This is a genomic window from Paenibacillus sp. FSL M7-1046 (assembly GCF_038007405.1).
In the GTDB taxonomy this organism is placed as follows: Bacteria; Bacillota; Bacilli; order Paenibacillales; family Paenibacillaceae; genus Paenibacillus_AQ.
Window position 1 is genome coordinate 7,321,369 of sequence record NZ_JBBOXB010000001.1, and the last position, 115,343, is coordinate 7,436,711.

Annotated in this window: 110 protein-coding genes, 1 tRNA gene and 1 riboswitch (2 of these 112 only partly in view); of the genes, 31 read left to right on the forward strand and 80 right to left on the reverse strand. The window is 46.4% G+C overall.

Going from position 1 to position 115,343, the window contains the following annotated elements:
• The 4 genes from NYE29_RS32895 to NYE29_RS32910 all read right to left on the reverse strand — a co-directional run.
• Positions 1–1,062: the 5' portion of a UbiD family decarboxylase gene (locus tag NYE29_RS32895; protein WP_340899298.1), read on the reverse strand. The gene continues 774 nt to the left of window position 1, outside the view; 1,062 of the gene's 1,836 nt are visible here — the first part of the coding sequence; its start codon is at positions 1,060–1,062; the stop codon falls past the left edge of the window.
• A gap of 82 nt (positions 1,063–1,144) precedes the next feature.
• Entirely contained in the window at positions 1,145–2,551 is a 1,407-nt protein-coding gene (locus NYE29_RS32900; RefSeq protein WP_340899874.1) for an NAD(P)/FAD-dependent oxidoreductase, read from the reverse strand.
• Between the two features lie 266 nt (positions 2,552–2,817).
• A complete protein-coding gene (pyrH, locus tag NYE29_RS32905; RefSeq protein ID WP_076113160.1) occupies positions 2,818–3,555 on the reverse strand; it encodes a UMP kinase in 738 nt (245 codons plus the stop codon).
• Positions 3,556–3,791: 236 nt separating this feature from the next.
• The gene (locus NYE29_RS32910) at positions 3,792–4,373 is read right to left on the reverse strand and encodes a TetR/AcrR family transcriptional regulator (RefSeq protein WP_340899299.1); all 582 of its coding nucleotides are present in this window, start codon (positions 4,371–4,373) and stop codon (positions 3,792–3,794) included.
• Positions 4,374–4,554: 181 nt separating this feature from the next.
• On the opposite strand from NYE29_RS32910, the gene NYE29_RS32915 reads away from it, so the two are divergent.
• The gene (locus tag NYE29_RS32915; RefSeq protein WP_340899300.1) at positions 4,555–4,842 is read left to right on the forward strand and encodes a hypothetical protein; all 288 of its coding nucleotides are present in this window, start codon (positions 4,555–4,557) and stop codon (positions 4,840–4,842) included.
• Between the two features lie 63 nt (positions 4,843–4,905).
• Here the strand turns inward: NYE29_RS32915 and NYE29_RS32920 are convergent, their stop codons facing one another.
• Complete coding sequence (locus tag NYE29_RS32920; RefSeq protein WP_340899301.1) at positions 4,906–5,907, reverse strand: hypothetical protein; 1,002 nt, start codon at positions 5,905–5,907, stop codon at positions 4,906–4,908.
• A gap of 161 nt (positions 5,908–6,068) precedes the next feature.
• On the reverse strand, positions 6,069–6,395 hold the full coding sequence (locus tag NYE29_RS32925) for a hypothetical protein (protein ID WP_340899302.1): 327 nt from the start codon (positions 6,393–6,395) through the stop codon (positions 6,069–6,071).
• Positions 6,396–6,608: 213 nt separating this feature from the next.
• Between NYE29_RS32925 and NYE29_RS32930 the strand changes: the two genes are divergently transcribed.
• Together NYE29_RS32930 and NYE29_RS32935 are read left to right on the forward strand one after the other, a co-directional pair.
• Entirely contained in the window at positions 6,609–7,877 is a 1,269-nt protein-coding gene (locus tag NYE29_RS32930; protein ID WP_340899304.1) for a S8 family peptidase, read from the forward strand.
• 112 nt (positions 7,878–7,989) lie between these two features.
• Positions 7,990–9,219 carry a hypothetical protein gene (locus NYE29_RS32935; RefSeq protein ID WP_340899305.1) on the forward strand — a complete coding sequence of 410 codons (1,230 nt, stop codon included), beginning with the start codon at positions 7,990–7,992 and terminating at the stop codon, positions 9,217–9,219.
• Positions 9,220–9,305: 86 nt separating this feature from the next.
• On the opposite strand, the gene NYE29_RS32940 is transcribed toward NYE29_RS32935, so the two are convergent.
• The 4 genes from NYE29_RS32940 to NYE29_RS32955 all read right to left on the reverse strand — a co-directional run bounded on the left by NYE29_RS32940 (position 9,306) and on the right by NYE29_RS32955 (position 12,574).
• Positions 9,306–10,091 (reverse strand): nucleotidyltransferase domain-containing protein, encoded by a 786-nt coding sequence (locus tag NYE29_RS32940; protein WP_340899306.1) that lies wholly within the window; start codon positions 10,089–10,091, stop codon positions 9,306–9,308.
• 215 nt (positions 10,092–10,306) lie between these two features.
• The gene (locus NYE29_RS32945; protein WP_340899307.1) at positions 10,307–11,599 is read right to left on the reverse strand and encodes an amidase; all 1,293 of its coding nucleotides are present in this window, start codon (positions 11,597–11,599) and stop codon (positions 10,307–10,309) included.
• Between the two features lie 81 nt (positions 11,600–11,680).
• Positions 11,681–12,124 (reverse strand): hypothetical protein, encoded by a 444-nt coding sequence (locus NYE29_RS32950; protein ID WP_076113152.1) that lies wholly within the window; start codon positions 12,122–12,124, stop codon positions 11,681–11,683.
• A 12-nt stretch (positions 12,125–12,136) separates the two neighbouring features.
• Positions 12,137–12,574, reverse strand: coding sequence for a LytTR family DNA-binding domain-containing protein (locus NYE29_RS32955; RefSeq protein ID WP_076113151.1), 438 nt, complete (start codon positions 12,572–12,574; stop codon positions 12,137–12,139).
• 233 nt (positions 12,575–12,807) lie between these two features.
• Here NYE29_RS32955 and NYE29_RS32960 point away from each other — a divergent pair, with 233 nt between their 5' ends.
• The 4 genes from NYE29_RS32960 to NYE29_RS32975 all read left to right on the forward strand — a co-directional run bounded on the left by NYE29_RS32960 (position 12,808) and on the right by NYE29_RS32975 (position 18,167).
• Positions 12,808–13,482 (forward strand): response regulator transcription factor, encoded by a 675-nt coding sequence (locus NYE29_RS32960; RefSeq protein WP_038589328.1) that lies wholly within the window; start codon positions 12,808–12,810, stop codon positions 13,480–13,482.
• Between the two features lie 5 nt (positions 13,483–13,487).
• The gene (locus NYE29_RS32965) at positions 13,488–14,534 is read left to right on the forward strand and encodes a HAMP domain-containing sensor histidine kinase (protein ID WP_340899308.1); all 1,047 of its coding nucleotides are present in this window, start codon (positions 13,488–13,490) and stop codon (positions 14,532–14,534) included.
• A gap of 121 nt (positions 14,535–14,655) precedes the next feature.
• Positions 14,656–16,407, forward strand: coding sequence for an ABC transporter ATP-binding protein (locus NYE29_RS32970; RefSeq protein ID WP_076113148.1), 1,752 nt, complete (start codon positions 14,656–14,658; stop codon positions 16,405–16,407).
• Complete coding sequence (locus NYE29_RS32975; RefSeq protein ID WP_340899310.1) at positions 16,407–18,167, forward strand: ABC transporter ATP-binding protein; 1,761 nt, start codon at positions 16,407–16,409, stop codon at positions 18,165–18,167. Before NYE29_RS32970 ends, NYE29_RS32975 begins: the two co-directional genes overlap by 1 nt.
• A 127-nt stretch (positions 18,168–18,294) precedes the next feature.
• Here NYE29_RS32975 and NYE29_RS32980 read toward each other — a convergent pair whose 3' ends face one another.
• The 7 genes from NYE29_RS32980 to NYE29_RS33010 form a co-directional block, all read right to left on the reverse strand.
• Positions 18,295–18,537 (reverse strand): hypothetical protein, encoded by a 243-nt coding sequence (locus NYE29_RS32980; protein WP_340899311.1) that lies wholly within the window; start codon positions 18,535–18,537, stop codon positions 18,295–18,297.
• 165 nt (positions 18,538–18,702) lie between these two features.
• Complete coding sequence (locus NYE29_RS32985) at positions 18,703–21,159, reverse strand: O-antigen ligase family protein (RefSeq protein ID WP_340899312.1); 2,457 nt, start codon at positions 21,157–21,159, stop codon at positions 18,703–18,705.
• Between the two features lie 63 nt (positions 21,160–21,222).
• Positions 21,223–21,897: a glycerol-3-phosphate acyltransferase gene (locus NYE29_RS32990; RefSeq protein WP_340899313.1), complete on the reverse strand. Its 675-nt coding sequence runs from the start codon at positions 21,895–21,897 to the stop codon at positions 21,223–21,225.
• A gap of 152 nt (positions 21,898–22,049) precedes the next feature.
• On the reverse strand, positions 22,050–22,985 hold the full coding sequence (locus NYE29_RS32995) for an aminoglycoside phosphotransferase family protein (protein WP_340899314.1): 936 nt from the start codon (positions 22,983–22,985) through the stop codon (positions 22,050–22,052).
• Positions 22,986–22,997: 12 nt separating this feature from the next.
• Positions 22,998–23,465: a GNAT family N-acetyltransferase gene (locus NYE29_RS33000; protein WP_340899315.1), complete on the reverse strand. Its 468-nt coding sequence runs from the start codon at positions 23,463–23,465 to the stop codon at positions 22,998–23,000.
• Between the two features lie 163 nt (positions 23,466–23,628).
• Entirely contained in the window at positions 23,629–26,502 is a 2,874-nt protein-coding gene (gene uvrA, locus NYE29_RS33005) for an excinuclease ABC subunit UvrA (protein ID WP_340899316.1), read from the reverse strand.
• Positions 26,503–26,522: 20 nt separating this feature from the next.
• Positions 26,523–27,437, reverse strand: a complete 915-nt coding sequence (locus NYE29_RS33010; RefSeq protein WP_340899317.1) for a nucleotidyltransferase — start codon at positions 27,435–27,437, stop codon at positions 26,523–26,525.
• 123 nt (positions 27,438–27,560) lie between these two features.
• Here NYE29_RS33010 and NYE29_RS33015 point away from each other — a divergent pair, with 123 nt between their 5' ends.
• Positions 27,561–28,451 carry an AraC family transcriptional regulator gene (locus tag NYE29_RS33015; protein ID WP_340899318.1) on the forward strand — a complete coding sequence of 297 codons (891 nt, stop codon included), beginning with the start codon at positions 27,561–27,563 and terminating at the stop codon, positions 28,449–28,451.
• Between the two features lie 84 nt (positions 28,452–28,535).
• Here NYE29_RS33015 and NYE29_RS33020 read toward each other — a convergent pair whose 3' ends face one another.
• A complete protein-coding gene (locus tag NYE29_RS33020; RefSeq protein ID WP_340899319.1) occupies positions 28,536–29,429 on the reverse strand; it encodes a GNAT family N-acetyltransferase in 894 nt (297 codons plus the stop codon).
• Between the two features lie 104 nt (positions 29,430–29,533).
• A complete protein-coding gene (locus tag NYE29_RS33025; RefSeq protein WP_076113138.1) occupies positions 29,534–29,875 on the reverse strand; it encodes a winged helix-turn-helix transcriptional regulator in 342 nt (113 codons plus the stop codon).
• A gap of 105 nt (positions 29,876–29,980) precedes the next feature.
• Between NYE29_RS33025 and NYE29_RS33030 the strand changes: the two genes are divergently transcribed.
• Positions 29,981–30,364 (forward strand): RidA family protein, encoded by a 384-nt coding sequence (locus tag NYE29_RS33030; RefSeq protein WP_340899320.1) that lies wholly within the window; start codon positions 29,981–29,983, stop codon positions 30,362–30,364.
• A gap of 106 nt (positions 30,365–30,470) precedes the next feature.
• Here the strand turns inward: NYE29_RS33030 and NYE29_RS33035 are convergent, their stop codons facing one another.
• The 5 genes from NYE29_RS33035 to NYE29_RS33055 all read right to left on the reverse strand — a co-directional run bounded on the left by NYE29_RS33035 (position 30,471) and on the right by NYE29_RS33055 (position 33,551).
• Positions 30,471–30,737 carry a CD3324 family protein gene (locus NYE29_RS33035; protein ID WP_340899321.1) on the reverse strand — a complete coding sequence of 89 codons (267 nt, stop codon included), beginning with the start codon at positions 30,735–30,737 and terminating at the stop codon, positions 30,471–30,473.
• A gap of 361 nt (positions 30,738–31,098) precedes the next feature.
• Entirely contained in the window at positions 31,099–31,269 is a 171-nt protein-coding gene (locus NYE29_RS33040; RefSeq protein ID WP_340899323.1) for a hypothetical protein, read from the reverse strand.
• A 27-nt stretch (positions 31,270–31,296) separates the two neighbouring features.
• Positions 31,297–32,598, reverse strand: a complete 1,302-nt coding sequence (locus NYE29_RS33045; protein ID WP_340899324.1) for a DUF1963 domain-containing protein — start codon at positions 32,596–32,598, stop codon at positions 31,297–31,299.
• Positions 32,599–32,631: 33 nt separating this feature from the next.
• Entirely contained in the window at positions 32,632–33,036 is a 405-nt protein-coding gene (locus tag NYE29_RS33050) for an iron chaperone (RefSeq protein WP_340899325.1), read from the reverse strand.
• A gap of 47 nt (positions 33,037–33,083) precedes the next feature.
• The gene (locus NYE29_RS33055; RefSeq protein WP_340899326.1) at positions 33,084–33,551 is read right to left on the reverse strand and encodes a DUF1801 domain-containing protein; all 468 of its coding nucleotides are present in this window, start codon (positions 33,549–33,551) and stop codon (positions 33,084–33,086) included.
• Positions 33,552–33,764: 213 nt separating this feature from the next.
• On the opposite strand from NYE29_RS33055, the gene NYE29_RS33060 reads away from it, so the two are divergent.
• Together NYE29_RS33060 and NYE29_RS33065 are read left to right on the forward strand one after the other, a co-directional pair.
• Positions 33,765–34,748 (forward strand): glycosyltransferase family 8 protein, encoded by a 984-nt coding sequence (locus NYE29_RS33060; RefSeq protein WP_340899328.1) that lies wholly within the window; start codon positions 33,765–33,767, stop codon positions 34,746–34,748.
• Between the two features lie 121 nt (positions 34,749–34,869).
• The gene (locus NYE29_RS33065; protein ID WP_340899329.1) at positions 34,870–35,268 is read left to right on the forward strand and encodes a hypothetical protein; all 399 of its coding nucleotides are present in this window, start codon (positions 34,870–34,872) and stop codon (positions 35,266–35,268) included.
• Positions 35,269–35,309: 41 nt separating this feature from the next.
• Here the strand turns inward: NYE29_RS33065 and NYE29_RS33070 are convergent, their stop codons facing one another.
• Positions 35,310–36,341: a phosphotransferase gene (locus NYE29_RS33070; protein WP_340899330.1), complete on the reverse strand. Its 1,032-nt coding sequence runs from the start codon at positions 36,339–36,341 to the stop codon at positions 35,310–35,312.
• A gap of 299 nt (positions 36,342–36,640) precedes the next feature.
• Between NYE29_RS33070 and NYE29_RS33075 the strand changes: the two genes are divergently transcribed.
• The gene (locus tag NYE29_RS33075) at positions 36,641–37,288 is read left to right on the forward strand and encodes a transcriptional regulator (protein ID WP_076113130.1); all 648 of its coding nucleotides are present in this window, start codon (positions 36,641–36,643) and stop codon (positions 37,286–37,288) included.
• 260 nt (positions 37,289–37,548) lie between these two features.
• Here the strand turns inward: NYE29_RS33075 and NYE29_RS33080 are convergent, their stop codons facing one another.
• The gene (locus NYE29_RS33080; RefSeq protein ID WP_340899331.1) at positions 37,549–37,776 is read right to left on the reverse strand and encodes a hypothetical protein; all 228 of its coding nucleotides are present in this window, start codon (positions 37,774–37,776) and stop codon (positions 37,549–37,551) included.
• Between the two features lie 169 nt (positions 37,777–37,945).
• Positions 37,946–40,282, reverse strand: a complete 2,337-nt coding sequence (locus tag NYE29_RS33085) for a hypothetical protein (protein WP_340899333.1) — start codon at positions 40,280–40,282, stop codon at positions 37,946–37,948.
• A 192-nt stretch (positions 40,283–40,474) separates the two neighbouring features.
• On the opposite strand from NYE29_RS33085, the gene NYE29_RS33090 reads away from it, so the two are divergent.
• From NYE29_RS33090 to NYE29_RS33105, 4 genes are all read left to right on the forward strand, one after another.
• Positions 40,475–41,173, forward strand: a complete 699-nt coding sequence (locus tag NYE29_RS33090) for a response regulator transcription factor (RefSeq protein WP_340899334.1) — start codon at positions 40,475–40,477, stop codon at positions 41,171–41,173.
• 24 nt (positions 41,174–41,197) lie between these two features.
• Entirely contained in the window at positions 41,198–42,640 is a 1,443-nt protein-coding gene (locus tag NYE29_RS33095; RefSeq protein WP_340899335.1) for a HAMP domain-containing sensor histidine kinase, read from the forward strand.
• A gap of 99 nt (positions 42,641–42,739) precedes the next feature.
• The gene (locus NYE29_RS33100; RefSeq protein WP_076113126.1) at positions 42,740–43,507 is read left to right on the forward strand and encodes an ABC transporter ATP-binding protein; all 768 of its coding nucleotides are present in this window, start codon (positions 42,740–42,742) and stop codon (positions 43,505–43,507) included.
• A complete protein-coding gene (locus NYE29_RS33105; RefSeq protein ID WP_076113125.1) occupies positions 43,507–45,909 on the forward strand; it encodes an ABC transporter permease in 2,403 nt (800 codons plus the stop codon). Before NYE29_RS33100 ends, NYE29_RS33105 begins: the two co-directional genes overlap by 1 nt.
• Before the next feature lie 132 nt (positions 45,910–46,041).
• Here the strand turns inward: NYE29_RS33105 and NYE29_RS33110 are convergent, their stop codons facing one another.
• The 4 genes from NYE29_RS33110 to NYE29_RS33125 are packed head-to-tail and all read right to left on the reverse strand — an operon-like array spanning position 46,042 to position 51,121.
• Positions 46,042–47,349 (reverse strand): MBL fold metallo-hydrolase, encoded by a 1,308-nt coding sequence (locus NYE29_RS33110; RefSeq protein WP_076113124.1) that lies wholly within the window; start codon positions 47,347–47,349, stop codon positions 46,042–46,044.
• Positions 47,346–49,025: an ABC transporter permease gene (locus tag NYE29_RS33115; RefSeq protein WP_076113123.1), complete on the reverse strand. Its 1,680-nt coding sequence runs from the start codon at positions 49,023–49,025 to the stop codon at positions 47,346–47,348. Before NYE29_RS33115 ends, NYE29_RS33110 begins: the two co-directional genes overlap by 4 nt.
• A 5-nt stretch (positions 49,026–49,030) precedes the next feature.
• The gene (locus NYE29_RS33120) at positions 49,031–50,125 is read right to left on the reverse strand and encodes an ABC transporter substrate-binding protein (protein ID WP_340899336.1); all 1,095 of its coding nucleotides are present in this window, start codon (positions 50,123–50,125) and stop codon (positions 49,031–49,033) included.
• A 27-nt stretch (positions 50,126–50,152) separates the two neighbouring features.
• Positions 50,153–51,121 (reverse strand): ABC transporter ATP-binding protein, encoded by a 969-nt coding sequence (locus NYE29_RS33125; RefSeq protein WP_038589253.1) that lies wholly within the window; start codon positions 51,119–51,121, stop codon positions 50,153–50,155.
• A 210-nt stretch (positions 51,122–51,331) separates the two neighbouring features.
• Between NYE29_RS33125 and NYE29_RS33130 the strand changes: the two genes are divergently transcribed.
• Positions 51,332–52,225, forward strand: a complete 894-nt coding sequence (locus tag NYE29_RS33130) for a LysR family transcriptional regulator (protein ID WP_076113121.1) — start codon at positions 51,332–51,334, stop codon at positions 52,223–52,225.
• 859 nt (positions 52,226–53,084) lie between these two features.
• Here the strand turns inward: NYE29_RS33130 and NYE29_RS33135 are convergent.
• The 4 genes from NYE29_RS33135 to NYE29_RS33150 all read right to left on the reverse strand — a co-directional run bounded on the left by NYE29_RS33135 (position 53,085) and on the right by NYE29_RS33150 (position 57,335).
• Positions 53,085–54,353, reverse strand: a complete 1,269-nt coding sequence (locus NYE29_RS33135; RefSeq protein ID WP_340899339.1) for a hypothetical protein — start codon at positions 54,351–54,353, stop codon at positions 53,085–53,087.
• A gap of 268 nt (positions 54,354–54,621) precedes the next feature.
• Positions 54,622–55,416: a helix-turn-helix transcriptional regulator gene (locus NYE29_RS33140; RefSeq protein ID WP_340899340.1), complete on the reverse strand. Its 795-nt coding sequence runs from the start codon at positions 55,414–55,416 to the stop codon at positions 54,622–54,624.
• A gap of 98 nt (positions 55,417–55,514) precedes the next feature.
• On the reverse strand, positions 55,515–56,423 hold the full coding sequence (locus NYE29_RS33145; RefSeq protein ID WP_340899341.1) for an alpha/beta fold hydrolase: 909 nt from the start codon (positions 56,421–56,423) through the stop codon (positions 55,515–55,517).
• Between the two features lie 159 nt (positions 56,424–56,582).
• Entirely contained in the window at positions 56,583–57,335 is a 753-nt protein-coding gene (locus NYE29_RS33150; protein ID WP_340899342.1) for a MerR family transcriptional regulator, read from the reverse strand.
• A gap of 168 nt (positions 57,336–57,503) precedes the next feature.
• Between NYE29_RS33150 and NYE29_RS33155 the strand changes: the two genes are divergently transcribed.
• Complete coding sequence (locus tag NYE29_RS33155) at positions 57,504–59,195, forward strand: M3 family oligoendopeptidase (RefSeq protein ID WP_340899344.1); 1,692 nt, start codon at positions 57,504–57,506, stop codon at positions 59,193–59,195.
• Positions 59,196–59,283: 88 nt separating this feature from the next.
• Here NYE29_RS33155 and NYE29_RS33160 read toward each other — a convergent pair whose 3' ends face one another.
• Positions 59,284–60,234: an alpha/beta hydrolase gene (locus tag NYE29_RS33160; protein ID WP_340899346.1), complete on the reverse strand. Its 951-nt coding sequence runs from the start codon at positions 60,232–60,234 to the stop codon at positions 59,284–59,286.
• A gap of 249 nt (positions 60,235–60,483) precedes the next feature.
• Here NYE29_RS33160 and NYE29_RS33165 point away from each other — a divergent pair, with 249 nt between their 5' ends.
• Complete coding sequence (locus NYE29_RS33165; protein ID WP_340899347.1) at positions 60,484–61,134, forward strand: Vat family streptogramin A O-acetyltransferase; 651 nt, start codon at positions 60,484–60,486, stop codon at positions 61,132–61,134.
• 20 nt (positions 61,135–61,154) lie between these two features.
• A complete protein-coding gene (locus NYE29_RS33170; RefSeq protein WP_340899348.1) occupies positions 61,155–61,877 on the forward strand; it encodes a class I SAM-dependent methyltransferase in 723 nt (240 codons plus the stop codon).
• Positions 61,878–61,943: 66 nt separating this feature from the next.
• On the opposite strand, the gene NYE29_RS33175 is transcribed toward NYE29_RS33170, so the two are convergent.
• Positions 61,944–62,657, reverse strand: a complete 714-nt coding sequence (locus NYE29_RS33175) for a glycosyltransferase family 2 protein (RefSeq protein WP_340899349.1) — start codon at positions 62,655–62,657, stop codon at positions 61,944–61,946.
• A 190-nt stretch (positions 62,658–62,847) separates the two neighbouring features.
• Between NYE29_RS33175 and NYE29_RS33180 the strand changes: the two genes are divergently transcribed.
• Positions 62,848–63,381 carry a hypothetical protein gene (locus NYE29_RS33180; RefSeq protein WP_340899351.1) on the forward strand — a complete coding sequence of 178 codons (534 nt, stop codon included), beginning with the start codon at positions 62,848–62,850 and terminating at the stop codon, positions 63,379–63,381.
• An 86-nt stretch (positions 63,382–63,467) separates the two neighbouring features.
• Here NYE29_RS33180 and NYE29_RS33185 read toward each other — a convergent pair whose 3' ends face one another.
• Both NYE29_RS33185 and NYE29_RS33190 read right to left on the reverse strand, forming a co-directional pair.
• Positions 63,468–64,103, reverse strand: coding sequence for a hypothetical protein (locus NYE29_RS33185; protein WP_038589222.1), 636 nt, complete (start codon positions 64,101–64,103; stop codon positions 63,468–63,470).
• 131 nt (positions 64,104–64,234) lie between these two features.
• Entirely contained in the window at positions 64,235–64,999 is a 765-nt protein-coding gene (locus NYE29_RS33190; protein ID WP_340899353.1) for a hypothetical protein, read from the reverse strand.
• Positions 65,000–65,228: 229 nt separating this feature from the next.
• Here NYE29_RS33190 and NYE29_RS33195 point away from each other — a divergent pair, with 229 nt between their 5' ends.
• Together NYE29_RS33195 and NYE29_RS33200 are read left to right on the forward strand one after the other, a co-directional pair.
• Positions 65,229–65,603, forward strand: coding sequence for a VOC family protein (locus tag NYE29_RS33195; RefSeq protein WP_340899355.1), 375 nt, complete (start codon positions 65,229–65,231; stop codon positions 65,601–65,603).
• A 152-nt stretch (positions 65,604–65,755) separates the two neighbouring features.
• Positions 65,756–66,673: a stalk domain-containing protein gene (locus NYE29_RS33200; protein WP_340899356.1), complete on the forward strand. Its 918-nt coding sequence runs from the start codon at positions 65,756–65,758 to the stop codon at positions 66,671–66,673.
• Positions 66,674–66,768: 95 nt separating this feature from the next.
• Here the strand turns inward: NYE29_RS33200 and NYE29_RS33205 are convergent, their stop codons facing one another.
• The 14 genes from NYE29_RS33205 to NYE29_RS33265 form a co-directional block, all read right to left on the reverse strand.
• Positions 66,769–67,428 carry a formylglycine-generating enzyme family protein gene (locus tag NYE29_RS33205; RefSeq protein WP_340899876.1) on the reverse strand — a complete coding sequence of 220 codons (660 nt, stop codon included), beginning with the start codon at positions 67,426–67,428 and terminating at the stop codon, positions 66,769–66,771.
• A gap of 64 nt (positions 67,429–67,492) precedes the next feature.
• A complete protein-coding gene (locus tag NYE29_RS33210) occupies positions 67,493–67,861 on the reverse strand; it encodes a DUF4180 domain-containing protein (RefSeq protein WP_340899360.1) in 369 nt (122 codons plus the stop codon).
• Positions 67,862–67,885: 24 nt separating this feature from the next.
• Positions 67,886–68,539 (reverse strand): TetR/AcrR family transcriptional regulator, encoded by a 654-nt coding sequence (locus NYE29_RS33215; RefSeq protein ID WP_340899361.1) that lies wholly within the window; start codon positions 68,537–68,539, stop codon positions 67,886–67,888.
• A 179-nt stretch (positions 68,540–68,718) separates the two neighbouring features.
• On the reverse strand, positions 68,719–69,633 hold the full coding sequence (locus NYE29_RS33220; protein ID WP_076113108.1) for a class I SAM-dependent methyltransferase: 915 nt from the start codon (positions 69,631–69,633) through the stop codon (positions 68,719–68,721).
• A 250-nt stretch (positions 69,634–69,883) separates the two neighbouring features.
• Positions 69,884–70,186: a hypothetical protein gene (locus NYE29_RS33225; protein WP_340899362.1), complete on the reverse strand. Its 303-nt coding sequence runs from the start codon at positions 70,184–70,186 to the stop codon at positions 69,884–69,886.
• Positions 70,179–71,042, reverse strand: coding sequence for a hypothetical protein (locus tag NYE29_RS33230; protein ID WP_340899363.1), 864 nt, complete (start codon positions 71,040–71,042; stop codon positions 70,179–70,181). The genes NYE29_RS33225 and NYE29_RS33230 overlap by 8 nt, the downstream gene beginning before the upstream one ends.
• Positions 71,043–71,252: 210 nt before the next feature.
• Positions 71,253–71,795 carry a hypothetical protein gene (locus NYE29_RS33235; protein WP_340899365.1) on the reverse strand — a complete coding sequence of 181 codons (543 nt, stop codon included), beginning with the start codon at positions 71,793–71,795 and terminating at the stop codon, positions 71,253–71,255.
• A 927-nt stretch (positions 71,796–72,722) separates the two neighbouring features.
• Positions 72,723–73,229: a barstar family protein gene (locus NYE29_RS33240; protein ID WP_340899367.1), complete on the reverse strand. Its 507-nt coding sequence runs from the start codon at positions 73,227–73,229 to the stop codon at positions 72,723–72,725.
• Between the two features lie 19 nt (positions 73,230–73,248).
• A complete protein-coding gene (locus NYE29_RS34700) occupies positions 73,249–73,359 on the reverse strand; it encodes a ribonuclease domain-containing protein (RefSeq protein ID WP_445322230.1) in 111 nt (36 codons plus the stop codon).
• A 649-nt stretch (positions 73,360–74,008) separates the two neighbouring features.
• Positions 74,009–74,284 carry an Imm8 family immunity protein gene (locus NYE29_RS33245; RefSeq protein WP_340899368.1) on the reverse strand — a complete coding sequence of 92 codons (276 nt, stop codon included), beginning with the start codon at positions 74,282–74,284 and terminating at the stop codon, positions 74,009–74,011.
• Positions 74,285–74,814: 530 nt separating this feature from the next.
• Complete coding sequence (locus tag NYE29_RS33250) at positions 74,815–75,381, reverse strand: hypothetical protein (RefSeq protein ID WP_340899369.1); 567 nt, start codon at positions 75,379–75,381, stop codon at positions 74,815–74,817.
• A 45-nt stretch (positions 75,382–75,426) separates the two neighbouring features.
• Positions 75,427–82,509, reverse strand: coding sequence for a DUF3289 family protein (locus NYE29_RS33255; protein WP_340899370.1), 7,083 nt, complete (start codon positions 82,507–82,509; stop codon positions 75,427–75,429).
• Between the two features lie 25 nt (positions 82,510–82,534).
• Complete coding sequence (locus tag NYE29_RS33260) at positions 82,535–84,667, reverse strand: S-layer homology domain-containing protein (protein ID WP_340899371.1); 2,133 nt, start codon at positions 84,665–84,667, stop codon at positions 82,535–82,537.
• A gap of 51 nt (positions 84,668–84,718) precedes the next feature.
• Positions 84,719–84,812, reverse strand: a riboswitch (cyclic di-GMP riboswitch).
• Positions 84,813–85,083: 271 nt separating this feature from the next.
• The gene (locus NYE29_RS33265; protein ID WP_076110572.1) at positions 85,084–85,764 is read right to left on the reverse strand and encodes a TetR/AcrR family transcriptional regulator; all 681 of its coding nucleotides are present in this window, start codon (positions 85,762–85,764) and stop codon (positions 85,084–85,086) included.
• Positions 85,765–86,065: 301 nt separating this feature from the next.
• Here NYE29_RS33265 and NYE29_RS33270 point away from each other — a divergent pair, with 301 nt between their 5' ends.
• Complete coding sequence (locus NYE29_RS33270) at positions 86,066–86,845, forward strand: SDR family NAD(P)-dependent oxidoreductase (RefSeq protein ID WP_340899372.1); 780 nt, start codon at positions 86,066–86,068, stop codon at positions 86,843–86,845.
• Positions 86,846–86,891: 46 nt separating this feature from the next.
• A complete protein-coding gene (locus tag NYE29_RS33275) occupies positions 86,892–87,257 on the forward strand; it encodes a VOC family protein (RefSeq protein ID WP_083675605.1) in 366 nt (121 codons plus the stop codon).
• Positions 87,258–87,383: 126 nt separating this feature from the next.
• On the opposite strand, the gene NYE29_RS33280 is transcribed toward NYE29_RS33275, so the two are convergent.
• From NYE29_RS33280 to NYE29_RS33315, 8 genes are all read right to left on the reverse strand, one after another.
• Entirely contained in the window at positions 87,384–88,616 is a 1,233-nt protein-coding gene (locus NYE29_RS33280; RefSeq protein WP_076110574.1) for an RICIN domain-containing protein, read from the reverse strand.
• Between the two features lie 421 nt (positions 88,617–89,037).
• Entirely contained in the window at positions 89,038–90,963 is a 1,926-nt protein-coding gene (locus NYE29_RS33285; RefSeq protein ID WP_076110575.1) for an FtsX-like permease family protein, read from the reverse strand.
• The gene (locus NYE29_RS33290) at positions 90,950–91,735 is read right to left on the reverse strand and encodes an ABC transporter ATP-binding protein (protein ID WP_038589163.1); all 786 of its coding nucleotides are present in this window, start codon (positions 91,733–91,735) and stop codon (positions 90,950–90,952) included. Before NYE29_RS33290 ends, NYE29_RS33285 begins: the two co-directional genes overlap by 14 nt.
• A 111-nt stretch (positions 91,736–91,846) precedes the next feature.
• The gene (locus NYE29_RS33295; protein ID WP_076110576.1) at positions 91,847–92,890 is read right to left on the reverse strand and encodes a sensor histidine kinase; all 1,044 of its coding nucleotides are present in this window, start codon (positions 92,888–92,890) and stop codon (positions 91,847–91,849) included.
• Positions 92,887–93,570 (reverse strand): response regulator transcription factor, encoded by a 684-nt coding sequence (locus tag NYE29_RS33300; protein WP_038599269.1) that lies wholly within the window; start codon positions 93,568–93,570, stop codon positions 92,887–92,889. Before NYE29_RS33300 ends, NYE29_RS33295 begins: the two co-directional genes overlap by 4 nt.
• 99 nt (positions 93,571–93,669) lie before the next feature.
• A complete protein-coding gene (locus NYE29_RS33305) occupies positions 93,670–95,754 on the reverse strand; it encodes a serine hydrolase (protein WP_076110577.1) in 2,085 nt (694 codons plus the stop codon).
• A gap of 162 nt (positions 95,755–95,916) precedes the next feature.
• Positions 95,917–96,183 (reverse strand): carboxymuconolactone decarboxylase family protein, encoded by a 267-nt coding sequence (locus NYE29_RS33310; RefSeq protein WP_076110578.1) that lies wholly within the window; start codon positions 96,181–96,183, stop codon positions 95,917–95,919.
• Between the two features lie 20 nt (positions 96,184–96,203).
• Complete coding sequence (locus NYE29_RS33315; RefSeq protein ID WP_076110579.1) at positions 96,204–96,596, reverse strand: tautomerase family protein; 393 nt, start codon at positions 96,594–96,596, stop codon at positions 96,204–96,206.
• Between the two features lie 110 nt (positions 96,597–96,706).
• Here NYE29_RS33315 and NYE29_RS33320 point away from each other — a divergent pair, with 110 nt between their 5' ends.
• On the forward strand, positions 96,707–97,597 hold the full coding sequence (locus tag NYE29_RS33320; RefSeq protein ID WP_340899374.1) for a LysR family transcriptional regulator: 891 nt from the start codon (positions 96,707–96,709) through the stop codon (positions 97,595–97,597).
• Positions 97,598–97,902: 305 nt separating this feature from the next.
• Here the strand turns inward: NYE29_RS33320 and NYE29_RS33325 are convergent.
• A tRNA-Lys gene (locus NYE29_RS33325) sits at positions 97,903–97,975 on the reverse strand.
• A 144-nt stretch (positions 97,976–98,119) separates the two neighbouring features.
• Positions 98,120–99,451 carry an APC family permease gene (locus NYE29_RS33330; protein ID WP_256718097.1) on the reverse strand — a complete coding sequence of 444 codons (1,332 nt, stop codon included), beginning with the start codon at positions 99,449–99,451 and terminating at the stop codon, positions 98,120–98,122.
• A 305-nt stretch (positions 99,452–99,756) separates the two neighbouring features.
• On the opposite strand from NYE29_RS33330, the gene NYE29_RS33335 reads away from it, so the two are divergent.
• Positions 99,757–100,845 (forward strand): low temperature requirement protein A, encoded by a 1,089-nt coding sequence (locus NYE29_RS33335; protein WP_340899375.1) that lies wholly within the window; start codon positions 99,757–99,759, stop codon positions 100,843–100,845.
• Positions 100,846–100,866: 21 nt separating this feature from the next.
• Here NYE29_RS33335 and pyk read toward each other — a convergent pair whose 3' ends face one another.
• Positions 100,867–101,943: a pyruvate kinase gene (gene pyk / locus NYE29_RS33340; protein ID WP_340899377.1), complete on the reverse strand. Its 1,077-nt coding sequence runs from the start codon at positions 101,941–101,943 to the stop codon at positions 100,867–100,869.
• Between the two features lie 132 nt (positions 101,944–102,075).
• On the opposite strand from pyk, the gene NYE29_RS33345 reads away from it, so the two are divergent.
• From NYE29_RS33345 to nfi, 4 genes are all read left to right on the forward strand, one after another.
• The gene (locus NYE29_RS33345; protein WP_340899380.1) at positions 102,076–102,963 is read left to right on the forward strand and encodes a fructose bisphosphate aldolase; all 888 of its coding nucleotides are present in this window, start codon (positions 102,076–102,078) and stop codon (positions 102,961–102,963) included.
• A gap of 149 nt (positions 102,964–103,112) precedes the next feature.
• Positions 103,113–103,802 (forward strand): Crp/Fnr family transcriptional regulator, encoded by a 690-nt coding sequence (locus tag NYE29_RS33350; RefSeq protein WP_340899381.1) that lies wholly within the window; start codon positions 103,113–103,115, stop codon positions 103,800–103,802.
• A gap of 80 nt (positions 103,803–103,882) precedes the next feature.
• Complete coding sequence (locus NYE29_RS33355; protein WP_340899880.1) at positions 103,883–104,722, forward strand: DNA alkylation repair protein; 840 nt, start codon at positions 103,883–103,885, stop codon at positions 104,720–104,722.
• A 73-nt stretch (positions 104,723–104,795) separates the two neighbouring features.
• A complete protein-coding gene (gene nfi / locus NYE29_RS33360; protein ID WP_076110587.1) occupies positions 104,796–105,473 on the forward strand; it encodes a deoxyribonuclease V in 678 nt (225 codons plus the stop codon).
• 52 nt (positions 105,474–105,525) lie between these two features.
• Here nfi and NYE29_RS33365 read toward each other — a convergent pair whose 3' ends face one another.
• The 16 genes from NYE29_RS33365 to NYE29_RS33445 all read right to left on the reverse strand — a co-directional run.
• Positions 105,526–106,212, reverse strand: coding sequence for an Imm3 family immunity protein (locus NYE29_RS33365; protein ID WP_340899382.1), 687 nt, complete (start codon positions 106,210–106,212; stop codon positions 105,526–105,528).
• A 228-nt stretch (positions 106,213–106,440) separates the two neighbouring features.
• Positions 106,441–106,878 (reverse strand): Imm48 family immunity protein, encoded by a 438-nt coding sequence (imm48, locus tag NYE29_RS33370; protein ID WP_340899383.1) that lies wholly within the window; start codon positions 106,876–106,878, stop codon positions 106,441–106,443.
• Positions 106,879–106,914: 36 nt separating this feature from the next.
• Complete coding sequence (locus tag NYE29_RS33375) at positions 106,915–107,418, reverse strand: hypothetical protein (RefSeq protein ID WP_340899384.1); 504 nt, start codon at positions 107,416–107,418, stop codon at positions 106,915–106,917.
• Positions 107,419–107,615: 197 nt separating this feature from the next.
• On the reverse strand, positions 107,616–108,104 hold the full coding sequence (locus NYE29_RS33380; RefSeq protein ID WP_340899385.1) for a hypothetical protein: 489 nt from the start codon (positions 108,102–108,104) through the stop codon (positions 107,616–107,618).
• Between the two features lie 6 nt (positions 108,105–108,110).
• Entirely contained in the window at positions 108,111–108,281 is a 171-nt protein-coding gene (locus NYE29_RS33385) for an SUKH-3 domain-containing protein (protein WP_340899387.1), read from the reverse strand.
• Positions 108,278–108,745 (reverse strand): DUF6985 domain-containing protein, encoded by a 468-nt coding sequence (locus NYE29_RS33390; protein ID WP_340899388.1) that lies wholly within the window; start codon positions 108,743–108,745, stop codon positions 108,278–108,280. The genes NYE29_RS33385 and NYE29_RS33390 overlap by 4 nt, the downstream gene beginning before the upstream one ends.
• Before the next feature lie 17 nt (positions 108,746–108,762).
• A complete protein-coding gene (locus NYE29_RS33395) occupies positions 108,763–109,335 on the reverse strand; it encodes a hypothetical protein (protein ID WP_340899390.1) in 573 nt (190 codons plus the stop codon).
• A 354-nt stretch (positions 109,336–109,689) separates the two neighbouring features.
• Positions 109,690–110,265, reverse strand: coding sequence for a hypothetical protein (locus NYE29_RS33400; protein ID WP_340899391.1), 576 nt, complete (start codon positions 110,263–110,265; stop codon positions 109,690–109,692).
• Positions 110,266–110,322: 57 nt separating this feature from the next.
• The gene (locus tag NYE29_RS33405; protein ID WP_340899392.1) at positions 110,323–110,823 is read right to left on the reverse strand and encodes a hypothetical protein; all 501 of its coding nucleotides are present in this window, start codon (positions 110,821–110,823) and stop codon (positions 110,323–110,325) included.
• A 78-nt stretch (positions 110,824–110,901) separates the two neighbouring features.
• Positions 110,902–111,171 carry a hypothetical protein gene (locus NYE29_RS33410; protein ID WP_340899393.1) on the reverse strand — a complete coding sequence of 90 codons (270 nt, stop codon included), beginning with the start codon at positions 111,169–111,171 and terminating at the stop codon, positions 110,902–110,904.
• Between the two features lie 67 nt (positions 111,172–111,238).
• Entirely contained in the window at positions 111,239–111,868 is a 630-nt protein-coding gene (locus tag NYE29_RS33415) for a hypothetical protein (protein ID WP_340899394.1), read from the reverse strand.
• A 77-nt stretch (positions 111,869–111,945) separates the two neighbouring features.
• Positions 111,946–112,368 carry a hypothetical protein gene (locus NYE29_RS33420; RefSeq protein WP_340899395.1) on the reverse strand — a complete coding sequence of 141 codons (423 nt, stop codon included), beginning with the start codon at positions 112,366–112,368 and terminating at the stop codon, positions 111,946–111,948.
• 10 nt (positions 112,369–112,378) lie between these two features.
• Positions 112,379–112,795 carry a hypothetical protein gene (locus tag NYE29_RS33425; protein ID WP_340899396.1) on the reverse strand — a complete coding sequence of 139 codons (417 nt, stop codon included), beginning with the start codon at positions 112,793–112,795 and terminating at the stop codon, positions 112,379–112,381.
• A 498-nt stretch (positions 112,796–113,293) separates the two neighbouring features.
• Complete coding sequence (locus NYE29_RS33435; RefSeq protein WP_340899398.1) at positions 113,294–113,647, reverse strand: hypothetical protein; 354 nt, start codon at positions 113,645–113,647, stop codon at positions 113,294–113,296.
• Between the two features lie 412 nt (positions 113,648–114,059).
• On the reverse strand, positions 114,060–114,668 hold the full coding sequence (locus tag NYE29_RS33440) for a pentapeptide repeat-containing protein (RefSeq protein ID WP_340899400.1): 609 nt from the start codon (positions 114,666–114,668) through the stop codon (positions 114,060–114,062).
• Positions 114,661–115,343: the 3' portion of a hypothetical protein gene (locus NYE29_RS33445; protein ID WP_340899402.1), read on the reverse strand. The gene runs 139 nt beyond the window's last position; only the last 683 of its 822 coding nucleotides appear in the window; its start codon lies beyond the right edge, outside the window — the gene reads right to left on this strand; its stop codon occupies positions 114,661–114,663. Before NYE29_RS33445 ends, NYE29_RS33440 begins: the two co-directional genes overlap by 8 nt.

Consider the following 115,343-nt stretch of genomic DNA (forward strand, 5'->3'; position numbering starts at 1 on the left):
ATGTACACCCGAAGCATCGACCGCGTGCACTTCTTTCACTCCCGGGATCTCCTGCTTCACAGCGCCTCCGGTCAGTTCATGAATCAATTCCCCAAAGGCGGTATCCTCCTGCGGCGGCCGTCCCACTACAGTGAACGGGAAGATTGCCCCTTTCTTGGCATACACCTTATGTACTTTCATGACCGGGAAAGGATGCACCAGGCTGTAGTACCCCAAGTGGTCGCCAAAGGGACCTTCCGGTTTGGTCTCACCGGGATGAATTTCCCCGGTAATTACAAAATCCGCATCCGCGCTGATGCAGAAGCCGCCTACATAGCTGTAGCGGAAATGGCGTCCGGCCAGCAGGCCGGCAAAGGTCATTTCGCTTAAGCCCTCCGGCAGCGGCATGACAGCAGACAATGTGTGTGCGGGAGGACCGCCGATGAAACAGCTCACTTTAAGCGGTTCGCCCCGCTTGTTCGCTTGGGACTGATGGATTCCGATGCCGCGGTGGATCTGGTAATGAACCCCCACTTCCTTATTTACTTCATACTCGTTGCCGCTGAGCTGAATACGGTACATGCCCAGGTTGGAATTCATTATGCCCGGTTTGTCCGGGTCCTCCGAGTACACCTGCGGCAAGGTTACAAAAGCCCCGCCGTCTCCCTGCCAGTGCTTAATCTGCGGAAGGTCGGAGATTTGAATTTCCTCGAAGCCGGCCGGGACACCGCCGAGTGTCTTAAGCGGCAGTGCCTTTCTCGCGGCAAGCCCTGTACCTATATATTTAAAGGGCTGCTTGAGCGCCTTCATCGGATCATTGCGCAGCGCGATAACATTCTGCGAAGAATCCCAGGTATCCCGGAATATAAACTTGCTGCGCTCGATGGTCCCGAAGAGGTTCGACACCGCACGGTACTTCGAGCCTTTGACATTTTCAAATAATAATGCAGGGCCGCCGGCCTCATAAACCTTTAAGTGGATCGCTGCCATCTCCAGCAGGGGATCCACTTCCTCATGAATACGGATCAAATGTCCGTGCTTCTCCAAATCTATAATGCACTCTTCCAAATTGCGATAGGTCATGGTCTTACTCCAATCTGCAGAAGAAATATGAACCTCTTTATTATAGCAAAAAGCCCTCTTGATTTCTCAAGAGAGCTTTTCCTTACAAATCTCCGGTAAATTCAATTTCATTATAGGAGTAAAAAGATTGCAGAATCCTCTCACGGTCATCCCCGAAGAGCTGATCGGCCACCCCGGCTACAAGCTTAGGTATGGCGTTCCGGATGCCTGAAATCGCCGAAGCGGACAACCCGCAGCTGGCTAAAGCGGAATAGTTAAATACAAACAAACCATGCAGCAGCTTCTGGCCGTCTTCCCCACGGCTTTGCAGCGCAAACCCCGGGCTGAGATAAGGATGGTCATCAAGCAGCGGATTCGCCTTATCTTCCGGAGCTTGATAGCGGTCGCTCCAGCGGGCGATATAGCGCTCAACCAGCCGCAGCTCGGGACGCAGGCCGGGATCACTGAGCAGGCCGGTGCTGACCACAATATAATCAAAGGCAAACTCTCCCTTGGGAGTTGTTACTACCGCTCCTCCCGGAGCAGCCTGCACATCAAGCCACGGGGAGCCGAGATGCAGCGTGAAGCCGGGCCAAGCCGCGGCACGGGCAAAGGTATCATTGGTCGGTGGCTGATTGTACTTGAAGAAATGGGAGATCACCGCATATTTATCGTCATCCGCCAATGTATGAAACCTTTCAATCATCCCCGACATTTCCATCTGGCGAATCGGGTTGACGCTCGGCAGCTTCTCCCGCCGTACAAAGACATGGGCTTCGGCTGCACCTTCGGAGAGCATGTAATTAGCATTATCGAAGGCTGAGGCCCCACCGCCCAGAATGGCGATTTTTTTGCCCTTCAATGCGCTGAAATCAATGGCCTCCGAAGTATGTGCGTACAGATGCTCCGGCAGATTCCCGGCAATGAGCGGCGGCACATGCCACTCACCGCCACCCTGAATGCCGGTTGCCAGCACCACCTTCCGGGCCAGCAGCAACCCGGAGGGTGCTCCCGGGCCGGCAATGTGCAGGCGGTGCAGCCCCTCTTCTCCAGGCTCAATCAGCTTCAGCTTCACCTCATTGATGACAGGAAGTCTGAGCACCTGCCGGTACCAGCGCAGATAGTTCATCCATTCACCGCGCGGGATTTTGTCCATGGCCTCCCAGCCCTCAGGACCAGCCTGCGCTTCCCACCAGGAGCGGAAGGTCAGGGATGGAATCCCCAAATCAATGGAGGTCAAATGCTTGGGTGTGCGCAGTGTAACCATCCGGGCATAGGTCTCCCAAGGCCCCTCTGACCCTTCACTGTTCTCGTCAATGACCAGAATGTTGGATATCCGTTCACGCAGCAGTCCAAAGGCCGCTCCCAAACCGCTTTGACCGCCTCCGACAATAACAACATCGTAGACATGCCCTTCCAGATGCTCCAGAGGACGTACCCAGTCCGTACCGCCATAGGCCAAATAGGAAAGGTCCGTTTGTACTCGTTCATTTAAAGTTTCCAGGCTCATCATACCTCAGACCTTTCAATGGCATCTTTAGGATATCAAAGTGCATAGCTATCCGCCGCCAACCTTCACGCTGATACTGATGGCCACATTATATCTTGAATGCTGCGCCTTTTAAATATAAATGTTAGGTTTATTGTCATTATAGCTAAATTCCTGCCAACCGATTGTACATAATCACTAATATTTAAGCATATTAGCTAGCTGTATATTGACAAACTAAGCTATTGCACTCCACACCCTCTTAATTATGGAATAAAACATGCCACTCATTCCAATTCCAGAAGAGATTCTCCGCTAATGATCGTTCCGTGATTGATCCCTTCACAAATGTCTTTCATGGAACCCGGCTGGTCAAAGTTGAACACATGCATCGGGAGATGATAATCCCTGGCCAGGATGAATGCTGACTGATCCATGACCTTCAAATTATGCTGAAGCACATCGTTGTAATGCAGGGATTTGAACTTTCTGGCCGCCCTGTCATGTTTAGGATCTGCACTAAGTACACCATCCACCCCTTGTTTGGCAACCAGCAGGGCATCACAATTCACCTCGATCGCTCGTTGAACCGAAGGATAGTCTGTTGTCACATAGGGCTGACCGTTCCCTCCGGCAAAAATCACGATATACCCTTTTTCCAAATGGTGAATTGCCCTTAGACGGATATACGGTTCAGCAACGGATGTAGTCGGTATTGCTGTCATTACGCGCACTTCTCTGTCAGATTTGGCCTTGAGTACTCCACGCAGCATCAAGCTGTTGATGACGGTCGCGAGCGTGCCGATATTGTCAGCCTCCGCTCTTTCTATGCCCCAGCTCTCCGCCATGTTACCACGGAATATGTTGCCTCCTCCGATCACGAGTGAAACCTCAACGCCCAGTTCCACCACGGACATAATTTCACTCGCGATATGCTCCATTTTTTCCGGTTCAAAACCAAATTCCGTCTTTCCTGCCACTGCCCCGCCGCTTAGTTTAATAAGAACTCTTTTGTACCTTACCAATCTCTACACCTCCGTATAATAAAAAAACACTAAAGCATAAAATGCTTTAGTGTTTCAATAAAATGAAAATATGAAGATTTGAAAATGAAAGTGCTGTTCGATCGCCGCTCTTCCGTTCCCGCTTCATATTTCCACCTCTTCCAGTATTTTAATTCAATCTATTGTATACTCATCGAGAAGAAAATAGCAACTGCTAATATCTTAATCTGATTTCTTGAAGAAATAACGCCAGACCGCTATTCACAGCTCATTCCCTCTTTTTCTCTCAGGAGCAGAGTTTCATACATCTCCCTGACCATGATTATTGCCTCGTCAATCTCCAGATTCTTCGTACTTGAGTGGATCAGGGTTCCCAGCCCGATTAAATAGATCGCGAGATTTAGAAAAACCCGCTTAAGCCTGTGTTCTGAGGCTGAATTGAGCCGTTTGCTATGACGCATATAGGCCATGCTTATGGCTTCGCCTATAAATTCTTCTTGATCCAGATCATAGCTCTTATAACCGGAGAGATACACAGATCTGAACAAATGCTGTTCTTTCTTGGCAAAATGCAAAAATCCGATAGCCAAATTGAGAGCAGGTGAATAGTACCCATCCTCATAAGTTGTCATGCTGTAACGCACATGATCTACAACCCTCTGATATGCCAGACTTTTGATCTCCTCCATATTTCCGTACAAGCTGTAAATCGGCTGGGTGGAGCAATTCAGCTTCTGCGCGATATTTCGGGCTGACAACATTTCAAGCCCTTGCTCCTGCACAATGGCAAATGCCGCCTGAATAATTTGCTCTTTCGTAATATCTGATTTCGGCGGCACGATCTGCACCTCCCCTATGAATAACGCTTGTGCTATAACGAAGATTATTAAATAATAATAGGCTTGTCAATCCTTCCCACTATTCCTGCATGGAATAATTTTCAAATAAATGGTACATTCAAAATATAAAATAACCAGCCAATATTGTAGGCATGGTTAACTTAGAATGGAGGAAATAACCTTGGATGAGACTCCTGGCTCTAACCTTTTTTATTTATCCGAGAACGGTTTTTTGATCATTAATGCTTTATTAGGAATTACAATCATTATAGGCATCCTATTGGCATTATCGTTTTTTCGCAAAAATCTGACTGGAAAGAAACTAATGTTATTTGGCGCCGAACTGATTTTTTTAGGACTCATTTTTAATGCTATCGTTGATTACAAGGTCAGATATCCCAGCTTGAGTTTTCTGACTATTTTACTAGGAGCAATAATAAGTGTTATTGGTCTTCTCAGTAAGGATTAAGTTTACCGATTTCTGTAATTCAGCTATCGTTGATCAAAATATTGCCGGGTGAAATAGACTCCATCATTTTCCTCCCAAGGCATTAAAAAGCCGCAATTCCCGGTTAACCGCCTCAACCATCGCTTTCGCGAAATCCGAATCAAAAAAAAGTCCTATGCCCTCAGGAATCGGCGCTGCAGTCTCATGATCAAAATCTGCAAAGTCACTGTCCTCCGGCAAATAATAACCCTGTTTCTCCCGGATATCTTTCCAATCCTCCACCGCTGGCTGCCCGGCCAAATCAACCACAAAGACCAATCCAATGCCCATATCCAGATATAAAAAATTATTGTGTCTGCGCGGCGGCTGCGGCTTAGCTGAATTCAATTGAAGCGTATGTGATAATTCATTTTCGCCCATCCGCAGCACTACTACTTCGTTGCTGTCTGCATCCACGAGCATCGTAACATATGGGACAAATCCGGCAAGAAACCGCAGCAGGGCAGAATCCCGTAAGGAATCCTCAAACACCCAGCCGACCGGCATCAGACTGGATTCTCCCCCGGATTTGAAATAGAACTTCCTCAGCAGCGTTTGCAGTTCTTGCACATCTGGCGCATCATAGGGCGTAAGCAGCTTCAAATTCACAGGATAATGAATCAGTTGTCTCTTGCCTCTATGGTAATGGCTGCTCATATCCTTGTGACGGTACAAATCCTGTATTACGGGCACTATCCCGGTCTTCGTCTCCTCGAACAATATCTTCGATTCCGGTCTGAGCTGCTCCAGAAAAAGTGATTCTATTACACCTTCATGGCCGGCTTCCCTTACTACTGTAAAATGTGGCGCCACCTGCTCCATCAATATGGCTCTAAACTCTTCGTCCTGTACCGGGATTACCTGGGCGAAGGATTCGTCGTCCAACACACTCGAAGCAATGAAATATTGCCCGAGCACCGTCATCCCGGAAGGTGGCTTGTCCATCGTCAGTCTTTTCTTATAAAAACCAGTTAACCTGTCCAATTCAAACCGCTCCTGCTTGGCGCTATATTCCAGCAAGCAATGGTCTTTGATCCACTCGTACATAGAACACTCCTCCAGTCTGAATACCAAGCTGATGCGGCTACAGGAAAAACATTACAATTCCAGTTTACTCTAATTTGCTTCCAACTCATAACAAACAGCGCACACCGTCTTGCATCGGCGCACGCTGTTTAGACTATGTCACATCCATGGATCACCCCAGATTAGAATCTGGCGATGAAAAATTCACGGTCTGCAGGAACATTTCGGCTGACTACCGGATTTCCGTTGGCATCTCTTATTCTCAAAAGATACGGTACCGTTGTTAACGTAGTGATTGTGGGGAATCTGGCCACACCAAAATCATCAAAATCGGCTGTTGTTGTTATGCCTGCGTTGGTTAAGCTGGCTGTCCATCCACTTGTATCTCTTGGTGCATTAGACAGATTCGTAGCAATTACGATAAATCTGTCGAGGCTTTGTCTAATTCTGCGTTTCTTTTTCACTGCGGATGCCTTTGCCTTGCGGGCCATAAGCGCTTTTTTTGCCATAAGTGCCCGTTTTGCCATAAGAGTCTTCTTGTCCACTGGCTTCATTTACTCTTCACCACTTTCTTATAGGATACACTATTAGATTCATTTCCCGTGCTCTCTGAAACTACAATGGCCTACTTGTATTAAAATGTGGTAGTGTCCTAGGTTCATAGATACGTACCCACCGTATCTTACTGTGCATACACTGACTGAAGAGGTGATCACTGAGCAATGAACGCACAGTTATGGCTGCAGCAGCATGCCACCAAATTAAATCGGCCCCTGAAACACAAAGTCCGGCAAACCTATGCCTCCGGCTACAAACCGGTGGCCGTTCCGGTAATTATTCAGTTTAAACGCCCTATCACATCCTCCCGTCTTCTTGCTTTACACAGACATATCGGCCCGCAGCCATTTATCGTAAGCCGCCGTCTGCCTCTGCTCAATGCGGTATCCTCACAGGTATCATTGAAATGTCTGGAACGCATATGCTGCTGGCATGGAGTTCACAAGGTCTATTTGGACGCAATCAAAACGACTTCATTAAATATAGCCACCCCGTCAATCGGAGCTTCAGCCGTTCGGCAAGCGGATGGGCTTACGGGCAAAGGAATCCATATCGCCATTCTCGATACCGGAGTATTCCCGCATCCGGATCTGACCCGGCCGGTGAACCGGATTATAGCCTTCAAGGATTTTATAAATCACCGGAAACAGCCCTATGATGACAATGGTCATGGCACGCATATCGCCGGCGATGCCGCAGGCAACGGCTGGGCAAGCCGGGGGAAATACAGAGGCCCGGCACCGGAAGCCGGAATTGTGGGCATTAAAGTATTGGATAAGAATGGTGATGGCTATGATTCCACGATTATTAAGGGGATTGAATGGTGTATTAAGCACCGGAAGCGGTTGAAGCTGCGCATTCTTTCACTGTCCTTCGGCGGACCGGTGAATACTTCATGTGAGGACGACCTGCTCTGCCAAGCTGTAGAAAAAGCAGTCAAAGCCGGGCTCACCGTCGTGATTGCTGCCGGGAACAGCGGTCCAGGCCGCAGAACAATTGAGTCACCGGGCGTTAGCCCTTCGTCTATTACAGTAGGGGCTGTGGATGACCGCCGGACGCTGCCGCAAGGCGATGACCGAATCACCGATTTCTCCAGCCGCGGGCCGGCACCGGGAGGAAGGAAGAAGCCTGACATTGTAGCTCCTGGCGAAACGATCATCTCTCTGCGGTCTCCCGGCTCACAGTTAGCCCGCCAATATCCGTATTTGAGAATAGATAAACAATATTTTGTCTTGTCCGGCACCAGCGTCTCGACACCCATCGTCTCCGGCGCAGCCGCGTTGCTGCTGCAGCGTTCCCCCTCACTCTCCCCCTCGCAGGTCAAAACGGCACTGAGACGGAATGCTTTCCGTCTGGGTCTCCGTCCAAATACCGCAGGTAGCGGAGAAGTGAATGTCAGGTTTCTGCGGCGGTACGCAAAGGGCACGAGCTGAGCTCGTGCCCTTTCAATGCCTAGTTTTTCTTTTTCCACAGTGGCCTTAACCTTTTATACGTAATTCATGGTATATTCTGTTTTATTAATGTGTAGGGGAGTTGTGCTTGGTAATGACTGAAATGCTGCATCTGCATGGCTTTGATCATCAATTTGTAGATTACTCCGGGGTTACTCTCGATGAGCGCTACGCTGTCTTTTATGTCAGTGACGTTATGGATGAAGAAGCGCTCACCGAATCCGGGCCTTTTGCCGGAGTGCTCCGTTATGATCTTATCAACCATACCACGGACTTTGTCAGCTATGGCCATAAGCCCTATATCCTTAATTATTCGGACGCCGGGCGTTGGATTTATTACACCTATTTGAGCTGGGAAGGCCGGACGGCCGTCTTGGCGATTCATCAGCTGGATTGCCGCAGCATGCAGGCCAAGGAGGTCTATATTCTTCGTTTGACGGATGAGCTGGCGGAAAGCACGGAGGTTTCGGTAATAAGCCGAATGGGATTATATGGTCTGAACGAGCGTTATCTATTGGTTAGCCTACCTGATCTGGACCCCTTCTCCAAAAAACGAAACTCCGGATTTACCGGATATCTGCTGATCGACGTCGAGCTTGGGCAGAGCTTCCCCGTTCCCGAGAGGATCGGGCCGAATGACCGGATCGTACACTTATCATACACCTCAGTCTTTGAACAGGATCATATCGAACAGCTTATGATTGTGACGGGCCGGATTGGAGTCTCTGAGAAAAGGGCGGCATGGGATTACAGCCAATACGATATGCTCGAAGGTACAGCCATACAAAGTGTGGTCATTATTCCGCTGGAACAGTTCGTTCAGAATGTCCGCAATCACCTGCCAATCGACGAGACTTTTATTATTGACCAATGTGATCCGGCCCATGGGTATGCCGGCATCAGCCGGAGAGAATCTTCTCTTTTCCTATGCAAACAGCATTTTAGCGAGAATTCTTCAGAACTATGTACATACGGTCTAAAGGACAGGCAGATGGAAAGACGCGGACTTGATGAGTGTTATGACAATATTTATATCGGGGAAGATCTGAAAAAGTTTGGAATCAGAACATCAGAGCCTCTGGATCAGATTTATGATCTTGACAGCGGTGAGTTGTTGTACACGGCCAGCGATCAATATACGATGGCACGGATGATTAATTCCCGCTGTATGCGTACCCGCAAGTTCATCGCAGAACAGAATGGCCTATTGCTGCAGCTGATCGACATTTATACCTTGCAAGTCATTGGAACCGTTACCGGCCGCTGGGCATCCATCAGCTATATTCCTGAGGCCGGGGTATACCTTTGTTCTGAAAGGATATGACTCTGCAGAAATGCACAAGTATTGCATCCGGGAATCAGCATTAATTACAATTCCGGTAGAAGACTTGCTTGCGGTCTATCGTTTCCCTACAGGTCGAGAATAGGTACATTGCCATCCACCCAATTCAACTGGCTGTCAATCATGAACTGAATCGACCAATGTTTGTCGGATGGGTACCATTCATGAAATGCAACAATAGATGCATATAGAGCTTCGATAGAATCTGCAGTTTTGAGCTCGATCACATTACTCATCAGGAGCATGAATTGATCCGGTTTATGCTCGGCCGCCTCCAGCTCCTTCAGTAACCACTTGTAGGAAGGGAACAGCTTCTCATTAAAGGCAAGGATCAGTCTTCCGGCAAACAGGACAACATTCGTCCGGGAATAATCCATCAGCAGCTGGTTATTCCTTTTCAAGCCCTCGTAGTAATACCATTTCCAGGTTTCAAATTGTGCGTAGAATTTTTTGATATGGTCCTCCTTCTTCTCTATGGGATATCTGGAGGCCGCCTGTATCCATTCTTCCAAACCCTCAACCTTGGAGTAGGAGAGGAACGTATCCTTGAAAGCAAATTTCGCAGGCTCGCTTCCGTATTCGGCAACCTTGCGGATATAATCTACCGATACAACTTTCCCGTCCACGTAGCCCCCTTCATAGGGACAGGACTCCGTTTCAAAAAAACCGAGTTCATTGACCGCATATGCCTCTTGATAGTCTTCTTCAGAAAGCACAATCATAATATCAAGATCAGAGGTTTCGTTCGCGTATCCATGCGCGATGGAGCCTCCGATAATGATTCCCAGAATCTCCTCCCTGACCTTTAGCTTGGCAGTAATGGCATCAATGGCTTTTTGGTGATGTGTGTACATTTTGCGTGCACCCCTTTAGTTAATATAAATACAAATTAATTAATAATAATATTACTACTAATCCAAAAAAATCATAGCACACTCTTTACATATTGCAACAATTTTTTGTATACATAGGAAAACAATGTGAACAGCAGAAAAAAGCCCGCCTGACACTTCACACAAGTGTTGGCGGGCAATAGAAGGATAATTTATAGCGTGAAGCATATGAATTTTCACAAATCCCGAGCCACTTCCCGGGCCCAGGCCAGCAGCCATTCATCCTCGCCAAAGCTTCCGATGCACTGAAAACCGAGCGGCAATCCCTCAAGGCTTGCTGACGGAAGGCTGAGGGTCGGGCATCCGGCAAACCCCCATATGGCGGGCATTCCCGACCATCCGGTATTATTGTCCGCTACCTTCGGAGCGGTTCCGCCTTGGGCTGGAGACACCCAAATATCTATCCCTTCTTTCACCATCAGCGATTTCAGCTCTTCACGCAGCACCCATTGCTTCCTGCGGTACCCGTCCAGTTCATCTTCCGGGATGGCTTTGCCTCTAAGAATAGCCTCTCTCACCGGATGACCATAGAGCTCAGCATAATGCTCAAACCAGGATGTATGCCCGCACGCCATCTCTCCTTCAATGAACCGCAGCATGCTGTCCCCGTAAATAAACTCATCTTCCCATGGCATGTCTGCATAACAGACCTGGTAGCCTAACTGCTCAAGATGTTCGATTTGCGCAGTAAAGGCGGCTTTGACCTCCGGGCCCATCAGTTCCATGTACACTCCCCGCGGGATACCGAGTACAGGCTTCCGATCTACCTGGCGGGGGGTCCAGTCCGAAACAAGATGGGCTGCAGCCACTTCCATGCTTGGCAGATCCTGCGTGAAGAAGCCTATCGTGTCAAAAGAAGGCGACAGCAGAATCACTCCATCCAGCGGGACTCTTCCATAGCTGGGTTTGAACCCGGTCACCCCGCAAAAGGAAGCCGGTGCGATCACAGAGCGCAAGGTCTGGGTGCCTACTGCGAGGGGGCATAGACCAGCGGCTACCGCTGCCGCAGATCCTGCGCTTGATCCGCCGGGCGTGTGTTCCGTGTTATGCGGATTCCGTGTAGCAATAGGCCCGTTGTAGGCAAATTCTTCGGTCACTGTCTTTCCTGCAATTAGCACACCTAAGTCGCGAAGACGTCTTACCAATGAGCCCTCCTTATCAGTCAATACTTCTGGAGGAAGCGCGGAACCCGCACGAGTGGGTAAACCCTCGACATGCAACAGATCCTTAATGGCAACCGGGATTCCCCATAAAGCCGGTTTGTCTGCCATTGCAGCGGATGAAGCCAGTAAGCGCTCCGCTTCAATGGCCAACCGCCCCTCCAGATGCTCTTCCGGAACAAAGGCATGGATCTGTGGTTCAAGCTGGCGGACCCTTTGCAGATAAAGCTTTACCGCTTGCTGCAAAATAATATCCGGGTTTTCTTCATTACTGGGCAGGTCGGTTAAGGAGGAGCGGGCAAGTTGCACGGTATCATCTCCAAGGTCATTTTTATAATCTCGAATGATATACGGTGCCAAGTCCTATAAGTTACATAAATTCCCTATCCATCAACTGTCACTCTTTCCCCCATCGCCATATTCACTCAGCTTCTCATTCAGCCGTTTGGCTTCTTTCAGTCCATCAATATGCATCATGGCATACACCATTCCTTTGACCACAAGAATCACAAGGACGAAAGCAACCAGAATCTCTCTATCCATCACCTGACTGGAGCTGAAAAACCACAGCCATGCGATGACAAAAACATCCGCTAGCACAAAACATATATAGAAGCTGATCCTTTGCGCTCTTTTCCCCAGTTCAGGGGTATCAATCAATGCGTATTTAAAGGAAGTAAAGGCTGAAGCGGCTAATATAATTTGCCAGAGCAGGGAGGGTTTCATCATTTCTGTAGAAGATAAGGTCAACACTAACGCGGTTAAGACAAATAAACAGCCGCAGGCGATTAGAAAATCCTTTGCGATGCGTGAGACATAGCTGCTGACTTTCATCGAAAAGCCTCCTTAGAGTCCTAATTTTTTCTTGAGTACAGGCACATATTGCCTGGAGATGTACACCTTTTCGCCATTCTGCAGCAGCGCCTCAAATTTCCCGTACAGGATCGGGCTGACCGATTTGATTTTGGCAATATTAAGAATGGTTGACTTGGATGCCCTGAAAAAATCGCCCTGCTCATAATCGGCCTCAAGCTCATACAGTTTAAGGCGAGACTCATACACCTTCTCCCGGCAATAAATAAACACCTTGTTGTCCACCGCCTCGAAATAAAACACATCCCCCGGACTTATCACATGCATTTGCATACCGGTCAGGCCAATCAGCTTTTTGGAGCTTGATTTAATGGAGTAAATAAGCCTTAACAACGCGTCGTCAGGTTCATTGCACCTGAGGATAATTTCCGGCTCGCTGCCTTCCGGAATATCTTCAATCGTAATCTTCACCTTGCATCGCCCCTCCCGCACTTCTGCTTACAGTCACAGTATATTTTTCCGGCACTCTTTATTCAATGGGTGTGAAGCAAGCTGCGAATTTAGAACGATAAGCTGCACAAACAGCTGTTTAAGTCGGAGAAGATTTGCTCGCGAATACTGCGTGAATTCCATCGAACAGTTTGTTCATTGCAGAAGAAAGATGATATTATGACCCTGAACCCCCAATGAATTGGAGTGAAATCATGATCAACATACTGGTGGTAGAAGATGAAAAGCATGTAAGAAGACTTCTTGAAGCTGTTCTAAAACGCGAAGGATATTCTGTTGTTACTGCCGAAGACGGTGTTAAAGCCTTGGAGGTCCTTGATTCACAGCATATTGATCTAATCCTTCTGGACATCATGATGCCTAATATGGATGGTTATGAATTCGCAAAGGAAGTAAGGGATGCCAATAGCTTGATCCCCATACTTATGGCTACAGCCAAACAGCTCCCTGAAGATAAGAAGAAGGGGTTCCGGCTTGGAACCGATGATTATATGACCAAGCCTATTGATACCGAAGAAATGCTTCTCAGAATCCAAGCTCTGCTCCGCCGTTCCCAAATTGCAAGTGCCCGTAAACTGGCAGTGGGTAAAGTCGTACTTGATTATGACGCCTTGACGGTAACCCGGGAGGATGAGAAGCAGACCCTTCCGCAAAAAGAATTTTATTTGTTGTATAAGCTATTATCCTATCCAGAGCGGATTTTCACCCGAATCCAGCTCATGGATGAAATATGGGGCATGGAAAATGAAAGTACGGATACAACCGTCAATGTTCACATCAATCGGCTGCGGAAACGGTTTGAAGCTTATCCGGAGTTTGAACTGGTTTCTGTTCGGGGTCTGGGATACAAGGCGGTGAGAACACCATGAGCAAAATGAGTAACAAACTCAGCAGCAGAATCTCTCTGCCCCTCTATTTCTCTCTTGCCGTATTCGTCATCTTTCTCATTACTGTAGTGATTACCGGGCTGCTGTTCTATCTTGCGAATGTTTTTGGTCTGTTAAATGAAAAAATTGCCCAAGATGGCACCTTGCTTCCCGTAATGACATTAATCGCCTGCACAATAATCGGTACATCGATATCGGCTGTCACAAGCCGGAAAATGGTAAAATCCATCCGTATGTTTATAGAAGCCACGGACCGGCTTGCCAAAGGTGACTTTTCCATGCGTCTTCAGCTCAAAAGTCCTCCGGAATTTAAAATTCTTTCGGAGAATTTTAACCGGATGGCCGAAGAGCTTGGGGGAATCGAAATTCTGCGAACCGATTTTATCAATAATTTCTCCCATGAATTCAAAACCCCCATTGTCTCGATCAAAGGATTTGCCGAAGTGCTCAAGCATGATGATCTTAGCAAAGAGGAACGGGATGAATATCTAGACATTGTTATTGAGGAATCAGCTAGACTAGCCTCCCTCGCCTCGAATGTTCTTGAGCTTTCAAAAATTGCGGCGCAGACGATTTTAACGAACAAAGTACGGTTTAATGTTGGAGAGCAGATTCGCCAATCTGTGCTGCTGCTTGCTGCCAAATTGGAGAAGAAGAATATGTCACTGAATGTTAACGTTCAGGATTACAATATCTCTGGAAACAAAGAGCTGTTGAATCAAGTCTGGCTGAATTTGTTGGATAACGCGATCAAGTTCACACCTGACAAAGGCCTAATTGAAGTTGACATGAAGCAAAATGAAAATACCATTGTCATTCTGTTCCGCGACAACGGTTCCGGGATTAGTCCGGAAGGTCTTCCCAAGATTTTCGATAAATTTTATCAGCAGGATACTTCCCACTCGACTGCTGGCAATGGTCTTGGATTAGCGATCGTGAACCAAATCATTCATCTGCATAAAGGAACGATTGCCTGCAGCAGCACCCCGTCACATGGTACCACGTTTACAATTACAATACCGGATGGACTTTGACTCTAGTCTTGAAAGAACTGAATGGTTCTTTCAGGGCTTTTTATTTTTTTCAGAAAAGTTAATTTTCAGTTTATCTTGTTTCGTTATCATGGATGCAACACCACATAAAGGAGTCAGAGATATGGTCACTATACTTAAATACTTGAAACCGAAGGAATGGGCTCTAGTCGGGTTTAGCCTCCTCTTCATTGTTGCACAGGTATGGCTGGATTTGGAATTGCCCGGTTATATGAGCGATATTACCCGTCTTATACAGACACCGGGAAGTGAAATGAGCGAAATTATTACAGCCGGAGTCTGGATGCTGCTCTGTGCCCTCGGCAGCTTAGCCACCTCCATTATTGTGGCAGGCATTGCCGCCAGAACCGCGGCTAACTTCTCTTCAAGATTACGCTCCAAATTGTTCAATAAGGTACAGTCCTTCTCCATGGAAGAAATCAACAACTTTTCTACAGCCAGTCTAATTACCCGGTCAACGAATGACATAACGCAAGTGCAGATGCTGATTGTCATTGGTCTGCAGCTGCTGTTGAAGGCTCCTATCCTGGCAGTCTGGGCGATGCTCAAGATCACGGGCAAAAGTTGGCAGTGGTCGCTCTCTACCGGTGTCGCTATCGGCGTGTTAATCCTGATTGTCGGCATATGTATCGTGCTCGTGCTTCCGAAATTCCAAAGATTGCAGCAACTGACGGACAACCTTAATCGTGTTGCAAGAGAGAACCTTACCGGACTGCGTGTTATTCGCGCGTATAATGCGGAAAGCTATCAGGAAGATAAATTTGGAGCAGCCAATAACGAGCTTACCCGGACGAATCTCTTCGCTAACAATGTATTGTCCATGCTGATGCCAAGTATTTCTCTCATTATGAGCGGTTTAAGTCTCTCTATCTATTGGGTAGGTGCTGTATTGATTCAGAATGCCGATGGTGCCGCGAAGATGGGCTTATTCTCCGATATGATTGTCTTCTCATCCTATGCGATGCAGGTGGTTATGGCATTCATGATGTTGATCATGATTTTTATATTAATGCCCCGCGCCCATGTCTCTGCCAAACGAATCAACGAAGTGCTGGATACTAAACCAAGCTTACAGAACGGATCGCTTACTTCCTCCAAGGCGGATCGGGTTGGCGAAGTCGAATTTAGAAATGTCAGCTTCAAATATCCTGATGCAGAGGATTATGTTGTAGAGGACATCAGTTTTACGGCAAAAAAAGGAGAAACCGTGGCATTTATCGGTTCAACCGGATGCGGAAAAAGTACCGTTGTTAACCTGATCCCCCGCTTTTATGATGCTACAGCAGGTGAGGTGCTGGTGGATGGTATCAATGTCAACCAATACGAGCAAAGTGCGCTGCGAAACAAAATAGGATATGTATCCCAAAAAGCGATTTTGTTTGGCGGCACGGTAAGCTCCAACGTTGCTTTTGGTGATAACGGAAGTAATCTTGCATCTGATGTCGTTGATGCCGTTTATACCTCTCAAGCTTCGGATTTTGTGGAAAAGATGGACGGCAGCTACGAGGCCCATGTCGCCCAAGGCGGTTCGAACCTGTCCGGCGGGCAGAAACAGCGTCTGTCCATTGCCCGGGCCATTGCGCGCCGTCCTGAAATATTGATCTTCGACGATTCCTTCTCAGCCCTTGATTATAAGACAGACCGCAAATTGCGCAGTGAGCTGAAGAAAGAAGCCCGCGGCACTACGATGCTGATTGTTGCCCAACGAATCGGCACAATCAAAGACGCGGACAAAATTATTGTACTGGAAGCTGGACGTATGGCAGGCATGGGGACACATGATGAATTAATGCAGTCCTGCAGTATCTACCAAGAAATTGCCTACTCACAACTTTCCAAGGAGGAGCTGGCCTAATGAACAAGAGCAAAGAGCAAGTCAACACCTGGAGCAAACTTCTCCGCTATGGCAGAAAATATATTCCCGTAGTTCTTATTGCAATTATCAGCGCAGCAATCGGCACGGTACTGACTTTGCTCGGGCCGGATAAGCTTTCAGAGATAACAGACTTGATCACCGAGGGCATCGTCACCGGTATTGATATGGAATCCGTAACTTCCATAGGACTCTTCCTTGTATTTATCTATCTTCTTAGCTCTGTATTGTCTTTGGCACAAGGATTAATTATGTCCGTAGTTACACAAAAGGTTTCCAAAAGCTTAAGAACCGATCTCTCCCGCAAAATGAACAGGCTTCCGATCTCTTATTATAATAAGTCTACAACCGGTGACATCCTGTCCCGGGTGACTAACGACGTGGATACCATCGGGCAAGCCTTAAATCAAAGTGTCGGCACACTGGTCACCGCCCTCGCCCTGTTTGTCGGGTCTCTCATCATGATGTTCAAAACAAATGTGATCATGACTATTACAGCGATTGTTGCCACCGTAATTGGCTTTGGCCTCATGGCGGCAATTATGAAAAAATCTCAAAAGTATTTTCAAAGCCAGCAAGAATATTTAGGGAAAATCAATGGCCATGTGGAGGAAGTCTATTCTGGACATACTGTAGTGAAAGCCTACAATGGCGAATCGCAAATGCGCAGTACATTCGAATCTCTGAATATGAATCTTAAAGATAGCGCATTTAAAGCACAGTTCCTCTCCGGTCTCATGATGCCGATTATGATGTTTATAGGCAATTTGGGGTTTGTGGCCGTTTGTGTCGCAGGTGCTATTCTTGCTATGAACGGAACGATATCCTTTGGGGTTATTGTGGCCTTCATCCTGTATGTCCGTTATTTTACACAGCCGCTGTCACAGATTGCGCAAGCCGCACAAAGTCTGCAATCGGCGTCTGCAGCAGGCAAACGTGTCTTTGAATTCCTGGATGCTGAGGAAATGGACAATGAGAGTCACAAGGAAGGACATCTTGAAACCGCTGCGGGCAAAGTAAAATTTGAGCATGTGCAATTTGCTTATGACAATTCAGACAAGCTTGTTATTAAAGATTTCTCTGCAGAGGTTAAGCCTGGACAAAAAGTCGCTATAGTCGGTCCTACCGGCGCAGGTAAAACAACGCTTGTAAACCTTCTAATCCGGTTTAATGAATTAATGGGCGGGGAAATTTATATTGATGATACCCCAATCAGCAGTTTAACCAGAGAAAACATCCATGATTTATTCTGTATGGTTCTGCAGGACACCTGGCTTTTTGAGGGCACTATCAGGGAAAACCTAGTGTACAACAAAACGGGCGTAACCGATAAAGAAATCGAAGAGGCTTGTAAGTCAGTGGGCTTGCACCATTTCATACAGACCTTGAGTGCCGGATATGATACCGTGCTCAACGATAAAGTCAATTTATCTACCGGGCAAAAGCAACAGCTTACGATCGCCCGCGCGATGCTTAAGGACGCGCCGATGCTCATCCTCGATGAAGCAACAAGCTCGGTCGATACAAGAACAGAGCTGTTGATTCAGCAGGCGATGGATAAGCTCATGGAAGGAAGAACTTCCTTCGTGATTGCACACAGGCTCTCAACAATTAAGAATGCCGATGTGATTCTGGTTCTGAAGGATGGCGATATCTTGGAAAGCGGCAGCCACCATGAACTGCTTGCCAAAAATGGCTTCTATGCGGAGCTTTACAATAGCCAATTCGAACAAGCATCTTAACCCGGTTACAAAGAACAAAATGACACTAACCTCTAATAAGCTTGCTAATTTGAGGTTAGTGTTATGCAAAAAAAGCCGCCTACCCCACAGATCGCGGGGCAGGCGGCTTTAATTGTTGTGCCAAGTTTTATTTTTCACTCTTGATCGTAAAGCTGCGGACCTTCATCCATTTCCCTGCAACGAATTCATCAATGGTCCCTGTTTTTGTTCTGACGCAAAATTTGTGCTGTGTTCCTTTGTCAAAGCCCGTGGCCTCAAAGAGCAAATCATCGCCTGCCGGACCTTTATAATAGACCTGCTTCAGGCCAAGCCTGCTGAGCAGTTCCAGCTTTACATTCTCAATATACGAACGCGAAATCTCAGTTGACATCCATGTTCCTCCTGCGGTATTCTCTACTTTTCTTTGGATCTGACCAGCTCCGGGAAAGCTGTGTCTTCTTAGAGGATAACGCAAAAACGCCTCAATTACACTTTAAATTTCAAATAATGCTGCAATAAGCTAAACGATTTCTTATTCAGGAGAGTGTCCCTTCCTTTAATACTGCTTAGCTACGATTTCATCAATTCGGGCCGCCTCCTGCGCGTCCGCTGCTATCAGCAGATCATGGACCGCCTGGTCCTGGCCTCCATTCTTTTTCAGTGCAGCCAGATACCAGCGGGCGATCTCGCGGTTAGTAACATCCGCATAATCTGTACTTAAGGCCTGCTTTAAGATGTCCGAAGCTTCCTGTACTTCACCCATCATAAGCTTTATCTTACCCGCGTTCAGGGCGATGAGCGGGGTTACAGAGAATGGATTTCCTTGCAGCTGTTCGGGTGGCAGTGTTTTCAGATGCTCCACACCGGCAGTCACATGATCGTAGGCTTGAAGTCCAATTGTGAAATATTCTTGTTTAGCTGCATCGTCCTTTAAATTAAGGGCTTGCTCTCCCAGCATAAGGGAGCGGCTGATCAGCGTACTGTACCATTCAATATCCCAATTATACTTGTTGGCATTATCGTGGTAGACCTTGAGGGCAAGGTCGCTTTGATTTTCAAGGTCATAATAAGAAACCAACTGTTTCAGTAATTCTTTATCGTAAGGCTCTCTCTTTAGCGCAGTCGTCAGCAAGGTGTACGACTCCTCCAGAAATTGTTCGTTCTGCGTCTGGGAATACACCTGCTGATCAAGTGAAGACAAATAGATCGTCGACTCCGGATGGCCTGGGCGTATCTTCAGCGCCTTGACTAGCGGAGCTTTGAGCTCATCATAGGATTGGCTCACACTGAACAACTGCCGGGCTTTATTGCCGGCATTGTTGGAGCTGATATAGTTAATGGACAGAACCAGCATGAACACCGCCCCTGCCGTAAGGATTGCAAGGTACCCGTAACGCACCCCTGCCTTGTTCCAGTTCCGGCGCAGCGGTTTGCTGTCCATCACCACTGCCATTCCTGCCAGGCCCAGAAAGACCAGAATTCCCATAAACGCATAGCTCATATTGAAATCCAACAGGCTATGAATAAGAATGGATAATGCAATAATCAGATAAAAGAAACCATTGTTGAATTCATCCTGCTTCCTTGCCGCATACCCGCGAATATATTTATAAAAAATATAGAGAATGAAACTCATAAACACAACAAATCCGACTATCCCCACCTCAATCAGATACTGCAGGAAAAAATTATGCACTTGATGGCTGACATAGGGATTATTCTGATATTGCCCGAACACTGCCTGCCAGCCGTCACCTCCGATCCCAAGAACCGGATTATCCTTAATAACCTTCACAGCATCCTTATAAAAGGTAATCCGCTCCAAAACACTATGCTGCTTGAAGTTAATATTCTCCAGCCGGACTTCAATGTGATCCGGAAGAATACTCCGTACGCCTGTACCGATCAGCAGAAAGGCAATAATACCGACAAGCGCTACCGAACCCAGCGGAATCCACATTCCGTTCAGTTTCCGGGAGTTCTCGCCGTCCAGCTTGCCCCGGAGCCATGGAGCCAGGTAACGCTGCACTGCCCAGCTTAATCCGGCTGTGAGGAGCGAAGCCCCGAGCAAGTAGCTCCAGCCCTTTAATGCCGATGATGACGTGAAATTCGTATTGAGGCTGATTCCCAGATTAGTGACGGGTGACGCAATAATTAAAGATGCCAATCCAGAAATTCCAAGATGAATGATCCATAGAATCTGCTGCACAGACTTCAGGAATAACAACAGCAATATAAATACTACCGGCATCATGACAAGCCCGCCGCGTGACAGCGTGAGCAGCATGGAAACGATAATCGGGACGAGCATGAAGCCGTGTATCAGCCAGCCGTACCCCTTTTTGGAGCGGACCAGTGCAAACAGAGCAACAAACAGAAAGGCCATTAAGAAGGCTGCATACGTATTGGCATACTGAAATATCGAGGTCAAGCGCAAACCGTTGGAATCGGTTATCAGTGCACCATTGTAAGTTCCATTGACCACTTCATTCGTGAACCAGCCTACCAGACTGCCCGCTAACTTCCCGCTCCCTAACCAATTGAGCAGGCCAAACCATACAATGATATAAGCAATACTCAAGATGGCCTGCTGTACCGCTAAGTTCACCTGCTTTTGCTTTAACAGGTAGAAGGAGATTATAAAGACGGCAGCGTACATAGTCTGAATAAACAGCATGTTCATCGCTGAGAAATGCGAAACAGCTACAAACAGTGTGAGCGCGTAAATGATCGGCAACATAAATGCAGCCAGGACAAGCAAGTCACTTTGCTCCTGCAGCTTGAATTTTTTATAATTCAAACCTACCCAGCCAAACAGCATAAGACAGCATAATAGAGCAGACACAAAGAGAGGTTTCTCGAATATGAGCTGCTGACTGTTAAACAATCCCCTCTGAAATGGCGCCCACCCCAGAAAAAGGATAAAAGCGGCAGCCAGCAGCCATACCACTCCTGTTGATCTGTCGTTATGCTTCAGCTGCACAGCGTTTTTTCCATACACAGGTTTCGACACAAGTTATAACCTCCACACTTACTAGATTCATAAATTTATAATGTTTAATAAGTCTCACAAGGCTCAATGAGCCCTTTTCCCATATTTCAGCAGATGGTAGAGCCCCAGTGGTTTCTCTTCGCCATGCGCCAACCGGACAAGGTTCGGCCAGTGCGCGATAACCGCCAGCAGCAAATATACAGTGACAAGCGCAGGTACCCACCACTCCTCTATGGGAACTACCATCCAGGCATAAATCGTCTCCACGACAAAAAAAGTTAAGGCAAACACCGACATTCTATCAACGATCAGCAGCATAAGAAGCCCACAGACTAGTAGAATCAGTGTAAACAGTGGCTGGAGCGCCATAAACACACCTATTCCTGAGGCAAATCCCTTACCTCCTTTTAGACCCAGCAATAAGGGATAATTATGGCCTACAATTACAGCACAACCCGACAAGTAACCTGCTAGCCTCCCGGCTTCGGCTCCTCCAATTGAAGTCATAATCACCTTGGCAATAAGCACACAGATCAGCGCCTTAAGTAAGTCTATCAATAAGGTCGCTACTCCGTATTTCACGCCAAATACCCGGGCCATGTTCGTCGTTCCGGCATTTTTACTTCCTAGTCCCCTGATATCCTTGTGCATAAACTTGTTTGAGACTATCACCGCTCCGCAGATATTCCCCAGGAAATAGCTGACGACTCCAATTAAAGACAGTTGCCACCAATACTGCATTAAGATAATTTGATCCACTCCTTAGCGTATGTATAACGCAAGCATTTTCAATTGATGACTGTAATAATATGTAACTTATATTGTACAGGAAACTCGGAAAATGTAAAATAATGAACAGGCAGGAAGATTACTCTGAATAAGTGAAAGTATCTTACCTCCGTTAAAAGTCATCATTTATCATTGTCTGCTTTCAGCAAGGACGCCAGAAGTTTCCTCCCGTTTGCTATAACTTTGGGCATGTTATTTTGAGTGCCCCAATAGAGATCTCCCAAAGCCAGCTTAATGCAACAAATTCGAATATGGATCTGCTTTTGAGTCAGGGTCTCTTCTCCGTAGCCTTCAAAAAATGCTAACTTGGCGCGCTCATCCTTAATAAAACATTTCTCAAACAGTACCGAAAAATGGTCCACATCTACGCCCCATAACATGTTCTCGAAATCAATCAGCCCGGTGAAAATCCCGTTAGAATCTACCAGCCAGTTGCCCGGGGTTGAATCCCAGCTTATAGGGACAGGCTTGCTGCCTTCAAAAACACCGGCATTCTGTAGAGCCCACTCCAGCAGTTCAAGCTCAGCAGGCTGAAGAAGCTTTAGTTCCATACATTTGCCGGCCACATCCTCAAGCGTGCTGCGGATATAGACAACAGGATCCGCATGATGATATAGCTCAATGGGATTCCCGTCTTTATCCGGACGGCCAAACCAATCACCGGTCTGTGAATCATGCAGCTGCCTGGTCAGTTGCCCTGCTTTATTGTAAGCAGCGTATCGCTCAGCCGGCTCCAGGTTTGCTTCTCTCATAGTGATTCCATCGAGTGCGGAGATTATGACGGCTTGCCAACTCTCCCCCTCAAAAGCTGCGATAAGCTCCGGGAAATAAGGCTTTAAGCCATTCACCCAGTGGTTGTAGGCATACACTTCGGGATGCCATCTTTGAATACGGCTATGAGTCTTCAGGTAATAACATGTCTGATCTTGATCCGCTTGAATCTTCCACACTCCTGTTCTTGAGCTGCCTTGTCTGTGATCTGAGAGAACTTTAAATGATCCAATACGCGCTTCTACAACAGCAGACAATTCATATGGATAAATCTGTGGCTGATTCAATGTTATCCCCCTTTATGATGGTGATCTGCGCAGGACAAATTTCTGATGGGGATAATCAAATTCCTCTGTCAGCTCATCCTCAACAAATCCAAATTTCTTATATAACGGACGCGGGGCTGCCCCCAGCGGATCATTTGCTCTAAACGTAGTTACGGAAAGCTCCGTATCCTCCGGAAACAAAGATAACATTTGATCGATCATCGCTGTGGCGATTCCTTGTCTGCGGTGATCCGGGTGTACAGCCATGCAGGAAAGACATTTGGCATTATAGGAGAAGAGCATCAGCCCGGCAACCTCGCCAGCATAGACCGCACAGATAGCCGTCCGCCTGTTAATGTTCTTAATTACGGTCTGTTTATACCCCTCCAGTAATTCTTCGCTGTGGAGACCCGGAAAATTACTGCGGACAGCTTCAATCATTGACATCCATGAATCAACATCCTGCATTTCCGCAAATTTCACTTTGTATTGTCCGTTCATTACTTTCGCTCCTTCACTCCGTGATTAACGGGGTATGCCTTGCAGATTAAACTACCCAATTCGGGATGTGATGTTTGAAATATGCTGCTACCTTCTGCATTTCGTTCATCACACATTTTATCGAAGAACATAAACTCAGTGATGCAATCAAAAGGAAAAGACATCAGGCTCTAACCTCTCTCGGTTCAAGCACACTGCGCAGGTATCTTCCGGTATGGGAAGCTTCCACTTGCGCCACCTGCTCTGGAGTTCCCTCCGCGACAACATATCCGCCCTCGTTGCCGCCTTCCGGTCCCATATCAATGATATAGTCTGCCGACTTCATCACATCCAGATGATGTTCAATGACGATGACAGAATGCCCGCTGTCCATCAGCTTGTTCAGCGCAAGCAGCAGCTTCTGTATATCCGCCAGATGCAATCCCGTTGTAGGCTCATCTAGAATATACAGGTTGTGGGCGCCTTTCTTGATCTTGCCCAATTCATAAGCCAGCTTCACTCTTTGCGCTTCTCCGCCGGACAAGGTGGTTGAACTCTGGCCAAGGGTCATATATCCCAGTCCCAGCTCGTTCATAATCCCCAGTTTATGCTTAAGGTACTTATGGTCCTCGAAGAAGATACTGGCTTCTTCCACAGTCATTTGCAGAACATCGGCTATGCTTTTATCCCGGATCTTGATTTCAAGACCTTCTTCAGAGAACCGGTTGCCTTTGCACACCGGGCAGATGGATTCAATGTCAGCCATAAACTGCAGGCTTGTGACGATAATTCCTTCACACCGTGTCCCGTTGGCATGGGTAAGGCTGAAGTCGATTGGCTGATACCCGCGCGCTACGGCATCAGGCTGCATGGCGAACAGGTCTCGGATTTTATCGTATATCCCGATATAAGTGGCCGGATTGGATTTGCTGTTTCTCCCGATCGGTGTCTGATCAATATTGATCACATGGTTTAGCAGCTCCGAACCGAACAGATAATCATGCTCCCCGGCGACAATCCGTGCACCCGTTTTATCTATTCTCAGCTGCTTAGACAGAATCTCGTTGATCAGCGAGCTTTTCCCTGAGCCGGATACCCCGGTCACGCAGATAAAAACACCCAGCGGAATGTCCAGGTCCACATTCTTGAGATTATTCTCCCGGGCTCCCTGAATGGATAAGAAGTGATCTCCCAGATTCCGCCGCTGCTTGGGAATGGGGATGCTTGCGCTTCCGGATAAGTATTGGCCTGTAACCGACTCCGGCTCGTCCATAATATCCTGCATCGTTCCGCTCGCAACAATCTCCCCGCCATGAATACCGGGTCCTGGACCAATTTCGATGATATGGTCGGCAGACTGTATCGTATCCAGATCATGTTCAACCACAATGATCGTATTGCCGATATCACACAGCTTTCTCATCGTATCAATCACCTTGCTCGAATCGCGCGGGTGAAGTCCGATGCTCGGCTCATCCATAATATAGAGCATGCCCATCAGCTCACTGCTGATCTGCGTCGACATTTTGATCCGCTGCATTTCGCCTCCGGACATGCTGTCGCTTCTTCTGCCCAGGTTGATGTAATAAAGCCCGATTTCGATCAGCAGGGAGATTCTCGTATGCAGCTCGCGGATAATGGTCTCTCCTACATCCCGTACCTCTTCCTCAAAGGTCAAGCCATCCAGAAATCCCAGCAGCTCATGCAGCTGCATACGGGTGAGCTGGTCAAAATTCCGGTCCCCGACCGTAATCTGGAGCCGTTGTTTCTTCAGCCTCGCTCCGCCGCATGCCGGGCATATTTTTTCGATCATACACTCCTTGATAAAGGTCGGCTCAAACGCCTCCGAGGTGGATGACTTGCGGATGTATTGCTTGTACCAGTGTTCCATCTCATGCACAAATCCCGCAAACGGCCGGTCCCGGCCGGTAATCCAGTTCTTCTTTTGTGAGGTAGGCGGGTGCAGCATGGGGACGAGTTCGCCTTTGGTGCCGAAGAAGAGCAGCTCGTGAACCGATGTAGGAAGTTCATGGAATGGTGTATCCAGGCTGAAGCCATATTTTTGGGACAAGCTGTACATCATCACCGAGCGGTAGCTGTCTTTGCCCGATGTGTTGAACACCGTGTTCTTCAGCGCTCCTTTATTAATGCTTTTCTCCGGTGCAACCACCAGAAAGCGCGGCTCCACGACATAGGACATGCCTACACCCATGCAGGTATGGCAGGCGCTTGCCGGAGTATTGAAGGAGAAATGGAACGGCTGCATATCGCAAAGGAAGAAATGATGCTCCCGGCAGCCAAAATGGTCGTAGAACCCGTCCTCCACTCCCCCGATCACTTCTACCTTGATCAATATATCCTCATCCAGCGCCAGCATTGCCGCCTCGATGGTCTTAGTCAGCTGTATGTAGGTGTCATGCTTTAAAGTAAACCGGTCAATAACCATCTCAATCCGGTATGTTACGGATTCATCCAGCTCAATCTCTTCCGACAATGACACAGGAGCTTCGTCAATAAGCAGATGCTTGAAGCCTTTAGCCCGCAGCTGCTGAAAAGTATAGCTGTAGTCTTCCCCGTAGATTTTGTATACAGGGGCCCGCAGCTCAACGACCGTACCTTTAGGCAGTGCCGAGATATGCTCGGCGATCTGGGCCGCAGACAGCTGCTTGAGCGGATGGCTGCATTCCGGACAATGTCCGATGCCCGCTGTCGCGAACAACAGCCGCAAATAATCATTGGTATCCGTCACAGTCCCTACGGTGGAGCGGGGATTATTGTTTCCCTTTTTTTGTTCTATGGCAATGACCGGGGACAAGCCCCGTACAGAATCAACCTTTGCTTTCTTCACCTGGCTGATCCGGCTTTTGGCAAAATTCGAGATCGAATCAAGAAATCTCCGCTGGCCCTCCCCATAGATGACATCAAACGCGAGTGAGGATTTGCCGGAGCCGGAAACCCCGGTGATGACCGTTAACTTGTCCCGCGGAATCTCTACCGAGATATTCTTGAGATTGTTCTGCTTGGCCCCCGATATTTCAATTGTCGTGCGTACGGACATATGCGAATTCCCCCTTCTTTTTATGGAATATACAAGAAACCAATTTCCTCGACGGCCGGTTTGCTCTTGGAGGTGATGCGGATCGTTTGTGACACCTTCTCGATGACACCCTTCCCGGCCATATACTCCAGGATGTTGATCAGGAAATGACTTTGCATATGAAAATGCTTCGCCAGCAAGGTTACGGTCTTCATCTCCTGATCTGCCATAAATTCAATGACCGGGCGCTTGATCATGTCGAGATGACGGTCCAGGACTTGTTCTATCGTGTCAATGGCGTTCTGAATTTCATCCTCACTTAAGCGCCTGGACATTGGGTTCTGATAAAAGGGGGCCATACGTTCCGGACTGTGTTCGAGGATCTTCAGGACCGACTCCCGGATCGGCGGCTCACCTTGTGAGCACAGCTCCATGTTGGCTATCAGATTGCCTGCCTTAAGCAAAAAATACTGGGCATAAAGCAGATCTTTGCGCACCGTCAGCCATTTTTGGCATTTGTGGTACACATCAATCAACTCACAGGCATTCCAAAGCAGGGACAACGCAATATCATAGCTTCCCAGCTGCTTGAATTCTTCGAAGTAGTCATAGAGACTGTCATCAGAAGTATAGATCATCCGCCCCTTCGCAAAAAAAGACTGCGGCATCGAGCCGCCGATCATCCGTTCAAAGCCCCGCTTAAAGGTACTTCTCTCAAACAGCTGGACGTTTATAGTAATTCCATCCTCCACGAGACAATAAGCGTTCTGTTGCAGGGTTTGATCGCGGACGACCAGGCCCATGTCGATATCGCTTTTCTCCCAGACTGAATCATAAGCGAGACTTCCGCACACAATGACGGCAATAACGTTCGGATCTTCCCTGACCCTGTCCACGAAGCTTTCGGTCGCGGCCAGGTAGCGGTCTTTTAACTCCAGCAGTACTCTATCATCCATATCCAATGATCCTCCACCCGCTCCATATGATTGAAATCGCTTGCCGATTCTGGAGCTTGTGGTAAAATTATACTTCACGTTTTCCATGAAAACCGGACAGAAATTGCTGGAAGGGAGACTCCTATGGATCATTATTTACTGGAAACTATCAACCGGACAACGGAATATATTGAAGAGCATCTGCTGGAAACGCTCTGTCTTGATGATATCTCCGGGCATGTCAATGTCTCCAAATTCCACCTGCTGCGCATCTGGAAAGGGGCTACAGCCACTGGCCTAATGGAGTATGTGCGCAGAAGGCGGATTGCCCTGTCGCTTGGCGATCTGCTGAATCAGCGGAGCAGCATTGAATATATTTCCGCCAAATACGGCTTCAGCTGTGAACGGACCTACAACAGGGCTTTTAAGGAAGAGTATCATGTCACTCCGGCCAAATGGCGCAGATCGCCTTCGCCGCTGAATATCCTGGACCGGTTCAATGCCGACTTTATGAGCCGCGCCGGAGATGGCCTCGTTTTTTTTCGCTCCATCTCGGTATTGCCCCCTTTTTCAATAGCAGGGCCCACCTATACTATTTATGCAGAGGACAACCAGCTGTCCCAGGCTGCGGCCCGTTATGGTGTCGAATTCTTCACGCTTTCCCGTTCCAGGATTATGAATCCGGTAGAGAAGGATGTCTATATCGGCTTCACTTCCATTCCCGAGCCCTTTACCGGGTCTATGATCTACCAGCCCTCCCTGCAAATCAACCACAGCAGCATCATCCCGCCTGACCTGAATATCAAACATATTAAACCGCATAAATACGGTGTATTTACCTATATCGGGCTGCATCGGCCCGAGGAGATTACCCCGCACTCTCTGAGTGAAATCTGGGAATACATCACCTCGACCTGGATGCCGACTGTACCTTTTCAATTAGAGGAGAAGTTCAGCTTTGAATATATTAATTACGCCAAGGGCAACAAGCATTATTGCGAATGTGATCTGTATTTTCCGATATCGGGATTATGAATTACATACAACAAACCAAGCCCCAGTACCTCAGAGCTTGGTTATTTTGCGCGCTATAAAGGGAATTACGTTCTAAATAGAACACTATATTTCTTTCTTCCACACGGTCAGCTCCACGTCCAGCTCAAAACCGATATGCTCATAAAAAGGCTGCATGGGACCCGTATATGCCTTGACCATCCCCATTGCCCGCAGCCGGTTTAGAGCTTCATAAATAATCGTTCGCCCCAGCCCATGCAACCTGTAATCCCTATGAGTACCCACCGGTTCAAGTATGCCCATCTTGTTCTCCTCATCCAGAAAAGCATTGCAGAAAGACACGACCTCCCCTTGCCCATTAACAAGTGACAGATCAAGCTCAGGCCGATAACCGGGAGCTTCAGCAATCCCACCGTAGTATTGAAGCATCTGCTCCGCATATGGAGTTCCCGGATAATTGAACGCCATAATATGCCCCTGCGCCTTAGCCCTATTAGAGACATCCGCTCCAGAGCAAAGAGTGAACCCCGATGGAATCTCCACAGGAAAAATCCGGTCCAGCGCGATAGAAACGAAATTATCGCTTTCGTTCGGAAGAAGCTCATATCCGCGACTTAGCGCCATCTTTTCCAGCTGTGGCATAAAGGCCGGAATAGCCAGTTTGCAATAACCGGCTGTTCCCTGGCGGGACTTCTCTTCAATGAATTCGAACATTTCCATGAGCAGGCTTTCCTGCGGCTGTTCTGTATCGAGCTGGAAATAGAAATCGCCATCCTTGCAGGCTACGGCAACCAGCTTACCGTCCTCTTCTTCCCATAACCCTATATTCTGCTCCCATTCGGGAAGCCAGCCGGCACTCTTTTGCAGGAAAAAAATCTCAAATTCAAAGCGTGCAATCAGCCAACTATTCGGCCGCCCAAGTTTACTATAAACATGTGAAATAAATTGGCGTACTTTCAGCATATCTTCCGGAGTGTAGGCTCTGAACCGTGCTGTCATCGTTAATCATCCCCTTAGTCTTCTGTATGACCTTATTGTAAGGAAATTGCAGGCTGGGATGATATACCGAGATCTCTTATTAAAAGTTGTAAACCAGGCCGCATCTAATTATTTTGGTGTATCGTCCCCCACTCACATAAACCTTCCAAAACAGGTAATAACGTTTCGGCTTTATCTGTGAGACTGTACTCGACTTTAGGGGGAACTTGTGGATACTCTTTCCGTATCACCATACCGTCAGCTTCCAATTCTTTCAGTTGTGAACTCAATGTTTTATACGTAATAACTCCTATCTGTCTTTTCAGATCATTAAAGCGAACCGGTTGGTTTTCTGCCAGCAGGTACATAATCACCATCTTCCATTTACCGCCAATAACGGACAAGGTATAACCAAATGGTGTATCTTGAATGTTTTTAACCTTACCTTTATATTCAGCCATACTCATATTTACACTATCCTTTCTGGTAGTACCTATCAAAAAAGTGCGTACTATATTTTTATTTACGTTCACTTTATACTGACCTTACTTTGAAGTAAAGGAGAGAAAAAAATGGCTACTGTCAAAACCTACAATCACGATCTTTGGGATCACGGCATCACCCAGGGCTATAGCGTCAACGGCACCATCTACATTTCGGGACAATTTTCCCATGATACGGAGGGCGCGTTCGTTGGCGAGGGCGATATCGAGGCACAGACCCGGCAGACGCTGGAGAATCTCGATCGCGTGCTGGCGGGATTTGGTGTCACGAGGTCGAACCTCGCTTATGTGGAGATCTATCTGACAAACGCGCAAGAGCACTTTGAGACATGCGTCGGACTGTTCAAGGAATACATGGGAGAACACCGGCCAGCCGGCAGTCTCGTCGGTGTGGCCTTCCTGGCTTACCCTGAGCAACTGCTCGAAATCAGTGCCGTCGCACACACCAACTAACTCCATCATCGCACCCTGAAATCCAGCGCCTTACGCTGTCGCAACACTAAGCTGCTCACGGTCACTCACAAAGTTAAAAACCCGCAGATTCATCTGCGGGTCAATATTATCTCTTCGAATATACGATTTTCTTAATACTCTCTACCGACAATCCGAACTGGTCAGATAATTGATCGATGGTCACACCCTCGCGAAAACTCTGGCGGATCTTTTCATTACGGACAACATAATAGTTAGCCGCACCTGAATTCTCGCCCCATTTTCTCCGCTCGCTTGAACGGGTTGGAATATAGATCAATTCCCCCTGAATATACCGCTGGATCTCTTGGAGTAGTCGTTCCGGGAATACATCCGTCGCTCTTATATAATCCATAATGGGCTCGCTCCTTAAAATAGAATAGATATTCTAAGGGCAAAGCCTGCTTTAATAAACACAACTTTTAAGTTACTACAGGCGAATTTATTCCTTCGCTCCATGCCAAGCTTCGCCCTGTTTATTCCGCAGGCTTTGCATGGAGCTTGTTGAGTACGAAATCAATAATCTGGTACAAGGTTTACACCCCCTAATCAGCGCCTTATTCACCAGGCAAAGTTACAGATCATGGTATTCACAAATCTTACTGTAAAATATAAATCCAAACAAGGCAACGACTAAAGTAACACCTTCCCGGAGTTTTGAAAGAATAAAAAGCCGCCCAACTCCCGAAGGTGTTCAGCGGCTTCTTGGGCTGGTTTTATTTATTGGCCAGCATGATATTCACGATAGAATCCAGCTGCAATTCCAGGGAATAAGGGTCCCCCATATATTCAGGCAGCATCTCCAGCGAAATATTCTCCGTTGGCGGAAGCTTCAGCATTTGATAGATCGTGGGACTGCCGTAATTCCCGCAAAAGAAAAACGCCACCCCAATTTCTCCAGTGACGTTAATATACTAGGATTGCTGATATACCGTAGCTGTGATCTTATCTTTCGGACAAATAAACATATAATAGATGCCCTCTCCGTAAGGGCCAAGCTGCGACCAATCCAACTGGGCTATAAACATCATATTTTCAGAGCAGCAGGGACATACCGGATATTCCGCATCCTGAATCCAGGTCGGGTGTCCGCCAACCTGCGAGGCTGCGGGTTCCAGTGTCCACTCCACGGCATGATATGCATTTCGCGGTTGGGCAGCGAGATGCAGGCGGGGTGCAGCGGCTAAATATTCGTCATTATCGTCCACAAGATTAAGATCCGGCAAAGGTTGCGGTGCTTGATTGTATAAGCTCCAGCGGGGTTCTCCTTGAGCTCCAGTTTCCATATAGATCACACTGTAACTGCCGCAGGACAGGCATGTATCCACCTTAAGCCACTCATCTGCCAGAGCCAAATCACGAACCGACGGATGATTATTCCGCAGCTCCATCAGCCGCGTAAACCCGTTGCCGCACCACGGGCATTCCTCCGGGCCCGCTCCCAGAAACCGTGCCGGTTCATTCGCAGCAAGGTCAGCATTCAGCGGTTCTGCCGCCCGTTCAATCGCAAATCCGGTGTGAGAAAACAAATCCCGCCGCACTCCGGCTTCTGTAAGCTCCCAGCCGGCCTCAAGTGAGTATTGATCAGGTGAAACAAAAAGCTCTTTCGCCCACTGGGGCGGTTGCTCCCGCCACTGCTGAAACTGCTGAACAACCCGTCCGTCTCCTATCCAGGCTAAGGCCAGCAGCAGATGATTGCGGTTCTCATTATCCTGTTCCACCTGTTCCAGCAGCTGATCCCGGACCTCTGCTGAAGCATCTTTATACAAAATCCCCGGGTAATACAGCTCATGGCAGATAAGCGCAGGGATACAGTCTGTAAGCCGCACGTTGTTGTAACAGAGCAGCGACAAAAGAATATCCACGCTGGTCTCCTCGTCACCGGCACCGAGCAGATCTAATGCATATGCCTCCATCCTCTCCGCATCCTCACCCGACAAGGCAGAATACACCTGCTCGCGGTTTAAGGGATATGGCAGATAGCGGATCAAAGGGTCGTAGGCTTGTTTTGCATGCATAATCTTAAGCACTTCCACCGGATCAGCGATTCCTTTATATAGATCCACATCCCTGCGGTGCTGTTCAATATAAGCCTGGCGTTTGCGGCGTTCCTGTTCCTGATAACACGGCATGCAGAATCCGCCCGTTTTGTGGGCAGTAGCCGGTAAAATGGTTGCCGCACAGTCTTGGCTTTGGCAGGGAATCCGTTCCGTCACTATTTTCCACCTCACTTACAGGTTCGCCCTGAGTTATTTCCCCTGCTTCTGCAGCTTCTTCTTTTTCGCTTTGTCCGCTGCTTGTTGAAGATTCTCAGCCACTCTAAATTCGACGATCCGGCTGATTAAATCATAGGGCATCGGCTTATCTAAAGGGAATTGAACGGAACCTTTGGCTCCCTTATATTCCGCCAGCTCCTCTTTGAAGGCTTCAACCCCGCTCGGTGCCGGATACAATCCAATATGTTTCTTAAATGCCGCAAAATGGACCAGATTGCCATGCAGCTCGAAAGTAGGCATCTGATAACTTATCTTTTCTTTCGCCTCAGGGGCCGATTCTTGAATGACCTTTCTCAACGTTTGGAGGATCTCCTGAACTTCAGGAGCAGATCTCGAAATATAATCATCCACAGATTCATAAGTAATTTTGTTGTCCATAACGTTTCTCTCCTTTAGCCTGCCAGCGGGGAATCCCCCAGCATGAATTATTTTTTTCTGATCTTTTCTGTTTCCCGCTCGTAGATATCAATGTACTCCTGCACCGCAATCTTGCGGCTCAGTTCGGCAATAAGCCCGTATGGAATGTTGTTTGTTTTTTTGAACCGGATACATGATTTGCCCATATCAAGCTTTGTCTGGACATGCTTCGGATACTCCCCGCGGAACCACGCCAGTAGCTCAGGGTGCATATACACTCCCATATGATACAGTGCGATAAAATTCTTTTGTGAGGCTATGCTTATAAACGGAAGAGGCTGTTCAGCATTCACGTGATAACCCGGCGCATACAAGTGATGTGGAACAACATAGGTAATCATGCCATAGGACATCGTTTCCTCGAAGCCGCTTGGAAGATTCCCCTTGATTGTGCTCCGTAGCTGCGCAATGGCTTCCTGACGATCTTCCGGCAGTTGGCTGATATAGTTTTCCGGACTTTCCGACTCGTATTTCATGCTGACCCTCCTCGAAGAAAACACTTTAATTTATCTCAATATTAAATTGAATCCGGAAACTAGACAAGTTTAAGTCAACGCCGCCTGTTTCTTTCCATCCGGCAGCCCGTTGAAAATGGGTGAATGGAATAGGCATATCGCCTGATCCATGTATCCATGGCAAACGTATACTATGGTACATTCACACAATAAAGTTGAGAGAGGAATTAGCATATGATCGAACTTGCGTTAGCTTTACAGGATCAGGATGGACACTATGCCGAGCATGCCGGAGTTGTTTTAGCCTCGGTTTTCCACAATACCGCTTCCCGTGTTAATGTTCATATTTTGCATGATCAGACTTTAACGGAAGAGAACAAGTCAAAGCTCATGAGACTAACAAGCCGATATAAACACACCATTACCTTCTATCCCATTACTCTTCCTGAAAACATGCTTCAGGTAATGGAAAATGTAGGCTCGATTAATGTGTGGACACAGGCATGTATGTACCGCTTGCTTCTTCCCGCACTTATCCCGGTTGAAAAAATCATCTATCTGGACTGCGATGTGCTGGTCAATATGGACCTTGAAGAGCTGTGGCGAATTGATCTGGGACAGTATTATTTAGGCGCGGTTTGGGATCAGGGCATTATGGAAGTTGCACATGTTATCAATTCCAAAGGTTTGGTTCCCGAGCGTTATTTCAATTCCGGAGTGGTTCTGTTTGCCCTGAATACTATCCGGTGCCACCAGGAATGGTACGAAGAAACACTGCACTTTTTACGCAGTTTCCCGGATTCCACGATGCCTGATCAGGATGCATTGAATGCAGTTTTCGGAGGGAATTACCTTCAGCTGGATCGACGCTTCAATTTCTTCAACCAGTCTATACCCAATCATGACTTCCATAATAAAATTGTCCATTTTACCGGAACGGAAAAGTTTTGGGATCAAAACTCTCCGGGGGCAGGGCTGCATCATAAATACCTCAGCCTGACGCCGTGGAGAAAATTCAGAACGTATTTGAAACGGAGAAAGCGGAAAGTCACCCACCTTAAACTTCGTTACAAAAAAAGCAGAAGACTTCACCTGAAAGTGAAACGGTCGAAGACTCTCCGCCTCTCCTTAACCGAACTAAGCATCATCAGACGGCTCAGAAGCCGTAGAGCGAATCTTCTCAAAGCCAAAAGAAAAAGCCGTTATACTAGACATTAGCTTGGAGCAAACAGCCATATTCAATGATATGGCTGTTTGCTTTTAATTTAATAAGGACTATATAAACTAAACGAGCGTAAAATATGGAGGACTGTAAAGAAAGTAAAAAGGAGCTAACACGATGGAGGATTCTTACATACAGGCAGCGGCAAAACTTAGCACTCTCTTGTTCATGATCATTGCTTTGATCCAATTGCTGCTGACGTTCGGTTTGCCCTGGGGCGAAATCACAATGGGCGGCAGATATAAAGGCAAATTGCCTGGAAAGCTGCGTTTGTTCAGTCTGCTGTCGGTTTTCATTCTCTTATTCTTTTCAGCAGTTTCGCTGCAACACGCCGGAGTCCTTGCCTCAGGATTCAGCTTCCATTTCACATCTATTTTTATCTGGATCATTGCTGTTTATTTGGGCCTGAATACGTTCGCCAACCTTTTCTCCAAGAGTCCAAAAGAAAAATGGATCATGACCCCTTTAGCCGGGATAGCCTTCTTGTCCGTGTTAACAGTGGCCATTTACGGGTAAGCACCGGTCAACAATTTCACCCATCTTATCGAAAGATAGGATCAACTCTCCATTTCCTCCAGCCAATCAATGCAGACCGGTATAAAATCAGCATAATCCGCAATAGCTTGTATTGTCGGTATGACTTGACTCGTTCCCAGCTCTTGTTCCGCAGCGTCTGTGCTTTCCACTCCTAGCGAGCGTTTGATGCTATAGCTGAGCCAGTCCAGCTTCCCTTGAAATCCGCAATTCAGCACATCATGCCAGTTATCGCCGATCTTGCCTCCATGCTTGCGGTATGTGCTGATCATTGTACGGAAAGCGTCTTTGTTAACATTCCCCGTCTCAGAGCCCGACCAATACAAAGCTACTTCGATCAGCTCCTGCATGGGGTTAACCGCCCCGGCGGCTTCCCAGTCAATGATAACCGGAACATGATTGTTATCCCATAACACATTTTTCGGATCTAAATCTCTGTGACTGATCACCTTGTTATTCATCAAAGCAGCCCCTGCTGCGTTCGCCTGCTGCTCCCACTTTTGCAGCTTATTCAAGTATTCTGTCAGCATGGACGACCATTCCAAGTGAGCTTGCTCTCCCTTGAGGGCGTAACTCTGCCAATCCACGGTTGACGGTACATAATCTTCCTTGGCTGAATCAGCTTCATCTGTAAGTTGAGAGAAGTCTATGCGATGTATGCCCGCGAGAATTCCGGCAATTTTCTCGCAGGCATCTATATCAATGGTCCCGGAGGATAGCGGCTTACCGTCCACCCAAGGAAACAGCAGCACATATTGACCCTCTACTTCATGCATAAAGTTCCCCTTCGATACGATAGCCGGAAGAGCGTTTATACCTTGCTCACGGGCCAGAGTTGCCACCTTTTCCGCAAAAACATAGTTCTCCATCGCTGTGCTCCGCTTCATAATTTGCGAATTCAGCACTTTTACGGCATATTCAGCCCGGTCCGTAGTTAAGCGGTACATTTTATGAAGGAACCCGCCGAAAATTTGTTCCGGCTGTGTTGTTAATTGCCCCAAATCGTAAGCTGCGCACAGCTTGTTGAAATCGAATTGCTGATGCAAAGTTTCCATAGTCCTATAATCCTTCCACATAATTTAATTGGCCCGGCCTTCGGCCTCATTCTAACATAGAATTGGTTATTTCTGGTGTGAAGAACATGGTTCTGAAATGGAGGGTTATCTACTTTCATTGTAGAGTTGGAATTTTCAAGGTATAATTTAATTTATAGGTCGTGAAGAACACGCCGCTTCCACACTACTCCTCTCTCGAATATCAATCCGGGATGAGTGGTGAGAAAGCGGCTTTTTCTTTTTGTTCGTAACAATTCTTAAACGGTATGAAATGACCATAGTCCTAGGGAGGGAACGCAATGGCTCGATTTGAGCAGCAGTACATGGAATGGTTAGAAAAGAATCTCACGAATGAGCTTAATCCTAGACGGAGGGAGCTGCTGGCCAAAGGTTTGGGACATGGAACGGTTGAATTTTTAAGGAGAGTCTGGTTCCCGGCAGTCGGGAATTTTGACCATCTGTTTCCTGAATGGGAGGTTCGGGATTTCAATAATGGCTACCGGTATTTGGATTTGGCCTACATGCCAGGAGGTGCCAGAGGCGGAATTGAAATTCAGGGCTATGGTCCGCATGCCAGAGATCTTGATGTCAGGAGGTTCAAGGATCTGTGCATGCGCCATTGTTTGTTATCGCTGGACAGCTGGACTTTTCTTCCGATTGCCTATCTATCAGTTATAGAAGAACCGAAACAATGCCAGCAGCTTGTGCTCGCTTTTATCGGCAAATTCATCGCAACCGATGTTCCCTCCACATTAACCTGGCTTGAAGCTGAGACTCTTCGTTATGCGAGACGGTTACTGCGTCCGTTTACACCAGTAGAACTGACTGCACATCTGAAGGTAACCAATCGCCATACCAGAAGAATCCTGCAAAACTTGGTTGAACAGCAGCTGATTGACATTGAGAGCGGCAAGCAGCGTATACGTACCTACCGGCTTCGGTTATAACAAGTTAATCGTTTGGGACTATGAATGGACAGGCTGAGGAGGACAGGCTGAGGAAACACGCAGCATTGCAATAATGTGCATCGAATAACCTCAAGCGGACCGGGGAGACCTTATTTGCAAAAATTCGGACCCTATACCCGACTTTCGGACTCAGATGCAGCTATTTGCTCAACTCACTTCTATTTAGGAGTAATTGAAGGCGAATAAAGGCTATACGGTCCGCGAACCTGGTAAAAAGAGCTAACCAGCATAAATAGAGGCTATGCAGTCCGCAGCTTGCGGGGATAATCTGCTAGGTACGTATTCTGGTACTTCTTCAGGCGCGTACTCTGGTACTTCTTCGGTACTTCTTCGGTACTTCTTCGGTACGTATTCTGGTACTTCTTCTTGTGCACTTCCAGTGCGCTTCCGGTGCGTTTTCCGGTAGTTTTCGGGTACGTTACGTATTCTGGTACTTTTTCGGGCGCGTTACGTATTCTGGTACGCATGGTACATATTCCCTGACGCTAGCGCCCGATCGAGCACACCAAGGAATCGCGCAGCCGCCTATTAGTAAGTACTCACCGAGTACTGGCCATCTGGTGTTTATAACAACTCAAAGAAACGGCATTTCTGCCGTTTCTTTGGATGCATTGCCAGAGAGTTACCCTTTACCCTCTATTCAAAACTCTGCAGCAGCCGCTCCACATACTCCGCGGAAACCTCGGCACGCTTGCGCAAATTGCTCTCCCGCCCCAGCTTCAAATAAGAGGATAGCAGCTCTTTCATAGCAGTGCCTTCGTCAATAAAGCTGCGGATATAGCCCTGCGGCTGTGCCAAGTGCAACGCGGCTCCCAATTTACCAAGGGCCGTCTCCGTTTGTCCCATACCCTGATAAAGCACACTCTGCAGGATCAGCACCTGAATCTGGCCCCGCTCACGGTCCTCGTGGCATAACAGCTGATACATCCGCTCCAACAGCTGCAGTGCATTATCTGATTGTTCGCAAGCCGCAAGCACTCTGGCCAAGATCAGATGCTCGGCAATAAGGTTCAGAGACACCTCGTCCGTATAGGCTACATCGCAGCTCTGCAGCCAGGCGCGTGCCTCTTCCACCCGGCCCTGCTCCAGTGCCAAGAAGGCTTGCTCCGCTTCAACTCTTTTCATAAATAGCAAATGATCCGGAGAATCAATCTGTGAGCCCAGACCGGAAAGCAGCTCCGAAGCACCTTCAGGATCCCCCTGGGCAGTATGAATTCTCACGGCGCTCACGGTAAGGTGAATCAATATCCGTGCATAAGGCTTGATGTCCTCACGCTTGAGCGCCTTATGAATAGAAACAGCAGCTTCCTCCAGGCGGTTCCACTCATAGAGCAGCTTGGTATAGGAGACAAACAGGAAACCTACAAAAGGATATTCCCGCTTACTCTCCCAGACAGTTATCCACTTCACCAGTGTCTCTTCTGCATAATGAAGATCGTTAATATAGACCAAATGATCATCGAAGGCATCATATCCCTGGTGTCTGTTGCGCCCCATCGTTTGAAAAAAGCTGCCCTCCGGGATATGCTGCTCCATCTCTTCGAAGTATCTCGACATGGTTACCAAGTCTTTGCGCAGATAGGCAGAGACCGAACTCATGAAGTAGATGTTGCCCATCGCCTGATGATATGCTTGTTCGCTTAAAGTGGCTTGCAGGGTTTGGAATGAAACCTCAGCCTGCTGAATTCTTTTAAAAGCTGCTTCCCATTTCCCCACTCCGAGCAGCACAGAGATATAGAAGACTTCCACCATTGGTTTCCCGGCATAATAATGTTCCGGAATGACGGATAACCATCGGTTCAGCACAACACTTCTGGATTGCAATAGGTGAAGGATATTCTTCTCAATCAACCGGACAGCGTCCTCGTATTGGTTGCCCTCCAAGTAATGTTCCACCGCTTCCGCTTCAAATCCATAATGCTCCCACCAATGCGCCACATGGATATGGGCCTCAGTTATTTTTGCCGGATCTTCGGCTGTCAGCTGTTCCTGCAAGAAATCAGACAGCAAATGATGATACCGGTACCAGTTTCTCTGATCATCCAAAGGGATAATGAACAAATTCAGCTGTTCCAGGCTCTCCAATTGCTCCTGGCAATCCGGCTGGCCGGTTACCACTTCACAGATGGAATGGTTCATTCGGCTCAGGATCGAGGTTTCCAATAGAAATACGCGTATGGACTCAGGCAAATGAGAGAACATTTCCTCCAGCAAATAGCGGGAGATGTCCTGATGCTGGCCTCTAATGCCATCAATGGAGCGGGGGATGTTATCGCTGCTCTTTAGAGCAATTGCGGCCAGCTGCAGTCCGCTGATCCAGCCTTCGGTCTGGTGGTAGAGCTGTGTCACCTGTTTCTTCGTCAACCTTAAATCCGTTGTCTCCCGGAAGAAGATCATCCCTTCATCCAATTGGAAGCTCAAATCCTGCATAGTAATTTTATGTACAGTAACTGCTTCCGTTATACTGCTGGCCAGTATGGCCAGGTCGGTACGGCCAGCGATAAAAAAGTGAATATGAGGCGGCAAATGCTGGAGTAGATAGACCAGCGAATCATGTATTTCCGGGAGACTGATGAAATGATAATCATCGAGTATAATGACCAGATCGGCAGCAGTTTCTCTGAATTCATTCAGCATAACGTCCAGTGCAGGCTCGGAGAAGATTGAGGAACCTTTCTTAAGCAAAGGCCGGATTCTGGCACCAAACCCAGGAAACTGCTCCTCGACCGCAGCTGCCACATAGCTCCAAAATGTGATCCAGTCGTTATCCTGCTTATCCAGGGACACCCAGGCGGCACGCGATCCGCTGTATTTGACCCATTCACTTAACGCTGTTGACTTCCCGTAACCGGCGGGTGCTGATACAACAGTGAGCCTTGCAGTCATTCCTTCATTGATCTTGTTCATCAGACTTGGCCGGGGTACCAGGGAGTTGCGGCCATGGGGGATGTGTAGTTTTGTGCTTTCAATCATTATGTATTTCCTCCAAATTGCAGCAAGCAACCCTATGTTTTAAATTTGTATAGTTAAGCCTATTATATCAGACGATACTTCCGATAATAAAGCTATGTTCTGCCCGAAACCATAGAGAACATAAGGAGTTATAGTGAATCTCAGGAATGCCCTATATAATGGAAGCAGAATAAACAAGTAGGAGTGTAAACGATGCAGCAACGCAAACGGATTCTCATCATTGAAGATGAACAGGACATTTCCCGTATTCTGAAGGATTATATTACATTGCAGGGTTTTGACGTACATATTGCAGACAATGGCGTGGACGGTCTTCGGCTGCTGGAAGCAGTACAGCCCGATTTCATTATTCTGGATATCATGCTGCCTGATGCAAACGGGATTGAGCTGTGCAGACAAATCCGCGATAAAACCCGGACGCCAATTCTCATTTTAAGCGCCCGCAGCAGCGATACCGATAAAGTGCTGGGGCTGGGATTCGGTGCGGATGATTATATGACCAAGCCCTTTTCCCTCAGTGAGCTGGTGGCAAGAATTCAGGCTCATCTGCGCAGAATGGAGAGCCTCGGAACTCCGTTGCCGCAGGACGAACTGATTTCTATCGGTACCCTGACCATCGACAAAAAAGCCTATAAGGTAACGCAAGGCGGTCGTGAGATTTCGTTGTCTGCCAAGGAATTTGAGCTGCTGTTCTTTTTGGCCGAGCACAGAAACCAGGTATTTTCCAAGAGCCAGCTGCTCGATCAAATCTGGGGCTATACCTCCTTTGGAGATGAAAGCACTATAACCGTGTACATACGCCGGCTGCGTGAGAAGCTTGAAGCGGACCCCTCCAATCCTGAGTATCTCAAAACCGTATGGGGAGTCGGCTATAAATTCAACCTGGATTAAATCAAAGAATGGAGCCGCTGAACTATGTATTGGAGAAATTGGTTTAAACCGTGGTTCGCCTCAGCCATCGCTTGTATTGTAATTATGGGGGGCTGCGGGGCGTTCATTCAGTATAGACTTTCGGCTACGGAACAGGATGTTCTTCCGGACGAAGTGGTGAATCAGGCGCGTATTGAGATAAGCGGCATTATGTTAGTTCTGGAGCAGCATCACACAGAAGTCTCCAGTCAGAACAGGATACGGGAAGAACTGCGTAAGTGGAGTGAAGAGAAGCAGCTCCACCTGCAATACACTGGCCTTGACGGTACCATTCTTTTCGACTCCTCTGCTCCACATTCCATGAATAAGGACAAACTTAATCTTAAAAGCGATCTGCATTATGATCTATACAGCTCCAAAACAGCACATGAAATGTTCAAACTGGCCTTTCCGGTTGTTGATCCTGATTCTGGAGTGCAGGCTGGAAATGCGATCTTCACCTTGCCCGGCTCACTCCTCGCTTACAGGCAAACTGCGTCTTTTCCTGCCATGTTCACTCTGCTAATGATAGCCTTGCTCCTCGTGCTGCTGCTTCTATTCCGGCTCCGGTACAAAATCAATCACGACCTCCTTCATCCGGTTAACGGTTTAAAGGATCATGCCGAGGCCATTCTCAAGGGGAACTACGGGCAGAAAGCCGAATATGCAAAGCAGGATGAAATCGGTGAGGTCTACGCCGTATTTGATCAAATGCGGAGTGAAATTATGACGCTAAGCATGCAGAAAGAAGCGCAGAGCAAGGCCCAGAAGGAGCTCATCTCCAATATTTCACATGATTTAAAAACACCGCTGACCATCGTCAAAGCCTATATTGAGGCGATCCGCGAAGGGGTCTGCTCCGACCTGCCGGCGGTTATGGCGTATATGGAGATTATGCAGGCGCAAGCCAACAAGATGGCCATGCTGGTCGAGGATCTGCTGGTGCATGCTTTAAGAGATTTGGACCAAATTTCTGTACATCCCGCGGAGCATTACAGCAAGGAGATTTTCGAGTCCATTCTCAGGCCGATGGGCCCTTATATCCGTACGGCAGGCGTGAAATTTACTGAGCCTTCCGAAATCCCAAACGTGCTGATCCGCATAGATCCTATCCGAATCGAACAGCTTCTATCCAATCTTATCGCCAATGCGCTGAAGCATACATCTGCCGGAGATACGATCCGGGTAGCCATCGTCCAGGAACAGCATCAGCTTACAGTGACCGTATCCGATACAGGCGAGGGAATTCTGCCGCAGGACATGCCCTTTATCTTTGAACGTTATTTCCAGGGACATGCGCCTTCACAATTTGAGAAGCGGTTCAATGAGGGGTCCGGACTGGGTCTGTCGATCTGCAAACATATTATTGAAGCCCATCATGGCACCATTTCCTTTAAAAGCGTCAAACATCAGGGGACCGAATTTTATTTCACCCTGCCTATATGCTGACAGCTCCTTGCCTTGTAATAATTTATTAATAACCTGATAAGCTTATTGCAAGATTCCCCCTCTACAATGAAGGAAAATGATACCTGGAGGGATTTATGCATGCCGAAAACCGCGATACTTCATACCAAAAACCTGTGTAAAACCTATTCCACCGGCAGCGAGCAATTCCACGCCATCCGAAATATTGATTTGGACATCTACCAAGGGGATTTCACCGTAATTATGGGAGATTCCGGGTCGGGAAAATCAACGCTGCTCTACTTGCTTAGCGGTTTGGACACGGTCACCGCAGGTGAAGTCCATTTCAGCCAGCAGCGTATGGACAGCTTCTCCGAGAAGGAGCTTTCCGGGCTGAGAGCTGGGAAAATCGGATATATCTATCAGAACAGCAATCTTGTGCCTGATCTGACACTGCTGGAAAATATCGCTTTACCCGGCTATGTTGCAGCAAGGCCACGGCGTGAAGTGAAGCAGAAAGCCTTGTCGCTGATGAAGGCCATGAGCATTGAAGAGCAGCAGCACCGGCTGCCAGCTGAGGTGTCCGGGGGCCAGCAGCAAAGAGCTGCTATTGCGCGGGCATTAATCAATACACCTGAGATCATTTTTGCAGATGAGCCGACAGGAAGCCTGAATTATGATCAGGGCGTTGCGGTACTCGATATTTTGACAAGCATGAATGCCGAGGGACAATCCATCGTCATGGTCACTCATGATATCAAATCGGCCTGCCGTGCGAACCGGCTGATCTTTATCCGCGATGGTCAGGTTGGCGGCGTGCTGGAGCTTGGTGCTTTTACCCCTGATCAGCTGCAGGACAGAGAGTCCCTCATCTTCTCCTACATCTCCCGTGAAGGGAGCCTTACGTAATGCATGCAATAATGACGATTTGCTGGGGGAATCTGAGGAAACGCAAAGTGCAGAACAGTCTGATTGCGCTGCTTATTCTGCTGTCCACGCTGCTGACGAACACCGCGATAACCGTTATTTCCAACTCGGAAGATCTTTACGAAGGCCTGCATCGCGACACTAAAGGCTCCCATGAACTACTAATGTTCAGCAGAGGTCTTCATAATCCGCAGAAGTCAGCCCAGTGGTGGTCCCAGCAGGATGGCGTAACGGCATCCGTGCTGCTGCCTTACAAGCCTTTGGCAGGAGTCAAACACCGCGGAGAAGATATCCCCAACCTGTATTTGTATATGATGAATACACCGGACCGGCCTTTTGGCACAGATGAGCTTGTATTTGCCCAAGGACCGGAGACTGCTCATCCTGAACAGGGTACGATTTGGATTCCAACCTCGCTCGCCTATAAATATAATGTTTCCATTGGTGACGAACTTCAGTTTAAGACAGGTAATACTCCTCTTAGCTTAACTGTATCTGCTGTCGTGATCGACCTTCCGCTGGGAGGACCCTTTTCCACAACAGCGCGGATCTGGATGAACAGCAGCGACTACCAGCAGGATCTAAGCTCTGTTCAAGACACAGATTCATATATTCTGGGACTCCGTTTCGCTGACTACAGCCAGCGTGCTGATTATTGGGAGCGGTTTGAAAAATTTCTGGGCACGCCATTTATGGAAGAGATGAACAGCTATGAGCAAATTTCAGCTTTCTACTTTATCATGAACAAAATCATCGGTTTTGTCATGAGCTTCCTTGGCATTGTAATGATGCTGGTTGCCTTGTTTACGATCAGCTTTACGATTTCGGATGCAATTCTGGCCAATTACAAAACCATCGGGATTTTTAAATCCATGGGTCTGACTTCAAGGCAGATTATTGGCACCTACGTTGCCCAGTACAGTTTTCTTGCACTGCTGTCCATCCTGCCCGGGCTATGGATCAGCCGCTTTTTATCGGGAGTGATTATTGAACAGTCTCTATCCTTCTTAAAGACTGATTATTCCTCGATTCGGCTCCAAGGAGCTTGGACTGATTGGATGGTCGGAGCAGGGATGCTGCTGCTGATTCTTGTATGCGTGTGGATTTATGCCAGCAAAACCCGTTCCATCCAGCCGATGCAGGCCATTCGTTATGGCATGTCTGAAGCTTCGCACAGCAGCCTTGGCAAACGTTCGAAAGGCCGGGGAAAGCGGGGCCATGAGTTTGAACGCTGGCCGGTTCCTGCTGTCATCGGGCTGAGAAATGTAACCAAAAATCTTAAGGGCTCTATCCTGATGCTTATTCTGACCACCATTACAACGTCAGTGCTGGTCTTCGGCTTCGTCCTCTTGAACAGCATCTATCAAATGCAGAAAACCTCGCCGCTCTGGGGTTATGATGCCTCTGATATTGTTGTCATGGTCGTGAACGAAGCGGATTTCGACCGTGAAGCTCTGAATGCCGAGGTTAAGGCCGATCCCGCTATCCTAAACCTTAACTGGGCGGGCCAATCCATCGGCGTTGTGTCTGCGGAAACCATGCGAAGCTCCGGGAAGGTGGACGATGCTTCACAATCCCTCAGCATTCCGCTTAATGCCGTAGAAGGGAGTCTGGATGAGGTGGGCTTCGCCTCCATAAACGGCAGAAATCCGGTCAACCGGAATGAAATATCCATCGGCATCAACATCTCCAGGCAGCTCGGGAAAGAACTCGGAGATGTTATAGAGCTGTATGTTGAAGGAGAGCGGCACACCTTCACAGTGACCGGCATTTATCAGTCCATTGCCAATATGTCCAATCAAGCCAGAATAACCTCGGATGCGCTCACCCAGTTTCACCCTGATACAGCTTACTTGAATTTAATAAACGACAATGATGCAGATAAGATAGTGCAGCAGCTGAATGACAAATACGGCCCCGGGATTCAGGCCATCAAACAGCAAACTCTGCTCGATTCGGTATTCAAGGAAGCTACGGCGGTACTGATCATTCCGATGAGCATTCTGAGCCTGCTGTTTCTGCTGGTCACCTGCCTCATTATTTACAGTACCTGCCGGATTCATATCCGCAAGGAAACCAAGACCTATGGCATCTACAAATCCATCGGGCTGACTTCGAATAACATCCGGGGCGCAGTAACCTGGAGCATTGTGGCACTGTCCGCGGCCGGGGCCGCTCTCGGCATCGGCTGCGGGGTATTCCTCCTCCCCGGCATATTAAGAGGGCTGCTCTCCTCCTATGGTATTGTCAAGCTGCCGCTCCTAATGCAGTGGGCTGGCATCTCCTTCCTCGCTTTGCTTAGTATAACCGTGGCCGGTCTCGGCTGCTGGATCGCCTCCAGCGTTATCCGCAGCACTTCACCACGGGTTCTGGTCACGGAATAACAGCAGCTATTTGAATAATCCATTGAACCGCCCTTTTGCGGACCGCTGGGTTTAGTAGATAACAGCAAACAGACAGCAAGCCAGCTCAAATGTCGAGCTGGCTTGCTGTCTAAAAGAGGGTATTCGGGTGCATCAGAAGGAGATACTGTCCCCGGGAAGCAGAGAATACAGTCCCGTAAATCCTTCTTCCTCCAGGATGGAAAGCACCTGATCCGTCTGCTTCTTAGGGGCATGAACCAGCACTGTGCGGCGGCTTGGAACAGCCCGCAGCATCCGGCGGATGTCAGGAAGGCCTTGATGCACCTTGTAGCGGATCAGTGAAACCTTACAGCCGCCGCTGCCTTGCTGCCCAAGCAGGTTGCGGCCAAAGCTGCCTTCAGGCAAATGGCCTGTAAAAATCACATGGCTGCCGGGAACATCAAGCTGCTGCCGGTAATACCACTGGGCTGTAGGAGACTGGAGCAGTGCGTCGTTCGTGAAGATTATCTTATTCTTCCGCTGCCTCAGTGCCTCCTTCCGTTCGGAAGGAACAGAGACTGCTTTCAAGTTCCTGCTGTTCAGGAGCCGGTCAATGCTGCCGGGAGCCTCATCTCTCAGCCAACCTGAACGGGTTCGCAGCGCTCTGAGCGGAGCCAGCAGAGCTTCCTCCACCACAAGCTGCGCTTGTGGAAACCGCTCAGCAGCCCAGATGAGCAGCTCCTGGCCCCGGCCTTGCAGCGGCATGGGCAGCAGCACACAGCCGCCGCCTTCTAAAGTATCCCGGACCGCAGTCTCCAGCTGCAGCAGTTTCACTTGCTGCTCTGCGGGATCCGCTCCGTAGGCGGCGTCGATGATGGCCAGATCGGCTTCTCCTTGCTCCCTGCCTGCCTCAGGCCCGGACAAGAACAGCGCCTGTGGCCGGTCCACAGCCAGCAGCTGCGACTCCTCGGTGTAATCACCGGAGAAGTAGACCGTCTTCCCCTCCCATTCCAGGGCAAGCCATACTGCACCAGCCAAATGTCCGGTTCGCCCCCACTGCACACGCAGGCCGGGTGCAACGTTCAGCCAGGTGCGGGGTCCGGCCTGCTCGTCCAGAAACATAAATTCCATCGCCTGCTTGTCTTCATCTCCATAAGGCAGCCCGGCTGACTCAGCGGCCGTATATCTGCTCCACGCCTCGAAATAGCCGGGCAGCTGCCTGAAGGTATCGCGTGTTGTCCATACTTTCCCTTTATAGCCATATTTATAAAGCAGCGGAAGGGCCATCGAATGGTCCTCATGGGCATGGGATAGAAAGACCGCTTGAAGCTGCGGAATAACCGCGGCATCCAGCAGCGGATACTCTCCTTTCCCTTCCTTCTTCACACCACAATCGAGCAAAATACAGGATTCCTTACCCTGTAAAAGGTAGGAGGAGCGCCCATGCTCCCCGGCGCCCCCCCATATGGTCAGCTTGGTCATAGTTGTCTCCGCTTTCTGTCTGGACTTAAGTATTGAATTACAAGCAGCAATGCAGTTGTAACGCCTACAGAGATTACGGCCATTGCCATGCCCATCGCCACTGCGCCCTGTTCAAACTGGGCAAAGATATAAGTCGCCGACGTCTGCATCGACGGCGGCAAAATCAGCAGCGAGGCCACCAATTCACGGCCGGAAATGGTGAAGGTCATCATCCAGCCAGCCGCCATTCCGGGAAGAATGAGCGGCAGCAGGATACGGCGGAACACGTAAGCCTTACTTCCGCCAAATACCTGCCCCGCCTGCATCAGGGAGGAATCAATCTGCCCGTAGCTGGCCTTGACATACTGCACGGTGTAGGGAAGGAACAGCACGACATAGGTTAGCACGACCATCCCATAGGTGTTATAGAGCGGGACCGGCATCCAACGGGCATTCCACAGGAGGATCAGCCCAACGACAAGGACAATGCCCGGAACTGTGTTCGGCAGCAGGCTGAACAGATCGGTCCATTTTTGCCGCCATGCTGTGCCCTTGCCAATGATCAGCGCGAGCCATGTGCCAAGAATTACTGCGATGCTCGAAGCAACAATCGCCAGGCTGAAGCTGTTGATCAGTGCCTGAAGGCCTGGTGAGCCTGGAGAGAGCAGCTCAGCATAATGGCTTAACGTCAGATTCCCCCACGACAGCCCCTCCCCGCGCAGCTTCAATAATGATGCGGTAATAATGGAGAAATACGGGACTCCGACGGAAGCGAGCAGCAGCAGCACAATATACCCCCAGCTGAAGAAGCCCAAGGCTCCCTTTGCGGCGTAATGCTTGCTGCGTATCCCTTTCCCGCCCACCAGGCGGTAAGAATAGCGGCTGCTGATGATCGTCTGGATATACCAGAGGATCAGGCAGACTCCGAGCAGCAGGCTGGCCAGTGAAGTCGCTTTGCCGAAATCAATCGGCCAGCTGGAAATATATTTGTGAATTTCCGAGGTCAGAACATAAAACCCGATTTTGCGCCCGAAGGTCGCAGGTGTCCCGAATTCGGCAATTGTCTTAACAAAGATCAGCAGCACACCAAGCCCGTAGCTCGATAACAGCAAGGGTACAATAACTCTTCTAACCTTGTAAAAGAATGGAGCGCCATGAACCGAAGCCGCCTCCTCCAACCCGCCCCCGATCTGCAGCAGTGCATTGCGCAGCAGCAGATAGAGGAAAGGAAACAGATGCAGGCTCATAATCAGCACCATCCCCCCATAGCTGAAGAAATAAGGGGTCAGCGCTGCAGAAGACGGAAGAACCTGCTCCATATAGCCACCAGTTTGCATAAATAACATCCACCCCATGGAACCGATGTAAGGCGGTGTCATGAACGGAATCAGCAGGACAACATCCAGCCAGGCGTGGCGCCCGATGTCACTCTTGGCCATAATCCAGGCCAGCGGCAAGGCGAACACTGTAGTCAAGGCGACTACGCTTGCTCCAAGACCCAGAGAATTCAGCAGCACCTTCATTAGCCCGCTGTTTCCGGTAATGGTCCTGAGCGGTGCGGTGATATCGAGTTTTTGACCAGAATAAATGCTAGTCCAGAAGATCAGAAGCAGCGGCAGCAGCACCAGAATAACCAGTATACACAAAGCAAGGCTGCTGCTCACCCACTTAAATGAGCGTAAAGCGTTAATTTTCATTCCGCTTATTTGAACAGATCCGTGAATGTTGTGGACACTTCATCGCCATGTTCGTTCATCCAATCCCATTTCACGTCAAAGGTTTTGATCCCATCCAGATTGGCGCGGTTCTCCGCCTTCACATCGCTTCTTCCCGGCAGCAGGTACGCCTTGGCTACGAGTGCCTGGGCTTCATCGGAAAGCAGATAATTAATAAATGCTTTGGCGTTGTCCACATTTGCACTCGTCTTAATAATGGCCGCCGGACGCGGGCTGATCACTGTGCCTTCAGCCGGATACACGATATCCACCGGTTCTCCATCCGCTTTGGCTTTGTAGGCCATATAATCAACTCCTGCGGCAACCACGGATTTGGCACCGGTAATTACCGGATCCAGTGCTTCCTGATTCGCGCCTGCCATCGCCACCCCATTTGCCTTATATTGCTTGAACAGATCCCAGCCGCTGTCTCCCTGAGCACTCAGGTAACCGGTCATGAAATCCAGTGCCGAGCCGGAGAGCGAAGGATCGGGGATGTTGACCAGGCCCTTCCATTCCGGCTGGCCCAGGTCAGACCAGGAAGCCGGCGGTGTGGTTACTTTCTTGGTGTTATAGACAATTCCCAGTGCGGACGCACTGTAGCTGAAGTAATTCCCTTCCGCATCCGACCAGTCACTGACAAGTTTGCCGGCATTCACCGCTTCTTGATAAGGAAGCAATAATCCGTCGTTTTTCATGCCCTGCATGGAAGGCAGGGAGGCAAGAACCACCACATCGACCACCGGGTTGGATTTCTCCGCCTCCATCCGAGCAAGAATCTTGCCTGTGGTGCCCTGGAACATTTCCACTTTGACTCCGGTCTTCGCTTCGAACCCTACTTTTATTTTATTCGCCAGTCCCTCAGGTCCAGCGCTGTATACCACAAGACTGCCGCTAAGCGTATTCTCTGCCGGTGGTGAGGCTTGTTCAGTAGCAGAAGAAGTATTATTGTTTTTGGTCTTGCTGTCGTTCGCTTTAGCGTTAGCCTCAGGTGTATTGGAGGAACCGCAGCCAGCCAGGCTGATGCTTAGTACGGCAGTCAAAAGAACGGAACCTAGTTTGCTTTTTTTAATGAAATTCAAGGGAAGACCTCCTAATAATAATTGTGATTAGTTCAGATGGTGAATGTGCTCCTGTGAGGCGTAGACCTGAATGCTCTCACCCACCGTTAAACGGTGTGAATGATAAGCCGTCCAGGTGCCCATTCCCTGCATCTCCAGAATGACCTCATAGCGGTCACCCATATAGCTGACATGCCGGATGATTCCGGTAAATGCCTGAGAGGTTCCCTCCCTGTCGATCCAGCGTAGTTGCTCCGGCCGAAGCATTTGCTTCCCGGGGACAATCCAGTTTGACCTGCCGATAAAGCGGGCCACAAAGGGCTCAGCCGGCTTCTTGTAAATTTCCTCGGGGGCACCAGTCTGCAGGATGCTTCCGCCATGCATGACAACCACCTCATCCGACATGGACATCGCTTCGGTCTGGTCATGTGTCACGTACAGTGCGGTGATGCCCATGTCCTTCACCAGTGAGAGCAGCTCCAGCCGCATCTCATCCCGGAGGACGGCATCCAGCGCACTGAGTGGTTCATCGAACAACACCAGCCTGGGCCGGGTCACCACCGCTCTGGCAAAAGCGACCCGCTGCTGCTGACCGCCGGACAGCTGATGGGGAAACCGCAGCTCCAGTCCTTCCAGTCTTACGCTGCGTAGCGCTTCCTGCACCCGGCTGCGCAGCTCCTTCTTCTGCCGCGATGCCCGCAGCCCAAACGCTACATTCTCAAAGACACTCAGATGCGGCCAAAGCGCAAAATCTTGAAAGACCATGCCGAAATTCCGGCGGTGAATCGGCTGGCTGATCTTCCGGCTGCTGGAGAAAATAAGTTCCCCGTCAGCCACAATTTCTCCGGCATCCGGTGTTTCCAGTCCTGCAAGCAGACGAAGCAGGGTGGTTTTACCGCAGCCCGAAGGCCCAAGCAACGTGGTAAAGCTTCCTGCCGCAATGGTCAGATCGGCAGGCTTCAGGGCATGCACGTCACCGAATTTCTTTTCCAGTCCGCTAATGATAAGCTGCTTCATTCTCATGTACCTGCCTGTTCTTAACTTATAAAAAGATAATGACTGCACTAAAGTAAGGTTGCTATGAACATGTCCTTAGTTTATAGGCAAACAATTCCCGCAATATTTGCCGGGTGTAACGCCGATATTAACTTTTTCACCGATTTATTTTAACATTCATAGAATTTTTCTATGTTATCGTTTAGCTAGCAGACGAGGGAGTGAATAGAAATGAACCTGAATTTGATTAAGCTGCAGATCGTAGAACTGCTCCATAAACACAGGAAAATCACGACAGTAGCCGAAGAACTGGGACTGAAGCAGCCTACAGTGACTTATCATTTGAAGAATTTGGAGCAGCAGCTCGGGGAGAAGCTTTTTGAGTCGAGAATGGATAAAATGATCCTGACGGAAAGCGGCAAGGCGTTTCTTCATTATGCCGTCAAAATCAATGCACTGGCCGCAGAGGCCGAGCGGGTAGTGAAGGAGTTCAATAATGCAGGCCGCGGCACGCTCAAAATCGGCGCAAGTTATGTGCCGGCCACGTATATTCTCCCCCAAATCCTGGGCCAGTTCGGAGAGCAGCATCCGGGAACAACGATTTCGTTATCGGTTAAGCCCTCCCCTGTAATTAAAGAGATGCTGGTGAATCATGAAATTGATCTGGGCATATTGTCCACCGAATCCTTTTATGTGCCAACTTTGCACAGCCAATCCTTATGTGAAGATGAGCTTGTACTGGTATTCGCACCCACTCATGAATTTGCAGCTCAGACCAGGCTTAGTCCGTCCGAGATCGCGTCGGCCCATTTTATTCTGCATGATATGGAATCGAGCACACGCCAGTTGACCAACAAATGGTTTGAACGATCCGGCGTAACGCCAAGAGCCCATATCCTGCTCGATTCACTGGAGGCGATCAAGCAATCGCTTATGGGCGGCAGACATGTATCCTTTATTTCGCGGCTTGCCGTGGAGGATGAGGTGGCGAGGGGAAAATTAATGATGCGGACTATTCCGGACTACAATTTTCAGCGGCATATCTTCTACTCCTATAATCGCGACCGCCACTATTCCCCGCTGATCGGCTTGTTCATCGACCTGATCCGCACGATCCGCATCTGAAGGCGAGACAAGCAGAAAGCGACTCGAACATCGTGATAGGAGATAGAGTTATTGAGGGCAGAGTGGTTGGGAGCAGGGTGATTTGGGGGCAGAGTGATTCGGGCAGAGTGATTCGGGCAGAGTGATTCGGGCAGAGTGATTCGGGCAGAGTGATTCGGGCAGAGGTTGAGTGCAGAGTGAAATGTTGCGGACCGAGGCGCCCTTATTCACATATATACGCCTCATTAAGCCACCTTTCGGACTGAGATGCAGCTATTTGCTCAAATCACCTCCAAAAATACGATGCTGGAGCATAATAACGGCTATACGGTCCGCGAACCCGGAGAAATGAACAGATACACATAAATAAGAGCTATACAGTCCGCAGCCTGCGCGGGAGTTTGGTTTGAGCGGAGATTGGTTTGCGCTGGATTGGCTTGGGCGGAGCTTATCCTGCTATGCGGGTTGGTTTAAGCGGGGGATTAGCTTGCGCACGGATTGACCTGCTTAGAGGCTTGGCTCGGGCGGGATTGGCCTGCTCAGGGATTGGTTTGCGCGGGTGATTAGCTTGCGGGCGGATTGACCTGCTTAGAGGCTTGGCTCGGGCGGGATTGGCCTGCTCAGGGATTGGTTTGCGCGGGTGCGCGAGATTGGCTCGGGCGGGATTGACCTGTTTAGGGAATGGCCTATGTCGGGGATTACCTTGCTCAGAGGCTTGACCGGGCAGATTGGCCTGCTCAGAAATCCCCCTGCACAAGGGATTGACCCCTCCCGCGTCACGGCCTTCACCAGCTGTAAAATGCGTGCTTATCCGGGGACGCGGGCAACAAAAAAACGGCATTTCTGCCGTTTTGGAATAACTGTTCAAGGTTCAGCTTACTTACGAAGCTTTCTTGCCGTATGCATACACCTTATTCCCCCATACATATATCGTTCCGTCCTTGCCAATGATGATTGGAGACCGTGCGTCTGTGTTAATGGGCAAGCTCCAGTTGATCTTTTTAGTCTTCATATTGATGGAGCTAATGTAAGCGCCACCGTATAGACTATCATATCCGCTAAATACAATATTCTGGCTGCTGTCAAGGATGAGCCCAGGTACGGAATACGGATAAAAGCGGTAGACCTTGCCTTTGACAGTCGGCTGAAAACTCCAGAGCAGCTTGCCGGCAGGACTGTACACATGCTGTGCAAAAACAATATGCCCATCCTTGCTGATGGAAGCTGGAATCTGGTTGCCGATATGGCCCGCTTCTACGCTGATGGTCTTGGTGATCTTCCCGGCGGTATTGATTATATACAAGTTGTTGTCCCCGCCATAGGGTTCACCGCTCACATAGAAATTGTTGTTGTAATAGACAGGAGCATACGGATTAATACCTTTATACTTTGTGCTGGACAACAATACTCCCTGCTTGCTGATCTTTAAAAATTGGGCATCCGTGAATTCGGCCATCATCGCTCTTGAACTATAAGGTCTCATGAATCCCTTGGATATCGACAAGTATACGTTGTCCTTCACAATTAGAGGAGCAGAGAAATTTACAGGGACCGTCTCCGTGTCCGAAACCATTGTGTTGTTGAACTTGGTTTCACCACTCGCATTCATGCCGATCAGCTTCACATTTTCCGTATATCTCTTCGATCCGCTTGCTTGAGTAAAGTACGATAGCGCAAGCGCCACATAGCCGTCATCGCCTACGGTGATATTGCCGAGTCTCATTACATATTCGTATGTATTTTCCCAAAGCAGCTCTCCGGCGATAGTGTATTTGGATACAATCGCCGTTCTGTCGTTCAGCCTAGAAGAATCCGTCAGCTCCCGGCCGTCGAGCGAGCTTGATACGATCAGAAACTTATCGTTGGACAGGTTGAGTGTATTCGCCTCTACGCCCTTTATTTCCTTGGACCAGAGGATCTCGCCGCTTGCCCGGAGTGACGTTAATTTCACTACCCGCACTCCTTCGGACAGAACATACAAAATACCTGCTGAATCAATAACCACCTGCTTAATTTCTCCTGTGAACGGAACCGCCCACTTCAACTCCGGCTTGGCTAACGGTGCAGCATAACTGGATTGCCGGGGCCCATTATCACTCGGATAGACAGAATTCGCAGCTGCTCCCACTCCAGGAACCAAGCTCCCCATTACAAGCACGAACAATATTGAACATAAAACAGCCTTCTTCAATCCCATTTCCCCCATAACACATTAGATCTCTATGCGAAAACTACTTCATCTGTCAAACTCTGGTTGCATAGGAAGTTGTAATAATAGGCTCAGTATACCAAATTGTAACAGGGTTGCCAGCCTTCCTGCAGAAATCCCCCCGGAGTACACCGCCACAGCCATGCGCTCCGAAAGCTGGTTAGAAAGTTCCCTGTCAGTGATCAGAGGCTGGATGCTACACTGGCTTCTAGTCGAATATAGCTATAATCCCTTCCGCCACTGGCTTCCACAGGCGCGGGTACTCCTGATTAATCAGTCCCCTCACCTGCTCTGCCTGAATGCTGCTGAAATGATCCTGTTCGACCAAGATCGTGTACGCCCCCTTGGTCACGTCGCCGATCGCAATATGTCCGCTTGCATAACCCCCGATGGCGATCCGCGAGGCAATCGCACAGCCGCCGAGCGAGAACATTCCGATGGACAGCCCGCCGATGGCGAAGATCCCAACGGCAAGACCCCCAATAGCGATAATTCCTGCGGCCAGCCCGCCAATGGCCAGAAGCAAGCCGAGAGCCAGCCCGGCAATGCTGATCATTCCCCCTGCAAGTGCGCCGAAGCATAGGCCTCCAAGCGAGAGGATTCCGACTGACAAACCGCCAACGGCAATATTCCCAATAGCCAGAACTCCCTTGGCGACATGAATTCCGCGTCCTACATTAATATGCACCAGCGGAATCCCGAACAACGTTCGTTTGCTCTTGTATTCATAATGATACTTTGCAGTTACATCAGCGTGGAAATTCCCAGTAACGAGTGGCGGGACTGCTTCCTGATTGCCCGAAACTTCTTTGACCATATGGTCCATACTTACACCAAAGAACTCGCTTAAGGCAATCATCTTATCCATTTCCGGATACGACTGACCCGATTCCCACTTAGATACGGCTTGCCGCGACACACCGATGACCTCCGCCAAATTTTCTTGGGACATCCCCCTTTGTTTTCTGTAGCCTTGCAATTTATCCGCAAAATCCATCATCATCACCTCAAGCTTATCGTATTAAACCGGCATGTTCCTGACTACCAAGCGACGTTAACAATCTGTCAACCACAGGTTGCATATGTTCGGAAACACGGTTTTTAAAGCATTTGACGGATTCCTTGAGCTACGACATCGGGTCGTTCGATATGAATATTATGTCCGCTGTCTTCCACAACGACCAGTTCGCCCTGGTCAGACAAATGGGACATTTCTTCAGCTACATCCAATAAACAGCTTGTTATTTTATCGGCTATCCCTACCTTCACTTTCTCTAAATGCTCCACTTTTCCACTTTTTAGTACAAGCAAGGGCATTCCTGGCGGAAGAGCTTTTTTTCGGACTGCATCATAGCCAAGCTGTAAATTTTTGAATTCCTGATATACTGCCAATCCTGTCGCTCTCTGCGGGGTCATTAGTCTCATCCGTCGCGCTATAGACTCAGGGAACTGCTTCAACAGAGCTTCAAACTCCTTCAGCTTGTTCCGCTGCAGTAGCCATTTCAGAATCCCTGCTCTAGTCAACCAATATAGCATCCGAAACATCAATATTCCCGACTTTTGGCCCTTCACATGTTCTCTTGGGAACCGGTCTGTCAGCTCATCTTCGTGACTCGCATCAACAAGCACGATGCCAGCCAGATTTTCCGGATACCGCTCCGCATAAAGACGCGCATTTACACCACCATAGGAATGGCCCACATAGATAAAAGGCTGCCGAACGCCTGCTGCCTGAAGCAGCTCGTGCAAGTCTTCAACAGCTTCCTCATTGTTTCTAAGAACGGATCCCTTCTCACTCCAACCATACCCCGCCCGATCGTAAACAACAGTCTGTGCAAATGGCGCTACTTTCTCCTCAACTAGTGACCATGTATCCGAATAAGATCCGTAGCCGCAGCCATGATCGAAAACAACGGTCTTACCTCCTGGTAACCCACTTATTCTGATATGCATCTGTTTGCCTTTAACCCTAATTAACTTTCCTGGTGGTGGGATCAACTTCGTCTTCAACATCAGCACTCCTTTGCTGAACCGATGATAACATGGATGCATTTGGATTTCCGTGACAAAAAAATAGTCTTGTACCTTATCACCAAAAACCGCCAAACACTTAAACGTGCTTGGCGGTATAACAGTGCGTACAGCTCTGCTGTCTGTTTGGAATTCACTCTACTGCGCTTGCGCTGCAAAATAATCAGCTGCCGCAGACAGATAATAAGCAAGCCCGGTCTGCTGGCCTTCAAGCATCTGCAAATGAAAGTCATCCCCGAGGAAGAATCGGTTCTGCAGTGCAAAATCCTGTGCTGAAACCAGATGCCCCTGACCCTTCAAAAACCCGAGATGGCTTTCGATTAACTGTGTGATGGCCGCATCACTGTGCTTCACTCCTGAACGCAGAGCTTCCGCCATCGCCTTCATAAAAGCTGCTGCCTCCGCCGCCATCTCATTCATCCCCTGAAGATCAACGGGAGCCGTACCGAGCAATTCAAAATCATATGTTTCTTTCAAATGCTCATGCTGTGGCTTCATGGCCTCCGCCCACTCTTCCTCACTCTCAAAACCTGTAAACAGCTCTTTATCCTCCATTTGTTCTCCCTTCTTTCTGCTCATAATAGATTTCTTTAATGTTTCAAGCATACTTTCCAGCCTTTGCTTGCGGAGAAGCAGCAGCTTCTCCTGCTCCACAAGAATCGTTAGTCTATCCGGCTCATCTTCCAGCAGCTGCTTGATTTGCTCCAGGGTAAGATCTAATTCCCTGTATAAAAGAATCTGCTGCAGCCGTTCCAGCTCCTCCGTCCCATACAAACGGTACCCCGCTTCACTGATCTCACACGGCATCAGCAAGCCGGTTTTGTGATAGTGATGCAGAGTTTTGACGGTTACCTTGGATAGTGCGGCTGTCTCCTTTACGCCATAAAGCAACTGAACCCGCTCCTTTCAAAACATAGTTTAGGGCCTCCTCTAAGGGGAGAGTCAATACCACCCGTCTAAATTAATTAAAGGTCTCCGAATATTAATTTTTTTTGTTTTTTTGAGGCTCCAGCGTATATAATATAGTGCATATGGTAGAGAAAGGATGTTGATGGTTTCATGAAATTTACAGAATACCCTTATGAACGCCCCGACGCAAACAAGTTTAAGCTGGAGTTCACGGCGCTGCTAAAAGGTCTCGAAGCGGATAACTGGGAGGAACAAAAGGCAGCAATCCTTGCGCTGAACAAACTCCGCAGTTCTTTTGAAACCATGACAAGCCTCGTCTACATCCGGCATTCCATCAACACTGAGGATGAATTCTACAAGGCAGAACAGGATTACGTAGATGAGATCAGCCCCATTGTCCAGGAATACATAACTGAATACTACAAAGCGCTCGTAAACTCCAAATTCAGAGCTGAAATTGAAAAGGAATGGAGCCCGCAGCTGCTCCAGCTGGCTGAAATTTCGCTCCGGATCTTCAGCCCGGAAATTATTGAGGATCTGCAGCTGGAGAACAAGCTCTCCACCGAATACTCTCAGGTGATCGCTTCCGCCAAGATCCAGTTCGATGGGGAAGAATGCACCTTGTCCCAATTGACACCATTTGAAACGGCAACAGACCGCGATACGCGCAAACGTGCTTATCTGGCCAAAAATGAATTTATGGCCGCACATGAAGCCGAATTCGACCGTATTTACGACGAACTCGTTAAGGTTCGTGCCCGCATAGCCAAGAAGCTGGGTTACGCCAGCTTTGTAGAACTCGGTTATGACCGGATGATGCGTACCGACTATAACGCCGGGATGGTGGCCAATTTCCGTAAGCAGGTGCTGGAGCATATCGTTCCCGTCTCCCTGAAGCTGAAGCAGCGCCAAGCCGAGCGTCTGGGTCTGGATGCCCTGAAGTATTACGATGAAGGCTTTAACTTCAATACAGGTAATGCTGAACCCAAAGGCGATCCCGAGTGGATTGTGGCAAATGGTGCAAAGATGTATAAAGAGCTCTCTCCGGAAACGGATGAATTTTTCACTTTTATGAAGAACAACGAGCTTATGGATCTGACAAGCAAAAAAGGGAAACAATTCGGCGGATACTGTACCTATCTGAGCCAGTATCAGGCCCCGTTCATTTTCTCCAATTTCAACGGAACAGCAGGAGATATTGATGTGCTGACCCATGAAGTGGGCCATGCCTTCCAGGTCTATTCAAGCCGTAATATGCTGTTACCTGAATATGAGTTCCCGACTTCGGAAGCGGCGGAAATTCACTCGATGAGCATGGAGTTTTTTGCCTGGCCGTGGATGGACCTGTTCTTCGAGCAGGATGCCGACAAATACCGCTTCAACCATCTGGCATCCGGATTGGAGTTCATTCCTTACGGTGTTTCTGTAGATGAATTCCAGCATTTTGTCTATGAGAATCCAGAGGCCACACCGCTTGAGCGCAAGCAGGCTTGGCGGGAAATTGAGAAGAAATATTTGCCGCACCGCGATTATGACGGCAACACTTATCTGGAACAAGGCGGGTTCTGGCATAAGCAAGGACATATCTTCCGCTCACCGTTCTATTATATCGACTATACGCTGGCCCAGCTCTGCGCTTTCCAGTTCTGGAAACGTTCAAATGAAGATTTCAAATCTGCCTGGAGCGATTATTTGCGCCTCTGTGAGGCCGGGGGAAGCCAATCTTTTGTCCAGCTGGTCCAGCTTGCCGGTCTGATCTCACCATTCAAGGATGGTTGTGTCAGCTCCGTCATCGGAGAGATTGAAGGCTGGTTAAATTCCATTGACGATAAAGCACTGTAACCGATAAGCTGCAACACAAAAAGCAATTCCTGCCGGGTAGGAGGAGTTGCTTTTTTGTCATGCTTATCCAATGAGAAAGTAAGGCCTGTTACTTCCCGGCATAAAACAACAAATAATTATCGAGATTTGACTTCCAGTACTCTGCTTCATGCGCCCCTTGGCCTAAGTGATATTGTACGGAGACTTTTTTGCTCTCCAGAAGCTTGGTTAACTGTTCGGCTCCATCATAGAACTTATAGTGGTCCTGATCTCCACAATCCAGATACACCTCCAGCTCCGACAGATCGAGATCCTCTGCAAAAATAAGCGGATCGCGGGTTTGCCGGTCTTCATCAGTTGGATAGAGGAACCGTTTCACACCATTTTCGCCGCCTGCCTGGGACCAATCGTCCTGGAACAAAGCCGGGCTGTGGCCGCCCACCTTGCTGAACAGATCGGTATGAAGAAAGGTAGTATGCAAGCTTATAAATCCGCCCATGGACACCCCTCCGATAAAGCGCCCATCCCGGCTTGTTATGGTGCTGAAATGCTGATCTACATATCCTACAACATCCTTATACAGGTAATCTTCATACATGCCGCTGTACGTAGTCATCGGATCTCCCGGATAGTCAACTGCATAGTTCGGTGATGTATTAAGTCCATAGCTATTGTCCATCTGCGGAAAGACCATGATCAACGGCTCAATCTTCCCGGCTTCGATTAAGCGGTCTGCGTTCTGATCTACTTCAAGGCCGGATAACAGATCTGTCTCATTGCCCCCATAGCCATGGATGAGATACAGCACAGGATAACGCTGCTCCGGGCTGTAGCCTTTCGGGAGATACACGTTCAGCTTCATCTCTTGGTCAAGCGATTCACTCTGAAAAGAAACCTTTTGAATTTCCGAGCTTTGCAGCGGACTTGTCCCCTCCTTCTCCTTTGAAGCGGGTGAAGATGCCTGAGCAGTTATGGGATTATTGTCCGATGAACATCCCCCGATAAACATCATTAACAGTAACAAGAAGGTTATGCCGATACTTTGTCCGGAACACTTCATACCATCCTCCGTTTCAACTGGTTTCTATTTCAAGTAGAACCAATTCATATTTAATCAACTCTATCATAAAATCATATAGCTACAATGTGATATACAGCGCTTTCAATTTGCGGATCTGCTGCCCGGAAAAGGGGATTCAGTTTCTCTCCAACTTGACGGACTGCCATAAAATAGTAAGAATAGAATGACTGCGGAGTTTCGCTTACCCTGCTTCAATATTCCGTAAATATTACTCGCGAGGTGAAAGCCATGATGGTCGGGCCGGATAAAAACAAGCTTTACCCCAATGAGAATATTAAAACTGTATGTTATATCCGCAATCTTCCAGCCAGGGCAAATGTGGAAATCGGTGACTATACCTACTACAGTGACAATAACGACAGCCCGGAGCATTTCTACGAACACATTCTGCACCATTATGAATTTTTGGGCGACAAATTGATCATTGGCAAATTCTGCGCCATTGCAGAAGGTGTTACGTTCATTATGAACGGTGCCAATCACCGCATGGATGGACTAACAAGCTATCCCTTTAATATTTTTGGCGGCGGCTGGGAAAAGGTGACACCTACGCTGGACCAGCTGCCTTTTAAAGGAAATACCGTAATTGGCAATGATGTCTGGATCGGCCAGCAGGTTACAATTATGCCGGGGATCACGATTGGGGACGGTGCCATTATCGCTTCCAATTCAACCGTAACAAAAAATGTAGAGCCTTATTCCATTGTCGGCGGTAATCCAGCCCGTTTAATTCGAAAACGCTTCAGTGATAAGCTGATCGGGCTGCTGTCCAAAGTGCAGTGGTGGAACTGGGATGAGCACAAGCTTTTTCAGCATTTAGAGCTGCTGGTATCGGGCTGTGACGAAGAAGAACTTCAAAGACTGCTACAGGAAGATTAATTGGGAAAAGGGGGATCAGAATGCACAAGGAGTCGGTTTCGCTGGATTCTTATGAAGAAATGGCAGAATACTATCTCAACTATGTGGACAAAAAACCTTATAATGCTTACTATGAACGGCCAGCTACCTTATCCCTGCTGCCGGATGTGGAGGGCAAAAGCGTAGTGGATGCAGGATGCGCGGCTGGCTGGTATAGTGATTGGCTGCTTGGCAAAGGTGCTTCCGTTACCGCGCTCGATTTCAGCCCCAAAATGATCGAAATGACCCGGAGAAGAGTTGGCAACCGGGCCAAACTTGTCTGTGCGGACCTGAATGAGCCCCTTGATTTTATCGGGGATGACTCCACTGACCTGGTGATTTCCTCGTTGGCACTGCATTATCTGAAAGACTGGACACTCGTTATGCGTGAATTCCACAGAATCCTGAAACCGGGCGGGTTCCTCGTTTTTTCCGTTCATCATCCGTTTATGGATTATACCGTATTTCAACGGGAGAATTACTTCCTGACTGAATTACTGGAAGATGATTGGGATGTCAATCACGTCAAAGTGAAGGTTCAGTTCTACAGACGGCCTCTAAATGCGATTATGTCCGCTGTACTTCACGCTGGCTTTATACTCGAAGAGCTGCTGGAGCCTATGCCGACGGAAGAATTCAAACAAGCGCTGCCTCAGTCATATGAGAAGCTGCTGCGCAAACCGCAATTTTTATTTATCCGGGCAAGAAAAGCCTCCGAATACTGATGCCATTATTGTTTGTGAAAGGCATGGGGATTAACCACCTGTGGTTGTCCCCCCTCAACTCCACTTCTACACTTTCCGTTTTGCGATTGCCCGGTAGTTGTCGGTCACGGCGACAGGTATACTTCCTTTGAGATAAAAGCGGTCTCCCACTTTCCACGTGTGGCTGCCCTTGTTTTCTCTGCGCATATAGACATAGTTATACGGGGATGTGGCATAGGTACGATACCCTTTGGCGCTGCATCTGCGTAAAAAAGCAACATCTTCCCCCAGCGAACGATCCGAAAAACGCACCTGCCTCGTCACTTGTCTGCTGAACAGCAGCGTTCCCCCCTGCACAAAATCCGCAGCTTTATTCTTTTCTCTGGGCGATCTGATAATGAGCCGTTTGGTGCCTGACAGATACACAAGACAAGCATGTTTTCCGACGATATCACTTTTGGTACGCTTGAGCGCATTCATCTGCTCCTTCAAATAGTACGGGGAGTAGTAATCATCATCATCAAACTTGGCGATAAACGGGAAACGGGCTTTGGCAATCCCACAGTTTAGACATTGTCCGAGCGAAGTTTTTTCGGGTACCTTATATACCGAGATATTGGGATAAGCGCGTATTTTACTTTGATACTGCTTCAGATTCATGCTGTTTCTGTTAAGTATAATGATTAATTCTTTCGTTTTGTATTGCTGGCTTCTAAAGCTGCCTAACAGATTATCAAAAAATTGCGGGCGGTTGGTGCACACGATGATTGAAACGCCGTATGGATCGGCTGCTTTTCCCAAGGCCGTTCTCCCCTCTCCTGTCGTCCATTCAACATATGAGCAGGAACAAGCTGCGGTTCGGGCTTATGGTTTGTGATTTTATTCGCTACACTAAAATGATTATAATGATATACCAATATATGTAATATGAATTCATTGATTCACAACATATATTAAACAAATGGATGGGAGACTCTGAATAATGTTACCTATGGCAGAGTTAGAAGATAAACGGCCTTACCCGATCAATCTGTTGATTGTTCTGCTCACAGTCGCTTACCTTGCTTATGCGTTTCTTACTTCCAATAATTACGGTAATCTCACCGTCTCGCTGGAACATGACTTCTCCAATATCCTCTATCAAAATAAAGATACGACAACGCTCTATTTATATTATTATGACGATGGGCTGGAAAAGCCGGTGATCGTGTATTCCCTAATCATTATCGTGACATCGCTCTTATTGCTAGTCAGTTTCCTGATCCGCAGAACGCTCAGCACCTTTCTGCTATTATGCTTTTATGTATTCAGCTTCTTCCTGATGGCCTTTCCTTATTACCATCTAAGAATGACTGGAGATTACATGTTCTTAACAAGCCTGCACTTTTTATTCCTGACCAGCTACGTGAATGAATACAGCTTGTATTACTTCATACCTTACTATGCAGTCTTAATTGGACTGACCTTATATTTTATAGTCAGCCAATTGCCGCTGCGGCAATTACGTGCTTCCCGGTCCCGCTAAACGCTCTGAAGTGTGTACTGCAAATTACAAAAGCAACCCCGCCTGGTGGCAGGGTTGCTTTTGTATGGTTTCTTGCTTTTCACATTTTAGTCCAATCCATGCTCTTTACGGATATTGTACATGCCTGTAATCAGCAGCTCGGACGGATCACGGTTCAGCTGCAAATGGGTTAGCAAGAAATGAAGCGGAATCGCGCATACGTTAGGGCCATCAGTAATGGCCGGGAATCCGGCTTCCAGGACCGGGCCATGCTCCGGGTTCAAGGCAAGCCCCGCGTGAATTTGCTCAGGAGCAAATTCTTCACGAATAGCTTCGATGCATTGCGGAACCAACACGTTGTCGATGACTGCTTTTGCTTCTTCCTCGTTTGCAGGCGGTTTGGGAAGATCCTTGCCTCCTGGAGTCTTCATCAGCTCGTGGAAGAAAGAAGCCATCCAGATTGCAGGATCATTACCCGACTGAAATCTTGCGATCAGCTCGCGAAGGAAAAACCCGCAGAAATAGTCATTGTTCGACGCATCCTTAACACGGTACACAAACACCGCACCGTAAGCCTCCAGCTGCGACACTTGTCCTTCCACTTCATTAAAGCTCATTTTCAAAGCTACGAGGCCGTTATGATGAACAGCGTTCAGAAGCTCGGACCAATTCTCGGCAGACATATTCTCTTGATTGCCTTCTACTTCCTCGTTTGTTGGTTCATTCGTTGTCTCATTATTCATTGTCCAATTCACCCCACTTCCTATCATACCATTCAGCAGCTTGGGAGACTATCGGTACCGATTAAGAGCACGCGTGTTTTGAAAATTGTCACTTATAAGCGCCCCCGTCCTCCTGCTGCTAAAGGTCCTGTTTATTCTGTTATTTTCTTCAGTTTCGAAGGGTTGTTGATCTTATACTTTACAGGATGCTGGGTGAGCTTCTTGGCAACCACCTTTGCTTCAAAAGAAACTTTATCCCCGACCGCAAGTTCAAGTTTCTTCAATGTGGCGCTGTGGCTGGACCAAACTTCCCCGAGCTCCAGCTCGTGGCCTTCTATAGCTACCTCATCATAAATGATGACTTCATCATCATTATCTGAAAAGTGGTTGGGCACGGTGGTAAACTCTTTGACTGTAGCGGACATTTGCAGTTTCTCTTCAGGCAGTTCAAGCGCTGCTTTCTTTTTCGCTTTCTCCTGTTTCTTCAAGGGTTCCTGCGGTTTTTCCTCTGTCTTCACACCGGCAGCCGGCGGAAGTGGTGTTGGTTCGATTGCCGCTGGTTCAATTACGGTTTCTTCACTTACCGCTTCATTGCCAGCTTCATCCGCTCCCTCTGTCACCTCAACTTCAGCAGCTGCTGCTGATTTTTGTCCAAAACCGGAGGTCTGCATCTCCTTTAAATAAGCAGGGTGAATGCAGTGCTGCTGCTTATTCTCAAACTGTATCACTACAGTCATACTATCGACGTACCCCACAATTTCACAAGGCAGCGTGATACCGTTTCTCTTGTACTGATAGGTCTTCACCCGTGTTGCTGTACTCGACAAGAGATTCCATTCCTTGCATTTGTTTATCAATTCATCTTCACTGTCAAATTCCTGCAGCTCTATAGGTCCAATTGCGAACGAATAGGTCATCTAAATTCTCACCTCTCCAATCATTGTAACTTATTATCCCACATTTCCAGGGTCAGCTCAAAACGGATGGCTCGGCGATAGCCGATTCCCCCCGCAACACAGGTATCAGAAAATGATAATTAATTCATTGACGGGTGGTAAAATATAACTTATTATCAGCGGGTAAACTGGCATCAGCTTTCTTCAAACTTTTACACGTTTAGTATAAATCCCTTAAAGGAGAGAATGTATGCTGAATCCACAATTATATTTGAATGGTGATTGCTGCAAAGCTATCGAACTTTATCAAAAGGCTTTTAACGCCACTACAGATTCCATCATGTATGCTCCCGACAAGGAGCCCCAGAAATTTGTCATTCACGCGGAAATGCATATTCTCGGCCAAAGGGTTATGTTCAGCGACTACGGCGGCAACAAAGAACATTCATCCGATTCTATCTTAGAGCTGGTTGCTACCTTTGATAACGAAAAAGTTCTGCGGGAGGCCTATCAGATCATGAAGGATGGAAGCACCACAATTACGCCTATAGGTCCGGTATTCTTTAGTCCAAGTATGGTCCAATTTGTGGACAAATTTGGCGTTCGATGGTGTTTTATGGTGTAAGCTCCAAAACTCTCTCTATTCTTCCTTGATAATAACATTAAAGTTGACGATAAGAATAAGGTACTATAAATTAAAAAGAGAGGAAAATTAAACCTCATTTAAAGTACATAGTCAAAATAAACCAAGCGATGAATTAGGAGGATTTAATATTTATGCATATTTCAAAAAAAGCATTCGTTTCTACCATTCTGGCAAGCGGATTGTTGTTCGGGGCTGCCGGTGTCTATGCTGCTGACGGGATTTCTTTAGTCAAAGCTTACCTGAATAGCACAATTAAGTTTACTGTAGATGGAGCTTCCTGGACTCCTAAAGATGCCAGCGGAAACAAAATCTCCCCTCTGGTCTACAACGGATCTACTTATCTTCCCGCCAAAGCCGTCGGTGAAGCGCTGAATGCGGAAGTCCTCTGGAACAGCGGCAGCAACACCGTTGTCATTTCAACCACTGGTGGCGCCAATGCCGGTATCCCTTATAATGATGCTGCTCCTAGCACACCATCAGCGAGTGCTCCAGCAGCCAGTGCTCCAGCAGCCAGCGCTCCAGCAGCCAGTGCTCCGGCAGCCAGCGCTCCGGCAGCCAGCGCTCCTGCAACTCAGACGGCCAGCACACCGGCTGGTTTGATTACACTGCCTGTGAATCATGATCTCAATGCCTCAGGTGACAAATACAAATCCGTAGGATTGGCATTTATCCAATCCTACGGCAAGGCCGTTAGCTCCGGTTCAACTGCCGATTACGATGCCCTGGTGGATAAATATGTGATCGATGATTTAAATGACTATGACATGGGCTACAAAAAAAGAGCGAAGGAAAACTTCGCCAAAACTGTCCAAGCCTTTGTCAAAGTCAATGAAAAAGATATTCTTACGAAATATGCAGCTATTCTAAAAAATGCAACTATCGACGGTGTAACGTTAGACAAGACATACTCTGATAAAGGGGCTACTTATACTACTTTGGCCTATGAAGTTGACTTGCCCGGATTCTTCATCTCTAGTTTCAGTGTCTTTATGGAATTTGAACTAGACAAGAAGACCAACACGTTGTACCTCAAAGCCGTCAATATGTAATTTGCATTATAATCCATTGAGCGGGGATCCCCTCTAGCAAATAATTGGAGACACTATGGTTGATCCGATGTATTTCTAGGGGGGTTCCCGCCTTTTTATTGGGATCTGGCAACACGAAATCCGAGATCGTCAATGGAAAATGTAGGGTGACTGCGGCGGCGGCAGGTTGCTCCACAACCTCTGGCTTCTTCCGCCCAGCTCCCACCACGGAACACCCTGTAGGAACCGTATATTTTCGCATCATATTGATCCCAGCACCACTCCCACACATTTCCCAACATATCATGGAGCCCCCATGCATTCGGCTTTTTCCCGCCTACCTCACGGACCCTCCCTTCTGAATTCCCTTCATACCAGGCAACCTCATCAAGCTCACCGTATTGATACCCGGAAGTTCCTGCTTTACATGCATACTGCCATTCCGCTTCTGTAGGCAGACGGTACCCAGTTGCTCCCCAGTTACAGACAACACTCTCGCCGTCATTACTAACCGAGTAACATTCTTTTAGACCTGCATGCTGAGACAGCAAATTACAAAAGAGGATCGCATCATGCCAGGAGACATTCACTACCGGAGTCTGAAGATCGGCAATCTGAAGATCGTCAATAGGTCCGGATGCACCCGGCAATATCGAGACATATAGCTCTTTCGTAACAGGAACCGGCGCAAGCCAAAATGATTTCACCTCTACAGCCCATGAGGTCTTTATCCGATCATCCCTTAATGTAATTTCTCCTGCAGGAATTTCCACCATAGGAAAACCGGTATGATTGTGCTGCGCTTTTGACAACTGAGTCCCTCTCCCTCCCGGTCTATTTTCACTTCAGCATGCTTAACTTTTCAATCGCTTGTTGTTCGGTTGGCATGAATAAGAAGTCATTCCCACGGTTACATTCATAGATGAAATCTTTAAGGCTTTGACTGGTATATATAGAAAAATCACCAACCAGCGCAAGCTTCACTTGATAATTAATGAACTTCTGCAGGACCTCGCCAGCCAGGCGTGTTTTCAAGTCGAAAAAGCTGTCGCTTACATTGGATTGGTTCAGAACAATACGGTCACAGTCCGTTTCATATCGTACGGTAGCTATAAAATCCAGCGCTGACTGCACATCCCCAATTAATACCTCGCTGCTGCTCACAACAGCAATATCTACTCCACCTGCTTCTACCTTCGCTACATTCATAATTGTCCTCCTAATATTGCATATTCAATGCTTGGTGAACCTTCTGACATAATCCTCGCAAATGTACCGGTTGTCTTCGCTGCGGCTTGGCGGTATGTCCGCTACTCTGAAGAAGCTTAGTCCTACTACCATAGCCAGCAGCCCATAGGCAGCGCTTTGCGCATCCTCTACAGTCATTTGTCCCGCCTTGTTGCCGTAATCAAAGATCTTTGCGATGCCATGGACATCAGCCAGATAACTGCTGGACACAACTTCCTGTAAATTACGGTCCAAGACAGCTTTCGAAAAAAACTGAATAAACAGCCTGCCTTGAGCTGAATAAGGAATATGCATCTTTTCAATTCCATCCAGCTGCGATACATTAATCTGCTCTCCCGTGTCATTACGTGCTGGCGGTAAGATATGCTTCAGTGTAACGTCGAGCATATCCCCGGCTGTCATGGTGTTTGCAATTTCCGCTTCAATCTTTAGGCCATAATAGGCCAAAAACGACTTAAACGCTTCGATCGTCAGGTTATCCTTGTTCTTAAAATAATAGGTGACCACTCCCTTTGAGCAGTCTGCAAGCTCGGCAACCTTATCCAGAGTCATGCCATCCATTCCATAAATGCTGATACAGGTTAACGTGGCGTTGATAACCTCAGCCCGGCGAGTGGGTTCCATTCCTAGTTTGGGCATATGTTCTCCTTGCTTGTTTTATTTATACTGAACAGTCGGAATAAATAAATTGTACTTAATGATTTAGCATTTTGTCAAATCCTGGGGTATCATGAGTTAAATATTCAGCTGGACAAATAGAAAGAGACCGCAATCTCAAGGAATGCGGTCTCTTTCCTAAGCCTGCGGTCATTGATCGATTATTTTTTTATCGCATGGAGATAATGAATCGTCTCAAAAGCAGACAAATAATCCGTCCGGTGACTGAAGAAACGGTCATTGATCTCAGCCGGTGATAGATGCTCGTAGATTAGTAAGCCTGCGCTCTCCAGCAGCTTCTCGATTTCCGAATACGTGAAGCCTGATTTCATCGGTTCTCCCCCGGCTGAAGCCATTTTCACCATATTATCAACTCTATTAGACATCCCTTTTTCCTCAAACAGTCTGTCGTCTGCATAATCAAGGACTATTGAGCTGCCTGACGGGACGTTAGCAAATAAATGATGGATCAAGTTCGAAATTTCTTCTTTCGTTAAATAATAAGAAACTCCCAACAGGCTAAAGAACGTTTTTGTGCTGTCAAATCCCGCCTCTATCAGATGCTGATAAGAAAACTGTTTGGTAAAGTCCATAGGAACAAAATGAAGATTTCTCGGGATTGTTAAATTAGCCTCATCCAACCTGTTCTTCTTCAATTCCTGTGTAGCCGGATGATCAACCTCGAAAATTCCCACGCTGTTCTCCAATTCCGGATGCCTGAAACAAAAAGTATCTAGCCCGGCTCCAAGGATAACGTACTGCTTTAGTCCGAGCATCGCTTCATTCAGGAATACATGTTCACAATAGGCAGCCCGTGCCAAAGGCGTTGGAGAAAGCTGGACTTGTGTAATCCATTTTAAAATTTCATCCGGGTCTTCTTGATATTTTTGAGCAATCTCTTGGTTAAAAAAGGATATGCCTTGGATCATATTCTCGCTGATGTCTGTAAATTCTTTTGCCGTAATTAAATCTTTAGCTATAAAATCATCGAAAATTTTGGGTGCGTCATATTTACTATGATAGGCTCGACCAAATGCTGAGATTAAGGAAGTTAAACTGGACTCATTTGTCTTCATACAATCATCCTCCGCATAAACAAAAATAAGACTCCCCCTGGCCAGGAGAATCTTATTATAAACGTTAAATTCAGATATGTAAATTATAGCATAAAATAAATATTTTGTCAATGATAAATCTGATCACCATTACTTCAGCCGATGGTATTGTGCAATTAATTTCTCTTCAGACTTTGCGAAAGATGTTCCCATCGCACTGCTCCTTTCCCTTCTCTCAAGTTTTTAAGTTTAATCTATCTAGCAAATTTGATTATTGATAAAGAGCATCACTAAATACGGCAACAATGCCCATGTATAACTCCGTAAGTATAGTACTATCTGGATCCTTGTTATGAGCAGCTTGACTTACACCTGTTGTGTAAAGGTAGAACAATTGATACGCCAAAGGTTTAGATATTTCATGTCTTCCTTTAGTGAATTTTCTTAGTGCCTCTAAAAAACCCAGTAGTTCTCTTATACTTTCATCCGGCAACTCCCTATTCGTTCTTATATACAGAAGAATATTTAATATGAGAGTTGATATTTCCTTTTCCAATTGAATTTCATCACTCATAGAATCCACCCCACTTTGCAGGAACTGGAATCAGGTCACCTTCGTTCAACGTGGAGTTGATCATTCTTTGGTTTGCCAAGTCATATACAGTCACAAGAACACCGTTCAGGAAAACCGCGGATCTCATGCCGTCATCACTCCAAAGAATTTCAATAGCCTCACTATCTAATTGGAGATGGCCAGAATAACTGAATAAAACATCATTGCACTGCTGTACCAAAGTAATCTCATTCTCAACTAAAGACAATACAGTCCTCACTTCGGAACGGGTGTCTTCGACCTCGATAGCCCATTTCCCACCAGGAGACATCTCCATCTTAAGTATTCGTCCAGGTAAAACTGATGTATTCAAATCCAGCCTCATATTTGACATCATAATGTTCATCAAAATTCCCATGGCGTTTATAGCTCTGTCGTTCACAAATATCTCATTGTTCTCTATCCTGATCCTTTTAGACCCGGTTACTTGTGCATCTCCACTCAAGCAGTAACCTTTTGGCCCAAAGACCTTTTGAACCAAATAAACCAGCCATTCCACAATATTAACCGTTTGTTCACTGGAGTTCCACATGATTTGCTTACGATCTTTGGTTGGTTTCCAGTGCAACCAGAGGTCCGGTTGGCAACTGGGCGGAGTGTTATAATCAACAATGGATAGATCTACCCTCTGTCCAGACTCTGGAAAATCTAATGGATTATAATAAAATTCGCCGTCAACCCCCATATCTTTACCCGGAACCATACTAGAAAGTATCTTGACATCTCTTTTCATTCTTCTTGTTTTCGCAAGGCCTTCCACTAAATGATAGGTCTCTTCATCCAGTTGTCGGTCAAAGTTTATAGCTATCTTCACCATACTTCCCCTCCCAATCGAACAGAACAGCACCCTGAATTCATTTGTGGCTATAAAAAAAATTCAATGTACTGAAACATTTCGTCCTACGCCTACTGCTTTGTTTTGAATTTGGTGCAATAGACTGCTAAGGCTCTATTCACAGTCAAGGGATTCTGACTAAAGATTCATTGAATAAATTCTTGTTCTCACTTAATATAATTCGACACATGATCAATTTTCCCATTTTTCTAATAAAAACAAGTCTCCCTCTTGGTCCAATATAAGTTCTCCCTTATCAGTGTAATAAGTAATATTACCATCACCATAATAAAAGTTCACATATTGATTATCTTCATATAGGCTTATTTCCTTAAGGGTTTGAGGGTTTAAATCTGTGCTCATGGTACTTTCTTCTATCCAATCAATATCAGATAAAAAGCTTTCATCTGAACTTTTGCTCAGCTTATAGAAAACAGGCTTCTCTTCAGCTTCATCACCAAATTTAATGGAACTTGAAGTGAAAACAATTTCTGTTCCAATTAACTCTTTGATATCTTGCGCATCATTTTTCGAACCACCCACTCCATATGCATAAATACGGTCAATTTTCCACTTTCCCATTAATTTTTCTATTAGTTCAGAATTGGATTTATCGGGAATAGCAGAGGAAGAACTAGCGATATTTGTATCTGGAGTTGCTATACGTGAAATATTGCCTTTCTCTGTTCCGCATGCTGTGATTAAAACTAAAATTATAATCAAAACCACAATCATTGATAAATATCTCATACTTTCCGCCCTTTATTTGGTTTAGCAACCACTTGCGATTACTTTATTGTAATTCCTCGAATAATCTCTGTTTATAAATAGAGGTCATTAATCATATCTGCGCAAATATAGTCCTGGTAATTTCCTTACACTTGCTTTCACCCACAATGTTATGGTATAAGCCGTGACTACTTTGTATTACAACAATAAGGAGAATCCTATTATGTCAGTACGACTTAGCTTAAAAGAAATTCTAGTCGCAAAGGAATCTCACAGAGGGAGCTAGCCTGACTCATGAATGTCAGACCAAACACTCATCTCTGCTCTGATAAAGTCAATGCCGCATATTTTAAGACCATGGAACAGATTTGCAAAATGCTCAACATCAGCTTACATGCTATTGATGGAAGTGTTTGTGTTTTTTAATGCTTAAATTATCAGTGGATTGTATTTTTCATCCATAACATATTCAGGTGGCCCATCAAGATGTAATAATCCATTTTTTTAGTAGAACTGGTAATTCATTATAAGCAGGATCTTCTTGATCCACTCCCCACCAATTCAATAACACATGCGTCTGCATCACGAACATCATCAATTTAAAATGTTCTTATCTCACGGTCTTTAATGTGACCAATCAATACACGATCTGTAGCAGGATCGTGCTTAACAAAAAACTACCAATAACAGCCTTGTTAAAAGCTACCACCATTGTATCATTACCTTGCCACCCGTTTAGGTAAAGCGGTTAGAGGATTATGATAAAAGATTATTATTTCTAATATTTGCATGTGCGTACAGGCATATTAAGGGAATTTCATACGAAAATGATGAGGATTAAGTCCCTTCAGGACTTACCGCCCGATTCAATCGGCACTGTGTGGCAAAAGTATGAAAAGACCTTAGGATAAATTTCCCAAGGCCTCACGTTTATCACATTATTTCTAAATCAATCCCTATATCCTGAAATCTATCTATAACCTTTCGTTCTTTACTTCCTGTACTATGAAATATAATCTTAAACGGTGTTGGAGATGTCTTCATAGCTCCGAAGTCCCTTCCCTTTTCCCATTCATAAGTTGTATTCTTCAATATATTTAAGAATGTATCTAGATTTTCATTGGTTAACTCTAAAAGAGCCTCTGAATTACTAATGAATAATACATAAGCCTCAGCATTTAACCAACTAAGATCGTTTATACACTCTTCAAAAGCATCCCAATTCTCTCCGAAGTACCAAGGAAACTGAAACACTGCAGAAAACTCATCAAATAGTTTTTCAACCGTAGTACATTTTGTTCCCCGCACCAGTTTGGCTATTAATTTTTTATTATTAACCTTTGTACAATCCCATAGTAAGTTTGTAAAATCTGATGGGTCTCCTGTTTTAATGTAGAAGTGAGGTTGACCTAAAGTCACATCTAAATTGTTATCAATCATATACTCAATGACCTCGTCCCTACTTAATTTTAACAAATGCTTTATAATGATCATTTGTATAGTATACTGTGCCGTCATCACCTGTCACGAGCCGCTCTGCTCCTCTATTGTTCCATAAAAAACATTCAATTGCTTTACATAATTATGAATTGAAAAGTATATATTGAGAAATACCTTCTACAAAAACAAAAAAAACACATTGAGCTTTCCACACTCAAATGAGGTCTAATTGGGGGAAGCATCTAAAGCTATCCTCTTAAACTGCTTACCTTTGATTTCACTACAGATCTGCCCAATTAAGACTCTTATCTCACGTAATCGCGATGTTCAAGTCAATTATTTATTGCCATATTGCTTTTATTACTTTTCTCAAGTCATGATGATTTTGGGGATCATATGTAAGGAGTAACTTGTATAGTTAGGGTATAATCGTCAATACTTGAACGAGTATGTACATTCATATTTAGAGGAATTTCATATGAATCTAATGAGAGTAAACTTCCATTTGAGACTGCCGCCCTATTCATTCGGCACTGGGTGGGGAGTAAAAAGAAGGCCTTGAGAATTTCGTCCCTCAAGGTCTTTAAATATCGCTTATTATTTCGGCTACCATAAGTCATCTAAATATATAAAAAATATTAAGCCTAGGTAGCCTGATACAGTTTAAGTCCTTGTCATTAATCTAGGTCTACCCTTGTTTGTTCCTCCTCACTCGACAAGTATTGAATGTTATCGTATTCCCATCTCAAATGTCGGTTAATAGCCTTCCCCACTTCATCCTAAGTAGGACGGATACAATCCTTTAAAATCTTATTTACTTCTAGTTCCAACAAAGCTAGGTCAAATTTATTAACAATGAATGTTTCCCTTCCATTAAAAAGATTATTTCCACTTAAAAATTTCGCCAGATATTCTGGTGAAATCACTTGGAAATGAAAGCAGTCCGCACCCTTATCATTTTCTTCTGAAACATAAGCTGTTACTCTCACATTAAAATCAGTCTGCTTTTCTGGGTTTCCAGCAAAATCAATACCTTTAAGCACAGGTATTATCACACGAATTCCACCTTTCAAATCATTTAACTTTTATGTGGAAATTTCCACCAATATTATTTTCTTCAATTCTAGTGATCCATCTTTCTTATAGCCATATCTAGCAACAAAGTTTCCATCTTTGCTAATATATGTTGTATACCCATTTTTGGCAACGCCTGTAGAATAGCCGCCACAACAATGGTCATAGATTATATGTGTGCGTACAGTCATATCAGGGATATATCATACTGAGGTAATGAGGGTTAACTTCACTCTGGTTCTGCCGCCCGACTCACTCAGCTCTGGGTGGGGATAAAAGAAAGACCTTGAGGATTGCAGCCCCCAAGGTCAAAGTCTTTGTTTATATCGACTCGTCATAGTAGAATCTGCGATGACTTTTATTAGTCAATGCAGATTCTTTTAGGTTCTTTCTATTCGTTTATTATTTTTAAATCAAACAGTATACTATGTTTTGATAACTGGACTAATACATATTCTCTACAACTTTATATTGCACACTTATCAAAAGTCGACGTTGTTCAAATTCCTCTTTAATCTTCTACGAACTTTGCATGATACCAGTGATCTGATATCTTCTTTAACTTAAAGTACCCTTTTGTATAAGATAACTTGTTTAAAAATTTAGGCTTATGTTCATCTTTTCTGTATATCAATGAATACTGACCATTTTCGATTTCAAATTCTACTTGGTCTTTATAAACTCTGATAACAGATAAATAAGCCATATCACCTTGACGAAAAGCTTTTGCCACAATTTTCTCCAGAGATCTTTTCTCTTTTTGGCTCATCGGTACTTCAACGATATCTTCACTGTTGACACTTTCATAACTTAAATTGACTGTTCCATCAGGATTCTCATTTACAAATATATAAGAGCGCATCATTTGACCCTTGCTAAACTCACGATAAGCCAAATCCGCTATAGTCTGGAAATCGCTTTTATAGGTATCAAAATCTTTTACTTTGTACTCCCAAGTTGACCACAGGAGAGTCCCTAGTAAAAATTTACAACCACCTAATAATAGACTAATTGAAATGATGGCTATCAATACCGATTTAATTAACGATTTAATTTTTTTTATTTTTGTTAATTTCATTCATTCAATCAATCCTTTCTTAAATAGTTTCTGGGAATATTACTGTTAAAACTTTTCATCAAACTCAACAATAGTTTGAAAAGGTTTATGTCTTCCATTTAATGCTGAATAATGCTGCAAAATATACCATGACCGTAAACCTACCCATTTTCTTTGTTGAGTTACGTCCTCTTCATCCAAACCGAAATTATCCCAAAGCTTAAAATGTAATGTCCCACTGTAAGTAGATCCATTTGTATTAACTGATGATAATTCAATACTATTCCCCTCAAAACCATGAATTGTAATTCCAAAACCGTTTATTTTATCTAAGGTTCCGTTAAAAGAAGGTTGATTAATAGTACCCTTCATTTCACGTACCATTAAACTATTATTTCTATCTGCTGCATCATATTTTAATTTGGATGTATCACCATTATACTTCTTCAACAACTTCTTGACCGTCTTCTTGATTTCGCTAACATACTTCTTTATAACCCCTTTATTGTGCACTTTATTTGTCAGCGTGTTGTTTCTATATGGAGTGCCTGTTCCAGACATGAAATGGTCAACCATATCCAATGCGATATCTTCCATATCCCCTGTAGAAGTGCTTCTAACTAAAGTTTCAAAATCGCTTCGCCAATGATCTTCATCCTTATTCTTGAAATTACTTTGATAATACCAGGCACTTAATATATCCTCTAGTTGATTTTTAGACTTATCATTGTATTGCATGTCCTCAGGGTTCTTTCTTATTTGCGTTTGATAGATTAGCAATGGCACTTCACCGCCAAAACCTCCACCCCAAGCAGCATAATGTCCACTTGGATCAGTATATATCAACGGATTATTACTAACATATGCATAAAGATTCAAACTAAGCGGATTATTAATATCCCCTTCATACGTATCCTCATTTATAAACCGCCCAATACTAGAGTCAAAATCCCGCGCCTGCGCATGGGAGTAGCCACTGTAGTAATCATAGCCCAGGCTGGTGTAGCCGAACAAGTTGTCTGGACCGGACCAGTTCAGGTCGAATTTCTCCGGGTTTTCGGCTATGCCGAATTCGTCGTAACGGTATCGTGCTGACATGCTGCCGTCTTGGCCTTCCAGTCCGATCACGCTTCCCTGTGCATCACTCAGATAATAGAGTGTCTTCGGCGCTACAGCCGCCACTCCTGCACCACTGGCTCCATCAGCTGGTTCCCAATCATTACTCTCGTCTCCGCTGACCAGATAACTCATGCTGATCCGCTCTTCACCGGCTCCGTAGACGTAGGATTGCTTCCAGTTCTGGCCGTCAGCTCCGGTTGCCATAAGAGGCTGTGGAATGCTCATGGTGATGTCATTGGTAAAATAAATGTCAATCTGCCGCTTCTTATATTGCGGCTCCCAGCCATCCCGGTTCCCGGCAGGATTGCTTGAGAGATAAGCATCCTGAATAGCACCGTCACCAATGGTGGTCCGCATGGAGACCCGGTTCCCGTCACCGTCATACTTGTATGTGGTGATATCGCCGTATGCGTTGGTATTTCCGATCAGCCGGTTCGATGCATCCCAGCGGTTGCTCTCCAGCACCTGAGGGCCTGCTGCCTGCGCAACCTTCAGCAGTGCGTCAGGATTCAGGACTTTGTCTGCCCCGTATACCTCTTCCGTGACGCCAGATTCAAGATTTGCATCCGGCAGGCCGGATAATGAAGCTTCTTCAGCATCGGTTGGAATTGTTCCTGCTGGATTTAAGGATGGATTTGCAATCGATGACAGCGGATCTAATAGCTCCGACAATGCATCTGTATTGGTAACTGCATCTGCATTTGCGTCTGCGGCCCTGCCTGCTTTCAGTCCTTTTACTTCCTTATCCGAATAGACACTTTCCGGCACTGTAACCTTCTGCGCATTGGTCTTCGCCGTGAACAAGCTCAAAGCCGTTTCGCTGTCGATCCCGCTCACTTCCAGCAAATTGCCGCGCTTATCGTAGGCGTAGTCCTTGTAGTCGCTGCCTTTTTCGTAATGGGTCAGCTTGTTGGCCGCATCGTAAGTGTAGCTCTCCAAGGTGGTAATTCCGGCTTCAGTTGTTTCTTTGCCCAGACGATTGCCTACGGTGTCGTAGGAGTAGACGACCTTGGAACCATTCTGCTTCTGCACTTCAACCAGTTGGTTCAGCGCATCGTACGCATAATCCGAGATGTCTGCCGGACGCTGTGTGCCGGCCGGATTATCCTCATCGCTGCCGCCTTCCTGGCGTTCCGTGCGTATTTTGTTCCCTGCCGGATCGTAGACATAGGTCAGCTGCTCCAGAAGCGCGCCGCCCGGTGCCTGATGCTTCATCTCCAGCAGTTGTCCAACCCCGTCATAGGTATAAGTGCTTTGACCGTTGTTCGGCAGCAGCTTCTCCGTCAGTCGGCCGCCTGCATCGTACTGATAGCTGGTCGTCTGGTTCTGCGCATCCGTCACCTGCTTGATGCGGCCCAGCTTATCGTACGCATAGTTAACCACCGAGTTATCCGGATAGATCACTCTGCTGCGCTCTCCGGTTGCGGTCCATTCATAACGCACGTTATTGCCGTCCGGATCAATGACCGACGTTGGCCGGTTAAGTGCGTCATAGGTATATCTTGTGTTTCCGGTACTGTCCGTCATCAACTCACGGCGTCCCGCGAGGTCATATTTGTAATTTACAGTAAGATCGTTACCGTACTTAATCTGCTCCACTTGATTGCCTTTATTATAGGCATATACGGTTGTATTACTGTCCGGTTCAGTAACCTTCTGCAGGTTGCCGTTCTTATCATAAGCAAGGCTGGTCTTCTCCTGCAGCGGATTCACTGATTCAATCACCCGGTTCAGTGCATCGTAGTGATAGGAAGTCACTGCTCCCAGGGCATTGGTTTTGTCCAGCAAGTTGCCGGAGGCGTCATAGGTGTAATGGGTGGTGCTGCCCTCCGCATTCTTCACATCTGTTAACCGGCCCAGCGGATCATACGTAAAAGCAGTTTCACGCTGATTCGCATCCACGATCTTCTCTACATTGCCTTGAGCATCATAAGCATATGAAGTTTCGTACCCGAGCGCGTTGCGTACCCGTGTACTGCGTCCCAAATCATCGTATTCGTAGGTGGTCTTCTGGCCTGCCGCATCGGTGAACCCGGTCATTAGTCCGCGTGCATTGCGGGTTACGACCGTTTCCTCATTCAGCGGATTGATTGTCCCTGCATCCAGACCTCTGCTGTCGTATTTGGTCTTCCAGATGGAATGGTTAGGGTCGATGACGGCAATCTGATTACCGTTCTTGTCGTACTGGTATTCCGTTACCCCACGTAGCGCATCTGTTACCTTCACCAGTTGTCCCAGTGCATTGTAGTCATAATAGGTGCTATTGCCCAGTGCATCCGTCTCTTTGATGGTATTGCCAGCCGCATCATAACGGTAACTCGTCTTGGCATCGAGTGGATCGGTCACACTCAGCAGTTCATTGCGTTTACTGTAGGTGTAGGAGGTGAGGTTACCCTTGGCATCCTTCCGGGTGAGCATATTTCCGTTATCGTCGTAGGTATAAGTGCTCTTCCCGCCTTCAGCATCGGTAACTTCCTTTACTTGTCCGACACTGTCGTAGCTGTAAGCCGTTGTCTCACCCGCCTTATCTTTTTGCTCTATCACGCGGCCAAGCGCATCATACGTATTGCTGGTACTATGCTCAAGTCCGTCCTTCGTGCCGTTTAACCGGTATACCTGGTAAGAGCTGACGGTCTTTGTTCCGGCTTCATCCGTTTGTTCTTCCACATTGCCATTTGCGTCAAAAGTGACCGTGCTCGTCTGGCCAAGTGCGTTGGTTATGGAAACGGCACGGTCCTTCTTGTCATATTCGACACCTTGCAGCTTGCCATCGGCATCTGCCACTTGGGTGGTGCGGTGCAGGGTATCACGTTCAATCACTGTCGTATATCCGCTCGGGTCCTTAATTTCCTGTGCGAACCCGGCAGCATCATTGATATATGCTGTTGTATGCCCTTCGGCATCGGTTATGGAGACCGGAACCCCTGCACTGTCTCTGACAATGGTGACAGTGCTGCCGAGGGCATCCGTACTTGTGACAAGATTGCCTGCGGTATCATAATCGTAGGTGGAAGGGTTGCCGAGGGCATCGATCTTCTCAACCGGACGGTTCAAGGCGTTATAACGTGTGAGGGTGGAAGTACCATTCTCATCTGTCAGCTGAGTAACATTGCCGCGCTCGTCATATGCCAATTTCTCTTTATTGCCGTTAGCGTCTGTGATCGCGGTTACCCGGTCACTGCTGTCATAGCTGTATTTAACGATCGAGCCATTCGCCGCTTGCCGCTGAACGACTTGGAAATTATTATTCCACACATAAGCAGTATCTTGATCAAGCGCATTGGTCCACGTTGTCTTATTCGCAGTAGTAGCAATGGAAGAGGCCAATCCGGCAGCACTCACCGTTCTGGCAATCCCGGAATTCACATCGCTTGCTCCGCTCTCCGAGTAGGTCAAAATGGTCTTGCCTGCTCCCACTCCCGTATGAACAACAGGAGTCTGGTTCGGAGTCATGTCTCCGCCAAGGACGAATAGACCGCCCGTCTGCACATTCAAATTATTGTTAACACTGACGTTGTCACGAACGAACAGATCGCCGCCGGACACGGTTAGATTCGCCGTCTGGTTGTTGGATACGATCCCGCCAACGACCATCTCCTGGGCGATGTTCATTTCCACCCTTGTGTTAATGGACAAGTCTCCGGCAATCAATATCCGCTGCGCATCAATGGTCAGCCCGCCGCTGTTATAGGTCAAACTGCCCGTTTGCAGCGTATCCCCCACAGTTACGGAAGAATCATTGTTGAGATGAATCGTTCCGCCGGACCACAGATTGCCGTACAAGCCTTGAACCTTCTGCACATCCAGTGCAAGCTTGGTATTGGCATTAAGTCCCTGCTTCAGAATCAGCGTACCGTACACACGCACGGTAATATCCCGGTTCGTATTCATACCATCCACGATCAGCACCACAGGCTTGTTCGGCGACCCGAATGTTACGCTTTCTTCAAGATTTAAATGACCCGAACTGACAACTGCCGGGGATGTACTGCTGGCCGCAATTGCACTTTGGATGGCAGCAATCCCGCCTGGAGCGGCAACCGCAGAAGTAATGAAGCCATCCCGTTTGTTCTCGATGGCTCCGATGCTGCCCGCCAAATAGTCAGCAATGAGCGGCTTCAGCCCGGCAACCTGCCGGTATGCAGGTGCATGAGCAAGATTATGCATCGTACCGGACAAAATCACTTCATCCGAGTCCGGAATATCCCGTCCGTTCGCAGGATTTATCCCAGTCTCGCCGCCTTCCGACACCTCTCCCCGAACTACTGGAGCTACACGCCCTTCATAGCTGGATGAACTCGTCTGCCCGTAAAAATCGGTAAAGCCGGTCACGCGTTGATGGTCATCATAGGTCACGCTCATCGTGGCGGTCCCTTTGGCATCCGTAACACTAAGCACATGGTGCTTGTTATCATAGGTAAGCTTGGTTATAGCTCCGTCCACATCAGTAATCGAGGTCAGGTCTCCAGTGGCCGGGTCATAATGAAATGACATTTGGCGGCCGGTTGGATCACTTGCAGTCATCAGTTTCCCTGCTCCGTCGTAGCTTAAGCTCAGAGAAACCCCGGCTGTACTGACCGTTGCCAGCTTCGTACCCTGGTAAGCAAATGTGATCTTATTCCCGTTCAAATCCGTAATGGACTGCAGCAGCCCCTCTGCATTGAACCGGTAGAGATCGCCTTGAGGTGATGATAGAGTATACGCCCCTGCTGACGGAGCACTCAGCGTCCAGTCCGTGCCGCGCGGTGTCAGATACTCTCCTCCCGACAAAGGTACGTACTCAAAACGCGAGCCATCCGGGCTCATCACTTCTACCTTGCCGTCTTCTACCGCAGTCAGCTTCCATTCATAGCTGTGATGCCACCCTAATCCACTTACACCTGTAAAAGGGTCACGGCTTAAATAGTTCAGGCCGAATTGCAGCGGCATCAACGCCTGCAGCGAGATTGAATCACTGGAGTAGACAAAATCTCCCCGTGCCGGATCAACCGGTGCCTGTCCGGACGGGTTCACAATCCGCAGCCGATCCTGAAGTGCCGCTTCCGTAAACTGCGGCAGATCCCCGCTGTTTATAGCCCGGCTGGTTTGCGGATTGGTCAGCAGAATGGAGGTCAGGCCGCTGATTGTTCCCGCAGAGGTTGCAGACTGGTTCAATAATGCAATGTCCTGAGCCTTCTCCTGCATGGCCTGAACAGTATCCAGCTTATAATAATAGGCTGCCAGCGCCTCCCAGCTGAGTGAAAAAGCAGGCATAGGCGCACGCAGCACTGCGAGCGGCTCCGAAACCCCCGAGTACTTACCTTCCTCTTTCGCTCTTGCCGTGATATGCACGGCTTTACCCAGCGTTATCCCGATCTGTTCACTCCATTGTCCTGCGCTGTTGACAGCAATATTAGAGTACAGCCGTTTTTCCCCACTGGACGGATAATAAAGTTCCACTTCCAGCTGGGCCCCTGGTTCAGCAGTTCCTGAAACCACAGATTGTCCTGCAGCAGCAGGTTTGATCTGCAAAGCTGCCGGAGGAGGCAATTCATCGCCTCCAAGGATTTCAAAGCTGGCGATCTGCCCGTAGTACACGCCAACACCGTTATACTCGGCAGGGGAGATACAGATGTTATAACGCCCTTCATCCAGCGGTACACCGCCGATTTTCCCGTCCCATTCATACTCATGAACGATATATTGGCCGTTAAGCTTCGTTGGATATTCACCGCTCTTAATCAGATCCCCGAGGAGCGGGGACGATCCGTCCCGCTGTGGAGTACAGAGGCTGATATTCGTTTTATGATACTCCTGACCGTTGTCGGCCGCGTTGAAGCTGAAGGAGATTTTAACCGATTTTCCCGATTCCGGGTTAAGTTCACTGGGTTCAATCCGCATATTGGTAGCTGCATAGGCCGGAGAGATGAACTTATCCAGACCTGGAAGGATGGGAATATAAGAAATGACCAGCAGCAAAGCAAGCATGAGGTTAAAACGTGCCTTCATGCTGCCGCCGCGCCACTTCCTTTTGAGCGCTCCGAATTTCATGATTTGATCTCCTATCCGTTATAAGTTAGAGTAATTTCAGCTCAGCCAGCAGCTTGTACATCACGACCGCTGCTTCTGCTCTCGTTGATGAGTCTTTAGGCTTCAAAAGCTGTCCGTTACCCTGCACCAGCTTCTTGCCCACCGCTGCAGCTACGGAATCCCTTGCCCAACTGCTAACGCTGCCGTTGTCCTTATATCCGCCCAATTCAGCTTCAAGCTTGGCAGATTCTGCAGCAGAAGCCCGGCTGCCGATAGTGCTGTCTATTGCCCGCATCAGCATCACCATCATCTGTTCACGGGTCAGCGGATCATTACCGTGAAAAAGTCCACTTTCTCCCGTTACGATTCCTGCCGCTGCAGCTGCTTCCACATAAGGGTAGGACCAGTTCGCAGCTGAAACATCACGGAAAGCCGGCGTCTCCGGCCGCTGCGGCTGCAATCCAAGAGTTGCTGCCAGCAGCTTGGTGAATTCAGCCCGGGTCAGGATCCCTTTTGGCGCATAAGCGGTTCCGTTCATCCCGTTCACAATCCCCCTAGCCCCCAGCACCTCTACAGCTTGCTGCGCCCAGTGGCCTGACATATCTGTGAATTCAGCTCCGCGCAGCATTACCGCATATAGTCCGGAAGCTGTAATTCCGGTTTGAACAACGGCGTCTTCCGCCGCAGTCACTCCGCCAATATAGTTCCATATGCCTTTTGCCGGATCGTTGCTATAGATTCCAAGCTTCTCACGGCCTGTCGTCCAAGGCGCTTCCTTCGGGTACCCTACCGTCAGCTTGGCCGGCTTCAGGAACGGAGCACTCGCTTGTACCTGCCACGCTGAACCTGCCTTCAGCAGTTTTTTGCCGGTTGCGTCGAGCAGTACTTCTTTCTCCAGCTCAGCTTGGGCCAAGCTTACAGTGGTATTGTCAGGGAAGGTTCCTGCTGAAATCTCCAGCCGTGCCCAGCCATTCAGTACAGACAAAGTACCTCCAGCACTTCCGATAACCTGACTGTCCTTGGCTCCGGTTACTACAGGGGTCTTCACTTCCGGGGCTGAACCCGGGTTCGGATCTGCGCCTGGATTTGGAACTGCACCTGGATTTGAGGTTGTCCCTGGAGCTGGAGTCGTTCCTGGGGTTGGGGTTACCCCTGGACTTGGAGTGGCTCCCGGACTCGGAGGGGTTGATCCTTCTTTCAGGTCAATCGACTCTATGTAATCATCCTTCTTGCTGTAAAGCAGTTTATCCCCGGTAATGCCGATCAGCTTCGTTCCGGGCTCTATTGCTGGCAGTGATTTCACTGCATATGTAGAAAGGTTCACTTGCTGCAATGTGGCAGCACCGTCCCTCTCCTCTTGAAAAACTGCCTGCCCTTCACCTATCGACATGAAGGCATACTGGGTTCCTCCAGGCTTCATCTCGGTGAGATCCACAGGCAGAGCAGTCAGATCCTTGATATTCAGAATCACATATTTGCTCTCGGAAGCCCCATTTTTTTGCTTAAACAGTACATCGCTGCCGTTAAAAACAAACCAGTCCACATAGCTTGCTCCGCCCAGACTAACCAGTGCACGCGTAGCTCCGCTTTTCAAATGGAGCAGACTGAGCCCCCCGTCACGGGCATTCTTATACACCACATTGCCACCGGCCAGCACCGGGAAACGTCCTTCGCCGAGGTCGGCTTCAACACCCGTAGCCAGATCATGATAGATCATGCTGCCGTAATTTTTGCGCTCGTACCAAACCACACCGACTCCATCCGTAGTCGGATTGCCATATGTGCCAGACTGTTTGTTAAGCTTTCTTCGTGTACCCGTCTCAAGATCGGCAGTGTAAATATCCCAGTTCAGTGAAGACTCCTGCTCTGTTCCTTTGTCGGCCCACACTGCAACGTTGCCGCTCACATAAGGCGCATCCTTGGCAGATGAACCCGATGTAAGAACAGTGCTGGCACCACTGGCCTGATTCATCGCGTGAACCTGCTTCACCCCGTCAGCCTCTGCTTCCAGCCATACGATCCGGTTGCCGGATACGTTATAGTCCGTTCTACCCGGATCGGTCCCGGCAGCCAAAACCTGCTTCATGCTAAGGCCTCCGCTAAACAGGCCCACAAGCATACTCACCGCCACTGCGGACACAACCGTCCGCGAAAACTTCCCTTTCTTTCTAAACCTCATTTACTTCTCTCCCCCAGCGCTATTTGTAGGCACGCCAAAAAACCAAGTGCCTTGAGCGGCCCGGCTGTCTTAACATCCTCCTTTGGATGAAGTAGACCCGTGGCTTTGCGTCTCCGACTTTCGTACGGATTTGCCTTTGTTTCAAACTCGGTTTTTTCTGTCCCGTTATGGGTATGCAGGTGTGACTTTAGTTGTACAGGACTCTTTCTTTATCGGAATTTATCCCTATAAAATTAATAAGTTCTAGTTCTCCCTTACTTATATACCTTTTCCTTTTTTCGGAAATAGGTCTCGTTCTTCGGCATGTGTAAAGATTTAAAACAAATTTAGAAACAAAAAAACGGCATCTCTGCCGTTTAATTGTGTTATAGACTCTCAGGATTCGAACCCAGGCCTTATATAAAGGATTTCACTAACTACTCCTGCTTTAAATGCTTGGCTGCGGCTGCAGGTGCAAACAGTGAGCTTGCAAGCAGAGCTACCGTTCCTTTATACACTGCGTGCGACGCTGCGACACTTCCCAAATGTCCTCCTATGTGCAGGTGAATCACTCCGTGAAGAGAGGACCAAATCGTACCTACAATAAATTCCGCATTTGAATCACCAGCAATTAGGCCTTGCTCTTGAGCGCTGACAATCACGGACAACAAGCGCCGCATAGCAGTAACAGTGCCTTTCATGCTCTGCTCATCCGGTTTGAAATCTGCAAATGCTCCCCCAAACATCAATTTATAGTAGCTGGTATAGCGCTGGCCAAATTCCCAATACACTTCTGCCAGATTAATTAAATACTGCTGCAGATCCTCTGACTGTGAAGCACTCTCAAATTCGCTCGAGAGTATTTTGCAGCCCTCCAGATATAATTGCTGGGCTAAACCTTCTTTATTAGCAAACAGACTGTAGATGATCTTGGTCGAGCAACCCATCTTCTGAGCTACTTTTCGCACGGTGACAGCTTCCGGCCCTTCTTCCTGAAGAATAAAGGCTGCTGCATCAACTACGAGTTGACGAAGACTAGCTGTGTTCTGTAAGCGGGCTTCCTGATAGGTTGTCAGCTTTCTATTGCTTGCGTCAGCAAAATTGTTAGGTTCATTCAACTTAATCGCCTTCTTTAGTTATGTTGTTATTCTCGGGAAACGCAGTTTCCAATCATATACCACGCATTCTATACAGTCGATTCCACAAAGTCAATCCTACATACACATATCTTCTTGCAAATTTTTAAAAAGAAGGTTTGACTTTCTCCAGCCAGCAGGTTACTATGATTTCAACAGGAAACACCGTTACCAACTAACAAGCTAATATTGCTTTGGGCACTGCTTTTAAAGTAATTTTTTTTGCTCAATCGGTAACATCGTTTCCTAACGAATACATCGTTTTAATAGGAGGAGTAATTATATGAATATTCAAGGAAAATGGTCGCTAGTCACGGGTGCCTCTTCCGGCATTGGCGAACAATTTGCAATACAGCTGGCTAAACAAGGAAGCCATCTGGTTCTCGTAGCCAGATCTAAGAACAAACTCGATGACTTGGCAGCGGAACTCGAAAGAAGCTATAACATCAAAGTCGAAGTCATAGCTATGGATCTTACGGAAGCAAGTGCACCAAGGGAATTGTTCCAGCAATGCCAGCTGTTGAAGCTTGAGATTGAGCTGCTGGTCAATAATGCCGGATTTGCCACTCATGGGATGTTCGAGCAAATCTCAGGCCAGCGGCAGCATGAGGAGATTATGTTGAATGTTGCTGCCGTCGTAAATATGACTCATTTATTCTTGCCGGATATGCTGCGCAGAAGCTCTGGTACTGTGATCAATGTATCGTCCACTGCAGGATTTCAGCCGCTCCCCTATATGGCTGTGTATGGGGCAACCAAAGCTTTTGTCTTGTCCTTTACAGACGCATTATGGTGGGAGAATCGTGACCGTGGAGTCCAGTTCTTCGCACTTTGTCCCGGTTCTACCGATACAGATTTCTTCACCGTTGTGGGGACGGAGGAATCTTCAGTCGGGAAGAAAGCAACTCCACAGCAGGTAGTTGAGACTGCGCTGCGCTCACTCGCGAAAAAGAAGATATACACTGTTCCAGGCTCGCAAAATTACCTCGGAGCACAGCTGTCCAGATTCGTTACCCGAAAACTGAGTCTGCGGATTGTTGGAAACATGCTTCGCCCAAAATAGCGTATAATGAACAAAATAGAAAATCCACAAAAAGGGGATAGGATACATGATATTGAGCATGAATTGGATTACGCTCAGGGTGCGGGATCTGGAGGCATCCCTTAATTTTTATCACAGCATTCTGGGACTTCCGATTGACCGCAGATTTGAGAGCAGGGGAAGACAGATTGTTATGTTAGGCACGGAGGGGCAGCCCAAGATCGAGCTTATTCAGGGAAGCGACCCGGCTCTGAAGCCGGAATGCGGTGTATCCATTGGGTTCGAGGTGGCGTCGCTGGATGAGGCAATAGAGAGTTTCAAAAGCCAGGGTATCCCGGTAGCGCGTGGTCCGATTACGCCGAATCCACGCATATCGTTCTTTTATGTACTGGATCCGGACGGTTTCGAGGTACAGATTGCAGCGCACAGCTAAGCCTGTGTTTTCGTCTTTTCCCTATGGAGCAGAAGCAATAAAGCTGCACCCCGTCACAAGATTCATAAATTACCCGAAACGGGGCACGGCATTCAGACAAATTTGTTTCAGTGTCCTGCTAGGGTGTTAGTTAACTTTGGTAAACAACCACTTCTGAGCATCAGTTCCATTGTCGGTCCATTGCTGGACCACTGCCCCATCAGCCGTAGAAGATCCGGATACGTCTATGGCCAATCCGCTCACTTTGGAAACAAGTTTGAAGTACCCGCCTCCCGCATCCACGATTCTCCACCGCTGGGCATTGGAACCATTATCGTCCCATTGCTGAAGCTGTACACCGGTGGAAGTACTTGAGCTTGGAACATCCAATACTTTTCCGCTATGCACTGCTGTAAGCTTGTAGTATCCGTCGCCCGTGCTCTCCACCTTGAATCTCTGGTTATTGGCAGTGTAATTGGTCCATTGCTGCATTTTCGCTCCACTGGCTGTGGAAACGTCTACTACATCCAGCGCCTTGCCGCTCACCTTGTTTGTTAAGGTATAAATACTGCCGCTTTCGATGTTTGGCGAAGTGGATGCCTGATACACGCGTACATAATCAACCAGCATTTGTGCCGGGAATGGAGTTGAATTGTCGGGACTGCCCGGCCAATTCCCGCCCACGGCAAGATTGAGCAGTATAAAGAATGGCTTCTGGTATTCTTCCGTATTTCCAGTTCCGTTCTCAATATAGAAGGCATTATATTGGTTGCCGTCTACAAACCACTTTATATAATTTGCATCCCACTCAATGCTGTAGACATGGTACTGGGAAAAATCCAGGTTGCCGGATACCTGTCCATACTCAGCATGTCCATTGGCATCCCAATGCACTGTGCCATTAACAAAGGCATTATTGTTTACACGTTCCATAATGTCGATTTCCCCGCACTGAGGCCAATGCGCCGAATCGATGTTCGTTCCAAGCATCCAAAATGCCGGCCATATTCCCTGCCCTGAGGGCAACTTGATTCTCGCTTCGATTTTTCCATAAGTAAAACTTTTTAATCCTTGAGTCTTTATCCTTGCAGAAGTGTAATTTTTTCCGCCATAGGATTCTTTTAGTGCAGTAATGACGAGATTCCCCCCGGTAACTTTCAAGTTCTGCGCACGGTTGGTGTAGTACTGCAGTTCATTGTTTCCCCCGCCATCGCCGTTAACTTCGGCAGACCAATTGCCAGTATTCAGAGAATTCCCGTCGAATTCGTCGCTCCATACCTGATTCCAGTTAGAAGCTGCATTTGAATGCCCAGCGGGTACTAAAGAAATCAAGAGTGTGAACAGAAGTAATAGAACCAGAACTTTTCCCCTTCTCAACATCATCTTTCCCTCCTCTTAAAATGAAAGTTTTAATAGGACGCAGGAAAACAGACGGTAACAGTCTACCCATGATCAGCCCAGTAATATCACCTCACTTATTTTCTCTTATTTCAATGCACGGCGCGCGCTCCGCACATTTGAAACCCGGAATAGCCAGAGCATAAATACGTGTTTTCCACACTGTATAGGTGCCGACGCCTTTGGAGGGGGGGCAGTCTAATCGGCCCACATTATTGTTATTCCAACCGGTTTCGTATATAAACGCCTGTTGTCTTCGTTACAGGGATAGTTTCACAGGAAGTTATGTAAGCGCAAACATCTTGTATGAACCTATTATAAACCGGTTTCGGTTCATCAATCTACCTAAATTTTGTCCAATTTTCAAAAAAATAGTGGATGTAATGTCAGGAGCTCGCACAACTTAGCAGCCTTGATGCTGAGACATCCTCACAATCCGGCGATAATAAACAACAGTGAGCACAGCGAACAGAAAATAGATGAGCGTATATACCGACATGGCAATAGCTGCCGGGAAGGTGAGGTTGGATAAGGACAGCGCAGAAGCCGCTTTTACGGCGAAGATGGAATGCAAAAGCCCGATCGCAAGCGGTATCGCGAATACAAACATCTGCTTGCGGATAATGCCGCCCATGATCTCACGCTCTCCGAATCCGAGCTGCCACAGAATCGTATAGCTATCCCTCTCCTGCTCCGCCTCTGTCATCTGCTTGAAATACAGAATACTGCCCGTGGAGATCAGGAAGATCAGGCCAAGAAAACCTGCTATGAAAATGATCAGCCCGAATTTCCGGAGCGACCCTTTATAAAAGCTATCGAAATCGGGATTGCCACCCTCTTCCTTGACATATTTCGCATAGATGCCAGCTGCCGCTGCACGCTCATTCTTATCCGCAATCTGGTAGGTGTCGATGACAATGGCTTCATATGCAGGCGAAGATGGTATTTGCTCACGAATAGCCCTTATCGAGTCCAGCGACATCACAAGCTGATGACCGTGTAAGCTGAAATTCATGGCATAGCGATCATTTCCCCGTGTTAATTGTATGTTGGCGTGAACCCCACTTTCCCCGAAATCAACAGTTTGTGGAAAAGTAACCGGAAACGGCTGCTTGCTTAGCGCCTTCTTGAGGCCAGTGTACCAGACGGCCTCACCCTGTCTTGGGACAATAATGTCTGCACCGCTTGCCTGCAATTGTTCTGCCGCGAGCAACAACAGGCTGCGTCCGTCCCCTTGCCCTATACCGATCGTGCCAGGCAGCCGGACAGCCTCAACCGGTTGATAAGCAAACGCAATTCCGGCCTTCTCCAGCTCAACTCGAAATGACTTCGCAGCCCGCTCATTATTGGCAAAGATAAAGTCGTAAGGCAGCATTGCTCTAGACTCACTCTCTGCCGAATAGTACAGCGAATAAGAGATGGCTACCATCGTCAGCGTCATCGCAGATAGAATGGTAATCAGGGTGAGCGAGTTCGCATTCCCCTTCATGCGATGCATGATCGGGGCTAGCGACAAACTGTTTTTTAGCCCGAGCTGTCCATCCTTCCCCTTTCGTATCCGGAAGAACAGCCAGCCTATCGTCACACGAAACAGCAAATAGGTCCCAAGTATAGTCGAGGCAAGAATCACAAGCACCTGCTGGAACAGATTCTGGCCGAGGGTTTGGCTGGAGAGCAGATAGCCCGTAACGATCAGTCCAATCCCAAGCAGCCCCATCAAAGCGGACAGAACAGTCTTCGGCTCTTGCGGATAATCGCCCTGCTTGTCCAACTTGAATAGATCGAGCAGCGTTGAGCGGTAAACCTTGAACAGCATTTGTACCATGGTAAGGCCGATAAGCACAGTAAATACGATGACGGTCTGCAAGGCGGCTCCACTCGAGAAAGAGAGGGTTACAACGCTTTCTATACCGATCAGTTTCATCAGAATAAGCATAAAAATCCGCGCCACAAGCGCTCCCCCAACTATTCCGATCAGGAGCGCCCCCATCCCCAGCAGTGCACTCTCCGTGATGAGCAACCTTGCTACCGCGCTGTGCGTCAGCCCCACCAGCTGATACAGCCCGATTTCCTTGCTGCGGCGTTTCAGAAAAATGCTGTTCGCGTAGATCATGAATACAACCACAATCGTGAGCACCAAAATTCCGGCCACATCAAACACCAAAGTAAATGGAATCTCGCCGAATGATGCTGCCATTACCGATGAGTCATTCTGCAATGTGGCGAACACGAAATAAAGGGCTGTACTGAAAATTAGTGCAAAATAATATAAGTAGTAATTTTTAATATTTTTCCGCACACTACGGATAATCAACTCAAACAGTGTCAATATGATCACCCCCGAGCACGGCCTGCACATTCAATATATCTTTAAAGAAAGCTTGCCGTGTCTTGCTGCCTCGGTACAATTCGGAATACAGCATTCCGTCCTTCAAAAACACGACGCGGCTGCAATAGCTCGAGGCCACAGGATCATGAGTCACCATCATAATGGTAATATTGTGCTGCCCGTTAAGCTCCTCCAGCATTCCCAATAGAGAGGAGGCCGCCTTCGAATCCAAAGCACCAGTCGGCTCATCCGCAAATACGATGGAGGGCCGGTGGATTAATGCGCGTGCAGCAGACGTCCGTTGCCGCTGCCCCCCGGAAATTTCATTCGGATATTTATGGGCAATCTCCCCGATGCCGAGATCTGCAGCCATGGCCTGAAAATCAGCCTCCACCGCTGCTTTCTTCATCTTATCGAGGGAAAGGGGCAGCAGGATATTCTCTTTTACAGTCAACGTATCAAGTAAATTGTAATCCTGAAAGATGAAGCCCAGCTTCCTGCGCCGAAAAGCAGACAATTCGGTGTTTTTCATAATCGAGACGTCCGTATCTTCGACGAGAATTTTCCCTTCCGTCGCTTTATCAATGGTCGCCAACACTTTGATCAAAGTCGACTTCCCCGACCCGGACGGCCCCATGATTCCGACAAACTCACCTTCCACTACACGCAGGTTGATGCCCTTCAGCACCTGCTGAACATTTCCCCTGACACCAAATGATTTACGGACTTCCTGCGCATGCAGTACGGTTCTCAGCCCATTGTTTTGATTCATCTCCATAGCCTCAGGTAGCCTCCACTCTGATATAACCTTCATTTTAGAGAAACAGGCCATGCCCGTCGCCCGTATCAGATGACAAGCAGGAGGTTCTACGTGACAATATTATCATATTGAAGTCCGGACAGATTCGAACGCATTGACCGCGGTGAAGGTCATCTGCATGGCCGTTCCTGATTGGGGCTCCGACTCTACCGTTAACCTAATCCCGATTTTGTCCGCGACAGTTTGAGCTAAATAGAGTCCCAGTCCAGTTGCCGCATTTTGAAGTCTGCCGTTCCCTCCGGTAAAGCCTTTATCGAAGATACGCGGCAAGTCCTGTGCGGCGATGCCCGGTCCTTCATCTCTAATCGTAAATCTGACAGGCCCAGCCTCTATGACTGTAGTTGACAGTACAATCATTCCGCCCTCCGGGCTATAGTTAACCGCATTCGTCAATATTTGCCTGATAATAAAACGGCACCATTTGCGGTCTGTTCTAACTAAAGTCTCTTCGCCTTCAAACTCAACAGCTATGTTTTTCTCCATACACCAGGAGCTAAGCTCACGTACTTCCAGTGCAGCAAGCCGCTGAATTCCCGTCTGTTCCAACACATAATCAGCCTCAAGTGTCGGCAAACGTGAAATGTATAATTGCTGGTCGATGAGTAAATGAATCCGCAGCCATTCCGATTCGATTTTACGCATCGCCGGATGGTCTCTGTTAGCATCTATGATTAACTTCACCGCAGTCAGCGGCGTCTTTACCTCATGCACCCAGGCAGCGATATAATCCTGCTCCATAGATCGGGCAGAATGGCTCTTCGATATTTTATGCCAGTACCAGTGGTCCACTGCCCGTAAGAGCTGGCTCGTCGCCTCCTCCTGATACAAAAAAGTTGACGGCAAGGTTTCAATCCAATCCTCGTGGATCCCTTCAGCCAGTTCTGCCAGCGCTCGCGGATACCTCGTTTCTTTGCGAAAACGCCACCCAAGGAAAACGATCATCGCCAGAATTAGCAGCATGTTTAAATAGAGCATCGAATTTCCACGGATGGAAATGCCATTGTCGATCCAGATCAGCAAATCTACAAACAACAATGAGAACAGGAAAAACACAATCCAGCTTTTCCTGTCATACAGATAGCGGAGGAATAAACGTTTCCCGCTCATAACGTACACGCCATATATCCAAGTCCTTTTTTTGTTACAATCGCTTCTTCCAGTTGAAAAAGCGCCAGCTTTTGACGCAGCCGCGTTATGTTCGCTGTCAGCGTATTGTCGTTGACGAAGGTCTCATCATCCCACAGCTTGCGGATCAGATCCTGGCGTAAAATCACTTTATCCTTCTCCTTGACGAGCACCACCAGAATAAAAAATTCGTTCTTGGTCAATAACACGTCCTGCCCATCCTTGCGGATCAGGCCACGCTTCATATCAATAATGGTGCCGTTCCATTCGATAAGGTCATCAGCTTCCTCTCTATAAGCATAGGTCCGGCGGAGAATCGCTTGTATTTGCGCGAGCAGCACGTCTATATGAAACGGCTTTTGAATATAATCGTCCGCCCCCATATTCATCGCCATCACCATATCCAGCGGATGATCGCGCGAAGATAGAAAGAGAATCGGCACTTTTGACACTGCCCGAATTTCCCGGCACCAGTGAAAACCATCATACATTGGAAGTTGTATATCTATGATGACCAGCTGGGGCTGCACTTTAATGTAGGTGCTCATCACATCATCAAATCGCTCCGGTCCCGTGACATGAAACGACCACTGCTCCAATCGTTCCTTTAAGGAAGCAAAAATGGCCTCATCATCTTCGATAATAAATATATTAAAATCCATATCGGCGAACTCCCTTCCGGCTGTTGCTCCTTCATCATACCATTCCGTGCTTCCATACAAAAAGGGGAGGCAAATGAATCGCCCCCCCACTGAATGAACTTATTGCGGAAGCAGCATCGTGAACAGCAGAGCCGCCAGTTCCTGCTTGTTCAACGCCCGCTGAGAGCCGTAATCGAACATGCCGTTCGACTCGGTCACCTCCGGTCCATGCAGCTTCCAGATGACCGCAGAGCTGACAGCATCGGCAGCCCATTTCGACGTGCCCGGTGCAAGGACAGCCGTGGAATCCGGCACCCTAATTCCCGTTACAGTAAGTAAGCGGCAGACGATAGCCGCAGCTTCTTCGCGAAGAATCGGACGGTCCGGTTCGAACATTCCGCTCCCTGTTCCATTCAGCATACCGGCCTCGACAGCGGCTTGAATATCCTTTCGGTAGGGAGAATTTTCAGTATCCTTGAATACAGACGGATTTGAAGATTCAGGGATGCTCCATATCGCGTTAAAAGTATGGATGAATGCTCCACGGTTGACCGTTTGCGTAGGCTCAAATGGCTGTGACAAATCATCCGTTAAGAACCCCAGTGACTTTAAGCTAAGAATGTAGCTGGCATACGGATGATCGGCCGCTACATCCGGGAATTCGGCTGGATCCTCCGGTATTTTGGCCGCATAGCTGTATAAATTAGAGTATTTCATATAAAGGATACGGCCCTCGGCATCCGCCTTGAAGGCTAAAGGATTCCCCTCCTCATCAACGAACAGCAGCTCACCGGTCTGCTTCAACTGGTGACGGCTAAGCATATCGCTCACTCTTAGGGTGCCATCTCCTGCCACTTCGACTTTGGTCAATAGTTTAATCCGCAAATCGGAGTACAGGCCTTCAAACTTGGCAAGGTCTTCCGCGGACTGTACCTTGAAACCCTTCGCTTCATACGGCGATTTGCCACTCGCATAATAATGATTCATAAAAGCGGTAAACAGATCGTTACGCAAACCCTGATTCGTATTGTAAGAAACGAAAACACCCGTTTTACGGTCAGGTAGAATCCATAGCAGCGAACTATAGCCCAGAATGTCGCCACCTTTGGAGATCACAGCTTCACCCTTCGTTTTGGCCGGAAGAACAGGCGATTCAAAGCCATATGTCATATCCGGCAAATCCGGATGGATGGCCATCTGGTAAGCCGACATTGCCTTCACCGATTCAGGTGACAGGATAACCGTACCGTCCGCCGCACGGCCATCATTCAGAAAAGCTTTCATAAACAATGCCATATCGGAGGCGGTCGATAACATGCTGCCCTCCGGCCATTCACTCGGCGAAAACCCATACACCGGAATAGCATTGCCCTCCGCATCATAAGAAGTTACGAGCCGGCGGGTCAAATCTTTGGTCATGCTAAAGCTGCTTGAAGTCATACCGAGCGGCTTAAACAGATGTTTTTGCACATAACTCCCGAAGGATTCTCCGCTTACCTTCTGCACAATGTATCCTTGCAGCCTGAAAGCAAAATTATCGTACATATAGGACGTTCCCGGCTTGCGAACAACAGGGGGGAACACATCGTAGATGCTTTCTTTTAAAGAAACCGGTTTCTGGGAAGGGTCAAATAAATAGCTGGCATCCGTAGGTTCGCGTACTTCAAAACCGGTCGTATGCGTCAACAGATGCTCTATCGTTACCGGTGTATCGAAGGGATTTGTTACTTTATAACCATCCAGGTACTTTTCAATGTTGTCCTGAAGCGAAATTCTCCCTTGATCGACAAGTTGCATAATGGCTGCGGCTGTAAATACTTTGGAAACAGAGCCGACCCGGAAGGTACCCAGGTTGGCATCTACCCGTGCCTTCGACGTTTTATCAGCTACGCCATACCCTTTGGAGACAAGCACCTTCCCGTCTTGAACGACAGAGATCGCAGCCGATCCGGCTTTTTGCTTGATGGCATCCCGGGCAAAAAATGCGTCAAGAAACGCCTCAACTTCCTTCGCATCACGGGGCCCGTTCTTTAAATCTCCCGGGGCAGCGCTGCTGAGTGCGGCAACTTGTTGGACCGAGGCTAAATGATCCGATGGCTCAGACGGCTGAGCATACGCGCTTGCTTCACCGGCAAGAGTCAGCAGCAGCAGAGCGGCCAGCATGCCGGAGGTGCGGCGGGTTTTGTTATTCCTATTCTTACTCAACGAAAATCCTCTCCTTGCTTCCCTTAAATTTGGGCTTAACCCAAGTCAGATCGAACAGGCAGTTCCAACCAACACATTAATTGTATGGTTAAGCGCAAACCCTGTCGTTCGATCCAGGTGATAAGCAGGAGGGGGTTTGTTACATTGTTGTCACTTTGGGAATCACTTTCTAGCGAGATGAGTTATCGCTTCGATCAATTCTTCCTCGGATAGACCGTTCTCCCGGGCCAGACGGATATGAAAGGGCAACTGCCCGGTAAGTCCACCAGCGACTAGCGCCGATACCGTAAGGAGACTACGTTCCCGAAGCGATAATTGCTCTCTCCGCCATACCTCCTCGAAGAGCACTTCTTCCGAATAGCGGGCAAACGCTGGGGCAATCTCCCCAAAGGTTTCAAGGGCTTTCGATGCAATTTTACGATGCTTCATTCCAATCCCCTCCTTTCCTTCTATGGACGTTCAATCATTTGTGCGATGCCATTGCCAAACGTCCAGTCCTCAAATTCCGTATCGACCAGCACGACGAAGACGTCTTCTTTCCTGATGTGGAGGGTGTTCGACAACTGTTGAGCCAACTTGCTGTAAAAACTCTTTTTTTGCTCCGTGCTTCTTCCGGATTTGAGCGTGATTTGAATAAAGAGCAGTCCATCCGTTCGCTCTATGTTCAAGTAATTTGGACTATAATAAAACTCACTTGCTTTGTGTGCATGGAATACTTGAAAAAAATCATCTTCAGGTACGTTAAAATGCTCAACCAGAGCACTCATGATATCACGGCTAATATTGGGTAATTGCTCCGCATCGTATTTATTTTCCAAGTAACTTACCCTGACGAATGGCATGTTCACTTCACTCCTTTAGCGATTTACCCTTATTGTACTCCCCACCTCTTATTCTGTATAATTGAATTAAATGATATAAAAATTCAATTTTTCCGATGGAGATATAGACTATGGACTTAAAGGAACTCACTACATTTCAGACTATCCTTCAAGAAGGAAACTTCTCCAAAGCCGCCGCAAAACTGAACTACGCACAATCTACGATTACGAACCAGGTTCAGCGGCTGGAGAAGGAACTGGGCATCAAGCTTTTCAAACGAGGCTGGGATTCAGAGCTTACCGCTGCCGGGCAAATATTTGCAACAGAGATCGACAAGCTGATTCAACATTGGAACTATGTAGCAGAACAGGCCAAAGCTTTGCAAAAAGAGGAGATCGGCACTCTAAGTATCGGAGGGCTGGAATCGTTAACAGAGCAGGTACTGCCAAACTCGCTAAAGCGGTTCCGCGACTATAAACCCAATGTATCCTGCCACTTCGTAATCGGGAACACAGCCTCCCTGTCCCGTTCACTGCTTCAGAATGTATTGGACTTTGCCCTATGCGGAGAACCTGCCGAGGCGGCTTCGTTTCACTTTGAGCCACTGTACAACGAGCGTATCTCTTTCATCGCAGTGGACAACCACCCGTTAGTGGGGAGAGACGGAATCCCTTTTGAGGAATTACTGGGTTATCCAATCATTTCCGGGGGAACTACCTGTTTATATTATTCGCGGTTATCGAAGCAATTTTCCCGTTACACTGAAACTCCATTTCTGTATACAGTAAGTCAAATCTCAGCCATTGCGGGGTTCGTCCAGCAAATCCCTTCCTCCATAGGAGCCGTTCTCGATTCTACGCCATTACCGCCAAATGTTGTGAGAATCCAAGTTGAACTGAAGGATTCCGCCATTCCGGTCGGCCTGCTGCAAGCACGCAATGATGAGTATATCTCCTCTTCCAAGAAGCTTTTGATGCAATATATAAAAGAAGAACTAGAGCATGATCGACGCCGAAATTAAACGCAAAAAAACACGCCGGTATTTGACGTGTTTGGTTCGCTTGTCCGATAAGAGCAAGTGCCCTTGGAGTCGCTTTGTATGTGCCGACCGCCCTCTCGCAAAGGATGCGGTCTATCTCTGCCCGTAATACCTTAAAGCCGCCGCCCTTAAAAGCGGCTATTGCCTAGAGAGTCGTGTTGACGCACGGCTCTCTTTGCATTGTACGTCTTTTCTATCCAAACTATACCACGATTCAAAACCAAATAAAAAGCCACTCCACTACCCGAACAGCAGAAAAAACGGCATCTCTGCCGTTTTTTCTGTGATGGACTCTCAGGGACTCGAACCCTGGACCAATTGATTAAGAGTCAACTGCTCTACCAACTGAGCTAAGAGTCCAAATAGATGTCTAATTATTCGAATTCCACTAGACTAGAATCTTTCAAAAAAAGAAATCATCTTTAAAAGACGCTTTAATATCATATAACTTTATATTTCTTCTGTCAAGAAAATTATTACTCAAGTTCTTTCATTATTTTAAAACTACCGGTTTTTGCGGGACAGCACATAGTAGACCGGGAGTCCGGCCAGCGTAATGCCGATACCCACAAGAGAACGCAGCGGATCACTCACAATTGTGCTGGCCAGAATATAGATCCCGCCTGCCACCCCTAAGATAGGGGTAACCGGGTAGAGTGGCACACGGTAACGTCCTTTCTCCTGCGGCAGTTTTTTACGCAAGATGAACACACCAAACACACCCATTGTAAAGAAAATCCACAACACAAACACCAGCAAATCCGTCAGCGTATTAAAGGTTCCCGAGAAAATATAGATGACCGCCAGCACACTTTGAAAAATGAGCGCATTGGCTGGAGTCTGGAACTTGGGATGGATGCTTCGGAGTACCCGGGAAAAAGGAATCTGATTCTTCTCCCCCATTGCCTGAGGCACCCGCGCCGCGGTCATTAAATACCCATTCAGCGCACCAAGTACAGACACGATAATCCCCGCAGTAATGAAAGCCCCGCCGCCGCTGCCAAACAAAGCCTCGGCTGCATCAGCCCCAGGAGTCTGGGAAGAAATGATCTGATCGTAAGGCAGCGCCTTGAAAATTGCAATATTGAACAACACATAAACGGCGATCACGAACATCACACCAATGGAGATGACCTTCGGCAGGGTCTTGGCCGGATCTTTGATTTCTCCTGCCATATTGGTCACGCTGATCCAACCGTCATAGGCCCATAAGGTGCCCAGAACCGCCGCCCCAAAGCCCGCACCAGTCGCAGTAGCTCCAATCCCTCCAAAGCCGGGAGCCAAATCCGAGAATAAACCTACTCCTACGATACCTGCAACCGGAATCAGCTTCCCAACAGTCGCAACCGTCTGAATAATACCGCCGAATTTGGTCGCAATGACGTTCATGAGGAGAATGAATGCCAGAATGGACACCGCCAGCAGCTTCTGCTGCCATTGATTGAGCGGCAAAAAGTATCCGGAGTATGTGGCAAACGCTATCGCCAGCGCCGCAACGGAGGCCGGATAGGAGATTACAGCCTGCACCCAACCCAGCAAATAACCGAATACCCCGCCGTACAGTTCACCTAGATAAGTATAGAGACCTCCTGACTTAGGAATGGCGGCTGCGATTTCCGCCACGCTCAGCGCCGAGGCCAGCGTTATGATTCCTCCAATCCCCCAGGCCAAAATACTCATCCATGGCGTACCGGCATGATTCAGCACAATACCAGGCTTCAGAAAAATCCCCGATCCGATGATCATCCCCACCACAATGGCCAGAGCTTCAATGAATGTTACAGTTTTTGTTAGCGGCTTCGTATTCATAGTGAAATTAAAAGTCCTTCCTGTCACGAAATTATAGATCTCCCGGTTGTATTATATGTATTGGGGAACCGCAGAACCTTCACCGGTTCATCCGGGTTTACGCGAAAATCACGTATATATAGTTTACGACATAACAGCAAAAAACTCATTACGATACCGCAATGTATATAAGGAATTATATCGGTATTACATATGCTGATTCTTCTAATAACGGATACGCTAAAGGGTCTAAATATTTGCTTATTTTTTAAGTAATTGTGTGCTAATATATTCTGATGAAACATCACCAGTCTCCATACCTATTCTGCAGAATCCGAGGGGGCTTCCTAACAATGCATGAGAAAAAGGTTTCTTGGCTAGAGCTTTTTTACGATTTGTTATTTGTAGCTGCTGTTTCCAAAGCTACCCATGTATTGCTGCATGTCGAGCATAACAGTATTTCCGTTGAGCATCTGGTGAAATTCATCCTGATTTTCGTTCCGATTTGGTGGGCTTGGGTAGGGCAATCCGTATACATCAACCGATTCGGCCGTGACAGCAATGCGCAACGGCTCTTTATGATCGTGCAGCTGTTTTTTGTTTTGATCATGACCGCCAGTCTTGATGTGGACTTTGATGCGAATTATTTGCCGTTTTTTGTCGGATATATCGGTTTAAGGAGCTTAACCGCCGTCCAGTATGTGCTTTCTTCGCAGACAGAGGCTGCACATAAGCAAAAAACAGCCCGTTTCTTAGGAGCCTCCTTTGGGCTGGGAATCGTTATCTCCTGCTTTTCCCTCTTTTTTGACTCCTCAGTACGGTATTTGTTTCTATATGCAGGCATTGCTGTGGACATTATTGTACCTCTGCTCGGACGAAAGATTTTGGTCAAGACGCCTATTCATACTGCGCATTTATTAGAACGATTTGCGTTGTTCACCCTGATTCTGCTTGGTGAGTCGGTAGTCAGCATGCTGTCTGTCCTGCAATCCTATAAATTCACAGGATCTTCTGTTTTTTTTGCGGCCCTGGCTTTTCTATTAGTGATAGCCATCTGGTGGCAATACTTCGAGAATGTGGAGAAGCACGTAGACAAATCGAAACAAACGGCAGGACAGAGCCTCATATACGGGCACTTATTTATTTATTTTTCACTCAGTATGATTGCCGCTTCCATACAACTTCTCTTTATAGATCAATTGGAGTACGTATTTATGCTTTGTTTTGCCTTTGGCTCTGTGCTGATCTATTATATTTCCGTGATGTTCATACTCTATCAGTACAAATTTAATCATCTTAGACCCAGCTTCACCGTTATTACTCTGTTAACCGGCATTCTTTGTGCCCTGTTTACCCTGGACCTATTTATAGCGGCTTCTCCACATCTTATATTAGGCGAGTTGATGTTGTTCTTCATCATTTTTGCCAAAGCAACGGCTTGAAATAGGGTTATCTGTGTCCCTTTACAGATTATCAAATAGGGACTCGGAGCAAATTTCCTCTAGTGAAAAACCGTTTTTCCCTTGCTCCCGCATGTTCTCTGCAAATTGGGCTACTGTATTCAGGGCTCTTGTGCTCTGCACAGGATAATGACCAACCGAGCTCTCAGCTGACAGCATCACGGCATCGCTCCCGTCCATTACGGCCTGAGAGACATCTGTTACCTCTGCGCGCGTCGGAACCGGATGATCGACCATGGACTGCAGCATTTGGGTGGCCGTAATTACATAGGTCTTCGACAGGCTGCACTCGCGAAGAATCGCTTTCTGAATAAAGGGGATACGTTCAAAAGGCAGCTCCACGCCAAGATCTCCGCGCGCAATCATGATTCCCTCGGACGCCTCCATGATGGATGGAAAGTTACGCACGGCATGAATAGTTTCGATTTTAGAAATAAGGCCAGGTTGACTATATTTCCCCAGTGAAGCTACATACTCTCGAATTTCCTCCAAATGCGACGCCTCACGGATGAAGGAACACGCAATCCAATCCACATGATGCTCCAGCAGAAACTGAAGATCCCGTTTGTCTTTTTCCGTAATGGCCGGCAAGTGAAGTACCGTTCCTGGAAGATTAACGCCTTTTCGGCTGCCGATCATTCCACCGACTATAACCCTTGTAGTGATCCTAGACGGATGCTTGTCCGTCACCTCAAGCTTGACTTCCCCGTCGTTGATTAAAATAGTCGCTCCTTGTAAAATATCTTCCATTACACCAGGATTATCGAGCGCTGCGCGTTCCCGGCTTCCTGGTTCATCAGACTGGTCAAGGAAAAACGTTTGGCCCTCATCTAAGCGAATCGCGTCCCCTTTTACGTTCTTCAGACGGATTTTCGGTCCCTGCAAGTCACCCATAATCCGCACGGGCTGTCCCGATTCGGCAGCGGCTGCCCGCAAAGCTTCGATTACCCGCTCATGCTCTTCATGGCTCCCGTGCGACATATTGAGCCGGGCAATCGACATCCCGCTCAGCAGCAGTTCCTTGAGAACAGCAGGAGAAGAACTAGCCGGACCTATCGTGCAGATCAAATCAATACTCATGTGAACTCACCTCTCATACTTGATTGGCTTCCCTGTCTTTTCCTTTAGTTTGCATTGTTCGTTTATTCTAACTAAACTATACATGATTGAAACAGTTACCATTCACTTTATGGAAGGGAAGGGGAAACGACCATGAATACGAAACAATTGGACCGGATTCACACGGGAAAGGGCTTCATTGCAGCTTTGGATCAAAGCGGTGGAAGCACGCCTAAAGCACTGCTGCAATACGGTATTCAGGAAGACCGCTATTCCAATGAAGAAGAGATGTTTGAACGGGTTCACGAAATGAGAACACGTATTATAAAGAGCTCAGCGTTTGATTCCAAGCACATTTTGGGTGCTATTCTTTTTGAGAACACGATGGATCGTTTCATTGACGGGCAATTAACCGCCGATTATCTCTGGGAAGAGAAAGGCATTGTGCCTTTTTTGAAAATCGATCAAGGTCTGGATGAACTTGAAAATGGGGTTCAGCTCATGAAGCCTATTCCCGGATTGGATGACCTCCTGAAGCGCGCAGTGCAGAAAAAAATCTTCGGGACCAAGATGCGCTCGCTGATTAAGGAAGCAAATCCCGAAGGCATTCAAAAAGTTGTCGAGCAGCAGTTCATCATTGCTAAGCAAATTGCAGGTTATGGTCTGGTGCCGATCATCGAACCGGAAGTGGATATCCACAGCGCAGATAAGGGACAAGCTGAGAAGCTTTTAAAACATGAGCTCTCCACTCAATTGACCGCCCTTGGCAAAGATGTAAAGGTCATGCTAAAACTGTCCATACCGACTGAGGACAATTTCTACAGCGATTTGATTGAAGATCCGCATGTGGTACGGGTCGTGGCTTTGTCAGGAGGCTATTCCCAGGCTGAAGCCAATGACAAGCTGGCACATAATCATGGACTGATCGCCAGCTTCTCCCGCGCTTTATCGCAAGGGCTCAGTGATCAGCTATCGGACGATGATTTCAATGCTATGCTCGCAAAATCCACACAGGATATTTACGAAGCCTCCATCACCTAAGGATGGCTATCGGATACAAAATAAACCCCGGGCTTTTATGCAGCCCGGGGTTCATTTATACCGCAGAGCCGTGATTTACATAGTTTGTTCCGTCGGAACTTTGGCTCGATTATGGTATGGTAATACCAATTACATGCCAAGGAGGATCCATGGATAGCATCCAGTATTTATCCCAGTTTAATCTTCTGAATAATCTGTCCACTGAGGACTTTATGGAGATGGAGGAGATGACTTCCATTACAGCAGTCCCGGCGAATACATTGATCCAGACACCGTCGACATTTACAGAAGGTTTGTTTTTTGTCAAAAAGGGCAAGGTTCGCCTTTACCAGCTGAGCAGCACAGGCAAGCAATTTACGCTCGATATTCTGAGTGAAGGAAATGTTTTTGGCGAAATGGCCGGCATCTCGCTGGGGACAAGAGAGCTCTTTATAGACACGCTGGATGATTGCGATATTTGTCTGATGAATAAAGACCGCTTCGAAGGGTTCCTGCTGAGCCGGCCCCGTTTCATGTTGAACCTGATACAGACGTTAAGCAGCCAATTTAATGAAATGGGCAGTCTGATGTTGCAGTTGGCACTTGGGGATTTGCGGTTTAGGCTTGCGCATATTCTGCTGCGTTTGTCCCGCAGGTTCGGCTGTGAAGAGCAGGACGGATTATCCAGGATCAACCTGTCCTTATCCCACCAGGAACTCGCTAATATGGTTGGAGCCACCCGTGAGGCAGTAAGCGGCGTCCTGCGGCAATGGAACAGGGACGGCCTGGTCCAGACAGGCTTTAAAACGGTCCGCATCCATCCGCAGCGACTTGAGAAGTTGATATCAGATCGTCTTTAAGCTGTAATCTGCATTACATCCTCCATGCGGTTGCTCAGGGTATTTTAAGGAAAGCAACCCATGAGGAGGTACTTTTTTTGATGAACGAAACGGCTTCACTTCCCGCAGATATCCTTAAGCGCAAAGGCGCCAACAAGGCTGCGGATATTCCGCAAAATGTACTGGAACTCTTAAATCAAGGTCTTATTGAGAGCGTCAATCTGACAGAATGGCTGGCAGTGGATCACCGGGCGTTATTGTCCATTGTGCTGAACACCTCCGGTCTTTCACATGAAAAAGAGGTAATGCTGCCAGCTTTAAATAAGCTTAAAGAAGACAAGCCGATGAAGATGATTCCGGCCATTGCAGCGCAGTGGCATCGCCTGCTGAGCGAGTTGCCCGAGACCGGGCGTGGCCAATTGTTCGCCATGCTGGCGTCACACCGCTCCGACAGCGTCCGCTGTTGGGCGGCTTATATCGTCGGAGTCACTCCAGATATGGATATTGCCGGCATACTGCAGCATATCCGCCCGTTTGCTGCCGATTCCCATTTTGGAGTGCGTGAGATTGCCTGGATGGCCGTAAGAGCCCACATCTCAGCCAATCTGGAGGCAGCCATCACCCTCTTGGCGAAATGGGTCCGGGACGAAGACGCAAATATCCGCAGATTTGCCGTGGAGTCGACACGTCCCCAAGGCGTCTGGGCAAAGCACATACAAGCTTTGAAAGAAAACCCAACACAGGGGCTTCCACTCCTTGAACCCCTTCGTTCCGATCCGGTCAAATATGTGCAGGACTCGGTGGCTAATTGGCTGAATGACGCCAGCAAAAGCCAGCCGGATTGGGTGCTGCAGCTTTGCTCCGACTGGCTGGAGGCCTCTGACACGAAGGAAACGAAACGTATTACTGAGCGGGCGCAACGGACCCTTAGACGCAAGTAAAGCGGTGACGCAGTTTGCATTTTCTAAAAACAAATCTCTGTATATTCTAATGTTCGAAAATGAGGGATACAACATGGAACCAAGATTAAATCATTCATGGATTCTAACGGAAACAGAAGCAATATTATTACAGCAAAAGTTATCCTTAAAAGTTATAAAAGAAGATCTATTTGCTGAAATTCGTTATATCGCTGGAGTAGACGTGGCATATAGTGAACAACGTGACTTGCTGATCGCCGCAGTAGTCATTTTAGAAGCAAACTCATTAAACATAGTAGAATCAGTGGTGGTTGAAGATTCTGTTCAATTCCCTTATATCCCCGGACTGTTTTCGTTCAGGGAGCTTCCCCCTTTAGTTAAAGCATTTAAGCAGATCAAGACCGCTCCTCAGTTAGTTGTCTGTGATGGTCAGGGGATTGCCCACCCGAGGCGATTTGGTCTGGCCAGTCATTTAGGTGTTCTATTTGATATTCCTACAATTGGTTGTGGAAAAACCAGGTTATTAGGAGAGTATGATGAACCCAATTTAACAAGAGGATCTATTTCACCACTGCAAGATCAAGGAGATATTATCGGAAATGTTCTTAGAACACAGAATAATGTTAAGCCTATCTTCGTCTCCACTGGTCATCGTATTTCATTAGATACCGCTTGTGAATGGGTTCTACACCTATCACCCGATTATCGTTTGCCAGAGACAACACGTCAGTCAGACCAACTTGTTAAAAAGGCTTTAGCAAGTATCGAATAAACTTTATTCAGGGCGGATTGCCGCCCTGAATATGTTATCCTGTCTTCATTTTCTAACCCCCCGTTAACATCAACAAGTTGCTGATTCGGATAGACAGATCTACCTTCTCATTTTCTGTTAACTGTGCACCTACATCATTTATATCGAACTGTTCCAGCTCCTTTGTGATTTCTACAAATTGTTCATTTCCCTTAATATCATATCTAATTAGTAACTCTACAAGCGTAGTTTTAACAACAATATTTTCGCTAAGCGTATTCGTACATTCACGTTCAAAACGCTCCAAGACTTTCTCTATCATTTCATTTTTATTATTCACTTTATTCATAATGATCCCAAAGAAATTCTTAACTTCTTTCTCCATTTCATGGTAATACCATCTTGTGTATGGGCAATAATCTACTGGAATATTATCAATTTCATCCAGTACCATATCTCTGCGCTCTAATATATCCTTATACTCATCAGGAGTTGTTTCAATTTGAAGCTTATGTACATCTAAAGAATTTAATGCCTCGACTATTCTTTCTTTTGCTTTAATGAATATTTTTGAATGCGTTAAGCAGATTCTTCCTTCTGAAATATATACAACAGCCTTCTCCATTTCCCCTCTACTTTGCACACCAAAATATGCATCAGCTGTACAGGCAATGGCTTCAGCATCGCTCATCTTCTCGCTTTTATAATCAAAATATATTTCATAAAACGCACCAAATAATGCTTCATAATTTCGTCTCACCTATCTGTCTCCTTTATTCTCACCGTACGGATGATTAATTCGCAAGGTGTAATATCCCCCATTTGGGCGAGGACGTAACTACGGTGAATATTTGGACTTCCGGCCGCTGTTGTCCCCAGATTTCTTGATTTAACCCGCTATTTGCGGTGGAAATCCGGTGACAAAGGCGGTCGCTACCGCTCCTACAGTTCCAAAATCCCCCTCCCTCTATTATGATTGATGCATTTTTTATGCTTTCTTTTTTACTGTATTAATAACCTCTAGTATATTAGATCTCAAATCATCAAGCATATTTTTCTCATACTGATAGTGGCCATCTATTCCTCTATGAATTATTGCATTCATTACAGGATGATATTCTTTATGTGTTGCATGAATTAAATCCTCAGCAAAATCAACTGCTTGTTTTTCACTGTATTTAAACTCGTTAATTAGTAATGCTACTATAAGAGCATGAGCCTGTGGTTGGTTTAACTCGTCCCTTTGAACAATGGCATTTAGTGCACCAAAACAAAATGCTGCAATAACCTGCCTCTCAAGCTCAGATGTATCTTCAAATCTAATTCCGATGAGTTCAAATAGTTCATTTGAAAAAAGTCTTAGTTCACGTGATACGTGATTTACTTTTAATCCTTCAAATTCATGCGGGTTTAAAAAGTCAGTCATTATCTATCTCCTATCATAAAATATATTAATAAGGGTTTAGTATATGTATAACGTACCTTTGGGCCATCTTCCCGTCCATCCACATGGACAGTGCCCGAGTTTGAGAACTTCTAGCATTTCGCTAAAAAATTTTGGACAGCCTTTAAACCCGGCAAACGCACGTTCAATTCCTGCATTAAGCAATAACCAACTTAATGTATCACCGAACTCTTCTTTTATATTCCGCTCTTCAACACTATCATAAAGTTTAGCTATGGCTGTTTTATACTGTCGTGACTCTCTTACTGCAGCAACAATTGAATTGAAATTCCTAACACTATATCCTAATTTCCTCATAATAAAATCTGCAAGATTATCCCTACTCTTTGATATTACCTCCTCCCATTCATCTTTTTCGTCAAATCCCTCTGCTTTCTCCCACCCATCAACTTGTTGTACCGAACATAGTAAATCTATTTCTGCTAGTTTACCGCAATTTGTAAACCACTGAATATTCTCAAGCTCGTTCAATAACTCTTGACTAACTATTATCTCTTTCATTTAGGATTAAACCCGCTTTCCATCAATATTATTAAGAGTTTTCTGTCTGTGAAAGTGTTCCGCTTGATACGCTTTGCAAAAAAAGACTTAGCTCAACTCAAATTCCGAGTGGAGTAAGTCTGCCAGGCTAAATTTTGGCCTGCGGTACTATGTATTAATCCTCAGGGAACAAATTTGGAAATCTATCTTGGTCAAGTTTAGGCAAAATAAGCAATAAGTCTGCCTTCGTCTGGATAATCACCATCCCATCCGCATGGAAAACCACCAGCCTTATAGATTCTAAAAACTTGTTCATAAAAATTTTCAACCTCACCGTTTATTGCACGATTGATTGCACAGTTTCTCAAATCCACTACAACAGTTTCAAAAAAATCGTGATAGGGGTGAGTTATTTGACTTCTAAGACCATCCGCTATTAATCCAGTTAATTCATCCAAACCCCTAGGTTTTTGGGAAGAATCTAATTTATATAACTTCCCCTTAACTTTTCCCATTTCAAGTTGTCTTATATCAGACCAAGTATACTCATCTTCACCAAAAACTTCAGTACCGGCTAGCCTTTTGGCCTCTTCATATTGATTAATTATAACTATATTTTGGGCTCTCGCTATTTTCGGGAAATCCATAATAGAATTAGAGAATTGAATAACTTCCTCAACTAAATTGCTGTATATTCCGTTCTTCATAACTTATCAAACCACCTTTGCCACAAGTCTAGGGTCTAGTGCATCAATCACTGAATCGAATACTTGATACCCCATCGCCTCTAAAAACTTTACTGTCTCGCTTAAATCAACCTTATTATTGGGGTTCCAGCCTGCTTGTATCAGTATTTCTCTGACATCATACGATAAGTTATTCAAATCGCAACATCCTGATAACCTACCTCAGTTACTTTTTCATTCAATAAACGAATTCCCACTCCATTCTCTATATCCCAGGTACAATCAAAAAGTATTCCGATATCTCGACCTTCATAAATCCCTGCATATGAAACAACAATTCCAACCAAAGTAATCATCTCAAGAAGTTGGCTGGTTGTTGCAACTAAGGGATAATACTCATTAAATTCAATATCATAACCCAGTTCATATCGTTTTTGTTGGTAATAGTCTAAAATGGGTTGCAAGAAGCTTTGCTGTAATTGCTGCCAGTTTTGCATTAATGATTGATACGCCGTATATTGATCTTCATCAAACTTGCCATCTTCTTCACCATCGATCATCAATGCAATCTCAGTTTCTTTTCCAAAAAAATGAATCGTAGTATCCTTAGCCCAAGTATAGTTATACTCAAGTTCACCAAAAATCGGATCGTTTATTGTCATTTTAAAGTCTCCTCGTTTTATTTATTGGTAAATTCTCCAGGTTCAAATGCCTTTGTTGTGCCGCCGATGATGATTCTGTAATCCTTACCTGTAATAATAAACTCGCTATTTAATTCAATGGATACGCCCTCATATTTTTCGCTAAGTATTTCTTTAAGTTTTAACTTATCTAACCCTTCCTGAACATATAAAAATAGGTCTTTAATATTTCGATTTATAGGGTCTAGGTACATCTCGACTCTTATAATATCATTTGAATTTCTTTCAATATTGCTTATTTTGTATACTACTTTCTCAACATCCCCCTCCACCTTTGTATCATTACCGAACATTTCACCTAGTGTTGAGTAGTTTGGTTGTCCACCTATAAATATTTCAACCAACCCTACAACTAACTCCTGAAAAGAACTTTCTGAAAATTTCACTTTTAACAATTCCCACGAGTTATCAACCATCCAGCTCATATCATTGAAATCATTATCACTATCGTCCAATACCCCAATAACTACAGGCTTTCTATAAAGAAACTTCACATTAATGCTTTCGTCATTATTTATAAACATTAAACTTCCTCCAATATTTCCTGCCAACTATTTCATTTCGATTGTATGCTATATTCTTCTATGTTGGGATTGGCCGTGACTACAGAGAATGTTTGGACTTCCGGCCGCTGTTAGGTTTGGATTTCCTGAAATAGCCGCGAATCGCAGTAGAAATCCAAACCTAAAGGCGGACGCTACCGCTCCTGCAGTTCCAAAATTCCCCTCCGCCACTTTTCCCTACATGTAATTCTCAAGTTCAATCTATATAGTCGAACTCGCTAAAACTTTTTATAATCTCCATAAATTCCAAACCATAAAAAGGCTCACTCCTAGCTCGTGATTCAAGTTGGAACAAACTTTTGAAAGGCTATCAAGCATGTTTTCCAAGCTTCAATTATTATCTTAATCGTCTTCTAAATGAGGGGCAATCGGGTATCCTGACGGATCAAACATATATTCAACACACGCTTTTTCATCAGAAAAAACCAGACTTACCATATCACCACCACCATAAGGTGAAGGGGGGACTATCATATTAATAATCCATGAGTACCCTTCAACATGTTCAAATTTCTCATAAAAAAATATTGACTCACCGTGATTAGGATTGATTACTCCCTCTAAATGATTCTCGTCATTATAACTTTGAGCAATTTGGAGCAATTTGTAAGTGGTTAATTTAGTGTTTATTTCAGACACTTTATTTCTATCAATTCCTAATATCCAAAAAGAAATAACTTTATGTTCATCAGAAACAACCAAAAGCTCTTCAAAATCCCTAAAGTCTAACTCAACAACCCAAGCGCCGCCCGTCAATGCAAAAAAATCTTCATAATACTGAACAGATTTATCTATGTCACTGTCAATGGTCGATGGAATGTAGTGTTTGTTATACCCCATGATGTGCTTGTTACGTTCATTGATGTACTCTTGTGCAATACTCAACGCTTGTGATGCAGAAAGTTTTGGATTAGTCATCTAAACCCCCCTTTCAAAATCATCCTATAAATTAATGGATTACTTATTTTCACAAAATCACTCTTTAAGCGTTAATTTAAAATCTTTATCAATAATTACAAGCTCATTGCTAACATTAACAAGTAAATCGGAGTAATTCTCCTCGACCCTGCATTTAAGTTCATTCATATGAGGCAGTACTTGCATATGTAAATAAATCTCTGTGATTTTGTGGCTATCAGAATCAAGAAACATTGTCACATTAGTAATGTCGTTTTCCTTCCGATTCACCTGATTAACAGTGTAGATAATCTTATTTTTGTCATCTACCCTCTTTTTCTCAATGCCGAACAGGCTACCTAAATTGATATAATTGGGATTCCCTTTTCTAAATATCGATACTAGATAAACTAACAAGCCGTCAAGAGGCTTTTCAAAGAAATTCTTTTGCAATGCTTCCCATTCATGATCTATAAAAGTGAACCAATTAGGGCTTACCGTTGAAGTATCAATCATCCCAGGTTTTGATCGTTCGTATAAATCTCTTTTTAAACCAACTTCGTCATTATTTGAATACACCATACTATCCTCCAACTTTATACAAAATGACGAAATCTTTTAATAAGTATTGGTTATTTCTTTATTCAAGATCTTTTCTTATTCTTTTTTTTGAAATATATACCTATCTTTAATATACCTGCGTTGCAAGAATTCTGTGAAAGTATCTGTAATCTTATAAAAACCATCCTTCTTTTTACCTTCTGAGTAAAAGTATACAGGTGGATTTTCCCCTTCATTTAATTCTAACAATTCATCCATAAAACATGATTCACCACGCAAAAAGGTATGATCAGTGCCGTTTCCCATTGTTTGAAGAAATTCAATATAAGCCATCGGTAATCTTTGATCGCTAATCATTTTACTCACATTAATTGTGAGACCAACTCATTTAAATATTTCAAAATGTTTCACCCTCATTAGAGTCATTTACTTTTTAGCTAAAATATTCATTTACTACTGCAGTTAATCGGTCGTTTCCTAACTCAATGTTAGTCAAATAATAAAGGAAATAATCTTCTACTTCACTTTGATTGAATAAACTCAGATATTGAAATGCAAGTAGTGTAGTATTATCTATTCCATAATTTTTTCCCACTTTTGTTTTTACATATTGAATCGCTTGATTAATAAATCTATTGTCTTTAGTTTTAAAGAGCACATTAAGAACGAATGTAATCTCACCCTCATTCTCTATCTCAAAAATCTCACGCACCTCATTCTCTTCTAATTCTTCCTGAAATAGCTGTTCCTTAACCAAATTAAATATTTTCAAAGCCTCTAACTCATCATTATAATAATCCTCCCAAAAACTTAGATAAGCAAATTGCTTCGGCAATAAAGCTGAGCTATTATTGGGCTTGTTCCACAATATCCAATCAGAGTTCACTTTATCGGATACAACTTTAAATAAAGAGATTGAATAAGGCACAACTTGATTGATATCATTTTCTACTCTGAAAAATTTCTCGCCATTTATGCTGGTTTCCACAGAATAAACTATATATTTTTTATTCATTGATAGATTCTCTGTTTTCTCTAAATCCTCTTTAAGGCATACTCTCATTATCTTACTCCTATAATATTCAAATCGACATCCAATTCTATTATCCGGAAAAAGGTCGTTTTCATTTGCTCTGAGATTTAACTTTTAAAAAACTTGAGATATTTAGTATTCTTTGGACTTCCAAAACATCTACCTTCTGATTTCCTATTGGCGATGCTGAAAAGTTCCTTCGCTGTTTCTAAATCACCTAGTTCGAAAGCAACTTTTCCAGAAATAAATTCCTTATCACCCGAATCTATGCGATCAAATCCAGTTAAAAATATTTTATCTGCCCACAGTTTTGCTTTCTTAAGATCATTTATAATTAAACAAGTAGCAATAACATCCTTCACCAAATGATAGCTTTCTTCACAATATATCCCCTTTGGGTCGGGTATTAAATTCCAAGCCTCTTCTAACAAAGAAATAGAATCTTCATGATTTCCATTATTAAATTGTTCATTACTTTCATTCACAAGACTTTCAAACTTTTCATTGATTGGTGATTGCAAAGTAGCCATATTAACCTCCTCAAATCATATCTTTAATCAATTCAAAATACTTATCATCTTCACTAAAATAAATTTTGTATCCTTCTAACATGTAAGCTCTTAACAGATAGTCTTTAGCTTTAGCAAGCTTCCCACACTCGAACAAACTCTCTCCTAGTCTCAGTAAAATAAATGGATTTGAAATCCCATCTGGACAGTTTAAAGCATTATAAAAATTACTTTTGGCCATTTCATAGCTATTGTTATGAAAATAAGCGTCGCCTAATGCTGTATAAATCCATGTACTTGTTTCCCAGTTGTTCTTCGGTAACGGAACCAGTTCCAGAGCGGCAGTATAACTCTCGATAGCTTTAATAATTTGTCCTTTTTCAGTTAAAGCATCTCCCTCTTTACACAATTGTAAAATTTGTTTATATACTTGATCATCTAGTTCCATTAGCAGTCCCTCCAATGATTATTTATCTGGTGGCAAATAGGTTTCAGTTAACTTCGCATCTGCAGATCGGTTCAAACTATAATGATCTATTACATAATTATCGGAGTTAAGCATCCATTCCCTAACTTCTGGGGACTTTGCACCATAATATCTCACCGTATTGCTCCACCACGAGACAACGTCAGTTAGATGAGCCATGGCTGCTTGATCTAGAGGACACTTCAGATGTATTTCCCCGTCAGGACTGTGCCATCTTTTGCCCTACTAAAGAAAAGATGATAACTGTCTAGGGCCTATATCCATCGGGGCTGTGAGAAAATAAAGGTAACAAAAAACAGATCAATCATGGTGGTATCTGACCATAATTGATCTGTTCATCTTAACGCTATTGTATTTAGGGTATAAAATTCAAGCTTTAATGTGCTTACAAACAAAATGAAGAAATCCTTATACGGATATTAAATGGAATTAAGGTACTGGGTAGCCCCACTGACACCCCTATGAACCATTCATTGGAACATATGCAATGATTTCCCCATCAGGATATTTGCCTTCCCACCCACATGGCCATCCACCTGATTGATATATGTGAAACAACTTTTCATAAAAATTATCTTTTTTTCCGTTAATGAGACGATTAATCGCACATTTATAAAGGTCAGACTCTACTTCTGCAGCAATATCCCAATAATCCATGGGGATAAAATCCTCTGAATAGTTATCACTAGAACCGAAAATGTCAGACAATTCTTCATCCATTAACTTTAATTTATCATCATTCAATATAAAACCAAGTACAGAGCCACTTTCGTTATTTTTAATATCCTGCCATATCGTATCAACAACTGCCAAATCTTGAGACCAGGCTACTTCCTTGGCTCTTTCGAAATCCTCTATAATTTTGTATTTGTAAATGAATGGTTATTGTTTTTTTGAACAATTCACCATGTTTTATTAAATCAATTACCTCATTTACTATGTGATTATGTTCACCATAGTTCATCTATTTAATCACCTTTCTCATAATTCCTCAATAGACCCACCGCCTTCTCCCCAGAATGGGAATAAAGCAACCCCTTTTCAAGTTGAACTGGATAGCTGATTGTATAGCTTTACATAAATGTACTTCATGTAGCCCAAAACAAGTGTTTATCCTCCCTACGAATAGCTAAAAGAAAAGGAATCGACTAATTTTGAAACGAATTTGTTATCTAGGGATGCAAAAATTTTCGACTGACAAATATATTAAATAAAATACGTTATATTAAAACTCACTTTGGATCTTTTCTAGCACCCCTTCATCAAACCTAGCCCCAATTATATTTGTACCTGCCCAAATTACATCATCCAATTTTGCATTAATAAAATTTACTCCTTCGAAATTTCCATTAGTAAGATTTGCACCACTAAGATCGACATCTCTAAAAGATGCATACTTAGCATTGACACCTGTTAGCTTTGCATTTCGAAATGTACTTCCATTAAAAATGGAGTCATATAAGTCTCCATTTGTTAAATCCACCTGATCAAAACATGCCCTATCGCAAAAACTGATTTTAATTCTAGCAAATCTCATAGTGGATTTATTGAAGTTTGCATCTCTAAAATAACAATCTGCAATATCAACATCCTCCAAATTACAACTGCTAAAGTCAGCGGAACTAAAGTTACAATCACGAAATGACGCTCTTATAATGGAAGATGCCCTTAATTTAACACCGACAGCTGTCATTCGATCAGCTATGAGTTCAGAAAGATCTGAAAAAGTAAGATCTATACCGGAAATATCCATTGATTCAATTATATCTTTTTCATGTATAGAAAATGAGATTTTTGAGAGTCTTTCATCTCTTTCACTACTTTGATTAGCCATTCACTCCCCCCCTTTGTCTTAATATTTGTAAATTCCCCATATATCTTTCCCATGCTTTATTTGGATTAAATGAAACTGATCGTTTACTTTCACTAAAGTTGGGTATAGCAAATACATCGTACTGTTCCAGATAATCCATCACACAAATCCAGCGATCAAGTAATTCATTAGCATCTGCCTCCCAAGGCTTAGCTACAAGATCAACTCGAATCCCTCCCCAATCCGTTTCTGTCACATTAGCAGGAATATTTATGAATATTTCTTTATTAAATAAATCAAATATATCTCCACTAAAATAAGTTCTAGTTCCCATTCCCAGTGGGCCACACGGACCGAAGGTAACCGGAGCAGGTTGAGAGCAAAAATTCATCCATTTGTGTAAACGATCACGTTCAGATTGCCACGGTGTAGAAACTGGCCAAAAGCCATGAGTAATTCCGTATCGTGGCTTAATAATACTCGCAATATTTTCTGATAGTCCATAAATTTCAGGCCAAAGTTTTTTGGGGGTGTTTTTAAAATCGAAACCCAAATAAGCTCTAAAATTTGAAATTAGATCGAAGCTTCCCGAATACTCTATTGAATGTGCTCGCTGAAGGTATAACTCTGAAAACCTTGGTTGTTGCAAAATTATCCTTTCCTTAATCTCTTCACGGTCATACTCAACTTTTACCA

Coding starts and splice junctions, on each gene's coding strand:
- NYE29_RS33375 (WP_340899384.1), bottom strand. CDS start 107,418: ATGAAAGAGATAATAGTTAGTCAAGAGTTATTGAACGAGCTTGAGAAT.
- NYE29_RS33320 (WP_340899374.1), top strand. CDS start 96,707: ATGGACTTAAAGGAACTCACTACATTTCAGACTATCCTTCAAGAAGGA.
- NYE29_RS33220 (WP_076113108.1), bottom strand. CDS start 69,633: ATGAAGACAAATGAGTCCAGTTTAACTTCCTTAATCTCAGCATTTGGT.
- NYE29_RS33260 (WP_340899371.1), bottom strand. CDS start 84,667: ATGAGGTTTAGAAAGAAAGGGAAGTTTTCGCGGACGGTTGTGTCCGCA.
- NYE29_RS33015 (WP_340899318.1), top strand. CDS start 27,561: ATGGATCATTATTTACTGGAAACTATCAACCGGACAACGGAATATATT.
- NYE29_RS32925 (WP_340899302.1), bottom strand. CDS start 6,395: ATGGCAAAAAAAGCGCTTATGGCCCGCAAGGCAAAGGCATCCGCAGTG.
- NYE29_RS33255 (WP_340899370.1), bottom strand. CDS start 82,509: ATGAAATTCGGAGCGCTCAAAAGGAAGTGGCGCGGCGGCAGCATGAAG.
- NYE29_RS33010 (WP_340899317.1), bottom strand. CDS start 27,437: ATGGATGATAGAGTACTGCTGGAGTTAAAAGACCGCTACCTGGCCGCG.
- NYE29_RS33380 (WP_340899385.1), bottom strand. CDS start 108,104: ATGAAGAACGGAATATACAGCAATTTAGTTGAGGAAGTTATTCAATTC.
- NYE29_RS32970 (WP_076113148.1), top strand. CDS start 14,656: ATGGTCACTATACTTAAATACTTGAAACCGAAGGAATGGGCTCTAGTC.
- NYE29_RS33035 (WP_340899321.1), bottom strand. CDS start 30,737: ATGGATTATATAAGAGCGACGGATGTATTCCCGGAACGACTACTCCAA.
- NYE29_RS33080 (WP_340899331.1), bottom strand. CDS start 37,776: ATGCGTACCAGAATACGTAACGCGCCCGAAAAAGTACCAGAATACGTA.
- NYE29_RS32940 (WP_340899306.1), bottom strand. CDS start 10,091: ATGTACACACATCACCAAAAAGCCATTGATGCCATTACTGCCAAGCTA.
- NYE29_RS33140 (WP_340899340.1), bottom strand. CDS start 55,416: ATGATGATGGATTTTGCGGATAAATTGCAAGGCTACAGAAAACAAAGG.
- NYE29_RS33195 (WP_340899355.1), top strand. CDS start 65,229: ATGCTGAATCCACAATTATATTTGAATGGTGATTGCTGCAAAGCTATC.
- NYE29_RS33225 (WP_340899362.1), bottom strand. CDS start 70,186: ATGAGTGATGAAATTCAATTGGAAAAGGAAATATCAACTCTCATATTA.
- NYE29_RS33085 (WP_340899333.1), bottom strand. CDS start 40,282: ATGATTGAAAGCACAAAACTACACATCCCCCATGGCCGCAACTCCCTG.
- NYE29_RS33420 (WP_340899395.1), bottom strand. CDS start 112,368: ATGGCTACTTTGCAATCACCAATCAATGAAAAGTTTGAAAGTCTTGTG.
- NYE29_RS33060 (WP_340899328.1), top strand. CDS start 33,765: ATGATCGAACTTGCGTTAGCTTTACAGGATCAGGATGGACACTATGCC.
- NYE29_RS32975 (WP_340899310.1), top strand. CDS start 16,407: ATGAACAAGAGCAAAGAGCAAGTCAACACCTGGAGCAAACTTCTCCGC.
- NYE29_RS33270 (WP_340899372.1), top strand. CDS start 86,066: ATGAATATTCAAGGAAAATGGTCGCTAGTCACGGGTGCCTCTTCCGGC.
- NYE29_RS33355 (WP_340899880.1), top strand. CDS start 103,883: ATGAACGAAACGGCTTCACTTCCCGCAGATATCCTTAAGCGCAAAGGC.
- NYE29_RS33115 (WP_076113123.1), bottom strand. CDS start 49,025: ATGAAAATTAACGCTTTACGCTCATTTAAGTGGGTGAGCAGCAGCCTT.
- NYE29_RS32950 (WP_076113152.1), bottom strand. CDS start 12,124: ATGAAAGTCAGCAGCTATGTCTCACGCATCGCAAAGGATTTTCTAATC.
- NYE29_RS33125 (WP_038589253.1), bottom strand. CDS start 51,121: ATGAAGCAGCTTATCATTAGCGGACTGGAAAAGAAATTCGGTGACGTG.
- NYE29_RS33290 (WP_038589163.1), bottom strand. CDS start 91,735: ATGAATCAAAACAATGGGCTGAGAACCGTACTGCATGCGCAGGAAGTC.
- NYE29_RS32900 (WP_340899874.1), bottom strand. CDS start 2,551: ATGAGCCTGGAAACTTTAAATGAACGAGTACAAACGGACCTTTCCTAT.
- NYE29_RS32920 (WP_340899301.1), bottom strand. CDS start 5,907: ATGTACGAGTGGATCAAAGACCATTGCTTGCTGGAATATAGCGCCAAG.
- NYE29_RS33190 (WP_340899353.1), bottom strand. CDS start 64,999: ATGACCTATTCGTTCGCAATTGGACCTATAGAGCTGCAGGAATTTGAC.
- NYE29_RS33240 (WP_340899367.1), bottom strand. CDS start 73,229: ATGATTGATAACAATTTAGATGTGACTTTAGGTCAACCTCACTTCTAC.
- NYE29_RS33055 (WP_340899326.1), bottom strand. CDS start 33,551: ATGAAATACGAGTCGGAAAGTCCGGAAAACTATATCAGCCAACTGCCG.
- NYE29_RS33155 (WP_340899344.1), top strand. CDS start 57,504: ATGAAATTTACAGAATACCCTTATGAACGCCCCGACGCAAACAAGTTT.
- NYE29_RS33025 (WP_076113138.1), bottom strand. CDS start 29,875: ATGAGTATGGCTGAATATAAAGGTAAGGTTAAAAACATTCAAGATACA.
- imm48 (WP_340899383.1), bottom strand. CDS start 106,878: ATGACTGACTTTTTAAACCCGCATGAATTTGAAGGATTAAAAGTAAAT.
- NYE29_RS33110 (WP_076113124.1), bottom strand. CDS start 47,349: ATGACCAAGCTGACCATATGGGGGGGCGCCGGGGAGCATGGGCGCTCC.
- NYE29_RS33335 (WP_340899375.1), top strand. CDS start 99,757: ATGCATGAGAAAAAGGTTTCTTGGCTAGAGCTTTTTTACGATTTGTTA.
- NYE29_RS33210 (WP_340899360.1), bottom strand. CDS start 67,861: ATGAATGTAGCGAAGGTAGAAGCAGGTGGAGTAGATATTGCTGTTGTG.
- NYE29_RS33250 (WP_340899369.1), bottom strand. CDS start 75,381: ATGAAATTAACAAAAATAAAAAAAATTAAATCGTTAATTAAATCGGTA.
- NYE29_RS33215 (WP_340899361.1), bottom strand. CDS start 68,539: ATGCCCAAACTAGGAATGGAACCCACTCGCCGGGCTGAGGTTATCAAC.
- uvrA (WP_340899316.1), bottom strand. CDS start 26,502: ATGTCCGTACGCACGACAATTGAAATATCGGGGGCCAAGCAGAACAAT.
- NYE29_RS33070 (WP_340899330.1), bottom strand. CDS start 36,341: ATGGAAACTTTGCATCAGCAATTCGATTTCAACAAGCTGTGCGCAGCT.
- NYE29_RS33280 (WP_076110574.1), bottom strand. CDS start 88,616: ATGTTGAGAAGGGGAAAAGTTCTGGTTCTATTACTTCTGTTCACACTC.
- NYE29_RS32935 (WP_340899305.1), top strand. CDS start 7,990: ATGACTGAAATGCTGCATCTGCATGGCTTTGATCATCAATTTGTAGAT.
- NYE29_RS33390 (WP_340899388.1), bottom strand. CDS start 108,745: ATGACAATAAACGATCCGATTTTTGGTGAACTTGAGTATAACTATACT.
- NYE29_RS32965 (WP_340899308.1), top strand. CDS start 13,488: ATGAGTAACAAACTCAGCAGCAGAATCTCTCTGCCCCTCTATTTCTCT.
- NYE29_RS33090 (WP_340899334.1), top strand. CDS start 40,475: ATGCAGCAACGCAAACGGATTCTCATCATTGAAGATGAACAGGACATT.
- NYE29_RS33135 (WP_340899339.1), bottom strand. CDS start 54,353: ATGGGGAGCTTGGTTCCTGGAGTGGGAGCAGCTGCGAATTCTGTCTAT.
- NYE29_RS33440 (WP_340899400.1), bottom strand. CDS start 114,668: ATGGCTAATCAAAGTAGTGAAAGAGATGAAAGACTCTCAAAAATCTCA.
- NYE29_RS32980 (WP_340899311.1), bottom strand. CDS start 18,537: ATGTCAACTGAGATTTCGCGTTCGTATATTGAGAATGTAAAGCTGGAA.
- NYE29_RS33065 (WP_340899329.1), top strand. CDS start 34,870: ATGGAGGATTCTTACATACAGGCAGCGGCAAAACTTAGCACTCTCTTG.
- NYE29_RS33000 (WP_340899315.1), bottom strand. CDS start 23,465: ATGAACGGACAATACAAAGTGAAATTTGCGGAAATGCAGGATGTTGAT.
- NYE29_RS32930 (WP_340899304.1), top strand. CDS start 6,609: ATGAACGCACAGTTATGGCTGCAGCAGCATGCCACCAAATTAAATCGG.
- NYE29_RS33165 (WP_340899347.1), top strand. CDS start 60,484: ATGATGGTCGGGCCGGATAAAAACAAGCTTTACCCCAATGAGAATATT.
- NYE29_RS33300 (WP_038599269.1), bottom strand. CDS start 93,570: ATGGATTTTAATATATTTATTATCGAAGATGATGAGGCCATTTTTGCT.
- NYE29_RS33230 (WP_340899363.1), bottom strand. CDS start 71,042: ATGGTGAAGATAGCTATAAACTTTGACCGACAACTGGATGAAGAGACC.
- NYE29_RS33180 (WP_340899351.1), top strand. CDS start 62,848: ATGGCAGAGTTAGAAGATAAACGGCCTTACCCGATCAATCTGTTGATT.
- NYE29_RS33275 (WP_083675605.1), top strand. CDS start 86,892: ATGATATTGAGCATGAATTGGATTACGCTCAGGGTGCGGGATCTGGAG.
- NYE29_RS33105 (WP_076113125.1), top strand. CDS start 43,507: ATGCATGCAATAATGACGATTTGCTGGGGGAATCTGAGGAAACGCAAA.
- NYE29_RS33100 (WP_076113126.1), top strand. CDS start 42,740: ATGCCGAAAACCGCGATACTTCATACCAAAAACCTGTGTAAAACCTAT.
- NYE29_RS33205 (WP_340899876.1), bottom strand. CDS start 67,428: ATGGTGGAAATTCCTGCAGGAGAAATTACATTAAGGGATGATCGGATA.
- NYE29_RS33310 (WP_076110578.1), bottom strand. CDS start 96,183: ATGAAGCATCGTAAAATTGCATCGAAAGCCCTTGAAACCTTTGGGGAG.
- pyk (WP_340899377.1), bottom strand. CDS start 101,943: ATGAGTATTGATTTGATCTGCACGATAGGTCCGGCTAGTTCTTCTCCT.
- NYE29_RS33030 (WP_340899320.1), top strand. CDS start 29,981: ATGGCTACTGTCAAAACCTACAATCACGATCTTTGGGATCACGGCATC.
- NYE29_RS33235 (WP_340899365.1), bottom strand. CDS start 71,795: ATGATTGTGGTTTTGATTATAATTTTAGTTTTAATCACAGCATGCGGA.
- NYE29_RS33350 (WP_340899381.1), top strand. CDS start 103,113: ATGGATAGCATCCAGTATTTATCCCAGTTTAATCTTCTGAATAATCTG.
- NYE29_RS33050 (WP_340899325.1), bottom strand. CDS start 33,036: ATGGACAACAAAATTACTTATGAATCTGTGGATGATTATATTTCGAGA.
- NYE29_RS33095 (WP_340899335.1), top strand. CDS start 41,198: ATGTATTGGAGAAATTGGTTTAAACCGTGGTTCGCCTCAGCCATCGCT.
- NYE29_RS33295 (WP_076110576.1), bottom strand. CDS start 92,890: ATGAGCGGGAAACGTTTATTCCTCCGCTATCTGTATGACAGGAAAAGC.
- NYE29_RS33130 (WP_076113121.1), top strand. CDS start 51,332: ATGAACCTGAATTTGATTAAGCTGCAGATCGTAGAACTGCTCCATAAA.
- NYE29_RS33315 (WP_076110579.1), bottom strand. CDS start 96,596: ATGCCATTCGTCAGGGTAAGTTACTTGGAAAATAAATACGATGCGGAG.
- nfi (WP_076110587.1), top strand. CDS start 104,796: ATGGAACCAAGATTAAATCATTCATGGATTCTAACGGAAACAGAAGCA.
- NYE29_RS33185 (WP_038589222.1), bottom strand. CDS start 64,103: ATGAATAATGAGACAACGAATGAACCAACAAACGAGGAAGTAGAAGGC.
- NYE29_RS33020 (WP_340899319.1), bottom strand. CDS start 29,429: ATGACAGCACGGTTCAGAGCCTACACTCCGGAAGATATGCTGAAAGTA.
- NYE29_RS33160 (WP_340899346.1), bottom strand. CDS start 60,234: ATGAAGTGTTCCGGACAAAGTATCGGCATAACCTTCTTGTTACTGTTA.
- NYE29_RS33415 (WP_340899394.1), bottom strand. CDS start 111,868: ATGAGAGTATGCCTTAAAGAGGATTTAGAGAAAACAGAGAATCTATCA.
- NYE29_RS33200 (WP_340899356.1), top strand. CDS start 65,756: ATGCATATTTCAAAAAAAGCATTCGTTTCTACCATTCTGGCAAGCGGA.
- NYE29_RS33345 (WP_340899380.1), top strand. CDS start 102,076: ATGAATACGAAACAATTGGACCGGATTCACACGGGAAAGGGCTTCATT.
- NYE29_RS33400 (WP_340899391.1), bottom strand. CDS start 110,265: ATGACTAATCCAAAACTTTCTGCATCACAAGCGTTGAGTATTGCACAA.
- NYE29_RS33170 (WP_340899348.1), top strand. CDS start 61,155: ATGCACAAGGAGTCGGTTTCGCTGGATTCTTATGAAGAAATGGCAGAA.
- NYE29_RS32960 (WP_038589328.1), top strand. CDS start 12,808: ATGATCAACATACTGGTGGTAGAAGATGAAAAGCATGTAAGAAGACTT.
- NYE29_RS33425 (WP_340899396.1), bottom strand. CDS start 112,795: ATGGAACTAGATGATCAAGTATATAAACAAATTTTACAATTGTGTAAA.
- NYE29_RS33075 (WP_076113130.1), top strand. CDS start 36,641: ATGGCTCGATTTGAGCAGCAGTACATGGAATGGTTAGAAAAGAATCTC.